The organism is Streptomyces sp. NPDC048623 (assembly GCF_040650755.1).
Classification (GTDB): Bacteria; Actinomycetota; Actinomycetes; order Streptomycetales; family Streptomycetaceae; genus Streptomyces.
In genome coordinates this window covers 1-115,343 of sequence record NZ_JBEZHV010000002.1, presented here as the reverse complement: position 1 = coordinate 115,343, position 115,343 = coordinate 1, and the positions used below count along the sequence as shown (strand labels likewise).

87 protein-coding genes, 2 pseudogenes and 1 riboswitch are annotated in these 115,343 nt (G+C 71.0%); of the genes and pseudogenes, 46 read left to right on the top strand and 43 right to left on the bottom strand.

What is annotated here, in order from left to right; translation table 11 throughout:
- Positions 1–5 precede the first annotated feature (5 nt).
- The 3 genes from AB0C73_RS03530 (at position 6) to AB0C73_RS03520 (ending at position 4,384) form a co-directional block, all read left to right on the top strand.
- Entirely contained in the window at positions 6–854 is an 849-nt protein-coding gene (locus AB0C73_RS03530; protein ID WP_362524051.1) for a 3-hydroxyacyl-CoA dehydrogenase family protein, read from the top strand.
- A gap of 277 nt (positions 855–1,131) precedes the next feature.
- On the top strand, positions 1,132–1,455 hold the full coding sequence (locus AB0C73_RS03525) for an STAS domain-containing protein (protein WP_362524049.1): 324 nt from the start codon (positions 1,132–1,134) through the stop codon (positions 1,453–1,455).
- Between the two features lie 247 nt (positions 1,456–1,702).
- Positions 1,703–4,384, top strand: coding sequence for an ATP-binding protein (locus AB0C73_RS03520; RefSeq protein WP_362524047.1), 2,682 nt, complete (start codon positions 1,703–1,705; stop codon positions 4,382–4,384).
- An 82-nt stretch (positions 4,385–4,466) separates the two neighbouring features.
- Here the strand turns inward: AB0C73_RS03520 and nucS are convergent, their stop codons facing one another.
- The gene (gene nucS / locus AB0C73_RS03515; RefSeq protein WP_362524045.1) at positions 4,467–5,138 is read right to left on the bottom strand and encodes an endonuclease NucS; all 672 of its coding nucleotides are present in this window, start codon (positions 5,136–5,138) and stop codon (positions 4,467–4,469) included.
- 324 nt (positions 5,139–5,462) lie between these two features.
- Here nucS and AB0C73_RS03510 point away from each other — a divergent pair, with 324 nt between their 5' ends.
- The gene (locus AB0C73_RS03510) at positions 5,463–5,855 is read left to right on the top strand and encodes an SCO5389 family protein (RefSeq protein ID WP_362524043.1); all 393 of its coding nucleotides are present in this window, start codon (positions 5,463–5,465) and stop codon (positions 5,853–5,855) included.
- Between the two features lie 73 nt (positions 5,856–5,928).
- Here AB0C73_RS03510 and AB0C73_RS03505 read toward each other — a convergent pair whose 3' ends face one another.
- Positions 5,929–6,963 (bottom strand): LLM class flavin-dependent oxidoreductase, encoded by a 1,035-nt coding sequence (locus AB0C73_RS03505; protein WP_362524041.1) that lies wholly within the window; start codon positions 6,961–6,963, stop codon positions 5,929–5,931.
- A gap of 233 nt (positions 6,964–7,196) precedes the next feature.
- Between AB0C73_RS03505 and AB0C73_RS03500 the strand changes: the two genes are divergently transcribed.
- On the top strand, positions 7,197–7,523 hold the full coding sequence (locus AB0C73_RS03500) for an ATP/GTP-binding protein (protein WP_362524040.1): 327 nt from the start codon (positions 7,197–7,199) through the stop codon (positions 7,521–7,523).
- Positions 7,524–7,535: 12 nt separating this feature from the next.
- Here AB0C73_RS03500 and AB0C73_RS03495 read toward each other — a convergent pair whose 3' ends face one another.
- From AB0C73_RS03495 to mce, 7 genes are all read right to left on the bottom strand, one after another.
- Complete coding sequence (locus tag AB0C73_RS03495; protein ID WP_362524701.1) at positions 7,536–8,375, bottom strand: ABC transporter permease subunit; 840 nt, start codon at positions 8,373–8,375, stop codon at positions 7,536–7,538.
- A gap of 32 nt (positions 8,376–8,407) precedes the next feature.
- Complete coding sequence (locus AB0C73_RS03490; RefSeq protein ID WP_362524038.1) at positions 8,408–9,526, bottom strand: ATP-binding cassette domain-containing protein; 1,119 nt, start codon at positions 9,524–9,526, stop codon at positions 8,408–8,410.
- A 209-nt stretch (positions 9,527–9,735) separates the two neighbouring features.
- Positions 9,736–10,515, bottom strand: coding sequence for an ABC transporter permease (locus AB0C73_RS03485; protein WP_362524036.1), 780 nt, complete (start codon positions 10,513–10,515; stop codon positions 9,736–9,738).
- Positions 10,516–10,518: 3 nt separating this feature from the next.
- Positions 10,519–11,532, bottom strand: a complete 1,014-nt coding sequence (locus tag AB0C73_RS03480; protein ID WP_362524034.1) for an ATP-binding cassette domain-containing protein — start codon at positions 11,530–11,532, stop codon at positions 10,519–10,521.
- Positions 11,533–11,672: 140 nt separating this feature from the next.
- On the bottom strand, positions 11,673–12,608 hold the full coding sequence (locus tag AB0C73_RS03475; RefSeq protein ID WP_362524032.1) for a cellulose-binding protein: 936 nt from the start codon (positions 12,606–12,608) through the stop codon (positions 11,673–11,675).
- 114 nt (positions 12,609–12,722) lie between these two features.
- Positions 12,723–17,402, bottom strand: coding sequence for a polarized growth protein Scy (gene scy / locus AB0C73_RS03470; protein ID WP_362524030.1), 4,680 nt, complete (start codon positions 17,400–17,402; stop codon positions 12,723–12,725).
- Positions 17,403–17,604: 202 nt separating this feature from the next.
- Positions 17,605–18,057 (bottom strand): methylmalonyl-CoA epimerase, encoded by a 453-nt coding sequence (mce, locus tag AB0C73_RS03465; protein ID WP_362524028.1) that lies wholly within the window; start codon positions 18,055–18,057, stop codon positions 17,605–17,607.
- A gap of 137 nt (positions 18,058–18,194) precedes the next feature.
- On the opposite strand from mce, the gene AB0C73_RS03460 reads away from it, so the two are divergent.
- Together AB0C73_RS03460 and meaB are read left to right on the top strand one after the other, a co-directional pair.
- Positions 18,195–19,397, top strand: coding sequence for an acetyl-CoA C-acetyltransferase (locus tag AB0C73_RS03460; protein WP_362524026.1), 1,203 nt, complete (start codon positions 18,195–18,197; stop codon positions 19,395–19,397).
- A gap of 85 nt (positions 19,398–19,482) precedes the next feature.
- The gene (gene meaB, locus AB0C73_RS03455; RefSeq protein ID WP_362524024.1) at positions 19,483–20,439 is read left to right on the top strand and encodes a methylmalonyl Co-A mutase-associated GTPase MeaB; all 957 of its coding nucleotides are present in this window, start codon (positions 19,483–19,485) and stop codon (positions 20,437–20,439) included.
- 138 nt (positions 20,440–20,577) lie between these two features.
- Here meaB and AB0C73_RS03450 read toward each other — a convergent pair whose 3' ends face one another.
- The 4 genes from AB0C73_RS03450 to AB0C73_RS03435 form a co-directional block, all read right to left on the bottom strand.
- Positions 20,578–21,054 carry a MarR family transcriptional regulator gene (locus AB0C73_RS03450; protein ID WP_362524022.1) on the bottom strand — a complete coding sequence of 159 codons (477 nt, stop codon included), beginning with the start codon at positions 21,052–21,054 and terminating at the stop codon, positions 20,578–20,580.
- 93 nt (positions 21,055–21,147) lie between these two features.
- Complete coding sequence (locus tag AB0C73_RS03445; RefSeq protein WP_362524020.1) at positions 21,148–21,948, bottom strand: AIM24 family protein; 801 nt, start codon at positions 21,946–21,948, stop codon at positions 21,148–21,150.
- On the bottom strand, positions 21,945–22,595 hold the full coding sequence (locus AB0C73_RS03440; RefSeq protein ID WP_362524018.1) for an AIM24 family protein: 651 nt from the start codon (positions 22,593–22,595) through the stop codon (positions 21,945–21,947). The genes AB0C73_RS03445 and AB0C73_RS03440 overlap by 4 nt, the downstream gene beginning before the upstream one ends.
- Positions 22,595–23,233: an AIM24 family protein gene (locus tag AB0C73_RS03435; RefSeq protein ID WP_362524016.1), complete on the bottom strand. Its 639-nt coding sequence runs from the start codon at positions 23,231–23,233 to the stop codon at positions 22,595–22,597. The genes AB0C73_RS03440 and AB0C73_RS03435 overlap by 1 nt, the downstream gene beginning before the upstream one ends.
- 116 nt (positions 23,234–23,349) lie before the next feature.
- Between AB0C73_RS03435 and AB0C73_RS03430 the strand changes: the two genes are divergently transcribed.
- Positions 23,350–23,694, top strand: coding sequence for a DUF3817 domain-containing protein (locus AB0C73_RS03430; RefSeq protein ID WP_362524015.1), 345 nt, complete (start codon positions 23,350–23,352; stop codon positions 23,692–23,694).
- Entirely contained in the window at positions 23,691–23,984 is a 294-nt protein-coding gene (locus AB0C73_RS03425; RefSeq protein ID WP_362524013.1) for an MTH1187 family thiamine-binding protein, read from the top strand. The genes AB0C73_RS03430 and AB0C73_RS03425 overlap by 4 nt, the downstream gene beginning before the upstream one ends.
- A 75-nt stretch (positions 23,985–24,059) precedes the next feature.
- Here AB0C73_RS03425 and AB0C73_RS03420 read toward each other — a convergent pair whose 3' ends face one another.
- Positions 24,060–24,638 (bottom strand): TetR/AcrR family transcriptional regulator, encoded by a 579-nt coding sequence (locus AB0C73_RS03420; protein WP_362524011.1) that lies wholly within the window; start codon positions 24,636–24,638, stop codon positions 24,060–24,062.
- 96 nt (positions 24,639–24,734) lie between these two features.
- Between AB0C73_RS03420 and AB0C73_RS03415 the strand changes: the two genes are divergently transcribed.
- Complete coding sequence (locus AB0C73_RS03415) at positions 24,735–25,181, top strand: DUF1772 domain-containing protein (protein WP_362524009.1); 447 nt, start codon at positions 24,735–24,737, stop codon at positions 25,179–25,181.
- Positions 25,182–25,191: 10 nt separating this feature from the next.
- On the opposite strand, the gene AB0C73_RS03410 is transcribed toward AB0C73_RS03415, so the two are convergent.
- Positions 25,192–25,632 carry a hypothetical protein gene (locus tag AB0C73_RS03410; protein ID WP_362524007.1) on the bottom strand — a complete coding sequence of 147 codons (441 nt, stop codon included), beginning with the start codon at positions 25,630–25,632 and terminating at the stop codon, positions 25,192–25,194.
- A 62-nt stretch (positions 25,633–25,694) separates the two neighbouring features.
- On the opposite strand from AB0C73_RS03410, the gene AB0C73_RS03405 reads away from it, so the two are divergent.
- The gene (locus AB0C73_RS03405; protein ID WP_362524005.1) at positions 25,695–26,213 is read left to right on the top strand and encodes a MarR family winged helix-turn-helix transcriptional regulator; all 519 of its coding nucleotides are present in this window, start codon (positions 25,695–25,697) and stop codon (positions 26,211–26,213) included.
- Between the two features lie 46 nt (positions 26,214–26,259).
- Here the strand turns inward: AB0C73_RS03405 and AB0C73_RS03400 are convergent, their stop codons facing one another.
- On the bottom strand, positions 26,260–27,258 hold the full coding sequence (locus AB0C73_RS03400) for a DUF5937 family protein (protein ID WP_362524003.1): 999 nt from the start codon (positions 27,256–27,258) through the stop codon (positions 26,260–26,262).
- A 90-nt stretch (positions 27,259–27,348) separates the two neighbouring features.
- On the opposite strand from AB0C73_RS03400, the gene AB0C73_RS03395 reads away from it, so the two are divergent.
- The 4 genes from AB0C73_RS03395 to AB0C73_RS03380 all read left to right on the top strand — a co-directional run bounded on the left by AB0C73_RS03395 (position 27,349) and on the right by AB0C73_RS03380 (position 31,576).
- On the top strand, positions 27,349–28,863 hold the full coding sequence (locus AB0C73_RS03395) for an MFS transporter (RefSeq protein ID WP_362524001.1): 1,515 nt from the start codon (positions 27,349–27,351) through the stop codon (positions 28,861–28,863).
- A 9-nt stretch (positions 28,864–28,872) separates the two neighbouring features.
- On the top strand, positions 28,873–29,382 hold the full coding sequence (locus AB0C73_RS03390; RefSeq protein ID WP_362523999.1) for a MarR family transcriptional regulator: 510 nt from the start codon (positions 28,873–28,875) through the stop codon (positions 29,380–29,382).
- A gap of 76 nt (positions 29,383–29,458) precedes the next feature.
- The gene (locus AB0C73_RS03385) at positions 29,459–29,791 is read left to right on the top strand and encodes a DUF3817 domain-containing protein (protein ID WP_362523997.1); all 333 of its coding nucleotides are present in this window, start codon (positions 29,459–29,461) and stop codon (positions 29,789–29,791) included.
- Positions 29,792–29,875: 84 nt separating this feature from the next.
- Positions 29,876–31,576: a methylmalonyl-CoA mutase family protein gene (locus tag AB0C73_RS03380; RefSeq protein ID WP_362523996.1), complete on the top strand. Its 1,701-nt coding sequence runs from the start codon at positions 29,876–29,878 to the stop codon at positions 31,574–31,576.
- A gap of 71 nt (positions 31,577–31,647) precedes the next feature.
- Here the strand turns inward: AB0C73_RS03380 and AB0C73_RS03375 are convergent, their stop codons facing one another.
- Positions 31,648–32,277, bottom strand: coding sequence for a TetR/AcrR family transcriptional regulator (locus tag AB0C73_RS03375; protein WP_362523994.1), 630 nt, complete (start codon positions 32,275–32,277; stop codon positions 31,648–31,650).
- A gap of 321 nt (positions 32,278–32,598) precedes the next feature.
- Between AB0C73_RS03375 and AB0C73_RS03370 the strand changes: the two genes are divergently transcribed.
- From AB0C73_RS03370 to AB0C73_RS03355, 4 genes are all read left to right on the top strand, one after another.
- Entirely contained in the window at positions 32,599–33,570 is a 972-nt protein-coding gene (locus tag AB0C73_RS03370; RefSeq protein ID WP_362523992.1) for a tetratricopeptide repeat protein, read from the top strand.
- 602 nt (positions 33,571–34,172) lie between these two features.
- Positions 34,173–34,826 (top strand): DUF6230 family protein, encoded by a 654-nt coding sequence (locus AB0C73_RS03365; RefSeq protein WP_362523990.1) that lies wholly within the window; start codon positions 34,173–34,175, stop codon positions 34,824–34,826.
- 122 nt (positions 34,827–34,948) lie between these two features.
- Positions 34,949–35,617, top strand: a complete 669-nt coding sequence (locus tag AB0C73_RS03360; RefSeq protein ID WP_362523988.1) for a DUF6114 domain-containing protein — start codon at positions 34,949–34,951, stop codon at positions 35,615–35,617.
- Positions 35,618–35,726: 109 nt separating this feature from the next.
- Positions 35,727–36,887 carry a hypothetical protein gene (locus AB0C73_RS03355; protein ID WP_362523986.1) on the top strand — a complete coding sequence of 387 codons (1,161 nt, stop codon included), beginning with the start codon at positions 35,727–35,729 and terminating at the stop codon, positions 36,885–36,887.
- A gap of 125 nt (positions 36,888–37,012) precedes the next feature.
- On the opposite strand, the gene pyk is transcribed toward AB0C73_RS03355, so the two are convergent.
- The 3 genes from pyk to pta form a co-directional block, all read right to left on the bottom strand.
- Positions 37,013–38,443 (bottom strand): pyruvate kinase, encoded by a 1,431-nt coding sequence (gene pyk, locus AB0C73_RS03350; RefSeq protein WP_362523984.1) that lies wholly within the window; start codon positions 38,441–38,443, stop codon positions 37,013–37,015.
- Between the two features lie 82 nt (positions 38,444–38,525).
- Positions 38,526–39,752 carry an acetate kinase gene (locus AB0C73_RS03345; protein WP_362524699.1) on the bottom strand — a complete coding sequence of 409 codons (1,227 nt, stop codon included), beginning with the start codon at positions 39,750–39,752 and terminating at the stop codon, positions 38,526–38,528.
- 14 nt (positions 39,753–39,766) lie between these two features.
- Entirely contained in the window at positions 39,767–41,866 is a 2,100-nt protein-coding gene (pta, locus tag AB0C73_RS03340) for a phosphate acetyltransferase (protein ID WP_362523982.1), read from the bottom strand.
- 290 nt (positions 41,867–42,156) lie between these two features.
- On the opposite strand from pta, the gene AB0C73_RS03335 reads away from it, so the two are divergent.
- Positions 42,157–43,182, top strand: coding sequence for an ATP-dependent 6-phosphofructokinase (locus AB0C73_RS03335; RefSeq protein ID WP_362523980.1), 1,026 nt, complete (start codon positions 42,157–42,159; stop codon positions 43,180–43,182).
- A gap of 206 nt (positions 43,183–43,388) precedes the next feature.
- A complete protein-coding gene (locus AB0C73_RS03330) occupies positions 43,389–44,006 on the top strand; it encodes a hypothetical protein (protein WP_362523978.1) in 618 nt (205 codons plus the stop codon).
- A gap of 81 nt (positions 44,007–44,087) precedes the next feature.
- On the opposite strand, the gene AB0C73_RS03325 is transcribed toward AB0C73_RS03330, so the two are convergent.
- The 3 genes from AB0C73_RS03325 to AB0C73_RS03315 all read right to left on the bottom strand — a co-directional run bounded on the left by AB0C73_RS03325 (position 44,088) and on the right by AB0C73_RS03315 (position 47,254).
- Entirely contained in the window at positions 44,088–44,765 is a 678-nt protein-coding gene (locus AB0C73_RS03325; RefSeq protein WP_362523976.1) for a helix-turn-helix transcriptional regulator, read from the bottom strand.
- A 117-nt stretch (positions 44,766–44,882) separates the two neighbouring features.
- On the bottom strand, positions 44,883–45,587 hold the full coding sequence (locus tag AB0C73_RS03320) for a response regulator (protein WP_362523974.1): 705 nt from the start codon (positions 45,585–45,587) through the stop codon (positions 44,883–44,885).
- Positions 45,584–47,254 (bottom strand): sensor histidine kinase, encoded by a 1,671-nt coding sequence (locus tag AB0C73_RS03315; RefSeq protein WP_362523972.1) that lies wholly within the window; start codon positions 47,252–47,254, stop codon positions 45,584–45,586. The genes AB0C73_RS03320 and AB0C73_RS03315 overlap by 4 nt, the downstream gene beginning before the upstream one ends.
- 238 nt (positions 47,255–47,492) lie before the next feature.
- On the opposite strand from AB0C73_RS03315, the gene AB0C73_RS03310 reads away from it, so the two are divergent.
- Positions 47,493–48,845 (top strand): cation:dicarboxylase symporter family transporter, encoded by a 1,353-nt coding sequence (locus tag AB0C73_RS03310; RefSeq protein WP_362523970.1) that lies wholly within the window; start codon positions 47,493–47,495, stop codon positions 48,843–48,845.
- A gap of 123 nt (positions 48,846–48,968) precedes the next feature.
- On the opposite strand, the gene AB0C73_RS03305 is transcribed toward AB0C73_RS03310, so the two are convergent.
- A complete protein-coding gene (locus AB0C73_RS03305) occupies positions 48,969–49,865 on the bottom strand; it encodes an aldo/keto reductase (protein WP_362523968.1) in 897 nt (298 codons plus the stop codon).
- Positions 49,866–50,783: an NAD-dependent epimerase/dehydratase family protein gene (locus AB0C73_RS03300; RefSeq protein ID WP_362523967.1), complete on the bottom strand. Its 918-nt coding sequence runs from the start codon at positions 50,781–50,783 to the stop codon at positions 49,866–49,868.
- Positions 50,784–50,828: 45 nt separating this feature from the next.
- Between AB0C73_RS03300 and AB0C73_RS03295 the strand changes: the two genes are divergently transcribed.
- The 4 genes from AB0C73_RS03295 to AB0C73_RS03280 all read left to right on the top strand — a co-directional run bounded on the left by AB0C73_RS03295 (position 50,829) and on the right by AB0C73_RS03280 (position 54,623).
- Positions 50,829–51,347, top strand: coding sequence for an Lrp/AsnC family transcriptional regulator (locus AB0C73_RS03295; protein WP_362523965.1), 519 nt, complete (start codon positions 50,829–50,831; stop codon positions 51,345–51,347).
- 52 nt (positions 51,348–51,399) lie between these two features.
- Positions 51,400–51,849, top strand: a complete 450-nt coding sequence (locus AB0C73_RS03290) for a MerR family transcriptional regulator (protein ID WP_362523963.1) — start codon at positions 51,400–51,402, stop codon at positions 51,847–51,849.
- A complete protein-coding gene (gene trxA, locus AB0C73_RS03285) occupies positions 51,846–52,175 on the top strand; it encodes a thioredoxin (protein WP_362523961.1) in 330 nt (109 codons plus the stop codon). Before AB0C73_RS03290 ends, trxA begins: the two co-directional genes overlap by 4 nt.
- A gap of 207 nt (positions 52,176–52,382) precedes the next feature.
- Positions 52,383–54,623, top strand: coding sequence for a UvrD-helicase domain-containing protein (locus AB0C73_RS03280; protein WP_362523959.1), 2,241 nt, complete (start codon positions 52,383–52,385; stop codon positions 54,621–54,623).
- 1 nt (position 54,624) lies between these two features.
- Here the strand turns inward: AB0C73_RS03280 and glgB are convergent, their stop codons facing one another.
- The 5 genes from glgB to AB0C73_RS03255 form a co-directional block, all read right to left on the bottom strand.
- Positions 54,625–56,925 carry a 1,4-alpha-glucan branching enzyme gene (gene glgB, locus AB0C73_RS03275; protein WP_362523957.1) on the bottom strand — a complete coding sequence of 767 codons (2,301 nt, stop codon included), beginning with the start codon at positions 56,923–56,925 and terminating at the stop codon, positions 54,625–54,627.
- A gap of 220 nt (positions 56,926–57,145) precedes the next feature.
- A complete protein-coding gene (locus tag AB0C73_RS03270; RefSeq protein WP_362523955.1) occupies positions 57,146–58,498 on the bottom strand; it encodes a maltokinase in 1,353 nt (450 codons plus the stop codon).
- Between the two features lie 211 nt (positions 58,499–58,709).
- Positions 58,710–60,404 carry a maltose alpha-D-glucosyltransferase gene (gene treS, locus AB0C73_RS03265; RefSeq protein WP_362523953.1) on the bottom strand — a complete coding sequence of 565 codons (1,695 nt, stop codon included), beginning with the start codon at positions 60,402–60,404 and terminating at the stop codon, positions 58,710–58,712.
- Complete coding sequence (locus AB0C73_RS03260) at positions 60,401–62,395, bottom strand: alpha-1,4-glucan--maltose-1-phosphate maltosyltransferase (protein ID WP_362523951.1); 1,995 nt, start codon at positions 62,393–62,395, stop codon at positions 60,401–60,403. Before AB0C73_RS03260 ends, treS begins: the two co-directional genes overlap by 4 nt.
- Before the next feature lie 312 nt (positions 62,396–62,707).
- Complete coding sequence (locus AB0C73_RS03255) at positions 62,708–63,358, bottom strand: dihydrofolate reductase family protein (protein WP_362523949.1); 651 nt, start codon at positions 63,356–63,358, stop codon at positions 62,708–62,710.
- A 220-nt stretch (positions 63,359–63,578) separates the two neighbouring features.
- On the opposite strand from AB0C73_RS03255, the gene glgP reads away from it, so the two are divergent.
- Complete coding sequence (gene glgP / locus AB0C73_RS03250) at positions 63,579–66,164, top strand: alpha-glucan family phosphorylase (protein WP_362523947.1); 2,586 nt, start codon at positions 63,579–63,581, stop codon at positions 66,162–66,164.
- 102 nt (positions 66,165–66,266) lie between these two features.
- Here glgP and AB0C73_RS03245 read toward each other — a convergent pair whose 3' ends face one another.
- From AB0C73_RS03245 to AB0C73_RS03230, 4 genes are all read right to left on the bottom strand, one after another.
- Positions 66,267–68,294, bottom strand: coding sequence for a M4 family metallopeptidase (locus AB0C73_RS03245; RefSeq protein ID WP_362523945.1), 2,028 nt, complete (start codon positions 68,292–68,294; stop codon positions 66,267–66,269).
- A 207-nt stretch (positions 68,295–68,501) separates the two neighbouring features.
- Positions 68,502–69,401: a TetR/AcrR family transcriptional regulator C-terminal domain-containing protein gene (locus AB0C73_RS03240; RefSeq protein WP_362523943.1), complete on the bottom strand. Its 900-nt coding sequence runs from the start codon at positions 69,399–69,401 to the stop codon at positions 68,502–68,504.
- 116 nt (positions 69,402–69,517) lie between these two features.
- On the bottom strand, positions 69,518–71,338 hold the full coding sequence (locus AB0C73_RS03235; protein WP_362524697.1) for an ABC transporter ATP-binding protein: 1,821 nt from the start codon (positions 71,336–71,338) through the stop codon (positions 69,518–69,520).
- Between the two features lie 53 nt (positions 71,339–71,391).
- Positions 71,392–73,257, bottom strand: a complete 1,866-nt coding sequence (locus AB0C73_RS03230) for an ABC transporter ATP-binding protein (protein ID WP_362523941.1) — start codon at positions 73,255–73,257, stop codon at positions 71,392–71,394.
- Between the two features lie 166 nt (positions 73,258–73,423).
- Between AB0C73_RS03230 and AB0C73_RS03225 the strand changes: the two genes are divergently transcribed.
- On the top strand, positions 73,424–74,650 hold the full coding sequence (locus AB0C73_RS03225) for a hypothetical protein (RefSeq protein ID WP_362523939.1): 1,227 nt from the start codon (positions 73,424–73,426) through the stop codon (positions 74,648–74,650).
- Here AB0C73_RS03225 and glgX read toward each other — a convergent pair.
- A complete protein-coding gene (gene glgX / locus AB0C73_RS03220; RefSeq protein ID WP_362523938.1) occupies positions 74,632–76,890 on the bottom strand; it encodes a glycogen debranching protein GlgX in 2,259 nt (752 codons plus the stop codon). The genes AB0C73_RS03225 and glgX overlap by 19 nt on opposite strands.
- Positions 76,891–77,103: 213 nt before the next feature.
- Between glgX and AB0C73_RS03215 the strand changes: the two genes are divergently transcribed.
- The 6 genes from AB0C73_RS03215 to AB0C73_RS03190 all read left to right on the top strand — a co-directional run bounded on the left by AB0C73_RS03215 (position 77,104) and on the right by AB0C73_RS03190 (position 83,736).
- Positions 77,104–78,324 carry an Ig-like domain-containing protein gene (locus tag AB0C73_RS03215; RefSeq protein WP_362523936.1) on the top strand — a complete coding sequence of 407 codons (1,221 nt, stop codon included), beginning with the start codon at positions 77,104–77,106 and terminating at the stop codon, positions 78,322–78,324.
- A 198-nt stretch (positions 78,325–78,522) separates the two neighbouring features.
- The gene (locus AB0C73_RS03210; protein WP_362523934.1) at positions 78,523–79,785 is read left to right on the top strand and encodes an Ig-like domain-containing protein; all 1,263 of its coding nucleotides are present in this window, start codon (positions 78,523–78,525) and stop codon (positions 79,783–79,785) included.
- A 93-nt stretch (positions 79,786–79,878) separates the two neighbouring features.
- Complete coding sequence (locus tag AB0C73_RS03205; RefSeq protein ID WP_362523932.1) at positions 79,879–80,646, top strand: enoyl-CoA hydratase-related protein; 768 nt, start codon at positions 79,879–79,881, stop codon at positions 80,644–80,646.
- A gap of 178 nt (positions 80,647–80,824) precedes the next feature.
- Positions 80,825–81,328 (top strand): ATP-binding protein, encoded by a 504-nt coding sequence (locus AB0C73_RS03200; RefSeq protein ID WP_362523930.1) that lies wholly within the window; start codon positions 80,825–80,827, stop codon positions 81,326–81,328.
- 387 nt (positions 81,329–81,715) lie between these two features.
- The gene (locus AB0C73_RS03195; RefSeq protein WP_362523928.1) at positions 81,716–82,483 is read left to right on the top strand and encodes a polysaccharide deacetylase family protein; all 768 of its coding nucleotides are present in this window, start codon (positions 81,716–81,718) and stop codon (positions 82,481–82,483) included.
- Complete coding sequence (locus tag AB0C73_RS03190) at positions 82,483–83,736, top strand: YncE family protein (RefSeq protein WP_362523926.1); 1,254 nt, start codon at positions 82,483–82,485, stop codon at positions 83,734–83,736. Before AB0C73_RS03195 ends, AB0C73_RS03190 begins: the two co-directional genes overlap by 1 nt.
- A 9-nt stretch (positions 83,737–83,745) precedes the next feature.
- On the opposite strand, the gene AB0C73_RS03185 is transcribed toward AB0C73_RS03190, so the two are convergent.
- Complete coding sequence (locus tag AB0C73_RS03185; RefSeq protein ID WP_362523925.1) at positions 83,746–84,384, bottom strand: GNAT family N-acetyltransferase; 639 nt, start codon at positions 84,382–84,384, stop codon at positions 83,746–83,748.
- A 73-nt stretch (positions 84,385–84,457) separates the two neighbouring features.
- Here AB0C73_RS03185 and AB0C73_RS03180 point away from each other — a divergent pair, with 73 nt between their 5' ends.
- Positions 84,458–84,673, top strand: a complete 216-nt coding sequence (locus AB0C73_RS03180; RefSeq protein WP_362523923.1) for an EF-hand domain-containing protein — start codon at positions 84,458–84,460, stop codon at positions 84,671–84,673.
- Positions 84,674–84,832: 159 nt separating this feature from the next.
- Here AB0C73_RS03180 and AB0C73_RS03175 read toward each other — a convergent pair whose 3' ends face one another.
- Together AB0C73_RS03175 and AB0C73_RS03170 are read right to left on the bottom strand one after the other, a co-directional pair.
- On the bottom strand, positions 84,833–85,363 hold the full coding sequence (locus AB0C73_RS03175) for a hypothetical protein (protein ID WP_362523921.1): 531 nt from the start codon (positions 85,361–85,363) through the stop codon (positions 84,833–84,835).
- A 195-nt stretch (positions 85,364–85,558) separates the two neighbouring features.
- Positions 85,559–89,977 (bottom strand): ricin-type beta-trefoil lectin domain protein, encoded by a 4,419-nt coding sequence (locus AB0C73_RS03170; RefSeq protein ID WP_362523919.1) that lies wholly within the window; start codon positions 89,975–89,977, stop codon positions 85,559–85,561.
- A gap of 357 nt (positions 89,978–90,334) precedes the next feature.
- Here AB0C73_RS03170 and AB0C73_RS03165 point away from each other — a divergent pair, with 357 nt between their 5' ends.
- Entirely contained in the window at positions 90,335–98,377 is an 8,043-nt protein-coding gene (locus AB0C73_RS03165; RefSeq protein ID WP_362523917.1) for a ricin-type beta-trefoil lectin domain protein, read from the top strand.
- On the top strand, positions 98,374–98,850 hold the full coding sequence (locus tag AB0C73_RS03160) for a hypothetical protein (protein ID WP_362523915.1): 477 nt from the start codon (positions 98,374–98,376) through the stop codon (positions 98,848–98,850). The genes AB0C73_RS03165 and AB0C73_RS03160 overlap by 4 nt, the downstream gene beginning before the upstream one ends.
- Positions 98,851–98,983: 133 nt before the next feature.
- On the opposite strand, the pseudogene AB0C73_RS03155 reads toward AB0C73_RS03160, so the two are convergent.
- Positions 98,984–99,559: pseudogene (locus AB0C73_RS03155) on the bottom strand (transposase); the annotation flags it as partial.
- Between AB0C73_RS03155 and AB0C73_RS03150 the strand changes: the two are divergent.
- Positions 99,515–100,322 (top strand): annotated as a pseudogene (locus tag AB0C73_RS03150) (IS5 family transposase). The pseudogenes AB0C73_RS03155 and AB0C73_RS03150 sit on opposite strands and share 45 nt — an antisense overlap.
- Before the next feature lie 277 nt (positions 100,323–100,599).
- On the opposite strand, the gene AB0C73_RS03145 reads toward AB0C73_RS03150, so the two are convergent.
- From AB0C73_RS03145 to gcvT, 4 genes are all read right to left on the bottom strand, one after another.
- Complete coding sequence (locus tag AB0C73_RS03145; RefSeq protein WP_362523914.1) at positions 100,600–101,970, bottom strand: L-serine ammonia-lyase; 1,371 nt, start codon at positions 101,968–101,970, stop codon at positions 100,600–100,602.
- A 163-nt stretch (positions 101,971–102,133) separates the two neighbouring features.
- Entirely contained in the window at positions 102,134–103,393 is a 1,260-nt protein-coding gene (glyA, locus tag AB0C73_RS03140) for a serine hydroxymethyltransferase (RefSeq protein ID WP_362523912.1), read from the bottom strand.
- Between the two features lie 39 nt (positions 103,394–103,432).
- The gene (gene gcvH / locus AB0C73_RS03135; RefSeq protein ID WP_362523910.1) at positions 103,433–103,810 is read right to left on the bottom strand and encodes a glycine cleavage system protein GcvH; all 378 of its coding nucleotides are present in this window, start codon (positions 103,808–103,810) and stop codon (positions 103,433–103,435) included.
- Positions 103,811–103,938: 128 nt separating this feature from the next.
- Entirely contained in the window at positions 103,939–105,078 is a 1,140-nt protein-coding gene (gene gcvT / locus AB0C73_RS03130; RefSeq protein WP_362523908.1) for a glycine cleavage system aminomethyltransferase GcvT, read from the bottom strand.
- Positions 105,079–105,262: 184 nt separating this feature from the next.
- Positions 105,263–105,376: riboswitch (glycine riboswitch) on the bottom strand.
- A gap of 209 nt (positions 105,377–105,585) precedes the next feature.
- Here gcvT and AB0C73_RS03125 point away from each other — a divergent pair.
- From AB0C73_RS03125 to AB0C73_RS03090, 8 genes are all read left to right on the top strand, one after another.
- Positions 105,586–106,278: an AAA family ATPase gene (locus AB0C73_RS03125; RefSeq protein WP_362523907.1), complete on the top strand. Its 693-nt coding sequence runs from the start codon at positions 105,586–105,588 to the stop codon at positions 106,276–106,278.
- 91 nt (positions 106,279–106,369) lie between these two features.
- Complete coding sequence (locus tag AB0C73_RS03120) at positions 106,370–107,107, top strand: enhanced serine sensitivity protein SseB (RefSeq protein ID WP_362523906.1); 738 nt, start codon at positions 106,370–106,372, stop codon at positions 107,105–107,107.
- A gap of 78 nt (positions 107,108–107,185) precedes the next feature.
- Entirely contained in the window at positions 107,186–107,980 is a 795-nt protein-coding gene (locus AB0C73_RS03115; protein WP_362523905.1) for an enhanced serine sensitivity protein SseB C-terminal domain-containing protein, read from the top strand.
- A 345-nt stretch (positions 107,981–108,325) separates the two neighbouring features.
- A complete protein-coding gene (locus tag AB0C73_RS03110) occupies positions 108,326–109,327 on the top strand; it encodes an ABC transporter permease (protein WP_362523903.1) in 1,002 nt (333 codons plus the stop codon).
- 107 nt (positions 109,328–109,434) lie between these two features.
- Positions 109,435–111,204: an ABC transporter substrate-binding protein gene (locus AB0C73_RS03105; protein WP_362523901.1), complete on the top strand. Its 1,770-nt coding sequence runs from the start codon at positions 109,435–109,437 to the stop codon at positions 111,202–111,204.
- A 126-nt stretch (positions 111,205–111,330) separates the two neighbouring features.
- Complete coding sequence (locus AB0C73_RS03100) at positions 111,331–112,329, top strand: ABC transporter permease (RefSeq protein WP_362523899.1); 999 nt, start codon at positions 111,331–111,333, stop codon at positions 112,327–112,329.
- On the top strand, positions 112,326–113,435 hold the full coding sequence (locus tag AB0C73_RS03095) for an ABC transporter ATP-binding protein (RefSeq protein ID WP_362523897.1): 1,110 nt from the start codon (positions 112,326–112,328) through the stop codon (positions 113,433–113,435). Before AB0C73_RS03100 ends, AB0C73_RS03095 begins: the two co-directional genes overlap by 4 nt.
- Positions 113,436–113,443: 8 nt before the next feature.
- Positions 113,444–114,721: a dipeptide ABC transporter ATP-binding protein gene (locus AB0C73_RS03090; protein WP_362523895.1), complete on the top strand. Its 1,278-nt coding sequence runs from the start codon at positions 113,444–113,446 to the stop codon at positions 114,719–114,721.
- Positions 114,722–115,343 lie beyond the last annotated feature (622 nt).

The window sequence follows — 115,343 nt, the reverse complement described above, 5'->3', positions numbered from 1 at the left end:
AAGTAGTGGCCAGGAAGCTCGCCGTCATCGGAGCCGGACTCATGGGGTCCGGCATCGCGCAGGTCTCGGCCCAGGCAGGCTGGGACGTCGTGCTGCGCGACGTCACCGACGCCGCGCTGGCCCGGGGCACGGACGCCATCAAGACCTCGTACGAGCGCTTCGTCGCCAAGGGCAAGATGGAGGCCGCCGAGGCCGAGGCCGCGCTCGGGCGGATCACCGCCACGACCGAGCTCGACGCCGTCGCCGACGCGGACGTCGTCGTCGAGGCGGTCTTCGAGAAGCTGGAGGTCAAGCACGAGATCTTCCGCTCCCTCGACAAGATCGCCAAGGACGGCGCGGTCCTCGCCTCCAACACCTCCGCCATCCCGATCACCAAGATCGCCGCGGTGACCGAGCGTCCGGAGGCCGTGGTCGGCGTCCACTTCTTCTCGCCGGTCCCGATGATGCAGCTGGTCGAGCTCGTCCGCGGCTACAAGACCAGCGACGAGACCCTCGCCACCGCGCGGGAGTTCGCCGAGTCCGTCGGCAAGACCTGCATCGTCGTCAACCGCGACGTGGCCGGCTTCGTCACCACCCGCCTCATCTCGGCGCTCGTCGTCGAGGCCGCCAAGCTCTACGAGTCGGGCGTGGCCACCGCCGAGGACATCGACATCGCCTGCAAGCTCGGCTTCGGGCACGCGATGGGCCCGCTCGCCACCGCCGACCTCACCGGCGTCGACATCCTGGTCAACGCCACCAGCAACATCTACACCGAGTCCCAGGACGAGAAGTTCGCGCCGCCGGAGCTGATGCGCCGGATGGTGGACGCGGGTGACATCGGCCGCAAGAGCGGGCAGGGCTTCTACTCGTACTGACGCTCACCGACACCGCGGCCCGGCCCGGGGCCGCGGTGGTGTACCGATTCCGCACAGGGGTCCGACCGCCCGTGCGCCATCGCCCCCAGGGGTGAATTTCGATATCGGTTCGCTTACGAGGCGCAACGCTTCTGCCGATGCGGCAGTCAGACAGAGTCAAGCGTTGCGAAGACGGGCACTGAGCAACGGCAGTGCGGCGGTACGGCAGGAGTGCCGTACCGCCGCACTGCAACGGCAATGGCAACACGACCGCACGGAGCACTCTCGGGGAGCGCATATGCACATCAGGGGCGACCACGCCGAGCTGGTCGTCGGGGGCCGCCTCGACGTCCGCAGCGCGGCGGACGCCCGAACGGTCCTGCACGGAGCGGTCGACGACGGCGTCGGCGACCTCGTGCTCGACCTGACCGGCCTCGACTCCTGGGACGCCACCGGACTCGGCGTCATCATGGGCGCCCACCGCCGGGCCGGCCGCTGCGGCCGCCGGCTCGTGCTGCGCGGAGTGCCGCCCCAGATGCAGCGCCTTCTCGTCGCCACGCGCCTTCACCGCATCCTCGCGATCGAGGGCGGCCTGGCCGCGGAGTCGCTGCCCCGCGTCTGACCGGTCCGGGCACCCGTACACGTACGGAGCGGGCCGTCCCGTGTGAACAACGCGGGGCGCATATGTCACGGGCGTAACACGCGCCTGTGAAGCACCTGTGCGAACCACGCGTCACACCCAATCCTCACAAGACCGTGACGTCTTGGTCTCCACCTGCCCCCGGATGTTCACGACGGTCCGACAACCGTCTAGGGTCGGCTCGCCTGCACATCGCTTGCACATCGCCCGCCGCTTGGGAGCTAGGACCATGGACCCGATCAACCGGGGACCGGAGGAGTACGGTCACGCCGCCGAGGGCGAGGACGCCCGCCCCGGACTCACCGCGCCCGCACCCGCCCCCGTGTCCACGGCTCCCGGCCGCGTGCGCACCGCCCGGCTCGTCTCCGGCGGCCTCCTGCTCACCGTCAACCCGCTCGACGGCAGCGAGATCGAGGTCTGCCCGGCGGCCGACCAGCCGGAGGCCCCGCGGCGCCGTACGGCCCGGGAGCGCACCGAGGCCGCCCGCGCCGCCACCGCGCCCGTACCGCCGGGCCCCGCGGCCCCCACCCTCCCGCTGCTCGAACGGCAGGAGCAGCACGACACGCTCGTGCAGCACCTCACCCGCGGCCGCTCCGCCCGGGTCACCGGCCCCGCCGGCTCCGGCCGCACGCGCCTCCTCGACGCCGTCGCCGCCGACTGCGCCAAGATCGCGCCCGACGGTGTCGTCCGGCTCTCCGGCCACCACCGCACCCCCACCGACCTGCTGTACGAGCTCTTCCACACCGTCCAGTACGCCCCCGGCTTCCGGCCAGACCGCGAGGAACTCCTCCTGGAGGTCCGCGGCATCGGCGCCATCGTCGTCGTCGACGACCTGGAGTTCGGCGGCACCGCCCTCGACGAGCTGCTCGCCGCCACCCCCGACTGCGCCTTCCTCTTCGGCGCCGGACCCGGCACCCCCGCGCCCTCCGCCGACGCCGGCCTCGAAGAGCTCGCCCTGACCGGACTCGGCCGCGCCGCCGCCGCCGAACTCCTGGAGCACGCGACCGGCCGTGCCCTCACCGACGACGAGATCAACTGGGCCGGCGACCTCTGGTTCGAGTCCGAGGGCCTGCCGATCCGCTTCGTGCAGGCCGGCGCCCTGCTCCGGCAGCGCGACCGACTCCGCGTCGGCCCCGCCGAGTTCGACGCCTTCGGCGCCCTGGAGGAGGCCTTCGGCACCCCCGGCGGCACCGGCGGTGGCACCGGCGGTGGCACCGGCGGTGGCACCGGCGGGGGCGCCTCCGCCGCCGCGGCGGCCGCCCCGGACATCGACGACCCCGACGTCGAACTGCGCGAGATACCCCTGCCCAGCCTCGGCGAGGGCGCCGCCCCCGCCGTCCTGCTCGCCTCCCGGCTCAGCCGCTCCGCCCAGGACGCCCTGCGCTTCGCCGTCGCCCTCGGCGGCGAGGTCCCGCACCAGGCCCATCTGCCCGCGCTCGTCGGCGACACCCACGCCGACGCCGCCGTCGGCGAACTCATGGCCTGCGGACTGCTCTCCCCGGTCGGCACCCGCTACCGCCTCGCCGCCGGCGTCATGACCCAGCTCGTCGCCGCGAACTACGAGACCGACGCCTTCGGCCGCGCCCACACCATCGCCCAGCACTACGCCTGGTGGGCCGGCCACCCCTCCGTCACCCCCGACCGCGTCGTCGCCGAGGCCGACGCCCTGCTCGCCGCCCTGGCCGCGGCCGTCTCCGGCACCGACGCCGAGCACCACACCACCGCCGTCAAGCTCGCCCGGGGCGCTGCCCCCGCCTTCGCCGCCGGACTGCACTGGGGCGCCTGGGAGCGCACCCTGCGCAGCGGCCAGGAGGCCGCCCGGCTCGCCGGCGCGGTCGCCGAAGAGGCCTGGTTCCACCACGAGTTGGGCATCCTCGCGCTCTGCCGCGGCAGTCTCCAGCGGGCCCGCGCCGAACTCGAGGCCTCCATCGGCATGCGCGGCGCCCTCGCCGACAAGCGCGGCACCGTCGCCGGCCGCCGGGCCCTCGCGCTGGTCGCCGACCTCACCGGTGCGAGCACCCCGGCGGACGGCACGCCCGCGGAGCCCGAGCCGACCTCGTTCACGAAGACCGCGAAGACCGAGAAGCTCCCGAAGGCCGCCAAGGCCGCGCCCTCGCCCGCGCCCGCGCCCGTACAGAAGTCTGTGCAGCAGACCGGGCCGACGTCCAAGATCGCCGCGCTCCCGCGCAGGGAGGGCCCGGCGGCCGCCGCACTGCCCGGCCTGCCCGCGAAGCCCGCCTTCCCGGACCTCACCCCGCCGGTCACCTCTCCGGCCTCCCTCGACGCCTTCGCGGCGTTCACCGACGAGCCCCCGACGGTCGTCGGCCCGCCCCTGGCGGCCACCGCGCCCGCCGACCGGCGCGAGGGGCTGCGCAAGGGCGTCCTCGGCGGCGCCCGCCGCAATCTGGTCGCCGCAGGCGCGGGCGCCGTGCTCGTCGCCGTCCTCGGCACCGTGGTCACCCTCGGCCTCACCTCCGGCGACGCCGACGACCCCCACACCGGCCAGGTCACCTCCGACAGCACCGCGACGGAGGACCCCGGCATCGACGACGGCAGCGGAGACGGGACCGAGCCCACCGAGGACACCACCACCAGCCCCGCCGACCCGGCGTCCCCGACCGCGACCGGCACGCCGAGCCCGGGTGAGACCGGTACGGCCGGCACCGCGCCGACCCCGTCGGGCTCGCCGACGGCGACGGGCAGCCCGACGCCGAGCAGGACGGCGACGAAGCCGCCGTCGCCGAAGCCAACGACGTCGCCGACGAAGACGACGACGCCGCCCACGGACCCGCCGACGACGACGACGCCGCCCACGGACCCGCCGACGACGACCACGTCGCCGACGGAGACCGTGCCCCCGAGCAGTGCCCAGGGCCCCAGCGTGACCGCCACCACCGGCGCCCCCGCCTGACGGCCCGGCCTCCGGTACGCCGAGGGCCCGGGCGCGATCACTCGCACCCGGGCCCTCGGCCGTACAACGGAAGAAGCCGGCGTCAGAACAGACGCAGCTTGTCGTCCTCGATGCCGCGCAGTGCGTCGTAGTCGAGCACCACGCAGTCGATGCCGCGGTCGGTCGCCAGCACCCGCGCCTGCGGCTTGATCTCCTGGGCCGCGAAGATGCCCTTCACCGGCGCCAGGTGCGGGTCGCGGTTGAGCAGCTCCAGGTAGCGGGTGAGCTGCTCCACGCCGTCGATCTCGCCGCGCCGCTTGATCTCCACCGCGACCGTGCCGCCGTCGGAGTTCCGGCAGAGGATGTCCACCGGGCCGATCGCCGTCGGGTACTCGCGGCGGACCAGGCTCCAGCCCTCGCCGAGGGTCTCGATGCGGTCGGCGAGCAGCTCCTGGAGGTGCGCCTCCACGCCGTCCTTGATCAGGCCCGGGTCGACGCCCAGTTCGTGCGAGGAGTCGTGGAGGATCTCCTCCATCGTGATGATCAGCTTCTCGCCGGCCTTGTTGATCACGGTCCAGATGTCCACCTCACCGTCGACACCCTCCTTGAGGGTGCACGGCGGGGACATCCAGTTGAGCGGTTTGTACGCCCGGTCGTCCGCATGGATCGAGACGCTGCCGTCGTTCTTCACGAGGATCAGACGGGGAGCGGAGGGCAGGTGGGCCGTGAGCCGGCCCGCGTAGTCCACGGAGCAACGGGCAATGACGAGACGCATGGTCCGCAACGCTACAAGACGGACGCGCCTCTTCGCGATTCGGCTGCCGGGCGGCCGCGGTCGGCAGTCGAATCGCCGGGCGGCCACCCGTCGGGCGCCGGTCGGGCGCCGGGCGCCCGCCGGTGTTCACCCGGCGCCCGCGGCGCACGCGCCCAACACCCGTCACTTATTGGCCGGTTGTGGGCCCATTCTCCTGGTGCGGGCAGGACCCGGCGCTTAACGTGGAGGACAGGAGGTCGTCGTCCGTGCACGCTGCGTGCGCGACGGCGTCCGCCTGTCCCTGCCCGCAAGACCCCGCCCCGCGGGGTCGCGAGAGGAGAACCCATGTCGCTCGACGTCTCACCGGACCTGTTGGAACAGGCCGAGCGAGGCGAGGTCGACGAAGCCGCCTTCGTCGACTGCGTCCGGACCTCCCTGCCTTTCGCATGGGAGATGATCAGTTCTCTGGTGGCCCAGCTGAAGGTCGACGGCGGAGACTTCGCCGACAACCAGACGCCGCCGCCGAATGAGCAGGCACGTGGTCAGCTGCTGCGCGTGCTCGCGAGCGATGCCATCCGTGGTGCGCTGCAGCGGCACTTCGGCGTACGGCTCGCCTTCCAGAACTGCCACCGCGTGGCGGTCTTCCCGCTGGACCCGTCGGCCGACGAGCGGCTCGCCCGCTTCACGTCCGTACGGGCGCAGCTCCTCAACCAGTCGCCGGAACTGCGCGACTGCTGACAGGCCTGGTGCCGCCGCCCCGCGTCGCGGGAGAGCTTCACTGATCGCGGAAGCGGCGGCACGGTCGTACATGTCAGACGAGCAGCGGGAGCACCTCCGTGCCCAGGCGCCGCAGGTTCTCCTCCGTCGCCGCCAGATCGCCCGAGCCCTCCGCGAGCAGCGCGAAGCGGGTGATGCCCGTGCGCTCCGCGGTCGCCGCGAGCCGGTCCACCGCGAGCCGGGGGGTGCCCACCGGGTGAAGCCCGCACAGCAGCTCGGTGTACGCCACGGGGTCGCGCATCGAACGAAACCTCCCGTCGACCGTGACATGAGCGTCGAGGCCCTGTTTCAGCCAGCCCGGCATCGCCTTCACCAGAGCCTCCGAGGCGTCCGACGGACGGTCCGCGAGCTGCACCACACCCGCCGAGACATGGCCGGCGCCGATCTCCGCGATCTCGTCCGGGGTGCGCCCGGCCTCCCGCGCGTCCCGCGCCCAGCAGGCCACCATCTCGGCCTTCTCCTCGTCCCCGCAGTGCATCCCGAGCAGCATCGGAAGCCCGCGCTCGGCCGCCAGCCGCACGGTGTTCCGCGAGGTGCAGGCGACCACCACCTCGGGGGCGGCGGGCCCGCCGATCAGTTCGCCGGGGCGCGGGACGACCGCCACCTCGCGGAAGGAGAACCGCTCGCCCCGGGCGCCCACCCGGGGTTCGGTCAGCCAGCGGAGCAGCAGGTCGAGGGATTCGGGGAACCCCTGTTCGTACGCCGGCAGTCCCGCGCCGAACACCTCCAGATCGACCCACGGTCCGCCGCGGCCGACCCCGAGGCTGAACCTGCCGCCCGAGGCCACATGCAGCAGGGCGGCCTGCTCGCCGAGCGCCACGGGGTGGACGCTCGGCAGCACGCTGACCGCCGTGCCCACCCGGATCCGGCGGGTCCGGCCGAGCAGCAGGGCCGCCAGGGTCACCGCCGACGGACACACCCCGTACGGTACGAAGTGGTGCTCGGCCAGCCAGACCGAGTCGAGGCCCGCCTCCTCGGCGACCTCCGCGGCCCGCACCGCCCGGTGCAGTGCCTCATGCTGACCCTGTCCCGGAAACTGGGCGGCCAGCACGAACGTACCCACGCGCATCGCTTCTGCCTCCTCGCGGCCGGCGCGGTGTCCCCCTCGTGCCCGTGGACGAGATCGCCCGCGCGTCCCCCTCGTACTGGCAACAACGTCTGACACGTGCCATAGGCAACGGCCTCGCATGAAGTTCTTGCGATTTTCCGTTGATCCGCCACGGGTGCGTGCCGGGCCACCCTGTCGCGGCCCGTACGCTGGACGGAACCGTCCGTGTCCCCGACCCCGAGCGAGGTGCCGAAGTGTCCCCGCGCCACAACCGCCCCCGAGGCGGCGCGAAGCCCGACCGGCCGAGCGAGCAGGGCGACCGGTACGGCGGCGTGCAGAGCACCGAGACCTGGCAGGGCGAGGAGTGGTGCGTACGCCATGTCGCCGGCGCCAGCGCGCCGGGCAAGCGCTACCGCTGCCCCGGCTGCGACCAGGAGATCCCCTCCGGCGCCCCGCACCTGGTGGCGTGGCCGGAGTACGGCGGCGTCGACGACCGCCGGCACTGGCACAAGGCCTGCTGGAACGCGAAGGACCGCCGCACCACCCGGGTGCAGCGGTCCCGCAACGCGCCGCGCTACTGACGCCCCTGAGCGCTAGACGTCCCGGCTGTTCAGCAGCGCGAACGCGCCGCCGAGCACCGCCGCCGTGAGGACGAACAGGATCAGCACCGGCTCCCAGCCGGCCGGGCCCTTGCCCTCGAACGGCGCGGTCTCGCTGTAGAGCGCGATCATCTGCGAGGGCAGCGCGTACGTCAGCAGCGCCTCCTGCAGCGAGCGCAGCGCCTCCGAGAACATGAACATCGCCGCGACCAGCGGGAGCAGCAGCAGACCGATCATCACGGTGATGGCGCCCGCCGAGTGCCGCACGATCGCGCCGATGCCCATCGCGAGCAGACCGAGCAGCGAGAGGAACAGCGCGACGCCGACGGTGGCGCGCAGCCACTCGCCGCCGCTCGGTGCGACCGCGTCGACCATCCCCACCTGCATCGCGCCGACCGCCGCCGCGAGCACCGTGACGATCGAGAAGACCAGCAGGAAGAAGACGATCGCCTTCGCCGCGAGCACCCGGCTGCGGCTGGGGCAGGCGGTCAGCGTCGTACGGATCATGCCGGTGCCGTACTCGGAGCTGATGGTCAGCACGCCGAGGGTGATCACACAGATCGAGGCCGGCAGGATCCCGAAGAAGCCGAGCGCGAGCGCGGAGTCCTCCGAGTTCTCGGGCATCGAGGCGGCGGCGATCGCGCCCACCCCGAGCCCGATGCCGAGCATCAGCAGCACCATGACCCCGAGCGTCCACATCGTGGAGCGCACCGAGCGGATCTTGGTCCACTCCGAGGCGAGCGCGTCGCCGAGGTGCGCCCTGCGGACCGGGATGGGGGAGACGTACGCGTACGGGGCGGGCGCCGGGGCGCTCGCCGGCACCGGGCCGCTCATGGGCGCCGGTCCGTTCATCGGCGTCGGGGTGCTCATCGGGCGTCCTCCGGGTTCTGGCCCGGCTGCTGCGGCTGGGGGTCCTGAGGGGGCTGCGGGGTGGCGTACGGGTTCTGTCCGGGCGGCGGCGGGGCGTACCAGCCCTGCTGCGGCACGTCGGGGATCTCGTACCCCTGCGGCCCGCCGTGCGGCAGCTGGTGCGGCGGCACCGGCGCCTGGAGGTGGGCGAGCCGGTCGTCGGTGGAGCGGTAGTCGACGGCGCCCTGCGTCATGCGCATGTACGCCTCCTCCAGGGACGCCTGGTGCGGGGAGAGCTCCCACAGGCGTACGTCCGCCTCGTGCGCCAGGTCGCTGATCCGGGGCAGCGCCAGGCCGGTCACGCGCAGGGCGCCGTCCGGCTCCGGCATCACCCGGCCGCCGGCCTCGGTGAGCACGGTGGACAGCTTTTCGCGCTGCTGCGGCTCGGTCTGCGGGGTGCGCACCCGGGCGAAGTCGGCCGAGTTCGCCGAGATGAAGTCCGTGACGCTCATGTCGGCGAGGAGCTGGCCGCGGCCGATCACGATCAGGTGGTCGGCGGTCAGCGCCATCTCGCTCATGAGGTGGCTGGAGACGAAGACGGTGCGGCCCTCGGCGGCCAGCTTCTTCATCAGGTTGCGCACCCAGAGGATGCCCTCGGGGTCCAGACCGTTGACCGGCTCGTCGAAGAGCAGCACCTGCGGGTCGCCGAGCAGCGCCGCCGCGATGCCGAGCCGCTGCCCCATGCCGAGCGAGAAGCCCTTGGAGCGGCGCCGGGCCACGTCCTGGAGGCCGACCACGCCGAGCACCTCGTCGACCCGCTGGGCCGGGATGCCGGCCAGCTGCGCGAGCGAGAGCAGGTGGTTGCGGGCGCTGCGGCCGCCGTGCACGGCCTTCGCGTCAAGCAGCGCGCCGACCTGCCGGGGCGCGTTCGGCAGCTGCCGGAACGGGTGCCCGCCGATCGTCACATGGCCGGAGGTCGGCATGTCCAGACCGAGGATCATGCGCATGGTGGTCGACTTGCCCGAGCCGTTGGGACCGAGGAAGCCGGTGACATGTCCCGGTCTCACCTGGAAGGAAAGGTTGTACACGGCCGTCTTCGCGCCGTAGCGCTTGGTCAGGCCGACTGCCTCGATCATTCTCCAGCCCCATCGACAGGTCAGGTCGTGTCCGCGACGGGGCGCAGGCCCCGTACGAGCGAAGAGCTTATCCAGCCCTTGACGGTTCCGGCGAAGCGGAATCGTGACCTGGGGGAAGAGTCAGGGACGAGTCAGGGACGGGCCGGGGACGACTCCGGGTCGGCTCGGGGTCGGTACCGGGGTCGGTTCAGGGAAATCCCAGGGACCCGTCAGGCGTCCCGCTTCTTCAGCACCAGATAGCCGCCCAGAAGCGCCGCCACGACCCACAGCACCATGATCCCGAGCCCGCCCCACGGCCCGTACGGCGCCTTCTCCGAGCCCATCGCCTCCGGCACCACCTGCATGATCTTGGAGCCGGCCTGGTCGGGGAAGTAGCGCGCGACCTCCTTGGCCTTCGGCACCGCCGACAGGATCTGCGAGATCAGGAAGAAGAACGGCACCAGGATGCCGAGCGACAGCATCGAGGAGCGCAGCATCGTCGCCACACCCATCGAGAAGAGGGCGATCAGCGCCATGTAGAGGCCGGCGCCGACCACCGCCCGCAGCACGTTGTCCGCGCCGAGCGTGGTGCGGTGCTCGCCGAGCAGCGCCTGCCCGAGGGAGAAGGACAGGAAGCTCGTCACCAGACCGACCACGAGCGCGAGGCCGCCGGCCACCGCGATCTTCGAGAAGATGAAGGTGGCCCGCTGCGGGACGGCGGCGAGCGAGGTGCGGATCATGCCCGAGGAGTACTCGGTGCCGACCACGAGAACGCCGAACACCACCATCGCCAGCTGTCCGAGCACCATCCCGGAGAAGCTGACGAAGGTCGGGTCGAAGGTGGCCTGCTCCAGTTCCGACAGGTCGTGGAAGGTCGACTTCAGCAGCGCGGACAGGGCGGCGCTCATCGCGACCGTCACCACCAGCGCGCTCGCCAGCGTCCACACCGTCGAAGCGACCGTCCGGATCTTGGTCCACTCCGACTGGAGGACCGCGGAAACCGCTGCCATCGATCAGGCTCCCTTGTAGGTCTCGCCCCAGCGCGGCCCGGGCGCGTCCGGGCCACCGCGCACGTCCGTCCCGCGCACGTCCGTCCCGCGCACGTCCGTCCCGTGGACGTCCGTCCCGTGCGCGTGGTACTCCACCGCGCTCGCCGTCATCTGCATGAACGCCTCTTCGAGCGAGGCCCGCTGGGAGCTCAGCTCGTGCAGCACGATCTGGTTCGCGGCCGCCAGCTCGCCCAGCTTCTCCGTGGTGGCGCCGTCCACCTCCAGGATCCCGCCGCCGACCTCGACGGCGACGAAACCGTTGGCGTGCAGCAGGTCCCGCAGCCGCTCCTGCTGCGGGGAGCGCAGCCGTACGTAACTCCGGGAATTCTGCTGGATGAAATCGGCCATCGACGTGTCGGCGAGCAGCTTTCCCTGTCCGATCACGATCAGGTGATCGGCCGTCAGTGCCATTTCACTCATCAGATGACTGGAAACGAAGATCGTCCGGCCCTCCGCGGCGAGCGCCTTCATCAGATTGCGGATCCAGTGAATTCCCTCGGGGTCCAGACCATTGACGGGTTCGTCGAACATCAGGATCTCGGGATCGCCGAGCAGCGCGGAGGCGATTCCGAGGCGCTGCCCCATGCCGAGCGAGAAGCCCTTCGACTTCTTCTTCGCCACCGCCGTCAGACCCACCAGATCGAGCACCTCGCCGACCCGCCGCCGCGGGATGCGGTTCGACTGGGCCAGGCACAGCAGGTTGTTGTACGCCGAGCGGCCGCCGTGCATCGCCTTGGCGTCGAGCAGCGCCCCGATGTACTTCAGCGGCTCCTGGAGTTCGCGGTAGTGCTTGCCGTCGATCCGCACCGACCCGCTCGTCGGGTTGTCCAGATCGAGCATCATCCGCATCGTGGTCGACTTGCCCGCCCCGTTCGGGCCGAGGAAGCCGGTGATCATCCCGGGCCGCACGGTGAAGGTGAGCTGGTCGACCGCCGTCTTCGATCCGAACCGCTTGGTGAGGCCCTCGAGCTCGATCATGCGTACCAACCTACGGGTACGGAAAACCCTCCGCCACCGGAATGACGGAGGGTCTTTTCAGCCGTTGTGCCTGCCGTTGTGCCCGATGCGGCGACCACGGGGGAAGGCCGCGCCTGCGGGCCCTGCCGGGCCTGCGGGACTTACCGGGACTGCTGCGCCGGGACGCCCGCGGTGCGCTCGTCGTCGATCGGGGAGCCGGCCGCCGCCACCGCGGCACCGGTCAGCGTGGCCAGCATCTCGCGGACGTTGGTCAGCTGCGCGTTGATCGAGTCGCGGCGGTTCGTCAGCGCCGCCAGCTCGCGCTCCGATTCCGAGCGGATGCGGTCGGCCTTGGCATTGGCGTCGGCCACGATGTCCTCGGCCTGGCGCTGCGCGGTCTCCACCGTCTGGCGGGCCCGGCGCTCGGCGTCCGTCCGCAGCTTCTCGGCCTCCAAGCGCAGCTGCTCGGCGCGGTGCTCGATCTCCGCGAGGCGCTTCTCGGCCTTCGCCTGACGCGAGGCCAGGTCGCGCTCCGACTGCTCGCGGCGCTTGGCCAGGTTGGTCTCGAAGTCCGCGGCGGCCTGGGCGGCCTTGGCGCGGGTCTCCTCGAAGAGGGCGTCCGCCTCCTCGCGCTTCGACTGCGCGTCCTTCTGCGCCTCGGCACGCAGCGAGTTGGCCTCGCCCTGGGCCTTCTCGACGATCCGGACGCCCTCGTCCTCGGCCTTCGCCTTGCGCTCGGCCGCGAACGACTCGGCGTCGTTGCGGACCTGCTGGGCGGCGGACTCGGCGAGCTCACGGTGCTGCTCGGCGGCGCGGCGGGCCTCCTCGCGCAGGTCCTTCGCCTCCTCCTCGGCGAGCCGGAGGATCTTCTCGACGCGGGCGCCGAGACCGGCGTACGACGGCTCGGCGTCGGTGACCTGGGCCTGGGCGTTCTGCGTCTCGAGGTGCAGCTCCTCGATGCGCTTTTCCAGAGAGGTGATCCGTGCCAGAGCACTGTCACGGTCGGCGACGAGCTTGGTAATGCGGTCGTCCACCTGACCGCGGTCGTAACCACGCCGCACGAGCTCGAAGCCGAAGGGGGAGGATGTGTCGCTCATGGGGTTCCTGTCGAATGAGACCGGTGAGGTGTTAGAGGGAATCCTAGGGCTCGAAGCGGCGTGTCATCGAGCGTATGCCCGTTTGCTCTGGAGAATGTCCAGCCTTTTGAGTGGCTAGCCGTCGGAGGACTTGCCCCCCGATCGAGTGGACCCCGCCGACGCGCCCGCCTTGGCCCCGTCCCGACCGCCGTCGGACTTACCGCCCGATGACGGAGTCTCGAAAGATTCCAACGCCTCCAGGACGTCCTGGACACGGGAGATCTCGGCATTGATGTTCTCGCGCCGGCGCACCAGGACATCGAGCTCGCGCTTGCCGTCCGAGACGGTCTTCTCGGCCTCGCGCTCGGCCTCGGCCCTGATCCGCTCCGCCTCCGCGACCAGCGAGGCCTTCTTCTGCTCGGCCTCCTTGAGCAGGGACTCCGCCTTCTTCACGGCGGCGATACGGACCTTGCTCGCCTCCGAAGTCGCCTCCGAGACCAGCCGCTTCGCCTTCTCGTCGGCCTCCGCGCGCTGTTCCTCGGCGGCCTTCACCAGCTTGTCGACGCGCTCGCCGGCGGTCTTCATCTGCTCGGTGGTCTCGCGCCGCGCCCGCTCGTGCAGCTCCTCGATCTCGCCCTCGATCCGGCCGCGCAGCTCCTCCGCCCGCTCCCTTATGGCGGTCGCGTCGCTGCGCGCGCCGACCAGGAGCTCGTCCGCGTCCGTGCGGGCCTTCTCCACCAGCGAGTTGCCCTCGATGGTCGCCTCGGCGACGATCCGCTCGGCCTCCTTGCGGGCCGCGCCGACCATGGTGTCCGCCTGCTCCTCGGCCTCGGTGGTGGCGCGCAGCGCCTCCTCCTGGGCCTTGGCGACGAGCTGGTCGGCCTGCTCGGCGGCGTCCGCGCGCTTCTTCGCGCCCGCCTCGCGGGCCTCGTCGAGCGTACGGTCCGCCTCGGCACGCGCCTCGGAACGCATCTCCTCGGCCGCCGCCTCGGCGTCCGCCTGCACCCGTACCGCCTCCGCGGCGATCCGCTCGGCCTCCGCCGTCGCCTCGCCGACCAGGGTGTCCGCCTGCTCGGCCGCTTCCGCGCGCCGCTGGTCGGCGGCCTCGCGCGCCTCGTCGAGGACGCGCGCCGCCTCCTCGCCGATCCGCTCCGCCTCCGTACGGGCCTCGCCGATGAGCGTGTCCGCCTGCGCGGCGGCGTCCGCCCTGCGCTTGTCCGCGGCCTTGCGGGCCTCGTCCAGGATCCGGTCGGCGTCCGCGAGCGCGGCACTGCGCAGCGCCTGCGCGTGCGCCTCGCCGTCCACCTTGACCTGCTCGGACTCGGTACGGATCCGCTCCGCTTCCTGCTCGGCCGACTCGAGCAGCTCCGCCGCCTCGGTGGCGATCCGCTCGGCCTCCGCGCTCGCTTCGCCGATGAGGGTGTCGGCCTGTTCGGCGGCGTCGGTGCGGCGCTTGTCGGCGGCCTTGCGGGCTTCGTCGAGGACCTGTTCGCCGTCGGCGCGGGCGGCTGCCCGCAGGGCCTCGGCCTCGGCCTCGCCCTCGGCCTTGACCTGCTCGGCCTCCGCGAGCAGCTGCTCCGCCTCGGTGGCCATCCGGTCCGCTTCCGCACTGGCTTCGCCGATGAGGGTGTCGGCCTGTTCGGCGGCGTCGGTGCGGCGCTTGTCGGCGGCCTTGCGGGCTTCGTCGAGGACCTGTTCGCCGTCGGCGCGGGCGGCTGCCCGCAGGGCCTCGGCCTCGGCTACGCCGTCGGCCTTGACCTGCTCGGCCTCCGCCAGGAGCTGCTCCGCCTCCGCGGCGATCCGCTCGGCCTCCGCGCTCGCCTCGCCGATGAGGGCGTCGGCCTGCTCGGCGGCGTCCGAACGGCGCTTGTCCGCGGCCTCGCGTGCCTCGTCGAGGACACGCGCCGCCTCCTCGCCGATCCGCTCGGCCTCGTCGCGGGCCTCGCCCACGACCGTCTCCGCCTGCGCGGCCGCCTCGGACCGGATCCGGTTGGCGTCCTCGCGGGCGTCCGCCCGGGTGCGGGCCGCGTCCTGGTCGGCCGAGGCCAGCGCGTCGGTGACCTCGGTCCGTACCCGCTGCGCGTACTCGGCGGTGTCCGCGCGGAGCTTGTCCGTCTCGGTGACGGTGTCCGCGCGGAGCTTGTCCGTCTCGGCGGCGGTGTCGGCGCGGAGCCTGTCCGTCTCGGTGACGGCGTCCGTACGGAGCCTCTCCGCCTCGGCGAGGGCGTCCGCGACGGTCCGCTCGGCCAGCGACTTCGCCGCCTCCGTCTCCTCCTGGGCGCGCTCGCGGACCCGGTTGGCGTCCTCGGTGGCCCGCTCCCGCTCCTCGTACGCGTCGGCGCGGACCCGGTCCGCCTCCTCCTGCGCCTCGGTACGGGTGCGCTCGGCCGCGTGCTCGGCGGCGCTGCGCAGCCCGGTGATCTCCTCCTCGGCCGTCTCGCGCAGGCCCGAGACCGAGTCCCGTACCTCCTGCGCGGTGGTCTCGGCGGCCGACACCATCTCGGTCGCGCGGGTGTCCGCCTCCGACACCAGGCGCTGCGCCTCGGTCTGCGCCTCCTCGACCCGCTTACGGGCCGAGGCGAGCAGCTCCTCGCTCTGCTCGCGGGCGAGCTCGCGCTCCCGGCCGGCCTCGCCGCGCGCCGACTCCAGCGTCTCCTCGGCCTCCCGGCGCCGCCGGTTGGCCTCCTCCTGGGCGGCGCCGAGCGCCTCCGCGGCCTCGGCCGCTACCCGCTCGGCGGCGGCCGCGGCCTCCGCGCGCACCCGGTCCGCGGTCTCCTGGGCCTCCGACTTCAGCCGCTCGGCCTCGGCGTCGGCCTCCGCGCGCAGGGCGCCGGCCGCGGCCTCCGCCTCGCCGCGGGTGGCCGACGCGTCGGCGGCGGCCTCGGCGCGCAGCCGCTCGGCCTCCGTGCCGGCCTGCTCCTGGAGGGTACGGATCCGCTCCGCGGCCTCGGCGCGCAGCCGCTCGCTCTCCTCGCCGGCCTCGCGCCGCAGCCGCGCGCCCTCGGCGCGCGCGTCGGTCAGCTCCTGGCCGGCCGAGGCCAGCCTGGTCTCGGCCTCGGTGTGCAGCCGGGTCAGCTCGTCGGCCGCCTCCGCCCGCCGCGCCGCGGCCGCCCGGGCCGCCTCCTCGCGCGTCTCGGCCGCCTCCCGGTCGGCCGTCGCCTTCACCGCGTCGGCCTGCTCCTCGGCCTCGGCGCGCAGCCGCTCGGCCTCGGCCCGGGTGCGCTCCAGGGTCTCCTCGGCCTGGGTGCGCAGGGTCTGCGCCCGCTCCATGGCCTCGGCGCGCACCCGCTCGCTCTCGGCGCTCGCGCTGCCGCGCAGTTCGTCGGCGTCCGTACGGGCCTTGGTGAGCAGCCCCTCGGCGGTCTTCGCCGCCTCCTCGATCTGGCCCACGGCCTCGCGCCGGGCCTCGCCGCGGATCCGCTCGCCCTCGGCGATCGCCTCGGCGCGCAGCTGCTCGGCCTCGCCGCGCAGCCGGCGGGCCTCCTCCTGCAGCTCGACCGTCTTGGCGCGGTACTCCTTGGTGTCGTCCTTCGCCGAGCCGAGCAGCTCGTCGGCCTGCTCCTCGGCCTGCGAACGCAGCCGGTCGGCCTCGGTCTCGGCCTCGCGGCGGATCCGCTCGGCCTCCTCGGCGGCCTTGCGGGTGGTCTCCTGGGCGTCCGCGGACGCCTTGGTGAGGATCTCCTCGGCGCTGCGGGCGGCCTTGGCGAGCGCGGCGGCGGAGTCCTCGGCGGCGAGCGTACGGGCCTTCTCGGACGCCTCCGAGACCAGCTTCTCGGAGGCGGCGGTGGCCTCGCGCAGCTGCTCCTCGGCCTGCTGCTTGAGGGCCTCGGCCTCCTTGGTGGCCTCGCCGACCAGACGCGCGATCTCGGCCTTGGCGGTACGGGTGCGCTGCTCGTTGACGGACTCGGCGCCCGCGAGCTGCTTGGCCGCGGCGTCCTTGGCCTCGGCGAGGGTGCGCTCGGCCTCCACCCGGGCCTCGCGCAGCTTCAGCTCGGCCTCCTGGACGCGCACTTCGGCGGTACGGGAGAGCTCGGCGGCCTCGCGGCGGGCCTGGTCGGTCTCGGCGGTGGTGCTCGAACGCAGCCGCTCGGCGTGGCTGGTGGCCTCCTCGGCCTGGCTGGAGGCGGCGGTGAGCAGCCGCTCTGCGTCCTTGCGGGCGCGCAGCAGAATCGCTTCGGCCTCGGCCCGTGCGGTCTCCGCCTCGGTGCCGGAGCGGCGGCGGGTCTCCTCGGCGATCCGGGTGGCCTCGGCGCGGGCCGCGGCGAGCGCCTGCTCGGCCTCGGCGCGGGACTCCTCCAGGAGGCGGCGGGCCTGGGACTCGGTGCGGGCGCGCAGCTGCTCGGCCCATGCCACGTTCTCGTTGACGTGCGACTCGACGGTCTGCCGGCGCTCGCTCAGCTCCTGGTCGAGCTGCTGGCGGCGCTGCACGGCCTCGGTGTGCAGTTCGGCCTGGAGCCGGGCCTGCTGCTCGGCGTGCTCCTGGAGGATGCGCTGCGTCTGGGCGCGGGCCTCGCGCAGCTCGCGCTCGGCGTCCTGGCGCAGCTGTTCGGCCTGCATCTGCGCGTTGCGCAGCAGTTGTTCGGCCTGGTAGCCGATGTCCGCGCTGTCGTACGCGGGCCGGGACGCGATGGTGCGGCGCGCCTCGTGGAGCTTGGCGCGCAACACCTCGACCTGGTACCCGAGGTCCTCGGCGTGCTGGACGGCCTTCTCTCGCTCCTTCTTCAGCCGCTCCATCTCGGCTTCGAACCGCGAAAGATGGTCGTCTTCAGCTCGGTGGCTCTCCTGGCGTTCGTAGCCCCGCACTGCGCGGTCCATCCTTCCCCGAGCCTTGCGAGCAGGGAGACCCCAGCCCTGCCCGCGACATTCCGACGAGCACCGTTCACCGGACAGAACGGTTCCCCCGGGGAATCGTGACAGATCGGACGACCCCGACATCCCGACTACGGCACCGCACGCCGGCGGTCCCGACCGGCCCCGGCCCGGAGTGGCCCACTCTACCGGGCCGGGAATCCGGAGGTCAGTGCTCCGCTGAGGAGTGGTCAGCGGACGGCTCTGCCGAAGTGACCAGTTCCGTCAGGACGCCGTGGCAGTCCTTGGGGTGGAGGAAGGTGATGCGCGAGCCCATGGAGCCGATCCGCGGCTGGTCGTAGAGCACTCGGACGCCCTTGTTCCGGATGGCCTCGGAGTCCCCGTCGACATCGGCGGTGCCGAAGGCGATGTGGTGCACACCCTCGCCGTTCTTCGCCAGCCACTTGCCCACCGCGGAGTCCTCGCGGGTGGGCTCAAGGAGCTGGAGGTAGGAGGCCCCGCCGTCCGAGGTCTCGTTGATCTTGAGCATGGCCTCGCGGACGCCCTGCTCCTCGTTGACCTCCTCGTGGAAGACCTGGAAGCCGTAGGTCGCCCGGTAGAACTCCACCGTCTTGTCGAGGTCGAAGCAGGCGATCCCGATGTGGTCGATACGCGTCAGCATGCCTCCAGTGCAGCGCCGACCCGATGGTTACGCAACGTGCGCGCCGTCACACCGGCAGGCCGGTGACCCGGCGCGCCACGGCTCAGTACATTGAACGTAAACCCTCGTTCACTCCTCATCCCAAGGGGCTGCGCCTCATGTCTGGAACGACCGGTACCACCTCTGTGATCGTCGCGGGCGCCCGCACGCCCATGGGCCGTCTGCTCGGCTCCCTCAAGTCCTTCTCGGGCGCCGACCTCGGCGGCTTCGCCATCAAGGCCGCCCTGGACCGGGCCGGCATCGGCGGCGACCAGGTGCAGTACGTGATCATGGGCCAGGTGCTCCAGGCGGGCGCCGGGCAGATCCCCGCCCGCCAGGCCGCCGTCAAGGGCGGCATCCCGATGAACGTCCCCGCGCTCACCGTGAACAAGGTGTGTCTGTCGGGCATGGACGCCATCGCGCTGGCCGACCAGCTGATCCGCGCCGGCGAGTTCGACATCATCGTGGCAGGCGGCCAGGAGTCGATGACGAACGCCCCGCACGCGCTGCAGAAGTCCCGCGAGGGCTTCAAGTACGGCGCGATCGAGATGCTCGACACGATGGCGCACGACGGTCTCACCGACCCGTTCGACGGCATCGCGATGGGCGAGTCCACCGAGAAGCACAACGCCCGCCTCGGCATCCCGCGCGACGTCCAGGACGAGATCGCCGCGCTCTCGCACCAGCGCGCCGCCGCCGCCCAGAAGAACGGCATCTTCGAGGCCGAGATCACCCCGGTCGAGATCCCGCAGCGCAAGGGCGAGCCGGTCGTCTTCTCGCAGGACGAGGGCATCCGCGGCGAGACCACCGTCGAGTCCCTGGGCAAGCTGCGCCCGGCCTTCGCCAAGGACGGCACCATCACCGCCGGCACCGCCTCGCAGATCTCCGACGGCGCCGCCGCCGTGGTCGTGATGAGCAAGGCCAAGGCGCAGGAGCTCGGCCTGGAGTGGATCGCCGAGATCGGCGCCCACGGCAACGTGGCCGGCCCGGACAACTCGCTCCAGTCGCAGCCGTCCAACGCGATCCTTCACGCCCTCAAGAAGGAGGGCCTGGAGGTCTCCGACCTCGACCTGATCGAGATCAACGAGGCCTTCGCCGCCGTCGCTCACCAGTCGATGAAGGACCTGGGCGTCACCTCCGAAAAGGTGAACGTCAACGGCGGCGCCATCGCGCTCGGCCACCCGCTCGGCATGTCCGGCGCCCGTGTGGTGCTGCACCTGGCCCTGGAGCTGAAGCGGCGCGGCGGCGGCGTGGGCGCGGCGGCCCTGTGCGGCGGCGGCGGCCAGGGCGACGCCCTGATCGTCAAGGTCCCGGGCAAGTAACCTCCCGGACCGGGAGTCACAAGCCCGGTCACAAGCCACCCAGGCATCCAGCCACCCAGGCACGTACGCAAGGAGCAGCTGCACGATGGTGGACGTCCCCACACTGGTCGACCAGGCACGGGAGGGCCGGCCGCGGGCCGTGGCCCGGCTGATCTCGCTCGTGGAGGGGGCGTCCCCGCAGCTGCGCGAGGTGATGGCGGCGCTGGCCCCGCTGACCGGCAACGCCTATGTGGTGGGCCTGACCGGTTCGCCCGGTGTCGGCAAGTCGACCTCGACCTCGGCGCTCGTCGCCGCGTACCGCCGGGCGGGCAAGCGGGTCGGCGTGCTCGCCGTCGACCCGTCCTCGCCGTTCAGCGGCGGGGCACTGCTCGGCGACCGGGTGCGGATGTCGGAGCACGCCTCCGACCCGGGCGTCTACATCCGCTCCATGGCCACCCGCGGGCACCTCGGCGGTCTCGCCTGGTCCGCCCCGCAGGCCATCCGCGTCCTGGACGCGGCCGGCTGCGACGTGATCCTGGTGGAGACCGTGGGCGTCGGCCAGTCCGAGGTGGAGATCGCCTCCCAGGCCGACACCTCGGTCGTGCTGCTCGCGCCGGGCATGGGCGACGGCATCCAGGCCGCGAAGGCGGGCATCCTGGAGATCGGCGACGTGTACGTGGTCAACAAGGCCGACCGGGACGGCGCCGACGCCACCGCGCGGGAGCTCAACCACATGCTGGGCCTCGGCGAGGCGCGGGCGCCGGGCGACTGGCGGCCGCCGATCGTGAAGACGGTCGCGGCCCGAGGCGAGGGCGTGGACGAGGTCGTGGAGGCCCTGGAGAAGCACCGCGCCTGGATGGAGGAGCACGGCGTCCTGGCGGAGCGGCGCAGGGCCCGGGCGGCCCGCGAGGTCGAGACGATCGCCGTCACGGCCCTGCGGGAGCGGATCGGCGACCTGAGCGGCGACCGCCGGCTCGACGCGCTCGCCGAGCGCATCACGGCCGGCGAGCTCGACCCGTACGCGGCCTCCGACGAGCTGATCGCGAGCCTGACGGGCCAGTGAGCGGCGGTACGTACGGGGAAGGGCCCGGCACCTGGAGACAGGTGCCGGGCCCTTCCCCGTACGAGCGTGACGCGTCGCCGTACGAAGCCGCGGGGCCACTTCCGCCGGGGCCTTCCACCGAGGCCTTCCGCCGGGGCCTTACGGCTTGCCGCGGCGCCCGCGCAGCTGCTCCGCGACCGGCTTCAGCGAATCGTGGAGGTCGCCGAGCGCCTCCGGGCCGATCTGGTCGATGAAGTGCCTGCGCACCGACTCGACATGGTGCGGGGCGACCTTGTGCATGGTCGCCATGCCCTCGTCGGTCAGCACCGCGTAGAGCCCTCGCCGGTCGGACTCGCAGTTCTCGCGGCGCACGAGCCCGGCGTTCTCCATCCGGGTGATCTGGTGGGAGAGCCGGCTCTTGGACTGGAGGGTGGCGGTGGCCAGGTCGCTCATGCGCAGCCGCCGCTCCGCCGACTCCGAGAGGTTCACGAGGATCTCGTAGTCGTTCATGGTCAGCCCGAAGGGCTGGAGGTCCTTCTCCAGCTGATACGTCAGCATTCTGTTGACGTCCAGATAGGTGCGCCAGGCGCACTGCTCGGCGTCGGTGAGCCAGGGGGTGGCCGTCTCGGTCTCCATATATGGATTCTACCTAAAGAAGTTGAATACTTGACGAGTTCTGGAAGTGTGCGCGGGAGTGTGTTCGACACGTCACTCTCCGCAGACTACCGCTCACAGACCGAAGCGACGCTGCAGGTCCCCGAGCTGTCCGGGAAGACGCGGTACCTGACCGAGCGCCCCCTGGCCGGATCCATGCGCTCCCGGAACCCCCGGTCCGGCGCCCGGCACACCCGGCTGCGCCGCCCCCGGCTGGCCGATCGCCCGCTCCGCCATCAGCAGCTCCGTGGACTGCAGCAGCACCGTACCCGCGCCGACGAACTCGAACTGGTGCTCCTCGCCCGAGGTGCCCCCGATCCCGGTCAGGGCCCGTACCCCGCCCATCACCCCGGTCATGTAGCCGTGGTCGTAGTGATGACAGGGCGAGGGACAGTCGGCCCAGCCCACCAGCGCCTGCGGATCCACCCGCAGCGGCGGCTCCATGAACACCACGGGACCGTTCGAGGCCGCCACGAACTTCCCCGTACCGATCAGCGTCAGGAAGCCCGGCACGATCGACTGCTTCAGCGCGAGCGACGGCTGGTACGCGAGCAGATTTCCCGAACGGATGGTCAGGTTGCCCTCGTCCAGGTCGTACGAGTTCACGTCGAAGGCCCGGTCCGCGAGCAGCATCTTGCCGCTGCCCTCCGCCACCACCCAGTCGCTCGCGTGCAGCGGCGAGTGGAAGGAGGTCCGCACCAGCCGGTCCAGCCGGCCGTGCCCGATCCCGTTGAAGTCGATCCGCCCGTAATAGGCGATCATCTTGCCCTTCTGCAGGAACCACTGGGAGCCCTTGAGCTCCACACAGAAGGTGTACGGATTGACGTTGTCGTCCGACGGCAGGGACATGGGGTCGTAGACCACAGGGGTGCTCACAGCTTCTCCTCCGACGCCTGGACGTACACCGCGCCACTGCCGCTCAGCTCCAGCTGGAACGCCTCGCCCGAGCCCCGGCCCACCATGTCCCGCCAGCCGAGCGCGGCCGACAGCTGGTTGCGCACGTCACCGTGGTGCGCCACGTACGCCTGCGGGTCGACGTGCACCGGACGGCCCGGCGAGATCGGCAGCTCGATCACGCCGCCGTGCGCCATCACGGCCACCGAGCCGTGCCCCTTGAGTGTGGTCGTGAACAGGCCCTGCCCGGTCACCTGACCGCGCACCATGCCCATCACCCCGCCCTGCGAGCCCATGAACATCGTGCCCTGCTCCAGGGTGCCGTCGAAGGCGAGCAGCCGGTCGGCCTCCACGTAGAGCGTGTCGCCGGTCAGCGCGATCACCTGGATGTGGTGCCCGCCGTGCCCGAACATGACCGTGCCGTTGCCCTCCACGGTCATCAGCGGCGTCGCCTCGCCCGCCACCCGGCGCCCGATCATCGACATCAGACCGCCCTGGCCGCCGGTGATGTTCGGCGTGAAAGTGACGTCACCGCGGTACGCCAGCATCGCGCCACGCTGGCTGAAGAGCCGCTGCCCGGGGATGACCGTGGCCTCGATCATCTTCGAGTTGATCTCACGGAACGGCATCAGACGTCGCCCCCGATCGTGTTCCGCTCGGACGGCTGCACGTACACGAGTCCGTCACCTTCGAAGCGGATCTGGAACGCCTCGCCGCCGCCCTCGCCCAGGAAGGTGCGGAAGGTCACACCGGACTGGAAGCTCTGCTGGAGGTTGCCCTGATGGGCGATGTACGCGCCCGGGTCGACCGACAGCGGGTACTGCGGGCTCACCCGGAGCACCACCGCCGGCCCGTCGGACATGATCGCCGCCTGGCCGGTGCCCTCGACGGTCGTGGTGAACAGGCCGTTGCCCGTCGCGCCGCCGCGCAGCCCCGTGAACGTGGTGCCGGTGCGCAGCCCCGCGTCGGTGCAGAGCAGATTGCTCGCCTCGACCCACAGCTTGTCGCCGTGCAGCTGCACGAGGTTGATCTCGGAGGCGCGGTCGGCGAACCAGCAGGTCCCCTGTCCGCGGACCTCCATCACCGTCATCTGCTCACCCGTCAGCCGGCGGGTGACCATGCCGCGCAGGCCCTCACCGCCGCCGGTCATCTTCTTGAAGGCCATCTGCCCGTCGTACGCGACCATGGAGCCGTTCTTCGCCTTCACGGCGTCGCCCGTCATGGTCACGGCGAGCACTTTGCTGCCCTGGAGTCGAAAGGTTGCCACGGAGGGAAGGTACTGGCCCCCCGGACAAAGGGCTAGCAAAGTCCCCAGGCACAATGGGACGGCCCTTGTGCATCCGTTCACAAGATCGACCGACCGACCGAAGGTGACCTCCTGCCGTGGACATCAAGACCGCATCTTCCCTGCACCGACTCCGGCTCGTCTCCGCGCCGGAGGCCGTCTCGTTCCTGCTCCTCCTGGTCTGCTCGGTGCTGAAGCGGACGACGGACTTCGACGCGGTGCCGGTCATGGGCATGATCCACGGCGTTCTCTTCATCCTGTACGTGCTCTTCTGGCTCGACGCCTGGAACCGCACCAAGTGGTCCTTCGGCACGGCGGCCCTCTACTTCGTCCTCTCCGTCCTCCCCTTCGGCGGCTTCGTCGCCGAGCGCCGGCTGAAGCGCGAGGCGGAGGCGGCGGTCATCGCCTCGCGTGCGCGCCGAGAGGGCGTGGTCAACGCATGATCGTCGCGTTCTCGGTGACGCCGCTCGGCGTGGGGGAGGACGTCGGCGAGTACGTCGCCGACGCGGTGCGGGTCGTGCGCGAGTCGGGCCTGCCGAACCGTACCGACGCCATGTTCACCTCGATCGAAGGTGACTGGGACGAGGTGATGGACGTCGTGAAGCGGGCCGTCGCCGCGGTGGAGGCGCGCGCCCCGCGCGTGTCGGTCGTCCTGAAGGCGGACATCCGCCCCGGGGTGACGGACGGTCTGACGAAGAAGGTCGAGACGGTGGAGCGGTACCTGGGCGCCTGACGCCCCCTTTCGGCTGTACGGGTACGAGGGCGGCCCCCGGCGACGATCGTCGGGGGCCGCCCTTCGTCGTGCGCGTCAGACGACGGCGAGCCGGTCCACCAGGAGCCGCACCCTGAGTTCGGTGTACTCCGGCGGGAGGCGTCGTGCGCGGGTCAGGGTGACGAGGCCGTGCAGGGCGGCCCAGAAGGTCTCGGTGAAGACTCCCGGGTGGACGCCGTCCCCGGTGACGTCGCCGAGGGTCTCCAGGAGAGCGGCGAAGGCGTCCTTCAGCGGCTCGGGGGTGTCCTCCTGCGCGTACGGCAGGCCGCCGTCGAGCTGGAACAGGGCGTCGTAGACCGCCGGGTTGCGCTCCGCGAAGTCGAGGTAGGCGTGGGCGAGGGCGGTGACCCGGGTGCGCGGGTCGTCGACGGCGGAGGTCGCGGCCCGCAACGCGACGGCCAGCTCGGCGGCACCCTGGAGGGCGACGGCGCCGATGATCTCGCGCTTGCCGCGGAAGTGGCTGTAGAGGACGGGCTGGCTGTATTCGATCCGCTCGGCGAGCCGGCGGGTGGTGACCGCGTCCCAGCCCTGCTGCTCGGCGAGTTCGCGGGCCGTGGCCACGATGAGGCGCTCGCGGTCCGCCCGTTCGCGCTGCTTGCGTTCCTGTACCGACATGACTCGATGCTAGCACCGCTAGACAATCGAGCGGCAGCAGTACTAGCGTTGCCTCATCGGCTAGCAGTGCTAGCGCCAATCCCTGGAGGGGTCGTCATGCTCAACGCACTCGAGGTGTTCACCACCGTGGTCGTCGGCCTGATGGTGGGGGTGGAATTCTCCGTCGCCTTCGTCATGAACCGGATCTTCAGCGCGCTCCCCGAGGACAGCGACCAGCTCGCCCGGAGTCACGGGGGCCGGATGCTCGGCGCCCTGATGCCCTTCTGGTACATCGGCTCGCTCGTCCTCGCCGCCGTCTGGGCCGTCGCCGGATGGGACCGCCCCGGCACCGGCCTCGTCGTGACCGCCGCCGGACTGCTGATCCTGAGCGTGGTCATGTCGCTCCTGCTGCTCGTCCCGATCAACAACCGGGGCAAGACGTGGACTCCCGAGAACCGGCCCGCCGACTGGAAGGAGCAGATGAACCGCTGGGACCGCTACCACTACGTCCGCGTCGCCGTCATCGTCGCCGCCTTCACCCTGCTTGTCGCCGCCCTCGTCTGAACCCGCGCGTTCAGACGGTTTCGGCGGCCACCGTGTCCAGGTGCTCCCCGACCCTCCGCAGCAGGGTCATCAGCGTGCCGAACTCCTCGGGGGACAGGCACGCGGTGACCTGGGCGCGGAGGGTCCCGACCTGGGTCGAGACGCGGCCGTGGGCCGCGCGGCCCTCCGCGGTGAGGGTCACCGTGCCGTCGGGGGTGAGTGAGGCCCAGCCGCGCGCGGTCAGGGCGTCGACCCGGGGCCGTACGGTCGGATCGGCGGGGGAGAGGAAGGGGGCGAGGGCCGTGTCGAGGTCGGGGAGCGGGACCGGGCCGTGCGAGACGGTGTTCAGGACCTGCCAGTCGCGGCGGGTCAGGCCCTCCGCGGCGAACAGGCGGGCCATGGCGCTGTCGATCGCGCCGTCGATGTGCTTGAGCCAGTAGCCGAGCGGGCGCTGGGTGCGGACGTCTTCCACGGTGTGAGCACCTCGATCTCATGAGGTCCATGTAGTTTGACAACAGTTGTAATCTAGCATGCATGACCGACAGCGAACAGGATGCGCTCACCGCCGTCGAGCGCGCCATGGTGGCCGTCCGCCGCAGCCAGACCCGCCGTTCCCTCGGCCGCCTCGCCCCGCCCGACGGCGAGGACCGGCCCGTCGACCCCACCCTCTTCGGCGTCCTCGACGCCGTCGAGGAGCGTGACGGGGCCTGCTCGGTCATGGACGTCGCCGCCGCGCTCGGCGTGGACCAGCCCCGGGCCAGCCGGCTGGTGCTCCGCGCCGCCGATGAGGGCTGGCTGACCCGTGCCCCCGACCCCACCGACGCCCGCCGCACGCTGCTCGCCCTCACGTCCGAGGGCCGGGACCGGCTCGACCGCACCCACCGTCTCCGCGAGCAGGTCTTCGCCCGCGCGATGGCGGACTGGCCGGCCGCCGACCGGGTGGAGTTCGCCCGGCTGCTCACCGCTTTCGTCGAGGGCTTCGGACGGGAGGTCGGTTCGGCTCCCCGGCCCGCCGCCCGTGACTCGTCGCGCGTGGAGGAGCGCGGTATCTGAGAACCCCTCACTCGGACGATCTCCCGTCCTGTCGGCAGGCTCGACGTCAGTCTGTCTCCGGCTGCGGCACCGCGAGCGCGATCCCCAGCGGCGTCCGCTCGTAGAGCACCTGGTGCCCGTACCGGCGTGAGGTGAGCAGCCCGGCCGCCCGCAGCACCGAGAGATGCGCCGATACGGAGGAGGGCGCGAGCCCCAGGCGGTGCGCGAGCGCCGAGGTGCCGGCCGGCTCGTCGAGCGCGCACAGCACGTCCGCCCGCGCCCGGCCGAGCAGCCGGGCCAGGGCGTCCGGGGTGCGCTCGCGGGCCTCGGTCCACAGCCCGCCGATCCCGCGCGCCGGATACACGACGGTCGGCTGCCACGGAGGGTCGAACCCGCTCACCACGTCCGGCCAGACGAACGCCGACGGCAGCAGGACCAGACCCTGGCCGTCCAGGGCGCGGACATGCTCCCCGCGGTACTCCACGGTGAGCGTCGCGGTCTCCTCCGACCAGGCGAACGCCGGGTGCAGCTCGCCGAGCAGCCGCTCCAGGCCGCCGTCGGCGAGCCGCCGCGAGTGGTACGCCACATCCGCTTCGAGCAGCGCCCGCAGCCGCGGCCACTCGGGCGCCACCAGTGCCTCCCAGGCCTGTTCGACCAGGTCGGCGAGCCAGCGCACGGCACCGGCCGGATCGGTCAGCATCCGCCGCCCGGCCGGCGTGTCCGCCGCGCCCGGCGTCTCGGCGAGCGCCCGCGCGAAGTCGTCCGCGGCGACCGCCGGATCGGTCTCGCGCACGGCCGCGATCTCCTCCTCGAACGTGGCGGCGGGCCCGATCGGCGGGGGATAGAGGAAGTCCGGGTTGTGCCCCCGCTCCGGCATCAGCAGGTGCAGCGGCGCGAGGTCCACCCCGCGCGCGGCCTCGGCGATCCGCCGCAGCCACGGCAGGTGGTAGCCCTGCTGCCGAGGCCGGGTGAGCACCCGCACCGCGCCCTGGGTCTCCCACAGCGGCGAGATCGCGAACCGGATGCGCAGCGGATCGGCCTCGCCGAAGTGCAGGTGGTAGGGCACTCGGCCTCCCGTTGCGTCGGCGTACGGCGGACATTCGGCTGGAGCCGAAAGTCTAGGGCCGTGGCACTCGCGGGCCGCACCCTGCGATGCATGCCCACGAACGACACCCGGCCGCGCGCCACCGCGCCCGCCCCTGCGCCTGCGAACCCTGCGCCCGCCCCGGCCGCGGGGCCTGCGCCTGCGGGGCCTGCGAGTGCCCCGACCCCGGCCCCTGCCCCGACCCCTGCCCCCGGCGCGGCGTCGGCCCCTGGTCTGGCCTCCGGCGCGGTCCCTGGCCCGACCCCGAGCCCTACCCCGGCCCCTGGCGCGGGGCACGCGTCCGTCGGCGTGCGGGCGGCGGACGGCGGGCGGGCCGGGCAGGAGGGCGGCGCGCGCGAGGCGGCGTCCTCGCCCGGCTACCGGGCCGTCTTCGGCGTGCGGGAGTTCCGGTTCGTGTTCGCCGCGCACCTGTTCTCGCTGCTCGGCATCGTCGTCAGCGAGCTGGCGCTCACCGTGCTCGTCTACGACCTGACCCGCTCCCCGCTCCTCTCCTCCCTCACCTTCGCCCTCGGCTTCCTGCCCTACCTCCTCGGCGGCACCCTCCTCGCCGGGGCCGCCGACCGGGTCCCGCCGCGCCGGATCCTCGTCCTCTGCGACCTCGTCTGCGCGGGCTGCGTCGCGCTCATGGTCGCGCCCGCCACCCCCGTCGCCGGGCTGCTCGCGCTCCGCTGCGCCATCGCCGTCGTCTCGCCCGTGTTCCAGGGCGCCCGGATGGCCACTCTCGCCGACATCCTCGGCGAGGGCGATCTGTTCGTCCTGGGCCGGTCGCTCCTGCGGATCCTCTCGCAGAGCGCCCTGCTCACCGGCTTCGCCGTCGGCGGCGTGCTGCTCACCGTCGTCCCGCCACGCGGCGCCCTCGTCATCACCACCGCCACCTTCCTCGCCTCCGCCCTGCTGCTCCGCTTCGGCACCGCCCGCCGCCCCGCCCGCGCCGCCGCCGCCGACGGCGAACGCGAAGGGTTCGGCGCCACCTGGACCGTCCTCCGCGACCGCCGCATCCGCGCCCTCATGCTCATGTTCTGGGTGCCGCCGCTGTTCGCCGTCGTGCCCGAGGCCCTCGCCGCGCCCTACGCCGACGAGATCGGCGTCTCCACCGCCGCCCTCGGCCTGCTCATGTGCGCGATGCCGGTCGGCACCGTCACCGGCGAGCTGCTCGCCGGCTCCGCCCTGAGCGCCGCCGTCCGCGCGCGGATCGTGCTCCCGCTCGTCGTGACCGGCCTGCTGCCGTTCCTGCTGTACGCGCTCACGCCCGGCGTCGCCCTCGCCGCGCTCGCGCTCTTCGCGGCCGGCGCGACCGGTGCGTACACCCTCGGGCTCGACGCCTGGTTCGTCGCCGCCGTGCCGGACGAGCGACGGGGACGGGCGATGACGCTGATGACCGCGGGCATGATGACCGCGCAGGGCGTGGGCATGGCGGGCGCGGGCGTCGCCGCCGAGTTCGCCCCGGTGCACTCGGTCGTCGCCGGGGCGGGTGCCCTGGGGACCGTCCTCCTCGTGCTGCTGGTCCTGGAGGTCCGTGCGACCGAAAGGCGAGACGCGGCTGACCGCCATATGACCAGTGGGTAAGGTCGACGCGTGCCGAAGCCGCTCAGTCTCCCGTTCGACCCCATCGCCCGTGCCGACGAACTCTGGCAGAAGCGCTGGGGCCCGGTGCCCTCGATGGCCGCGATCACCTCGATCATGCGCGCCCACCAGATCCTCCTCGGCGAGGTGGACGCCGTGGTCAAGCCGTACGGGCTGACCTTCGCCCGTTACGAGGCGCTGGTCCTGCTCACCTTCTCCAAGGCCGGCGAGCTGCCGATGTCGAAGATCGGCGAGCGGCTCATGGTCCACCCCACGTCCGTGACGAACACGGTGGACCGCCTGGTGAAGTCCGGCCTGGTGGCCAAGCGGCCCAACCCGAACGACGGGCGCGGCACGCTCGCCTCGATCACCGAGAAGGGCCGCGAGGTGGTCGAGGCCGCCACCCGGGACCTGATGGAGATGGACTTCGGGCTCGGCGCGTACGACGCCGAGGAGTGCGGCGAGATCTTCGCGATGCTGCGGCCGCTGCGGGTCGCGGCGCACGACTTCGACGAGTCCTGACTCGGCCCCCGACCCCGCTCCGAACCGCTCCGACCCGCGCGAAGATCGCCCCGAACGGGCGGTTACGCTCGATGCCATGAAATCCAGCGTGCTGACCCGCTACCGCGTCATGGCCTATGTGACCGCCGTCATGCTGCTCATCCTGTGCGCGTGCATGGTCGCCAAGTACGGCTTCGGCGTCGGTGAGGACCTGACCCTCGTGGTCTCCCAGATCCACGGCGTCCTCTACATCGTGTACTTGATCTTCGCCTTCGACCTGGGCTCCAAGGCCAAGTGGCCGTTCGGCAAGCTCGTCTGGGTGCTCGTCTCCGGCACGATTCCGACCGCCGCCTTCTTCGTCGAGCGCAAGGTCGTCCGCGAGACGCTTCCGCTGGTCAGCGGCGCGCAGCCGGCCCCGGCCAACGCCTGACCCCCGACGCCCCGGGTACGCCCCGCACATATGTGCGGGGCGCTGCCATCGACATTTACTAGGACGTCCTAGTAAATTCGAAGCATGGACGCTGACGCGATCGAGGAAGGCCGCCGTCGCTGGCAGGCCCGTTACGACAAGGCCCGCAAGCGCGACGCCGACTTCTCCACGCTCTCCGGGGACCAGGTCGACCCGGTCTACGGGCCCCGGCCGGGCGACGCCTACGAAGGGTTCGAGCGCATCGGCTGGCCCGGCGAGTACCCCTTCACCCGCGGTCTGCACCCGACCGGGTACCGGGGGCGCACCTGGACCATCCGCCAGTTCGCCGGCTTCGGCAACGCCGAGCAGACCAACGAGCGCTACAAGATGATCCTGGCCGCCGGCGGCGGCGGGCTCTCGGTGGCCTTCGACATGCCCACCCTGATGGGCCGCGACTCCGACGACCCGCGCTCGCTCGGCGAGGTCGGGCACTGCGGTGTCGCCATCGACTCCGCCGCCGACATGGAGGTCCTGTTCAAGGACATCCCACTCGGCGACGTCACCACCTCGATGACGATCTCGGGCCCCGCCGTCCCGGTCTTCTGCATGTACCTGGTCGCCGCCGAGCGCCAGGGCATCGACCCGGGCGTGCTCAACGGCACCCTCCAGACCGACATCTTCAAGGAGTACATCGCGCAGAAGGAGTGGCTCTTCCCGCCGGAGCCGCACCTGCGCCTGATCGGCGACCTCATGGAGCACTGCGCGGCGAACATCCCCGCGTACAAGCCGCTCTCGGTCTCCGGCTACCACATCCGCGAGGCCGGTGCGACGGCCGCGCAGGAGCTCGCGTACACCCTCGCCGACGGCTTCGGCTACGTGGAGCTCGGCCTGTCCCGCGGGCTCGACGTGGACGTCTTCGCGCCCGGTCTCTCCTTCTTCTTCGACGCGCACGTCGACTTCTTCGAGGAGATCGCCAAGTTCCGCGCCGCGCGCCGGATCTGGGCCCGCTGGATGAAGGAGGTCTACGGCGCCAAGACCGACAAGGCGCAGTGGCTCCGCTTCCACACCCAGACCGCCGGTGTCTCGCTCACCGCGCAGCAGCCGTACAACAACGTGGTGCGCACCGCGGTCGAGGCGCTCGCGGCGGTCCTCGGCGGCACCAACTCGCTGCACACCAACGCCCTCGACGAGACCCTCGCGCTCCCCAGCGAGCAGGCCGCCGAGATCGCCCTGCGCACGCAGCAGGTGCTGATGGAGGAGACCGGCGTCGCCAACGTGGCCGACCCGCTGGGCGGTGCCTGGTACGTCGAGCAGCTCACCGACCGGATCGAGGCCGACGCCGAGAAGATCTTCGAGCAGATCAAGGAGCGCGGACTGCGCGCCCACCCGGACGGCAAGCACCCGATCGGGCCGATCACCTCGGGCATCCTGCGCGGCATCGAGGACGGCTGGTTCACCGGCGAGATCGCCGAGTCCGCGTTCCGCTACCAGCAGTCCCTGGAGAAGGGCGAGAAGCGCGTCGTCGGCGTCAACGTGCACCACGGCTCGGTCACCGGCGACCTGGAGATCCTGCGGGTCAGCCACGAGGTCGAGTGGGAGCAGGTCCGGGTGCTCGGCGACCGCAAGGGCAAGCGGGACGAGGCCAAGGTGCGCGCCTCGCTCGACGCGATGCTGGCGGCGGCCCGGGACGGCAACAACATGATCCCGCCGATGCTCGACGCCGTACGGGCGGAGGCCACCCTCGGCGAGATCTGCGACGTGCTCCGCGACGAGTGGGGCGTGTACACGGAGCCGGCCGGTTTCTGACACGCGTTGACGAGTGAGGGGCGGTACGGGAGTTCCCGTACCGCCCCTCACTCGTCGTACTCGTACGCGTACTACCGGGACTCGTCCACCGCGGCCAGGCCGCCGATCAGCAGCGCGGACAGGCGCCGCACCCAGGCCTGGTCGACCGGTTCGGCGCTCACCAGGGCGCGGTGGACGACCGCGCCGGCCACCACGTCGAAGATCAGGTCGTCGCCGGCCGCGATCTTCTCCGGGTCGCGTTCGGCGGGGAGTTCGCCGCGTTCCTGGGCGCGCTGGCGGCCCTCCAGGACCAGGCGCTTCTGGCGCTCGACGATCGAGATGCGGATGCGCTCGCGCAGCGGCTCGTCGCGGGTGGACTCGGCGACCACGGCCATCAGGGCGGTCCTGGCCTCGGGGCGTTCGAGGAGCGCGGCGAACTGGAGCACGACGTTTTCGATGTCGGCGCGCAGGGAACCCAGATCGGGCAGTTCGAGTTCGTCGAACAGGACGGCGACGGCGTCCACGACGAGTTCGTTCTTGTTGGCCCAGCGGCGGTAGAGCGTGGTCTTGGCGACGCCGGCCCGGGTCGCGACGTCGCCCATGGAGAGCTTGGACCAGCCGAGTTCCACGAGGGCCGCCCGGGTCGCCTCCAGGATGGCCGTGTCGGCCTCCGCGGAGCGCGGGCGTCCGGTTCGGCTTCGGGGGCGCGTGCGGCTACACATGGACGCGACCATACCCGTCAGTAGGGTTTGCGTCAGGGGCTGGTGATGTGAGGCAGTTCACCATGGTCCCCGCCCCGCGGCGCCGCCTCCGCCATTACGCTACGACCCGTAGCGAAAGGCATGACCGACCCGGGACCCCGAGGGGTTCCCCGGCTTGATCGGCCCGAGCGACAACCACCGCGCCGGGTGGGGACCCGGCGCGACACCCGCACAGCACAGCAGTACAGCAGCACAGCACAGCGAACCGCACCGTCCCGCCCCGGACGGCGCGGTTCAGCCATGGCTTTCCGGTTACGCGCGCGGAGGGGGGAGGATAGAGCCATGCAGCCCCGAAACATGTCCATGAGCGGCGTCGTCGACCTCGCCGCGGTGAAGGCGGCCGGCGAGGCCAAGGCGAAGGCCGAGGCGGCGCGCGCCGAGGCCGCCCGGCACGGCGGCACGGCCGCCGTCGCCCCCTCCGCCCTGGTGATCGACGTCGACGAGGCCGGCTTCGAGCGCGATGTGCTCCAGCGGTCCGCCGAGGTCCCGGTCGTCATCGACTTCTGGGCCGAGTGGTGCGAGCCCTGCAAGCAGCTCAGCCCCCTTCTGGAGCGGCTCACCGTCGAGTACGGCGGCCGCATCCTGCTCGCCAAGATCGACGTCGATGCCAACCAGATGCTGATGCAGCAGTTCGGTGTCCAGGGAATTCCGGCCGTTTTCGCGGTGGTCGCCGGCCAGGCGCTGCCGCTCTTCCAGGGTGCGGCCCCCGAGGCGCAGATCCGCCAGACCCTCGACCAGCTGGTCCAGGTCGCCGAGGAGCGCTTCGGTCTCACCGGCATCCAGGTGGACCCGGACGCGACGGGCGCCGGGAGCGAGGCCGCCGCGCCGGTGGCCGGCCCGTACGACGCCCTCCTGGAGGCGGCCATGTCCGCGCTCGACGCGGGCGACCTGGCCGGCGCCGTCCAGGCGTACAAGAACGTGCTCGCCGACGACCCCGGTCACCCGGAGGCCAAGCTGGGGCTCGCCCAGGCCGAACTGCTCTCGCGGGTGCAGGGCGTGGACCCGCAGCAGGTGCGCAAGAACGCGGCCGACAACCCGGCCGACGTGGCCGCGCAGATCGCCGCCGCCGACCTGGACCTGGTGGGCGGTCATGTGACGGACGCCTTCGCGCGGCTCGTCGACACCGTGCGCCGTACGGCCGGTGAGGACCGGGACGCGGTACGGGTCCGGCTCCTGGAGCTGTTCGAGGTCATCGGGTCCGACGACCCGCGGGTGACGGCGGCCCGGCAGGCCCTGGCGAGCGCCCTTTTCTAGCCGTTCTTTCGTCGCCGGCCGGGCCCCGGAACGGGACGATTTGGCGACACGGTGACATTCAGCGGCCGCGCTTTACCAAAACTTGGTAATCGCGGCCGCTGTTACTTGCAGTAAATCGATCTCGCGATTCTGTCCGGATTTCTCCGGCCTTCTCATTCTTTGTCGTGCGCCCTGGCGGCACCCTGTGTGCCTGCCCCGTGTCAGCCGGTCGTCCCGTGGTTATCAGGCCGTTACTAGCGAGTAACGAACCCCCTTGTGCCGGGGCCGGGAATGGACCACGATCGGCGACGCTCGGTCCGACACCGCACCAGCCCGGCGAATCCGCCGACTGTGCGGCGAAGGGTCCCCACCGGGCGGGCCGGCGGCGACGCCGCCGGTCGTGGACAGGGGGGTTCCTGCTCTGACCGGCAGGGCCTGTCCAGCTCCGGCCGCGCACCGCGCGGCCAGTGGTTGTCGCTCGGGGGTGATCGCCGGTGATCGGGACGTGCGTCGTGCCGCCTGAGCCCTCGGCGCTCTCCTTCCCGAGGACGTAGCACTTCTCCCATCCCAGGACGGGCCCCTGGGCCCATCCGGAGATGTACGTCCGAGAAGGAGGAATTCTCATGAAGTCCCAGGTTCGTGGCGGGACCAGATGGAAGCGGTTCGCCGTCGTCATGGTGCCGAGCGTGGCCGCGACGGCCGCGATCGGTGTCGGCCTCGCCCAGGGCGCGCTCGCCGCGTCGTTCAGCATTTCCGGCCAGGATTTCAAGGTCAAGGCCGACAAGCTCGTCGGCAAGGACTTCGTCCAGTACGGCAGCGTCGACGCGGGCAAGACCCTCGACGGCAAGGACTTCGCTGAGCCCGTCGCGGTGTCCGGCTTCTCCGAGGCCGAGATCACCAACATGTGCCAGTCCGTCGTGACGCCGAACGTCCCGTTCGTCGGCGACGTCACGCTGGTGCTGCGGGCCGGCACGGAGGCCGGCAAGCCGGTCTACGCGAAGGGCATCTACCTCGATGTCGCCGAGCTGAAGGCCGACGCCGAGTTCGGAAACATCGACATCGGCGTCGCGGCGGGCAACCTCGCCAAGGAGCCGGGCAAGCCGGGCATCCAGCCGAACACCAAGGCCAACCCGTACGGCTTCGGCCAGCGTGCCGAGACCGCGACGCTCTCCGGCGTCCACCAGCGGGCGTGGGCCACCACGGCCGCGACCTTCAAGCTGCCGAACCTCGACCTCTCGCTGCACCGCGGCAAGGGCGCCGACGTCGAGTGCTACTGATGCCGAAGTCCGTCCAGGACTGACGCGCGCGGGTGCGGGGCCGTCCCGTACGGCCCCCACCCGCTTCGGTAGCGCCCCTTTCTTCACCATCTCAGCAACACCGCTTCCAGGGAGCTGTTTCCATGAGCGCCGAGTCCACTGCTTCCAGCGGCGTCCCCCAGGAGAACCTGTTCAAGCAGGAGAACCGGTTCAAGGTCTGGCGGCAGACCCGGCCCTTCTGGGCGGGCCTCTTCACCATGATCGGCGGCGTACCGATCGCCTATCTCCCGTACGGGGACATGCGGCTCGGCAGCATGACGATCGCGATGCAGACGACGGCCGGAGCCGGTGCGCTGATCATCGGCGTTCTGCTCGTCACGCTCGGGCTGACGATGTGGTTGCAGCCCCTCGTCCGGGTCTTCGCCGGTGTCGCGGCGATCGTGCTCGCCCTGGTCTCCATCCCCGTGTCGAACTTCGGCGGCCTGGTCGTCGGCTTCCTGTTCGCACTCATCGGCGGCGCCATGTCCGCGGCGTGGGCGCCGGCCGAGCCGAAGTCCGAGGAGGCCGTCGCGGACGCCCCGGAACACACGGGCGACGCCCCGGAACACACGGGCGACGCCGAGGAGCCGGCCGGCCAGGAGGCAGGCCAGGAGGCCGAGCAGCCGGAGGCCGGGCAGGCGGAGGCCGAGGCCGCCGCGGACGAGCACACGCACGACGGCACCACGCAGCCCGTGATCCCTCAGCAGGGTCAAGAGGAGCCGGTGGCCGGGAAGACGATCGACGTCAACGGCGGGAGGAACAGTGCGGGGTGACGAAACACAGTCGGCCGGGACGACGAGAGGGCCGCGCCACGCGGCCCCTCGCAAGTCCCTCCTGAACAAGCTCCACGCACCCGTCGGCAAGGCGATGGCCCTCGCGGCCATGCCCACGGCGGTCATCATGGGCATGGGCCTGGCACCCCGGCTCGCCCTCGCCGACGACAGCACGGACATCCCGTTCGCCCCCGGCCCCTGCGTGACCCGCTCGGACGAGCCGACGCCCGACGCGACCGCCACGCCCGACGCGACCGAGAGCCCGAAGCCGACCGCGAGCGCCACCGCGACCGCGACGCCGACCGAGGAGCCCGCTCCGGACACCTCGGCGACCGCCACGCCCAAGCCGACCGCGACCTCCGGCACCACCGCGCTGCGGCAGGCGGCGCCCGCGGCCGGCACCACCACGGCCGCGCCCGCCCCGACCCCGACGGCGACCAAGACGGTCAACCCGCTCGACCCGCTGGGTGTCGGCGACGCGCTCAAGGACCTGTTCGACGGACCGGACAAGACGACCGCACCGGCACCCACGCCGACCGCGACCACGTCGACGTCCAAGGCTCCGGCTCCGGCGCCCACCGCGACCAGCGCCCCGGCGAAGACCACCGCGCCCACGGGCACCTCCGCGGACAAGACCGTGGACGCGACCGTCGACAGCACCAAGGCCGCCATCCAGGACGCCGCGGACAAGGCCGGTGCCACCACTGCGGAGCTGGACGACTCGGCGAAGGGCCTCGAACCGACCACGGACGAGGACATACCGGACGGCGCCAAGCCGCGCTTCCCGTGCCCCGAGCCCGACCCGGAGGCGCTGGCCGCGGCGGAGCTGGAGACCGGCATGCCGCTGCTCCCGGACGACCCGTGGCGCCTGGAGACCAGCACGCTGGAGCTGCGCGGTCTCAAGTACCACGGCATCGTCGAGGTGAAGACGGGCAGCGGTCAGATCAAGAAGGTCCTCAAGTTCACCGCGGACGAGGTGGACATCTGGAACCTGCACCAGCTGACCGTGCACTCCGAGGGCCTGACCGGACACGTCCGCTCCGACCCGGGCTCGAAGTCCACCATCCGCAACGGCACGGTGACCATGTACACGGAGGAGCTGAAGGGCAACCTCTTCGGCCTCATCCCGGTCACCTTCAGCCCACAGTCCCCGCCGCCGCTCGACGTCCCCTGGGCCGTCTTCACCAGCTGCACGGTGAAGCAGGCCGGCCAGTTCGGCGGCACGCTCCGGGTCCCGGGCCTGCGCAACACGATCGAGCCGAACGCGTAACAGACCCTTCCGGGAGCCGCACAAGACGGAGCCCCCGCCCCTCCGAGGAGGGACGGGGGCTCCGTCGTGGATCAGGCCGTACATCAGGCCGTACATCAGGCCCTACGTCAGGCCGTGCGGGAGCGTCAGTCGCGCTCTCCGCCGCCCAGGTGGTGCACCCGGACCATGTTGGTGGTGCCGGGGACGCCGGGGGGCGAGCCGGCGGTGATGATCATGGTGTCGCCGGCGTTGAAGCGCTGGAGCTTCAGCAGCTCCTGGTCGACCAGGTCGACCATGGAGTCCGTGTTGTCCACGAACGGGACCAGGAAGGACTCCACGCCCCAGCTCAGGGTGAGCTGGTTGCGGGTGCTCTCGTCGGTGGTGAAGGCCAGGATCGGCTGGGCCGCGCGGTAGCGGGACAGGCGGCGGGCCGTGTCGCCGGACTGGGTGAAGGCGATCAGCGACTTGCCGCCCAGGAAGTCGGCGATCTCGCAGGCCGCGCGCGCGACCGAACCGCCCTGGGTGCGCGGCTTCTTGCCCGGGACCAGCGGCTGGAGGCCCTTGGAGAGCAGCTCCTCCTCGGCCGCGGTGACGATCTTCGACATCGTCTTCACGGTCTCGATCGGGTAGGCGCCCACGCTCGACTCGGCGGAGAGCATGACCGCGTCCGCGCCGTCCAGGATCGCGTTGGCGACGTCGCTCGCCTCGGCGCGGGTCGGGCGGGAGTTGGTGATCATCGACTCCATCATCTGGGTGGCGACGATGACCGGCTTGGCGTTGCGGCGGCACATCTCGACGAGGCGCTTCTGCACCATCGGGACGCGCTCCAGCGGGTACTCCACGGCGAGGTCACCGCGGGCCACCATGACGGCGTCGAAGGCGGCGACGACCTCGGCCATGTTCTCGACCGCCTGCGGCTTCTCCACCTTGGCGATGACCGGGACCCGGCGGCCCTCCTCGTCCATCACCTTGTGGACGTCCTTGACGTCGGCGGCGTCGCGGACGAAGGACAGCGCGACCATGTCGCAGCCCATGCGCAGCGCGAACCGCAGGTCCTCGACGTCCTTCTCGGACAGGGCCGGGACGTTGACGGCCGCGCCGGGCAGGTTGATGCCCTTGTGGTCGGAGATGACCCCGCCCTCGATGACGACCGTCTTCACCCGCGGGCCCTCGACCTCGACCACGCGCAGCTCGACGTTGCCGTCGTTGATCAGGACCTGGTCGCCCTTGGACACGTCGCCGGGCAGGCCCTTGTACGTGGTGCCGCAGATCGACTTGTCGCCCGGGACGTCCTCGATGGTGATGGTGAACTCGTCACCGCGCACCAGCTCGACGGGACCCTCGGCGAAGGTCTCCAGACGGATCTTGGGGCCCTGGAGGTCGGCCAGCACACCGACGGCGCGGCCGGTCTCCGCAGCGGCCCTGCGGAGACGGTCGTACCGCTCCTGGTGCTCTGCCTGGGTCCCGTGGCTCATGTTGAATCGGGCCACGTTCATGCCGGCCTCGATGAGAGCCTTCAGCTGCTCATAGGAGTCGACGGCGGGGCCCAGCGTGCAGACGATTTTGGAACGGCGCATACGACGGATCCTATCGGTTTGTTTCGCTGCGGAATATTCCGTCTGGTGGAATGTACAAATGGGCGCGGAGCCGCTCAGGCGTTCACTCCTTCGGGGTCGATTCGCTCACAAGTGCGTAGCTCTGCCGGGCGATCTCCAGCTCCTCGTCGGTCGGTACGACGGCCACCGCCACCCGCGCGTACGCCGGCGAGATGATCCGCGCCTCGCCGGACCGCACCGCGTTCAGGTCGGCGTCCACCGCCAGGCCCAGCTCCTCCAGACCCGCGATGGCAGCCTCCCGTACCGGTGCCGCGTTCTCGCCGACCCCCGCCGTGAACACCACCGCGTCCACCCGCCCGAGCACCGCGTAGTACGCCCCGATGTACTTCTTCAGCCGGTGCACGTAGATGTCGAAGGCCAGCGCCGCGCGCGCGTCGCCCTCCTCGATCCGGCGCCGGATCTCCCGCATGTCGTTGTCGCCGCACAGTCCGACCAGACCGGACCTCTTGTTGAGCAGCACGTCGATCTCGTCCGCCGACATGCCCGCCACCCGCTTGAGGTGGAAGGTGACCGCCGGGTCGATGTCGCCCGAGCGGGTGCCCATGACCAGGCCTTCGAGCGGCGTCAGACCCATCGAGGTGTCCACGCAGCGGCCGCCGCGCACCGCCGAGGCGGAGGCCCCGTTGCCCAGGTGCAGCACGATCACGTTCACCTCCTCGGGCTCCTTGCCGAGCAGCTTCGCCGTCTCCCGGGAGACGTACGCGTGCGAGGTGCCGTGGAAGCCGTAGCGGCGGATGCGGTGCGCGTCCGCGGTCTCCACGTCGATCGCGTAGCGCGCCGCCGACTCCGGCATCGTGGTGTGGAAGGCGGTGTCGAAGACCGCGACCTGCGGCAGGTCGGGGCGCATCGCCATGGCCGTACGGATGCCGAGCAGGTTCGCCGGGTTGTGCAGCGGCGCCACCGGGACGAGCCGCTCGATCTCGGCGAGGACCTCGTCGTCGATGACGGTCGGCTGGGTGAAGCGCAGCCCGCCGTGCACCACCCGGTGCCCGATCGCGGCGAGTTCGGGGGAGTCCAGGCCGATGCCGTCGGCGGCCAGCTCCTCGGCGACGGCCTTCAGGGCGGCCGCGTGGTCGGCGATGGGGCCGTTCTTCTCGCGCTTCTCACCGCCGCCTCCGAGCAGCGGGGTGTGGACGAGCCGCGAGGTCTCCTCGCCGATCCGCTCGACCAGGCCGGACGCGAGCCGGCTGCCGTCCCGCATGTCGAGCAGCTGGTACTTCACCGACGAGGAGCCGGAGTTGAGGACCAGGACACGGGTGGGAGACGTCATGCGGGTCATGCGGGTCATGCCGGGAGCTCCTGGGACTGGGGCTGGGCCTGGGGCTGGGACTGGATCGCCGTGATGGCGACGGTGTTGACGATGTCGCTGACGAGCGCGCCGCGCGAGAGGTCGTTCACGGGCTTGCGCAGGCCCTGGAGCACCGGGCCGACGGCGACCGCGCCGGCCGAACGCTGCACGGCCTTGTACGTGTTGTTGCCGGTGTTGAGGTCCGGGAAGATCAGCACGGTGGCCTGGCCGGCCACCTCCGACTCCGGCAGCTTGGTGGCCGCCACGGACGGCTCGACGGCCGCGTCGTACTGGATCGGGCCCTCGATGCGCAGCTCCGGCCGGCGCTCGCGGACCAGCTTCGTGGCCTCGCGCACCTTGTCGACGTCGGCGCCGGAGCCGGAGGTGCCGGTGGAGTACGACAGCATCGCGATCCGCGGCTCGACGCCGAAGCGGGCGGCGGTGGCCGCCGACTGCACGGCGATGTCCGCCAGTTGCTCGGCGTCCGGGTCCGGGTTGACCGCGCAGTCGCCGTACACGAGCACCTTGTCGGCGAGGCACATGAAGAAGACCGAGGAGACGATCGAGGCCTCCGGCTTGGTCTTGATGATCTCGAAGGCGGGGCGGATCGTCGCGGCCGTGGAGTGCACCGAGCCGGAGACCATGCCGTCGGCCAGGCCCTCCTCGACCATCAGCGTGCCGAAGTAGTTCACGTCCGAGACGACGTCGTACGCGAGCTCCACCGTGACGCCCTTGTGGGCGCGCAGCTGCGCGTACTTCTCGGCGAAGGCGTCGCGCAGCTCCGAGGTCTGCGGGTCGATCAGCTGGGTGTCGCCGAGGTCCATGCCCAGGTCGGCGGCCTTCTTGCGGATCGCCTCGACGTCGCCGAGCAGCGTCAGGTCGCAGACGTCGCGGCGGAGCAGCACGTCGGCGGCGCGCAGCACCCGCTCCTCGGAGCCCTCGGGGAGCACCACCCGGCGCCGGTCGGCCCGGGCCTGTTCGAGCAGTTCGTGCTCGAACATCATCGGGGTGACCCGGCCGCTGCGGGCGACGGAGACACGGCGCAGCAGGTCCGCGGTGTCGACGTGCCGCTCGAAGAGGCCGAGCGCGGTCTCCGCCTTGCGGGGCGTCGCCGCGTTCAGCTTCCCTTCCAGGGCGAAGAGTTCGGAGGCGGTGGGGAAGCTGTAGCCCGGTACGGAGATGACCGGGGTGCCGGGCGCGAGCCTGGCCGCCAGGGTGAGGATCTCGTCGCTGGGGCGCTCGTCGAGGGTGAGCAGCACACCGGCGATCGGCGGGGTGCCTGCCGAGTGCGCGGCGAGCGCGCCGATGACGAGATCGGCCCGGTCGCCGGGGGTGACCACCAGACAGCCCGGGGTCAGGGCGTTGAGGAAGTTCGGCAGCATCGCGCCGCCGAAGACGAAGTCGAGGGCGTCGCGGGCGAACCCGGCGTCGTCCCCGAGGAGCACCTTGGCGTCGAGCGCGTGGGTGATCTGGGAGACCGTCGGCGCGGAGAGGGCCGGCTCGTCGGGCACGACGTAGCAGGGCACGGGCAGCCGGGCGGCGAGCCGCTCCGCGATCACCTCCCGGTCCTCCGCGGCCACCCGGTTGACCACCATCGCGAGCACGTCGCAGCCGAGCCCGTCGTACGCGCGGAACGCGTTGCGGGCCTCGGCGCGTACGGACTCGGCGGTCTGGTCCTTGCCGCCGACCACGGGTATCACGGAGGCGCCGAACTCGTTGGCGAGCCGCGCGTTCAGCGCCAGCTCGTCGGGGAGCTGGGTGGCGGCGAAGTCGGTGCCGAGGACGAGCACCACCTCGTAGTCGCGGGCCACCGCGTGGAACCGGTCCACGAGCCGGGACACCAGCTCGTCGGTACCCTGCTCCGCCTGCAGCGCGGACGCGTCCTGGTAGTCCATGCCGTACACGGTCGCCGGGTCCTGGGTCAGCCGGTAGCGGGCGCGCAGCAGGTCGAAGAGCCGGTCGGGACCGTCGTGCACCAGCGGCCGGAACACCCCCACGCGGTCCACCTGGCGGGTCAGGAGCTCCATGACTCCCAGCTCGACGACCTGGCGGCCGTCTCCGCGGTCGATCCCGGTCACGTACACGCTGCGCGTCACGCCGTGTTCTCCTGTCCGAATATCAGCGGGGCTCCTGTCAATCGGGTGCGAGCAGAAAGCACCGATGGAGCGGCAATGCCCTCTTGACAATACCCCTGGGGATCGATACGACGCCCGCTGGGCGAAGGGCCTCACACCCCGGGACCAAAGGCCTCCGGAGCCCGCCGAAGGCCCTCCGCGGCAGGGCCCGGGGAGCGGCCGCGGAGGAGCAGTGAGCGCGTCCGTGCCGCCGAGCGTGTGAGAATCGAGAGCGGCTCCCCGTACCACTACCGAGCAGGAGACACAGCACGATGCGCATCGGAGTTCTGACAGCGGGCGGCGACTGTCCCGGCCTGAACGCGGTGATCCGGTCGATCGTGCACCGGGCCGTGACGCACTACGGCGACGAGGTCATCGGGTTCGAGGACGGCTACGCGGGCCTCCTCGACGGGCGCTACCGCACCCTCGACCTCAACGCCGTCAGCGGCATCCTCGCCCGCGGCGGCACCATCCTCGGCTCCTCGCGCCTGGAGCGCGCCCGCTTCGCCGCGGCCTGCGCGAACGCCAAGGAGCTCATCGAGAAGAGCGGCTTCGACGCGCTCGTCCCGATCGGCGGCGAAGGCACCCTCACCGCCGCGCGGATGCTGTCCGAGGCGGGCGTCCCGGTCGTCGGCGTCCCGAAGACCATCGACAACGACATCTCCGCCACCGACCGCACCTTCGGCTTCGACACCGCGGTCGGCGTCGCCACCGAGGCGATGGACCGGCTCAAGACCACCGCGGAGTCGCACCAGCGCGTCATGGTCGTCGAGGTGATGGGCCGGCACGCCGGCTGGATCGCGCTGGAGTCCGGCATGGCCGGCGGCGCCCACGGCATCTGCCTGCCCGAGCGCGCCTTCGACCCGGCCGACCTGGTCAAGATGGTCGAGGAACGCTTCGCGCGCGGCAAGAAGTTCGCCGTCATCTGCGTCGCCGAGGGCGCCCACCCGGCCGAGGGCACCATGGACTACGGCAAGGGCGAGATCGACCAGTTCGGTCACGAGCGCTTCCGGGGCATCGGCACCGCCCTCGCGTACGAACTGGAGCGCCGCCTCGGCAAGGAGGCCCGCCCGGTCATCCTCGGCCACGTCCAGCGCGGCGGCACCCCGACCGCGTACGACCGGGTGCTCGCCACCCGCTTCGGCTGGCACGCGGTGGAGGCGGTGCACCGCGGCGACTTCGGCAACATGACGTCGCTGCGGGGCACGGATGTGCGGATGGTGCCGCTGGCGGAGGCGGTGACGCAGCTGAAGACGGTGCCGGAGGACCGGATGCGGGAGGCGGAGTCGGTCTTCTGACGTCCGTCTGACGTCCGTCTGACGTCGCGGTCCTCCGGCCTCAGGGGCTTTCGGCCCTCGGCGAGGGACCTCCGCCCCCACTTGTCCCGGCACTTGTCCCGGCTTTCAGCTCCCGGCCCCGATCGTCCCCGTGACGATCGGGGCCGAATCCGTGCTTGAGCCCTGTGCGCCGGTCGACAAGGCTGGGGCCCGTGGGAATGGCGGCCATGGGTGACCCGGCCCCCGACCCCGGGGTGCGGGGACGGCTGCGCCGCGGGCTCGTCGGGGTGATCGGCGTGGCCGGTCTGGTGCTCGCGGCCGTCAGCGTGATCGCCCTGGTCCTCGGGGGCGGCCCGGGGCACGGCGATCTGGTCGAGGGACCGGTGACGATCAAGGCGCTGGACTCCGGCCTGTGCCTGGGCGAGCGGCGCGGCACCGGCACCGGCACCGGCACCGGCCAGGTCCTCCAGCTCGCCTGCGCGGACGCCGGTGTGCCGAGCCACTCGCTGGAGCGCGTGGGCGCCCCGGGCGACGCCCACTGGCGGATCGTCAGCCGGCACCCCGACCGCGGCCCCGGCTGCTGGGGCCTCCCCGCCGGCGGCCGGACACCCGACGCCATGCTCGACGACTCCACGTGCGGCGCCCCCACCCGCGTCGAGACCTTCACCCTCCACCCCTACGGCACCCCACCCGCCGGCTACCGCCTCACCCCGGCGGCCCCCGCGCCCCCGGACACGTGCGTCACGGTCGGGGACGAGAGGGAGGCGGAGGGCGCGGGTCTGGTGCAGGCCCCGTGCACCCCGGACGCCAAGGGCCAGGTGTTCGTGTTCGAGCGCGGGGAGTGAGGGGGCGGGGGCCTGCTCCGCCGGCCGCCCATGTCACGGAAGTCGTGGAGCCGTTCGAAGGCCATGTGCCGTCTCGCGCGGTCAGCCCAGGGGCGCGGCCGCCGCCCAGAAATGGTCCATGATCCCGTCCAGGTACGCCCGGCCCTCGTCGCCCGTCGCCCCCGACGCGCCCCAGCTGCTGGTCGCGGCCATCCGCGCGTGGTACTCGCCGTGCAGCCGCTGCAACGCCTGCTCCACCGAGCGCCGGGGCAGCGGCAGCAGCTTCCCGACCGGTTTCACGTACGCCTGCCACCGCGTCGTCGCCGCGTCCCGCAGCAGCCCGGACAGCTGCTCGTCCCCGCCGGTCGCGGTGAGCAGCTCGCGCGGCCCGAGGCCGAGCGCCTCGGCGAGGGCGGCGGTCTGCCGTTCGGTGCCGCGCCAGCCGCCGGACTCCTCCATGCGGAGGTACGCGGTGGGGTCGAGCCCCACCTGCCGCGCCAGGTCCTCGGGCGCGAGGCCGCGGGCGATCCGGTGCTCGCGCAGGGTGGTGGCCGCCATCAGGAGCTCGGCGGGGGAGCACCACAGCACCCCGGCGAGGGCGGTGAGCTCCTGCGCGCCGGGGGCGGCGCGGCCGCGTTCCCAGGCGATGACGGTGTCGGGGGTGACGTGCAGGCCGTACTGGGCGCGGAGCCCGTAGGCGACATGGCCCGGGGCCATGCCGAGCCCCTCGCGCAGTCGGCGTGCGGCGAGGGCGTCGAAGGGTGGGGCGGGATGGTGCATCCGGCCACGGTAGGAGCGGGGGGTGACTCCTGGCTACGGTGTGTTCACCCAACGCTTTCGCTTGTGGGAACGTGGGAACCGCTCAGTAACCGACAGCCGTGCGCCCGTGACCCCCGGTCAGCGGCCGCGGGCCTCCAGCCACCGGTACTGCAGCTCCGGGCGGCCGATCTGGCCGTACTGCGGGGCCCGGGCCGCCCGGCCCGCCGTCACCAGGTGTTCCAGGTAGCGGCGCGCGGTGATCCGGGAGATGCCGACCGCCACGCCCGCCTCCGTCGCCGTCAGGCCGTCCGGCGCCGCCCGCAGCGAGCGGGTGACCGCCTCCAGGGTGGGGCCGCTCAGGCCCTTGGGCAGGGCGGCGGGCTGCGGCGCGCGCAGGGTCGCGAGGGCCCGGTCCACCTCGTCCTGGCCCGAGGCCTCGCCGGCCGACGACCGGAACTCCGCGTAGCGCACGAGCCGGTCCCGCAGGGTCGCGAAGGCGAACGGCTTGAGGACGTACTGCACGACGCCCAGCGACACGCCCTCCCGCACGATCGTGAGGTCCCGCGCCGAGGTCACCGCGATCACGTCCGCCGCGTGGCCGGCCGCCCGCAGCGCGCGAAGGAGCTGGAGCCCGTGCCCGTCCGGCAGGTACAGGTCGAGCAGCAGCAGATCGACCCGGGTCCGGTCGAGCAGCCGCACCGCCTCGGCCCGCGAGTGCGCCACGCCCACCACGGTGAAGCCGGGCACCCGCCCCGCGTACAGGGCGTGCGCGTCGGCGGCGACGGGATCGTCCTCGACCACGAGCACCCGGATGCCGTCACCACGGCCACCGCCGCCGCTCACGCGCCCACCTCCGCCGTGATCCGCTCAGGGGCGGCCACGTCGAGCGGCAGCCGTACGGTGAACTCCGCGCCGCCCAGCGGGGATTCGGCGATCGTCAGGGTGCCCGAGGCGCGGCGCACGGCCTGCTGGACCAGGGCGAGGCCGAGGCCCCGGCCCGGGCCGCGGGTCGACCAGCCGCGGTCGAGCACGTCGGCGCGGTCCTCGGGGCGCACCCCGGGCCCGCTGTCCCCGACCCGGATCAGCAGCTCGCCTCCGCCGCCGGCGAGCGCGGTGACGGTGACCCGCCCGCTCCGTCCGCCCTCGGGGAGTCCCGCCGCCTCCACCGCGTTGTCGATCAGGTTGCCCAGGATCGTCACCAGGTCGCGCGCGGGAGGCGACACCGGAAGCACCCCGTCGTCGATCCGGCTGTCTTCCGTGAGGACCAGCTCCACGCCCCGCTCGTTGGCCTGCGCCGCCTTGCCGAGGAGCAGCGCGGCGAGCACCGGCTCGCCGACCGCCGTGACCACCCGGTCGGTCAGCGCCTGCGCCAGCTCCAGCTCGGCCGTGGCGAAGCCCACCGCCTCGTCGACCCGGCCCAGCTCGATCAGCGAGACCACGGTGTGCAGCCGGTTCGCCGCCTCGTGCGCCTGGGAGCGCAGCGCCTCCGTGAAGCCCCGCTCCGAGTTCAACTCGCCCGACAGGGCCTGGAGTTCGGTACGGTCCCGGAGGGTGACCACGGTGCCCCGGCGTTCCCCGCCGACCACCGGCCGGGTGTTCAGGACGAGGACCCGCTCGTCGGTCAGATGCAGCTCGTCCACCCGCGGCTCGGCGGAGAGCAGCGCTCCGGTCAGCGGCGCGGGCAGCCCGAGCTCGGCCGCCGAGCAGCCCACCACGTCCACCCCGCACAGCCCGAGCAGCTCCCGCGCCCCGTCGTTGATCAGCGCGATCCGGCGCTGCCCGTCCAGCATCACCAGCCCCTCGCGCACCGCGTGCAGCGCGGCCTCGTGGTAGTCGTGCATCCGGCTCAGCTCGGTCGCGTTCATGCCCTTGGTGCTGCGCCGGAGCCGCGCGTTGATGACGTACGTGCCCGCGCCGCCGAGCACCAGCGCCGCGCCCGCCGTGCCGAGCAGCGCCGTGACCTGCTCCCGTACCTGCTGGCTGATCCGCTCGACGGTGATGCCGGAGCTCACCAGGGCGATCACCCGGCGCCGGCCCGGCTCCCCGGCCTGCTCACGGTCGTCGAAGACCGGCGCGACCGTGCGCACCGAGAGCCCGAGCACGCCCTTGTGCGTCTCGGAGAAGGTCTCGCCGCGCACCGCCCGGTCGATGTGCCCGAGGTAGGTGTGCCCGATCTGCTCGGGCTCCGGGTGCGTCCAGCGGGTGCCGTCCGGGGCCATGACCACCACGTAGCTGACGCCCGCGTCCCGGCGCACGGCCTCCGCGTACGGCTGGAGCCGCGCCGTCGGGCTCGTGTGCCCGGCGGCCTGTGCCGCCGCCACCACCGCCGGGGAGGCGGCGACCGCCGTCGCGGCCGCCGTGGACTGCCGGCGTGCGGTCTCCTCGGCCTGGGCGCGATCCGTCACGTACGCGAAGACGACGCATCCCGCGACGACGGCGGCCACCAGGACGACCTGCATGGCGAACAGCTGACCGGCCAGGCTGCGGGGGCGGGGGAGACGGAGACGCATGCGAGCCAGTGTGCCCCGCCCGATTTGCTCCCCCGAACCCACAGGCCGAATCGTTCCGCGAACGAGACGAAAGGCACGCGCGCGGGCACGCACCGCGAAGGCATCAGCAGGCGCCCGCGCTGGACCGTGGCATTTCGGCCATGAACGAAACGTACGCAACGGTGACCCCGGTCACAGGGCTGATGGATAGTCGCGGGGATCCACCGGGACGTGGACAACTGAGGACGAGGAGGACCCCGTGGCCGCAAGACGGGACCGCACCCACTATCTGTACCTGGCCGTCATCGGCGCCGTCGTGCTCGGCATCGCCGTCGGCTTCCTGGCGCCCGGCGTCGCCGTCGAGCTCAAGCCGATCGGCACCGGCTTCGTCAATCTGATCAAGATGATGATCTCGCCGATCATCTTCTGCACGATCGTGCTCGGCGTCGGTTCGGTCCGCAAGGCCGCCAAGGTCGGCGCCGTCGGCGGTCTCGCCCTCGGTTACTTCCTGGTGATGTCGACCGTCGCCCTCGCCATCGGCCTGGTCGTCGGCAACATCCTGGAGCCCGGTTCCGGCCTCCACCTCACCAAGGACATCGCCGAGGCCGGCGCCAAGCAGGCCGAGGGAGCGAGCGAGGGCACCGCCGACTTCCTCCTCGGCATCATCCCCAAGACCCTCGTCTCCGCCTTCACCGAGGGCCAGGTGCTCCAGACCCTGCTCGTCGCGCTCCTCGCGGGCTTCGCGCTCCAGGCGATGGGCGCGGCCGGCGAGCCGGTCCTGCGCGGCATCGGGCACATCCAGCGCCTGGTCTTCCGCATCCTCGCGATGATCATGTGGGCCGCGCCGGTCGGCGCGTTCGGCGCGATGGCCGCCGTCGTCGGCGCGACCGGCGTCGACGCGCTCAAGTCGCTCGCCGTCATCATGATCGGCTTCTACACCACCTGCGCGCTGTTCGTCTTCGTGGTGCTCGGCACGCTGCTCCGGCTGATCGCCGGCGTCAACATCTTCTCGCTCCTGAAGTACCTGGGCCGCGAGTTCCTGCTCATCCTGTCCACCTCCTCCTCGGAGTCGGCCCTGCCGCGTCTGATCGCGAAGATGGAGCACCTGGGCGTCTCGAAGCCGGTGGTCGGCATCACCGTCCCGACCGGCTACTCCTTCAACCTCGACGGCACCGCCATCTACCTCACGATGGCCTCGCTCTTCGTCGCCGAGGCGATGGGCGACCCGCTGTCGATCGGCGAGCAGGTCTCCCTCCTCGTCTTCATGATCATCGCCTCGAAGGGTGCGGCGGGCGTCACCGGCGCCGGCCTCGCCACCCTGGCCGGCGGCCTCCAGTCGCACCGCCCCGACCTCGTCGACGGCGTCGGCCTGATCGTCGGCATCGACCGCTTCATGAGCGAGGCCCGCGCCCTCACCAACTTCGCGGGCAACGCCGTCGCCACGGTCCTGGTCGGCACGTGGACCAAGGAGATCGACAAGGCCCGCGTCACCGAGGTGCTCGCCGGCCACGTCCCCTTCGACGAGACCACCCTCGTCGACGACCACGCCCCCGCCGCCGTGCCGGACCAGCGCGCCGACGAGGGCGAGGAGAAGGCCCCCGCCGCCGTCTGACGTCCGGCAGCGCGTGAGACCTCCGGGCCCCGGGCCTTGAGCCGGATCCGGGTCCCGGACGCGGAACGCCCCCGTCGCGCATGCGGCGGGGGCGTTCCGTACGAGCAGGGGGCGTTCTACGGGTCACGCCTCCGGTACGCCGTCGAGCTCGGCCGACTCCGAAGCGCTGAGCACCAGTTCCGCGGCCAGGGCCGAGTCCCGCGCGGTCTCCGGACGGCTCGCGCCCGGGATCGGCAGCACATGACCCCCGGGCCGGGCGAGCAGCCAGGCGAGCGCGACGCGCTGCGGCGACACGCCACGGTCCCGGGCCACCTGGTGGAAGGAACGGAAGCGGGGGTCCGGTGCCTGGGCCGAGGCGCCGTCGAGCGAGCTGCGCGAGATGCCGCCCAGCGGACTCCACGGCAGGAAGGCCAGGCCGAGCTCGGCGCAGAGGCGCAGCTCGGGCTCACTGTCGCGGACGGCGGGGGAGTAGCGGTTCTGCACCGACACGAGCCGCTCGCCCAGGATCTCCCGGGCCAGCAGGATCTGCGCCCGGTCCACGTTCGAGACCCCGGCGAGCCTGACCGTGCCCGCGTCGAGCAACTCCCGTACCGCGCCCAGGGATTCGGCGTACGGCACCGCCGGGTCGGGCTTGTGGAGCTGGTAGAGGCCGATCGCCTCGACGCCCAGGCGCCGGGCCGAGCCCTCGGCCGCGCGCCGCAGGTGCTCCGGCCGCCCGTCGACCGTCCAGCCGCCGTCGGCGCTCCGGCCCCGCCCGCCCTTCGTCGCGACGAGCACCGCGTCGCGGTCCCCGCCGTACGCCGCGAGCGCGCGGGCCACGAGCCGTTCGTTGGCGCCGGTCTCGCCGCCCGGCGGGTGGTAGGAGTCGGCCGTGTCGAGCAGGGTCACCCCCGCGTCCAGGGCGGCGTGCACGGTGGCGAGCGCCCGGGCCTCGTCCGGGTGCCCCTCGATCGACAGCGGCATCGCGCCGAGTCCGACGGCGCCGACGGTGACGCCGCCGAGCGTGCGGTGGGCCGGCATTCAGGCCTCCTGAGCGGTGGTCGCGGAAACCGTCTCGGAAAGGGCCTTCCGGAGCCATTCCGAGGAATGCGAGAAGCGGAAACCGAGAGCTTCCGCCCGTGCGTTGTCCATGCCGTACGAGCGGGCGAAGGAGAACGGCGACACCTCCCCGACCTCCGCCTCCTGGAACACGGTCCGGCCGCCCGTGAGCTGTTCGATCTCCGCGCAGATCTCGGCCGTCGTCAGCGGCCCGTGGGAATGCGCGTTCACCGGCCCGGTGAATTCCGTCCCCGTCGCCGCCCACGCCAGGAACTCCGCGATCTCCTCCACGTACACATAGGTCGCGGGACGGTTCACCGGCGGTACGGCGATGGGCTCACCCGCCCGGATGCGCTCCGCGTAGTGGGTGACCCGCCCGGTGAAGTCGTCCGCGCCGCCGAGCACATGCGCGACCCGCACCGACGCCCACGCGAACGCGGCCCCCTGATCGGCGGTGAACACCGCCTCGGCCTGCCGCTTCCCCTCCCCGTAGTGCGCGTCCAGGAACTCCGGGTTCTCCCACGGCAGACCGAGGTCGACCGCGACGGACGCCGGGTCGACGGCGCCCTCGGCGACCGGGACCGCCGAGTCCTCGTACTCGTACACCTCGACCGTCGACGTCATCACATAGCGCCGGGTGCGCCCCGCGAACACGCGGAGGGCGATCTCCGCCTGGCGCGGGGTGTAGAGGAACTGGTCGATCACGACATCGAACGTCCGCCCCGCGAGGACGCTTTCCAGCGCCTTCTCGTCGTTGCGGTCGGCGCGCAGGGCCGTCACCCCCTCCGGCGCCGGGGAGGAACCACGATTGAGGACCGATACGCGGTGTCCGGCGCCGAGCAGGCGCCTGATCAGGCGCTTTCCGAAATAGCGGCTGCCGCCGATGACCAAGATCTCCATACCCACCAGTGTTACGTTGTGGCCTCGCCGACTGAAGGGGGAAACATGGGAGTCCGGGCCGTCCCGCCGAAGGAACCACGGCCGCAGCGGCTCGCCGCCGTCGAAACGACGGTCGCCGCTTTCGACCCCGTCGACCGGCAGATTCTGGACCTGCTGCAGAGCGACGGGCGCATCAAGCTGAGCGAGCTGGGCCGCCGGGTCCGGCTCAGCCCCGCCGCCGTCACCGAACGCGTCCGCCGCCTGGAGGCCTGCGGCGCGATCACCGGGTACGGCGCGCAGGTCGCCCCCGCCCGCCTCGGCTACGGCATCCAGGCCTTCATCAGGGTCAACCCGCACGGCGGCTACACCCTCAAGCACCCGCGCACCCTCGAACTCCTCGGCCGGCCCGAGATCCGCGAGGTGCACCATGTGGTCGGCGAGGACTGCTGGATCCTCAAGGTCGCCGTCACCGACACCGTGCACCTGGAGGAGATCCTGGAGCAGACCTCCGCCCTCGGCCGTACGACCACCTCGATCGTGCTGTCCTCGCCGGTGGAGCGGAAGCCGCTGCTTCCGCCGGCCTGAGCGCCTGGCCGGGTTTGCCTTGACGTCGGCGTCAAGGCGTACGTTCGAGGACATGCGAATCGGCGAGCTGGCCGAGCGGGCGGGCACGACCACGCGGACTCTGCGCTACTACGAGTCCCGGGGCCTGCTCACCGCACGGCGCACGGAGAACGGCTACCGCACCTACGACGAGGACGACCTGCGGCTGCTCCAGCAGATCCGGACCCTCCAGGACTTCGGGTTCGAGCTTGAGGAGACCCGGCCGTTCGTGGAGTGCCTGCGGGCCGGGCACCCGGCGGGCGACGCGTGTCCGGCGTCCCTCGCCGTCTACCGGCGCAAGCTCGCCGAGCTCGACGGCCTGATCGACCAGCTCCAGGGCGTCCGCGCCCAGGTCGGGGCGCAGCTGCTGCGCGCCGAGGCGGAGCTGGCCGGCGGCCCCGAGCCGCGCTGCGAACTCGGACACGAGCTTGGACACGAACTCGCACACGACGAGCGGACCGACACAGGAGGGGAAGAAGGATGATCAAGGCGAAGGGTGTGGACGAGGTCACCGACGCCGACTTCGACGCGGAGGTCCTCGGCGCGGAACTCCCCGTCCTGGTGGAGTTCACGGCCGACTGGTGCGGCCCGTGCCGCCAGCTCGCGCCGGTGCTCAGCGCGGTGGCGGAGGAGGAGGCCGGCCGCCTCAAGGTGGTCCAGATCGACGCGGACACCAACCCGGCCACCGTGATCAAGTACGGCGTCCTGTCGATGCCGACGCTGATGGTGTTCCGCGCGGGCGAGCCCGTGAAGGCGATGGTGGGCGCCCGGCCGAAGCGGCGGCTCCTGGAGGAGCTCGCGGACGTCTGAGCGTACGCGCCACGGGACCCGGCCCGGTTCGCCCCCAGGAAATGGGGGCGAGCCGGGCCTTTCGCGTCTCCGCTCACGACACGAAAATACCCCCGACTAGAATTGACAGTCAGGGGTGCGTCTCACGTATATTCATGAATTCCGTGTCTGCGCAGAGCAAAAACACGGACGTTTCACTAAACGCACTGTATCGCGCCGGGAGTCGAATTGTCAACCGAAGAATTTCGGAACGAGCAGAAATTCATCACCGACCTCTACGCACGACTCGACGACCTCCGGGACCAGGCCGAGGTCGGTGTCGCCCGCGCCCTCGCCACCCCCGGTGAGGGCAGCGCGCAGGCGCGCCTGGAGCGGGACGTACTGGTGGCCGAGCGGTCCGGGCTGCTCACCGCGCTGAACGCGGGGGAGAGCGGGCTCTGCTTCGGGCGGCTCGTGTTCCGGGACGGGCGCGACCATCACATCGGGCGGATCGGGATCCGGCGGGACGACCCGGACCGCACCCCCCTCGTCGTCGACTGGCGCGCCGACGTCGCCCGCCCCTTCTACCTCGCCACCGGCTACGAGCCCATGGGCCTGCGGCGCCGCCGTCACATCACCACCCACGGCCGCGAGGTGGTGTCGCTCCACGACGAGGTGCTCGACCTCCACGACGCCACCCGTTCCGGGTACGAGAGCCGCGACGCCGACGAGGTGCTGCTCGCCGCGCTCGACGCCGCCCGCACCGGCCGCATGCACGACATCGTGCAGACCATCCAGGCCGAGCAGGACGCCATCATCCGCTCCCCGCACCGCGGCGTCCTCGTCGTCGAGGGCGGTCCCGGCACCGGCAAGACCGCCGTGGCCCTGCACCGCGCCGCGTACCTCCTCTACGCCCACCGCGAGCAGCTCGCCAAGCGCGCGGTCCTCATCGTCGGTCCCAACCCCGCCTTCCTCGGCTACATCGGCAACGTCCTGCCCTCCCTCGGCGAGACCGGCGTCCTCCTCGCCACCCCCGGCGAGCTCTACCCCGGCGTCCACGCCACCGGTACGGACACCCCGCGCGCCGCCGCCGTCAAGGGCTCCGCCCGGATGGCCGAGGCCCTCGCGCAGGCCGTACGCGACCGGCAGCAGGTCCCCGAGCGCGGTACGCCGCTGATCGTCGCGCACGAGGACGGCGACCTGGTCATCGACTGGGACATGGCCCTGGAGGCCCGGCACAAGGCCCGCGAGACCCACCTCCCGCACAACCTGGCCCGCCCCTACTTCGTCTTCGCGATCCTCGACGCGCTGGCCGAACAGCTCGCCGACCGGATCGGCGCCGACCCCTACGGCGGCCCCAACTTCCTCGGCCCCGACGACCTCGCCCTGCTCGCCAAGGGCGTCGCCGCCAACCCCGAGGTGCACGCCGCCCTCGACACCCTGTGGCCGGCGCTCACCCCCGAGGAGTTCCTCGCCGACTACCTCGCCGAGCCCACCCACCTCGACGACGAGGCCGACCTCGACGCGATCCGCCGCGACGGCGGCCCGTGGACGCCCGGCGACGTGCCCCTCCTCGACGAGGCCGCCGAACTCCTCGGCGAGGACGACTCCGCCGCCCGCGCCGCCGAGGAGGCCGAACGGCAGAAGCAGATCCAGTACGCGCAGGGCGTCCTCGACGTCTCCTTCGCCTCCCGTACGTACGAGTTCGAGGACAAGACGGAGCTGGACGCGGACGCCTCCGAGGTGCTGTCCGCGCACGACATCATCGACGCCGAGCGGTTCGCCGAGCGCCACGAGGAGGCCGACCACCGCAGCGCCGCCGAGCGCGCCGCCGCCGACCGCACCTGGGCCTTCGGGCACATCATCGTCGACGAGGCGCAGGAGCTGTCCGCGATGCTGTGGCGGCTGCTCATGCGGCGCAGCCCGACCCGCTCCATGACCCTGGTCGGCGACCCGGCGCAGACCGGCGACCCGGCCGGCGTCGGCTCCTGGCGGGACATCCTCGCGCCGTACGTGGAGGACCGCTGGGAACTCGTCCGGCTCGGCGTCAACTACCGCACGCCGGCCGAGATCATGGCGGTCGCCGCCGAGGTGCGGCGCACCGCCGACCCGGGCTTCGAGCCGCCGCGCTCGGTGCGCTCCACGGGCGTCGAGCCCTGGGACCGTACGGTCGAGGACCCGGTGAAGGAGACCGCCGACGCGGTGGCCGCCGAGCTCCGGGCCGAGGGACGGATCGCGGTCATCGCCCCGGCCGGCCTCCACCCGGAGCTGATCGCCGCCCTCCCCGAGGCCTCGTACGGGCCGAAGCCCGACCTGACGCGCCCGGTCGTGCTGCTCGACCCGCGCCAGGCCAAGGGCCTCGAGTTCGACACCGTGCTCGTCGTCGACCCGGACGGCATCCGGGCCGGCGCCCCGCACGGCATCAACGACCTGTACGTGGCGCTGACCCGGGCCACCCAGCGGCTCGGCGTCATCCGGCGGGCGGCCTGAATCAGGCGGGCCTGAGCCAGACCGTCGCGAGCGGCGGCAGCGTCATCCGGACGCTCGCCGCCCGCCCGTGCCACGGCACCGACTCGGTCTTCACCGGGTCCGTGCCCACCACGTCACCGCCGCCGTACCGCGCCGCGTCCGTGTTCAGGACCTCCGTCCAGGCGGCGAAGGAGTCCGGCACCCCGAGGCGGTAGTCGTGCCGCACGACCGGGGAGAAGTTGGACACCGCGAGCAGCGGGGCGCCGATCGCGTCGAAGCGGAGGAAGGCGAAGACGTTGTCCTCCGCCGCGTCGCCGACGATCCACTGGAAGCCCTCCGGGGAGGTGTCCCGCTCCCACAGCGCCGGCGTCGCCGTGTACACCGTGTTCAGATCGCGCACCAGGTCCCGTACGCCCCGGTGGTCACCGGCCGAGTGGTACGTCTCGTCCATCAGCCACCACTCGGGCCCGTGGTCCGCCGACCACTCCGCTCCCTGGGCGAACTCCTGCCCCATGAAGAGGAGTTGCTTGCCCGGGTGGGCCCACATGAAGCCCAGATAGGCCCGGTGGTCGGCGCGTCGCTGCCACCAGTCGCCCGGCATCTTGGACACCAGCGCGCGCTTGCCGTGCACGACCTCGTCGTGGGAGATGGGCAGGATGTAGTTCTCGCTGTACGCGTACACCATCGAGAAGGTCATCTCGTGGTGGTGGTACTTGCGGTGCACCGGCTCCTTGGCGATGTAGCCGAGCGAGTCGTGCATCCAGCCCATGTTCCACTTCATGCCGAAGCCGAGCCCGCCGAAGCCGCCGGGCCCGACCTGGTCGGTCGGGCGGGTCACCCCGTCCCAGGCCGTCGACTCCTCGGCGAAGGTGATGATCCCCGGGCAGCGCTTGTAGACGGTGGCGTTCATCTCCTGGAGGAAGGCCACCGCGTCCAGGTTCTCCCGGCCACCGAACTCGTTCGGCAGCCACTCGCCGCCCTCGCGCGAGTAGTCGAGATAGAGCATCGAGGCGACCGCGTCCACGCGCAGACCGTCGAGGTGGAACTGCTCGCACCAGTAGACGGCGTTGGCGACCAGGAAGTTGCGCACCTCGGTGCGGCCGTAGTCGAACTCCAGGGTGCCCCAGTCCGGGTGCGCCGAGCGGCGCGGGTCCTCGTGCTCGTACAGCGGCCGCCCGTCGAACTCCGCGAGTGCCCAGTCGTCGCGCGGGAAGTGCGCCGGCACCCAGTCCATGAGGACGCCGATGCCGGCCTGGTGCAGTGCGTCGACGAGATGGCGGAAGTCGTCGGGGGTGCCCATGCGGGCGGTCGGCGCGTAGAAGCCGGTGACCTGGTAGCCCCACGAGCCGTGGAAGGGGTGCTCGGCGACCGCCATGAACTCCACGTGTGTGAAGCCGAGATCGCGGACGTAGGCGGGCAGCTGGTCCGCGAGCTGCCGGTACGTCAGACCCGGGCGCCAGGAGGGGAGGTGGACCTCGTAGACCGAGATCGGCGCCTCGTGGTGCGGGCGCGCCCCGCGCCGGGCCATCCAGTCGGCGTCCTGCCAGACGTGGTGGTCGGCGGTCACGACGGAGGCGGTGTTCGGCGGGCACTCGGTGCGGCGGGCCATCGGGTCGGCGCGCAGGGTGTGACTGCCGTCGGGGCGCGTGATGTCGAACTTGTAGACCGCGCCCTCGCCGACGCCCGGCACGAACAGCTCCCACACGCCGGTCGAACCGAGCGAGCGCATCGGCAGCGCGCTGCCGTCCCAGTACGTCCAGTCGCCGGTGACGCGGACGCCGCGGGCGTTGGGCGCCCACACGGTGAAGCGGGTGCCGGTGACGTTCTGGTGGGTCATGACGCGGGCGCCGAGCGCCGTCCACAGCTCCTCGTGGCGGCCCTCGCCGATGAGGTGCAGGTCGAGCTCGCCGAGGGCGGGGAGGAAGCGGTACGGGTCGTCGAGCGCGAGCTCGTCGGTGTCGTAGCGGACGCGGAGCCGGTACTCCGGGACCTTGCGGAGGCGGGGGACCAGGACCGAGAACAGTCCGTCGCCGTCCGGCTCGAGCTCGACGCGGCGCCCCTTCGGCAGGACCGCCGCCACCTCCTTCGCCCACGGCCGCAGCACCCGGATCACCACCCCGCCCTGCACGGGGTGCGCCCCGAGCAGACCGTGCGGGTCGTGGTGCTCCCCGGCGAGCAGCCGGGCCCGGTCACCGGGGTCGAGCGGTGGCGCCTGGCGTACGGCGCCGGCCGCGGCCGCCGCCGCCCGGTCCGGTGTGGCCTCCGCCCGGGGAGCGGGCGTCTTCGGCTTGCGGGCTGTCCTGCCTGCGGATCGGGCGGTCACGGGGAGGCCTCCTGAAGAGTGAGATGTGGCTGATATACGGGTCGGGCGCACCCGGCGGTTTCCACGCAAGCGCAACGCGGCGGGACGCGCAGCGGACACTCGGCCGAACGGGCGTCGCCCCGCGCGGGCCGCGTCCCACCCCCCGCCACTGCTCCGATCGGGCGCCGCCCCCTGCGGGCTGCGCCCGCGCGGGGAGGGCGTCGTTGCGACGCGTGCGGGGTCACGCTCCCCCCGCCAGGCGTTCCACCGCCGCCATCGGGACCGGCAGCCAGTCCGGGCGGTGGCGGGCCTCGTAGAGGACCTCGTAGACGGCCTTGTCGGTCTCGTAGGCGCGCAGGAGGGCGGGGTGGTCGCGGGGGTCCGACCCCGACGCCTCCGCGTAGCCGGTGCAGTAGGCGGCGCGGCAGCGGGCCGCCCAGTCGGCGTTCCAGGGGCGGTGGGTACGGGCCGCGTAGTCGAAGGAGCGGAGCATGCCCGCGATGTCGCGGACCGGGGGCTGCGCGCTGCGCCGCTCGGCCAGCGGCTTCGCGGGTTCGCCCTCGAAGTCGATGACCGCCCACGCGCCGTCCGAGCCGCGCAGCGTCTGGCCCAGGTGCAGGTCGCCGTGGATGCGCTGGAGCGGGGTCGCGCCGCCCGCGTCGCCGGCGGCGGCGAAGACGGCCCGCAGCCCCGGGACGTACGGCAGGAGCGCGGGCACCGCCTGCGCGGCGGCGTGCAGCCGGGCGTCCATCGCGGCGGCCAGGTGCGCGGCCCGGTCCCGCCGGAGATGCTCGGTGGGCAGGGCGGTGGCCAGGGCGAGGTGCACCTCGGCGGTGGCCCGGCCGAGGGCCCGCGCCTCCGTCGTGAACTCCCGCCCGTCGGCGAGCGCGTCCAGGGCGAGCCGCCACCCGTCCCGCGAGCCGCGCAGGAAGGGCTGCAGCACACCGAGGGTGGCCTGCTCGGTCTCGAACCAGGCGACCGGCGCCGGGACCCGCTCGCAGCCGGCCCGGGCGAGCGCGAGCGGCAGTTCCAGGTCCGGGTTGGCGCCCGGGCTGACCCGCCGGAAGATCTTGAGGATGTACGAATCGCCGTAGACGAGCGAGGAGTTGGACTGCTCGGCGTCGAGCATCCGCGGGGCGAGCGCGGGCGGCAGCGGGGTCGTGCCGTGGAAGCGCAGCGGGCCGATCCGGCCGGGCGAGCGCAGCCGTTCGTAGAGCAGTCCGGCGAGCCGCGGGTCGCGCAGCCCCTCGTAGACCGCCCGGCCCGCCAGTGGGCCCTGACGGATCCGCCCGATCATGGCGGGGGCGAGGCGCGGCGGCAGCTGGGGCCGCACCCCGAGGAGCAACTGGTAGCAGTCGGCGGGCGTTCCGGCCGGGCGGCCGGGCTGTTCGACCCGTACGAGCAGATGGAGGAGACCGGGCCCGGTGCCGTCCAGCGGAAGGAGCTCGGTGGCCGCGTCCAGGGTGAATCCGGTGACCCGGCGGCCCTTGCCGGCGAACCAGCGCTGCCGGGGCAGCCAGGCGTGCAGCAGGGGCGTGAGCGACGGAAGGAGGGCGTCGGGAGCCCGGGTAGTGGATGCGGCGGTCTCCGGCATGGCATCGCGTCCTTTCCCCGGGGTGCGCACGGTGGGTTCGTATGCGTTCAAATGCGCAGATTGTCCCGGATGGCGGCTTCGGCTGTCCGGCTGTGCGGGACGTGTCGGAGGGGAAGATCCGTACGGGCCCGGCAAGAAGGCCCGTACGTACCCACCCGGCATGAGGCGGTGGAAACCGCCTCACACGGGACAGAACTGAAATGACGGTACTTCAGGATCGCTTGAGGCGGAACCAGTAGAACCCGTGCCCGGCCAGGGTCAGCAGATACGGCCACTGGCCGATCGGCGGGAACTCCACCCCGCCGATCAGCTCGACCGGCTTCACCCCGTCGAAGCGGCGCAGATCGAGCTCCGTCGGCTGCGCGAACCGGGAGAAGTTGTTCACGCAGAGGACCAGATCGTCGCCATCCTCACGGAGGAACGCGAGCACCGCCGGGTTCGACGACGGCAGTTCGGCGTACGAGCCGAGCCCGAACGCGCGGTTCTGCTTACGGATCTCGATCATCCGCTTCGTCCAGTGCAGCAGCGAGGACGGCGAGGCCATCCCCGCCTCCACATTGGTCACCTGGAAGCCGTGCACCGGGTCCATGATGGCCGGCAGGAAGAGCCGGCCCGGATCGCAGGACGAGAAGCCCGCGTTGCGGTCCGGGGTCCACTGCATCGGGGTGCGCACCCCGTCCCGGTCGCCGAGCCAGATGTTGTCGCCCATGCCGATCTCGTCGCCGTAGTAGAGCACCGGCGAGCCCGGCAGCGAGAACAGCAGCGCGGTGAACAGCTCCATCTGCTTGCGGTCGTTGTCGAGGAGCGGGGCGAGCCGCCGCCGGATGCCGATGTTGGCCCGCATCCGCGGGTCCTTGGCGTACTCGGCGTACATGTAGTCGCGCTCTTCGTCCGTGACCATCTCGAGCGTCAGCTCGTCGTGGTTGCGCAGGAAGATGCCCCACTGGCAGCCGGACGGGATCTCCGGCGTCTTCGCCAGGATCTCGGAGACCGGGATGCGCGACTCACGCCGTACGGCCATGAAGATCCGCGGCATCACCGGGAAGTGGAAGGCCATGTGGCACTCGTCGCCGCCGGAGCGGAAGTCGCCGAAGTAGTCGACGACGTCCTCCGGCCACTGGTTGGCCTCGGCGAGCAGCACCGTGTCCGGGTAGTGCTCGTCGATCTCCTTGCGCACCCGCTTGAGGAAGGTGTGGGTCGCGGGCAGGTTCTCGCAGTTGGTGTCCTCCTCCTGGTACAGGTACGGCACCGCGTCGAGCCGGAAGCCGTCGATGCCCAGGTCCAGCCAGAAGCGCAGGGCCGAAAGGATCTCCTCCTGCACCCGCGGGTTCTCGTAGTTGAGGTCCGGCTGGTGGGAGAAGAAGCGGTGCCAGTAGTACTGCTTGCGCACCGGGTCGAAGGTCCAGTTGGACGTCTCGGTGTCGACGAAGATGATCCGCGCGTCCGGGTACTGCTTGTCGTCGTCGGCCCAGACGTAGTAGTCCCCGTAAGGGCCCTCGGGGTCGCTGCGCGACTCCTGGAACCACGGGTGCGCGTCGCTCGTGTGGTTCATGACGAAGTCGATGATCACGCGCATCCCGCGCGCGTGCGCCGCGTCCACGAACTCCACGAAGTCGGCGAGATCGCCGAACTCGGGCAGCACGGACGTGTAGTCGGCGACGTCGTAGCCGCCGTCCCGCAGCGGGGACTTGAAGAACGGGGGCAGCCAGAGGCAGTCCACGCCCAGCCACTGGAGATAGTCCAGACGGGACGTGATGCCCTTCAGGTCGCCGACACCGTCGCCGTTGCTGTCCTGGAAGGAGCGGACCAGGACCTCGTAGAAGACGGCCCGTTTGAACCAGTCGGGGTCGCGGTCCCGGGCGGGGGTGTCCTCGAAGGTGTCGGGGACGGGTTCGTTGACTGTCATGACGTGGGTGACCCTCCGGTCTGCGGGGACGGTCGCAGGACGAGTACGTGCGCGGGTGTGACACCCGGTTCCAGGCGTACGTAGTTGGCCCTGCCCCAGTGATAGGTCTCGCCGGTGAGCTCGTCGCGCACCGGCACGGTCTCGTGCCAGGCGAGGCCGAGTTCCGGCATGTTCAACGAGACCGTGGCCTCCTGGGTGTGGTGGGGGTCGAGGTTCGCCACCACCAGGACGGTGTTCGCGTCCGAGCGCTTGGCGTACGCGATGACGGCGTCGTTGTCGGTGGCGTGGAAGGTCAGGTTCCGCAGCCGGCGCAGCGCCGGGTTGCGGCGCCTGATCCGGTTCAGGTTCGTGATCAGCGGGGCGATCGAGGCGCCCGAGCGTTCCGCCGACTCCCAGTCCCTCGGCCGGAGTTGGTACTTCTCCGAGTCCAGGTACTCCTCGCTGCCGTCCCGCAGCGCGGTGCCCTCGCACAGCTCGTACCCCGCGTACATGCCCCAGGCGGGCGAGAGGGTCGCGGCGAGCACCGCCCGCACCTCGAAGGCCGGCCGGCCGCCGTGCTGGAGATAGGCGTGCAGGATGTCCGGGGTGTTCACGAAGAGGTTCGGGCGCATGTGCGCGGCCGCGTCCCCGGACAGCTCCGTCAGGTACTCGGTCAGCTCCGCCTTGGTGTTGCGCCAGGTGAAGTAGGTGTACGACTGCTGGAAGCCGACCGAGCCGAGGGCGTGCATCATCGCGGGGCGGGTGAACGCCTCCGCCAGGAAGATCACGTCCGGGTCCCGGCCGTTGATCTCGCCGATCACCCGCTCCCAGAACACCACCGGCTTGGTGTGCGGGTTGTCGACCCGGAAGATCCGCACCCCGTGGTCCATCCAGTGCCGGAGTACCCGCACCGTCTCCGCCACGATCCCGTCCATGCGGTCGCCGGCGCCGTCGAAGTCGATGGGATAGATGTCCTGGTACTTCTTCGGCGGGTTCTCGGCGTACGCGATCGAGCCGTCGGGCCGGCGCGTGAACCACTCCGGATGCTTCTCCACCCACGGGTGGTCCGGCGAGCACTGCAGCGCGAAGTCGAGCGCGATCTCAAGCCGCAGCTCGCGCGCCTTCGCCACGAACGCGTCGAAGTCCTCGATCGTGCCCAGGTCCGGGTGGACCGCGTCGTGCCCGCCCTCCGGCGAGCCGATCGCCCACGGCACGCCCACGTCCTCGGGGCTCGCCGACAGCGAGTTGTTCGGGCCCTTGCGGTGGGTCACGCCGATCGGGTGGATCGGCGGCAGGTACACCACGTCGAAGCCCATCGCCGCGATGGCCGGAAGTCGCTTCGCCGCCGTGCGGAACGTGCCCGGCTTCGTCCGGCCGCGGACCTTCCGTACGCCCTCGGAACGCGGGAAGAACTCGTACCAGGAGCCGAACAGGGCCCGCTCCCGCTCCACCCGCAGCGGCAACGCGGGGGACTGGCTGACCAGTTCACGCAGCGGATGCCGGTCCAGGGCCTCCACCACCCGCGGCGCCAGGGCCGCCGCCAGGCGCACCGCCGCCGGCCGGGACTCGTCGCGCAGCGTGTCCGCGACCGCGAGCACCGCCTCCCGGCCGCCGCCCTTCTTCGGCACGCCCTTCGCGGCCCGCTCGTGCAGCTCCGCGCCCTCGGCCAGGACCAGTTCGGAGTCGATCCCCGCCGGGATCTTGATCTTCGCGGTGTGCCGCCAGGTCGCGAGCGGATCGCTCCAGGCCTCGACGGTGTACGTCCACGGGCCCTCGGCATCCGGCGTGACCTCGGCGCCCCACCGGTCCGTGCCCGGCGCCAGCTCCCGCATCGGGATCCAGGGCCCGGGCCGCCCGGACGGCCCGCGCAGCACGACATTGGCGGCGACGGCGTCATGCCCCTCCCGGAAGACGGTGGCCGTGACCTCGAAGGTCTCGCCCACCACCGCCTTCGCGGGGCGGCGGCCACAGTCGACCGACGGGCGGACGTCCAGGACGGGAATACGTCCCATGAGCGGGTTCACGGCATCACCTGAGGTTCGCGAGGGTGCGGGTGGTGTGCGCTCTTTCTAGCTCCGTCGACGGCCGGGGAGTTGAGGGCATGGCCACTCCCGTGCGCGTTCACTCGGATGGCGGGTCTCGGAGGGGTGCAGCGGGGTACGAGAAGGAGCCTTCCCCCGGATATCGGGTGGGCAATCCGGAGCTTTGTTAACTACTCGGGCGTAGCGAATCGGGCAAGAACGACTCCCGGACAAGAAGACGACGGAAGACCGGCCCCGTCCGCAGGGGGACGGGGCCGGTCTCTTCCGGGACCTGTCTCCCGGTCACTTCCGCCAGAACAGGTGGTGGGTGACACCGCTGGGGCTCGGGACCACGTCCAGGTGGAAGCGGTCGAGGAGTTCCTCGGGGGACTCCCAGAGCTTCAGGCCGGTGCCGAGCTTCACCGGCGAGACCGCCACGTGCAGGGAGTCCACCAGGTCGGCGTCCAGGAACTCCCGGATCGTGGTGACCCCGCCGCCGAGGCGTACGTCCTTGCCGTCGGCCGCCTCGCGCGCCTGCCGGAGGACCGTGGCCGGGTCGGCGTCCACGAAGTGGAAGGTGGTGTCGGAGAGCGTGAACGAGGGGCGAAGGTGGTGGGTCAGCACGAACACCGGGGTGTGGAACGGCGGCTCGTCTCCCCACCAGCCCTGCCACTCCAGGTCCTGCCACGGGCCGCGCTGCGGCCCGAACTTGTTGCGGCCCATGATCTCGGCGCCGATGTTGTGCGAGAAGTCCCGGACCAGGTAGTCGTCCAGGCCCCGGCTGCCGCCCTCCTCGGTACGCGTCGGCCAGCTCGCCGTGGCCCCGCACCAGGCGAAGATCCGCGCCGGGTCGATGTGGCTGCCGAACGGGTGCTCCAGGGACTGGTCCTCGCCCGCCGCGATCCCGTCGCTGGAGACATTGAAGTTCTGGACCTTCAGCAGTTGCCGTGCCATGAGGTGGTGTTCCTTCCGGGCCGAGCGATGGGTGTGGTGTCGATGATGAGACTCCCCGGGACGGGAGAACTCATCGCCGCGCCGCCGTGCCTTCGGCTCGCGCCACCACGCGCCGTGGCGCGCCGCCCTGTACGTGCTCTAACGTCCGGTCACGGAACACGGCGGACGCACAGCGTGGTGCTTCCGCCCCGCTCCGTCACCTCCTGCGAAGGTGGAACGCGTGAAGGCAATCCGTCGGTTCACCGTGCGTCCCGTCCTCCCCGACACCCTGCGACCCCTCGCCGACCTGGCACGCAACCTGCGCTGGTCCTGGCACGACCCCACCCGCGAACTCTTCGGGGCCGTCGACCCCGAGGCGTTCCGCGCCGCCGACGGCGACCCCGTCCGCGCGCTCGGCGCCATCGACTCCGGCCGGCTCGCCGCGCTCGCCGCCGACCCGGACTTCCTGGCCCGGCTGCGCGCCGCGGCCGACGACCTCGACCGCTATCTGACCGAACCCCGCTGGTACCAGGGCCGGCCCGGCGACCTGCCCGCCTCGATCGCCTACTTCTCGCCCGAGTTCGGCGTCACCGGCGCCCTCCCGCAGTACTCCGGCGGCCTCGGCATCCTCGCCGGCGACCACCTCAAGGCCGCCAGCGACCTCGGCGTACCGCTGATCGCCGTCGGACTGCTCTACCGCCACGGCTACTTCCGGCAGTCGCTCTCCCGCGACGGCTGGCAGCAGGAGCACTACCCGGTGCTCGACCCGGGCGAACTCCCGCTCTCCCTGCTGCGCGAGCCCGACGGCGCCCCCGCCCGGGTCACCCTCGCCCTGCCCGGCGGGCGCAGCCTGCACGCCCACATCTGGCTCGCCCGGGTCGGCCGCGTACCCCTGCTCATGCTCGACTCGGACGTCGAGGAGAACGCACCCGGCGAACGCGAGGTCACCGACCGGCTGTACGGCGGCGGCAGCGAGCACCGGCTGCTCCAGGAGATGCTGCTCGGCATCGGCGGCGTCCGCGCCCTCCGTACGTACGGCCGCCTCACCGGCACCCCCGCGCCCGAGGTCTTCCACACCAACGAGGGCCACGCCGGCTTCCTCGGCCTGGAACGCATCCGCGAACTCGCGGAACCGGCGGCCGACGGGCGCGACCACGACCGCGACCGCCCCGGGCTCGACTTCGACGCCGCCCTCGAAGCCGTCCGCGCCGGGACCGTGTTCACCACCCACACCCCCGTGCCCGCCGGCATCGACCGCTTCGACCGCGCCCTGGTCGCCCGCCACCTCGGCGAGGACGGCGCGCTGCCCGGCGTCGACACCGGCCGGATCCTCGCCCTCGGCGACGAGACCCCGCTCGGCGGCGACCCCGGCGTCTTCAACATGGCCGCCATGGGTCTGCGCCTCGCCCAGCGCGCCAACGGCGTGTCCACCCTCCACGGCTCCGTCAGCCGCGCCATGTTCGCCGGCCTGTGGCCCGGCTTCGACGCCGCCGAACTCCCGCTCACCTCCGTCACCAACGGCGTGCACGCCCCCACCTGGACCGCCCCCGAGGTCGCCGCGCTCGGCCCCGACGCGGACGACCGGGAGCTGTGGGAGCTGCGCCGCACCCTGCGCGAACGCCTCGTGCTCGACGTACGGCAGCGGCTGCGGGCCTCCTGGCGGCAGCGCGGCGCGGCCGCCGCCGAACTCGGCTGGACCGACTCCGTCCTCGACCCCGACGTCCTCACCATCGGCTTCGCCCGACGCGTCCCCTCGTACAAGCGCCTCACCCTGATGCTGCGCGACAAGGACCGGCTGCGGGCGCTGCTCCTGCACCCCGAGCGGCCGGTGCAGCTGGTCGTCGCGGGCAAGGCGCACCCGGCCGACGACGGCGGCAAGAAGCTGGTGCAGGAGCTCGTACGGTTCGCCGACGACCCGCGGGTGCGGCACCGGATCGTCTTCCTGCCCGACTACGGCATGGGCATGGCCCGCGGCCTCTACCCGGGCTGCGACGTCTGGCTGAACAACCCGCTGCGCCCCCTGGAGGCCTGCGGCACCAGCGGCATGAAGGCCGCGCTCAACGGCTGTCTCAATCTGTCCGTCCTGGACGGCTGGTGGGACGAGTGGTTCGAGCCGGACTTCGGCTGGGCCATCCCCACCGCCGACGGCGCCGCCGCGCTCGACGAGGAGCGCCGCGACGACCTGGAGGCCGCCGCGCTCTACGAGCTGATCGAGCGCCGCGTCGCGCCCCGCTTCTACGACCGGGGCCCCGACGGCGTGCCGGCCGGCTGGACCGCGATGGTCCGGCGCACCCTCGCCGACCTCGGCCCCAAGGTGCTCGCCGACCGGATGGTGACGGAGTACGTGGAGCGCCTGTACGCCCCCGCCGCCGCCGCGCACCGGGCGCTCGGCCCCGACGAGGCCCGCGAACTCGCCGCCTGGAAGGCCCGGGTACGGGCCGCCTGGCCCAAGGTGTCGGTCGACCACGTGGAGGTCGGCGACGACCTCCGGGACGCGGAACTGGGCGCGACCCCGGCCGTCCGGGTCCGGGTCGCCCTCGGCGAACTGCGCCCCGAGGACGTCGAGGTGCAGGCCGTGACCGGCCGCGTGGACGCCGACGACCGCCTGCTCGACCCGCGCACCGTCGTCCTCAAGCCCACCGGCGGCCCGGACCTGGACGCCCGCCACCCCTACGCGGGCACCCTCTCCCTCACCCGCACGGGCCCCTTCGGCTGCACGGTCCGCGTCCTTCCCGCACACCCCCTGCTGGCCCACCCGGCGGAGCTGGGGCTGGCCGTGCTCCCGGCGGAGACGACGGGGGAGGGGGCGGGGGTGCTGCTGCGCTGAGGGGCGCGGGTACCCGGAACGCAACAGACGGTCCCCGGGGCGAAGCCGCCCCGGGGACCGTCGATGTGATGCGTTGTCAGCGCGGCTGCGCCGCGGCCTCCCTTACGGGAAGGTCAGCTTGAAGCTGTTGATGTAGCCGGTGTCGGCAGAGGCCTTGTCCTGGACGCGGAGCTTCCAGGTGCCGTTGGCGACCTCGGAGGAGGCGTTCACGGTGTAGGTCTGCTGGATGTTGTCGGTGCTGCTGCCGGTCCGGTTGTGCAGGTTGTAGACCGAGCCGTCGGGGGCGATGAGGTCCACGACGAGGTCACCGATCCAGGTGTGGACGATGTCCACGCCGACCGCCAGGTTGCTGGGCGCGTTGCCGCTGATGCCCGTGACGGTCACCGAGGAGGTCACCGCGGTGCCGGGGTAGTCCGGGATGGTGACGTTGGTGTCGTTGGTGAAGACGGTGCCGCCACCGCCGCCACCGCCCGGGCGGGAACCGACGGCGATGCCGGCCCAGGCGTTCTCCACGGCCGTGACCTCGGCGCTGCCCGCGCCGTACAGCTCGGTGGCCGCCGCGACCGTACCGGTGCGGGCACCGGCGTAGTTGGTGGTCGAGCTGAACTTGGTGGTGAGCGCCTTGAACCAGATCAGCGCGGCCTTGTCCCGGCCGATGCCGGTGACGGGCAGGCCGTCCGAGGTCGGCGAGTTGTAGCTCACGCCGTTGATCGTCTTGGCGCCGCTGCCCTCGGAGAGCAGGTAGAACCAGTGGTTCGCCGGGCCCGAGGAGTAGTGGACGTCGACGTTGCCGATGCCCGAGTACCAGTAGTCCTTGGACGCGCCGTCCTTGCTCGGCTTGTCCATGTAGCGCAGCGGGGTGCCGTCGCCGTTGATGTTGATCTTCTCGCCGACCAGGTAGTCGCCCTGGTCGGTGGCGTTGTTGGCGTAGAACTCGACCGCCGCCGCGAAGATGTCCGAGGTGGCCTCGTTGAGGCCGCCGGACTCGCCGCTGTAGTTCAGGCCCGCGGTCTCGGAGGTGACACCGTGCGTCATCTCGTGCGCGGCCACGTCGATCGAGGTGAGCGGGTGGGTGTTGCTGGTGCCGTCACCGTAGGTCATGCAGAAGCAGGAGTCGTCCCAGAACGCGTTGACGTACGCGTTGCCGTAGTGGACCCGGGAGTACGCGCCGACACCGTCACCGCGGATACCGGTGCGGCCCTGCACGTTCTTGTAGTAGTCCCAGGTGAGCGCGGCGCCGTAGTGCGCGTCGGCGCCGGCGGTCTCCTTGTTGGAGGCCAGGCCGTTGCCCCAGGTGTCGGTGCTGTTGGTGAACAGCGTGCCGGTGCCGGAGGTGCCGCCGTTGAGGTTGTACGTCTTGTGGTTGCCGCGCGTCGTGTCGGTGAGGCTGTACGACGGGGCGGTGCCGAGCGTCACCTGGCCGCTGTACATGGTGTTGCCGACGCCGGTCTCGATGGCCTGCCACTCGTAGAGCTTGGCACCGGTCTTGGCGTCCGTGATCACGTGCAGCGCGTTCGGGGTGCCGTCGTGCTGGAGACCGCCGACGATGGTCTCGTAGGCGAGGACGGGCGTGCCGTTCGCGGCCCAGACGACCTTGCGCGGGGCGGTGCTCGCCTTGGGGGACTTGGCGCCCTCGGCGTTGGCACGGCCGAGCGCCTGCTTCTCGGCGGCGGCCGGGGCGACGGTCGCCGCGGCGACGTCGACCTTGGTGATGTCCGCGCGGGTGGCCTTGGTCACCGAGGCGGTGGCGCCGGCCTTGGTCTCCTCGACGATGAGGTCGCCGCCGAGCACCGGGAGGCCCTGGAAGGTGCGCTCGTAGCGCGTGTGGGTCGAGCCGTCGCGGCTCTGGACCACGTCGCGGACGACCAGCTTCTCCTGGGCGCCGAGGCCGAGCTGCTTGGCCGTGGCGGCGGTGTCGGCCTGGGCGGCGCGGATCAGCTCCGCGCGCTTGGCCGGGGAGAGGTCGGCCGGCAGCTTGCCGGGGTTGGCCTTGCCGGCCGCCTGCGCCTGGGGCGCGGCGCCGAGCTGGTCGGCGGTGGCGGAACCGGTCTGGACGCCGACCGCGATCATGGCGGCGGCAGCGATCAGAGCGCCGGTCGCGGTGGCGCGACGGCTGGGCGTGGATCTCACGCAGACTCCTTTTGCGAGGGGGGTACCGGCCGGCTGGGTGGGGCCGTCCGGGCGGAGCAAAGAGAGAGAGCTGTGGAGCACGTGCGGGTGAACGGCTGAACGCGTTTGCGAAGGGCCGGGGGAAGAGTGACAGGTGTGGACCGCACCTGTCAGGAGCGCGTCAACAAGTTGGCCGGAATTCGTCCGCTGGCCGAAGGGGGCTGTTCGTTAAGCGGACGTTTCACCGATCATGACGGCGATGCCGTCGAGCGTTCTCCTGAGGCCGAATTCGAAGAGCGACTCCAGGTCGAGCGCGAAACCGCCCTCCTCTGTCAGGGCGTTGAGGAGAGGGTAGGAACCGGCCGACCGGATCGCGTCGAACCGTGGCTCATTCCTTTCCCTCCACTCCTCGCCCGACAAGCCCGTCTCCTGGCGCGCCCGCTCCTCCAAGTCCTCCGCCATTCCCACCCCTTGGACATAGGCGAAGATCGCCAGATGGCTGTGCAGCTTCTGCCCCGCCGTCATCGGCGTGGACCGCAGCACCGCGAGCACCCACTCCGTGTACGCCGGCGCGTGCGGCGCGGCGACCGGCCGCATGAAACCCGCCATCGCGTGCGCCATCCACCGGTGCCGCGCGTACACCCCGCGCAGCCAGCGCGCGCCGCGGTCGAGCCCCGTACGCCAGTCGGCCGGAACCGGACCCAGCGGCAGCTCCGCGCACACCGCGTCCGTCATCAGCCGCACCAGCTCGCCCTTGCCCGGGACATGCCGGTACAGCGCCGTCGTCGACACCGACAGAACCGTCGCGAGCCGCCGCATCGTGAGCGCGCCGAGCCCCTCCGCGTCGGCCAGTCCGATCGCCGCGGCGACGATCCGCCCCCGGCTGAGCTGCGCCGCCGACCGGTCCGCCGGCACCGCGACGACCACCGTCCCCACTCCCGGCTCCGGCCGCACCAGACCCTCCCGGCGCAGCGCGGCGAGCGCCTTCGTCGCCGTGGCCATCGCGACCCCCCACTCCCGGGTGATGGCCCGCGTCGACGGCACCCGGTCACCCGGCGCGAGAGCGCCGGAGCGGATCCGGCGGGCGATCTCGTCGGCGATGGCGAGATAGGGCGGCTGATGTGTCACGGCGCGCGAGTGTACTCGTGCGACCGGCACGCCGTACACGGGTGTGACCTGCGGTTTTCCGGTACGGGGGCGTTCGGGTACGGCTCCGGGAGCCGCGGAACCCCAGCCGCGAACCGTCAGCCCACCAGGCTGTCCCGCCACGCCCGGTGCAGGCCCGCGTAGTGGCCGTCCCCGCGGACCAGGGAGGCGGGGGTGCCGTCCTCGACGAGGCGGCCCGCGTCCATGACGAGGACGCGGTCGGCGACCTCGACCGTGGAGAGGCGGTGGGCGATCACGACGGCCGTGCGGCCGGCGAGGACCGTGTTCATGGCGCGCTGGACGGCGCGCTCGCCGGGGACGTCGAGGGAACTGGTCGCCTCGTCGAGGATGAGGACGGCCGGGTCCGCGAGGAGCGCGCGGGCGAAGGCGACCAGCTGGCGCTGGCCCGCGGAGATGCGGCCGCCACGTTTGCGCACGTCCGTGTCGTAACCGTCCGGGAGGCCCGCGATGAAGTCGTGCGCGCCGATCGCCTTGGCCGCCTGCTCGATCTCCGCGCGGCTCGCGTCCGGCCGCCCGATCGCGATGTTCTCCGCGACCGTGCCCGAGAACAGGAACGCCTCCTGCGTCACCATCACCACCCCGCGCCGCAGTTCCGGCGTCGCCAGGTCCCGCAGGTCGACCCCGTCGAGCAGCACCCGCCCGTCCGTCGGGTCGTAGAACCGGGCGAGCAGCTTCGCCAGCGTCGACTTGCCCGCACCGGTCGCGCCGACCACCGCCACCGTCTGCCCGGCCGGGATCGTCAGGTCGAAGCGCGGCAGCACCTCGCCGCCGGTCCGGTACGCGAAGCGGACGCCCTCGAAGACGACCTCCCGCCCCGGCGCGCCCGTCCGCTCCGGCAGCGGCCGCGGCGCCGCCGTCTCCGGGACGCCCGGCTCCTGCGCGAGCAGCCCCGCGATCTTGGTGAGCGAGGCCGCCGCCGACTCGTACGCGTTGAGGAACATCCCGAGCCGGTCGATCGGGTCGTACAACCGCCGTACGTACAGCACCGCCGCCGCGAGCACGCCCAGCTCCAGCGAGCCGTCCGCGACCCGCACCGCACCCCACAGACACATCCCGGCCACCGCCGTGTTCGCGACCAGGCGCGAACCGACGACGTACCGCGCCATCTCCAGGAGCGCGTCCCCGTTGCTGCGCTCGTGCCGCCGGTTCAGCGCCGCGAACTCCGCGTCGTTCGCCCTCTCCCGGCGGAACGCCCGTACCGGCCGGATCCCGTTCATCGTCTCCGCGAACTTCACGATCACCCCGGCGATCGCCGTCGACCGCTCCCCGAACACCACCGCCGAGCGGCGCCGATAGCGCCGTACGAGCAGATACAGCGGCCCGAACGACGCCACCGCCACCGCGCCGATCCCCAGATCCAGCCACAGCAGCATCAGCGAGATCGAGACGAAGGACAGGACGACGCCGATGAGTTCCTGCAGGCCCTCGGAGAGCAGCTCGCGCAGCGACTCGACGTCCGTCGTCGACCGGGAGATCAGCCGGCCGGAGGTGTAGCGCTCGTGGAAGTCCACACTGAGCACCTGCGCGTGCCGGAAGATCCGCCCGCGGAGGTCGAGCAGCACGTCCTGGTTGATCCGCGCCGCCGCCCGTACGAACGCGTACTGCAGCAGCCCGCCGCCCGCCGCGCACGCCAGATATCCGAGCGCGACCACGATCAGCGGCCCGTGGTCCCCGTCCCGGAACGCCGGCACACCCCGGTCGATCGCGTACGCCACGAGCAACGGGCCCGCCTGCAGCGCCGCCTGCTGTACGAGCAGCAGCAGCGCGGCGACCGCGACGCGCGCCCGGTGCGCGGCGAGCAGCGAGCGGAGCAGCCGGCCGGTCGCGCCGGGCGCGGTGGGCAGGTCGTCCTGGTCGAAGGGGTCGGGGTTCACGGGCGCGGGCGCCGGCGTGGGCATCTCCTCTACGGGCGGCTCCGCCGCCGTGGCCGGCGCCGCCGACTCGGTGTCCGTCATCGTGCCCCCTCGTACTCGCCGTGCTCGTCGTGCTTGTCGTGCTCGTCGTCCGCGCCCGACATGAGCCAGGCGTACTCCGCGCTCTCCCGCAGCAGTTCCTGATGTGTGCCCACCGCCGTGATCCGGCCGCCGGACAGGAGCGCCACCCGGTCCGCGAGCAGCACCGTAGACGGGCGGTGCGCCACCACCAGGGCGGTGGTGTCGCGCAGCACCTCCCGCAGCGCCGCCTCGACCCGGGCCTCGGTGTGCACGTCGAGCGCGGACAGCGGGTCGTCCAGGACCAGGAAGCGCGGCCGGCCGACCACCGCGCGGGCCAGCGCGAGCCGTTGGCGCTGGCCGCCGGACAGGCTCAGCCCCTGCTCGCCGACCCCGGTCGCGGGGCCCTCCGGCAGCCGGTCCACGAAGCCCTCGGCCTGGGCCACGGCCAGCGCGCGCCGCAGCTCCGGCTCGCCCGCGTCGGGCCCGGCGCCCATCAGGACGTTCGTGGCGATGCTCGCCGAGAACAGGGTGGGTTCCTCGAAGGCCACCGCCACGAGCGACCGCAGCCGGTCGCGGGGCATGAGGGTGATGTCCGCCCCGTCGAGCAGGATCCGCCCGCCGGTCGGCTCGTGCAGACGCGGTACGAGCGCGGTGAGCGTGGTCTTGCCGCAGCCGGTCCCGCCGACGAGCGCCATCGTCTCGCCGGGCCGGATGTGCAGATCGACCCCGTCGAGCACGGGCGCCGCGTCCCCCGGAGCGTCGGGATACCGGAACACGACCCCCTCGAACCGCACCCCGTCCGCGACGCCGGCCGTGTCGGCGGTGTCGGCCGCGTCCGCGATGCCGTCCCCGGCCGCATCCGCCTCCTCCGCCGCGTCCATCACCTCGAAGTACCGTTCCGTCGCCGTCGCCGCCTCCTGGCTCATCGCCAGCAGGAAGCCGATCGACTCCACCGGCCAGCGCAGCGCCAGCGCCGTCGACAGGAACGCCACCAGCGTGCCCGCCGACAGCTCGTCGTCGGCGACCTGCACGGTGCCGAGCACCAGCGCCGCGCCCACCGCGAGCTCCGGCAGGAAGGTGATGAGGGCCCAGATGCCGGCGAGCAGGCGGGCCTTGGCCAGTTCCGTGCCGCGCAGCCGCTCCGCCAGGGACCGGAACGCCGCCGCCTGGCTGCGGTGGCGGCCGAAGCCCTTGACGATGCGGATGCCGAGGACGCTCTCCTCGACCACCGTCGTCAGATCGCCCACCTGGTCCTGCGCCCGCCGCGCGACCACCGCGTACTTGCGCTCGAAGAGCGAGCAGAGGATCACCATCGGTACGACCGGCGTGAGCAGCACCAGGCCGAGCGTCCAGTCCTGGGCGAGCAGCACCGCGTAACCGGCCAGGATCGTCACGCCGTTGACGAGGAGGAAGGTCAGCGGGAACGCCAGGAACATCCGGACCAGCATCAGGTCCGTCGTGCCGCGCGACAGGAGCTGGCCGGAGGCCCAGCGGTCGTGGAAGGCGATCGGGAGGCGCTGGAGCCGCCGGTACAGCGCGGCCCGCATGCTCGCCTCGACGCCGGCCAGCGGCCGGGCCACCAGCCAGCGCCGGAAGCCGAAGAGGACCGCCTCGGCGATCCCGAGCAGCAGCAGATACAGCGCGCCGAACCACACCCCGGTCGTGTCGCCGGCCGTGACCGGCCCGTCGACCAGCCACTTCAGGACGAGCGGGATGACGAGGGACAGACAGGAGGCCACGATCGCGACGAACGCGGCCGTGAACAACCGGGCGCGCACGGGCCGTACGTACGGCCACAGGCGCAGCAACGAGTGGACGGCGGACCGGGAGCCGGCGGCGGCTTGTGCCGGTGTGTCCTTGGTGGGTGCATGTTTCTCGGGCATCAGGACCGAGCCTAGGGTTCGCCTCTGACATCCCTCATGTGGTTTTCCGGCCGCCAGTACCCGCGGTGGCATCCCGTACGATCTGCGCTCGACGATCAGGGGCGGGAAGCAAGGGGTGGGGAACATCGTGGTGAACAGAGCGGGGAACAGAGCGGGGAACACGCGCGTGCGCAGAACGGCCGCGGCGCTGCCGCTGCTGCTCACGGCACTGACCGCGTGCCAGTCCGGCGGCGGCGCGGCGGACGCGAAGGAGCCGAAGCCGACGGGCACGCCCGTGTACGAGGTACGGCTGGACGACCAGCTCTCGGCCGCCTCCCGGGCGACCACGGCGGCCGGCTCGTCCGCCTTCACCTGGACGCTCACCTACGGCTCGGCCAAGGGCACGGCCGTGGACCGCACGACCGGCACGCAGGACTACGCGAAGAAGACGGCCCGCGCCGAGCGCGTCCTGGACATCCCGCGTCGCTTTCCGGAGGACGCCGCCGCCGAAATCGGTGGCCGGTCCGGTGCGAGGCCCGTGACCGAGGTGTACGAGGTCCAGGGCAACCAGGTCGACTACCGGACCCGGCAGGGCGGCTGGCTGCGCTACTCCTCGCAGGCGTCCATGGACGTCGTCGACCTCTTCGGCCCCATGCTCACGCGGGCCGGTGACGCCGCTCCGTTCGGTGGGACCCTCGCCGAGGTGGTGCGGAACTCCGACGCCGAGAAGCAGCCGGCCAAGGGCGCCGACGGCAGCCGCACGTACGAGCTGGCCATCGCCTCCCGGACGGCCGACCCCGCACTGCCGGCGAGCCTCACGCCTTCGCCCGCGTACAACAGGAGCAGCGCGCGGGTCGCGTTGACCGTCGTCCTCGACGGGCAGGGCCGGCTCACCCGCGCGAGCGCCGACTACACGCCCCTCCTGGCGGCGATGCACGAGGACGGCGTCCTCAAGGGCGTCACCTCCCTCAAGGCCGAGTACGTCCTCACCGGCCTCGGCAGCACCACCGTCCCCGCCCCGACCGCGGGGAAGAGCGGCACGCTGGAGGACGCCGAGAAGGCCCTCGCCCCGCTCGCCGAGGTGAAGCCCGGCTCCTGCGGCTCCGCCGACACCGGCCTCGGCGGCAGCATCGCCCTGGTGCGTACCGTCCCCTGCGGGAAGGACGCCGACCTGCGGGTCTTCGGCCAGGTGAAGATCAAGGACACCATCCAGGGGAACCCGACCGGCGTCGTCGAGAAGAAGGCCGGGGAGCGCTGCGGCAGCGCGTTCCGGTCCGCGCCGGATGCCTGGGTGGCCGACGCGCGCCCGGCCGGCTCGTACCTCACGTACGGCGGCAGCTCCAGCAGCTCCTCCTACACCGGACCGGATGTCGACATCGAGGGCGACTACACCTGTTACGTGCAGCTCTCCTGAACCCCGGCCACCCGCAGCAGCACCACCGACCGCCCCGCCACCGTGAGCACCTCCCCGCCCCGGTGCACCGTCGCCGGGGCGGCCTCCTGGTCCTCCCGGGCCGTGTCCACGACCAGCTCGTACGACTCCGCCCACGGCGCGCCCGGCAGCCGGAAGGCGACCGGCTCCGGGCCCGCGTGGAGCACCGCGAGGAAGCTGTCGTCGGTGATCCGTTCGCCGCGGGCGTCGCGGCCCGGGATGTCGCGGCCCGACAGATAGAGGCCGAGGGTGGCGGCGGGGGCGTACCAGTCGGCCTCCGTCATCTCGGTGCCCGCCGCCGTGAACCAGGCCAGGTCGCGCAGCCCGTCCGCGCCCTGCCGGCCGGAGAAGAAGGCCCGGCGGCGCAGCACCGGGTGACGGTGGCGCAGGGCGAGCAGCCGGCGGGTGAGGGCGAGCAGCTGGGCCCGGCCCGGCTCCTCGGGGAGGGTCCAGTCCAGCCATCCGGTCTCGTTGTCCTGGCAGTAGGCGTTGTTGTTGCCGCCCTGGGTGCGGCCCATCTCGTCGCCCGCGACCAGCATCGGCACCCCGGTGGAGAGCAGCACACTCGTCATCAGGTTGCGCAGCTGGCGGCGGCGCAGGGTGTTCACGGCGGGGTCGTCGGTCTCGCCCTCCACCCCGCAGTTCCAGGAGCGGTTGTCGTCGGTGCCGTCCCGGTTGCCCTCGCCGTTGGCCTCGTTGTGCTTGCGCTCGTAGGTGACCAGGTCGCGCAGGGTGAAGCCGTCGTGGGCGGTGACGAAGTTGACCGAGGCGTATGGGCGCCGCCCACCCCAGGCGTACAGGTCGCTGGAGCCGGAGAGCCGGTAGCCGAGGTCGCGGACGTCGGGCAGCGCGCCGCGCCAGAAGTCCCGTACGGCGTCCCGGTAGCGGTCGTTCCACTCGGTCCACAGGGGAGGGAAGGAGCCCACCTGGTAGCCGCCGTTGCCGACGTCCCAGGGCTCGGCGATCAGCTTGACCCGGCGCAGGACCGGGTCCTGGGCGATGACGGCGAGGAACGGGGACAGCATGTCGACGTCGTGCATCGAGCGGGCGAGGGCCGCCGCCAGGTCGAAGCGGAAGCCGTCCACGCCCATCTCGGTCACCCAGTAGCGCAGGCTGTCGGTGATGAGGCGCAGCACCTGGGGCCGCACCACGTGCAGGGTGTTGCCGCAGCCGGTGTAGTCGGCGTATCTCCGCGCGTCCGACTGGAGCCGGTAGTAGCCGCGGTTGTCGATGCCCTTGAGGGACAGGGTGGGGCCGAGCTCGCCGGCCTCGGCCGTGTGGTTGTAGACCACGTCGAGGATGACCTCGATGCCGGCCGCGTGCAGCGCCCGCACCATCCGCTTGAACTCGCCGACCTGCTGCCCGGTGGTGCCGCTCGCCGCGTAGCCGGCGTGCGGGGCGAAGTAGCCGATGGAGTTGTATCCCCAGTAGTTGGACAGGCCGCGGCGCAGCAGATGGTCCTCGTGCGCGAACTGGTGTACGGGAAGCAGTTCCACGGCCGTCACCCCGAGCCGTACGAGATGCTCGACGGCCGCCGGGTGGGCCAGGCCCGCGTAGGTGCCGCGCAGCCGCTCCGGGACACCCGGGTGGCGCATCGTGAACCCGCGCACGTGCAGCTCGTAGATGACCGAGTCCGGCCACGGCGTCTTGGGCCGGCGGTCGTCGGCCCAGTCGTCGTCGTCCTGCACGACGACGCCCTTGGGGACGTACGGGGCGGAGTCCCGCTCGTCGCGGACGGTGTCGGCGACATGCTGCTGGGGCCAGTCGCGGACATGCCCGTACACCTCGGGCGGCAGCGAGAAGTCCCCGTCCACCGCTCGCGCGTACGGGTCGAGGAGCAGCTTCGCCGGGTTCCAGCGGGCGCCGGTCCACGGGTCCCAGCGGCCGTGCACCCGGTAGCCGTAGCGCTGCCCGGGGCCGACGCCGGGCACGAAGCCGTGCCAGATCTCATGGGTCAGCTCGGCGAGCGGCAGCCGCGTCTCGGTGCCGTTCCCGTCGAACAGGCACAGTTCCACGGCCTCCGCGCCGCCCGCCCACAGCGCGAAGTTGGTGCCCGCGACCCCGCCGGGACCGACCCGGACCCGGGCGCCCAGCGGCGTCGGCGCCCCCGGCCACACGGCCGCCCCTCCCGGGGCGCGGGCATGCCGGCGTACGGCCTCCTGCTCGGCTCGTACCGCCTCACGCTCGGCTCGTACCGCCTCCTGCTCGGCTGCGCTCGACACCGTCCCGGCCTCCCGCGGCTCTCGTACGGGAGGGAGCGGCGTGCCGACCGCCCGACCGCCCGGCCGCGTCCCGGCGGCCGTCCCCCGTACGTGTTCTCCCACCTGCGTACGTCCTCCGTACGTGTTCTCCCACCTGTTCTGCCCGCGCGGCCGCGCTCCCAACATGCGCCGTACGCACGTTTCCCCTGGAGGGGGGCCGTCGTTGGACCTGACGTGACACGTGTACTGAAGCGGGCGGGGTACGTTCTGGCGGTCGCGGGGCTCCTCGCGGGCCTCGCGGGCTGCACCGGAGTGGACGGCGCCGCCGGAGGGATCGACCTGAAACTGCCGGGGAAGGCGCGGGCACCCGGTGACGTCATCCGGGTGAACCCCGAGGACGGCACCCGCGCGGTGCCCGCCACCGGGCCGCTGGAGGTGAAGGTCGACAGCGGGCGCCTGGAGCGGGTGACGGTCGTCCAGGTGGAGGACGCGCAGCGCACCGAGGTCGCGGGGGAGATCTCGGCGGACGGGCTGCGCTGGCGGCCCCGTCCGGACGCCCGGCTCGCGCTCGCCGCCAAGTACAGCGTGGACGCGGTCGCGCTCGACGGGCACGGGCGCCGTTCGGCCCGGCACACCACCTTCACCACCGTCGTCCCCGAGCACCGCTTCATCGGCTACTTCAAGCCCGAGCACCGCTCCACCGTCGGCGTCGGCATGATCGTCTCCTTCTCCTTCAACCGGGAGATCGAGAACCGGGCCGAGGTCGAGCGGGCCATCCGCGTCACCTCCGACCCGCCGGTGGAGGTGGCCGGCCACTGGTTCGGCAAGGAGCGCCTGGACTTCCGCCCCGCCGCGTACTGGCGCCCGGGCACGCGGGTGACGGTCGATCTGGCGCTGCGCGACGTCGAGGGCGCGCCGGGGGTGTACGGCATCCAGCGCCGCACGGTCGGCTTCACGGTGGGGCGCTCGCAGGTGTCGCTCGTCGACGCCGAGCAGCACACCATGGAGATCCGCCGGGACGGCGGGCCGCTGACCACGTTGCCGATCACGGCGGGGGCGCCGAAGACCACCACGTACAACGGGAAGATGGTGGTCACGGAGCTGTTCGACGTGACGCGGATGAACGGGGCGACGGTCGGCTTCGGGGGCGAGTACGACATCAAGGACGTGCCGCACGCGATCCGCCTCACCGACTCGGGCACCTTCCTGCACGGGAACTACTGGGCCGCCGCCTCCACCTTCGGCTCGGCGAACGTCAGCCACGGCTGTGTGGGCCTGCGGGACGTGAAGGGCGGCGGGCCGGACACCCCGGCCGGCTGGTTCTTCGACCGGACGCTGATCGGCGACGTGGTCGAGGTGGTGAACTCGCGGGACAAGAAGGTCGCGCCGGACAACGGGCTCGGCGGCTGGAACCTGGACTGGGGCAGCTGGAAGGCCGGGTCGGCGCTGGACTGAGCCCTCGCCTGAGCCCTCGCCTGAGTGCCCCGGCGCGCCCCCATCCGCCGTATCACGCCAACTGGGACTGAACGGTGACATGTACGAGGAACTTTCGTGTCCCGCGGTGTGATTAATTGACGTCGTGTGCGCGGGAGGATGCGCATTTGGGGGTGGGGCCCCGGCAGCGCCGGGGTCGTTCGAGGGGAGAACACCATAGTGAACGGGACGCCGATATCCGGGGCGATCACGGGGGCGGTTACCGGCCGACGGCGCCGCGGCGCCCGCCTGGGCGCCCTGGCGACGGGCACGCTGCTCCTGGTCCTGACCGCGTGCGGCGGCGGTGACACCGACGCCGGTGCGAGCGGTGGCGGCGACGGCGCGGGCGGCGGTGCCGGCGGCAAGCAGGAGATCACGGCCTCGCAGGCCGTCGTGACGGTCGCGCCGAAGGACGGCGCCGACGCGGTCGCCACCAGCGGCGCGCTGAAGGTGACGGCCCAGCAGGGCAAGCTGACCACGGTCACGGTCGCCGACACCGAGGGCAACCCGGTCGAGGGCAGGCTCTCCGCCGACGGCAGCAGCTGGGAGCCGGTGGGCCACCTGTCGGCGAGCACCCAGTACAAGGTGCACGCCATCGCCAAGGACTCCGAGGGCCGTGAGTCGGCGAAGGACACCACCTTCGCGACGCTCACCCCGAAGAACACCTTCATCGGCCACCACACGCCGGAGAACGGGCAGACCGTCGGCGTCGGCATGCCGGTCTCGATCAACTTCACCCGGGGCATCACCGACCCGGAGGCCGTTGAGCACGCCATCAAGGTGACGGCGGAGCCGGCGGTGGAGATCGAGGGCCACTGGTTCGGCAACGACCGGCTCGACTTCCGGCCCAAGGAGTACTGGGCCGCGGGCACCAAGGTGACCGTGAACCTGAACCTGGACGGCGTCGAGGGCCGCCCGGGCGTCTACGGCAAGCAGAAGAAGACCTTCTCCTTCACCATCGGACGCCGCCAGGTCTCCACCGTGGACGCCTCGGCGCACACGATGAAGGTCGAGCGCGACGGCGTGATCGTCAAGACCATCCCGATCAGCGCGGGCGCGCCGTCCACGACGACGTACAACGGCCAGATGGTCATCAGCGAGAAGTTCAAGGTGACCCGCATGAACGGGGCCACGGTCGGCTTCGGCGGCGAGTACGACATCAAGGACGTGCCGCACGCGATGCGCCTGTCCGCCTCGGGCACCTTCGTGCACGGCAACTACTGGGGCTCCCCGGGGATCTTCGGCACCACCAACACCAGCCACGGCTGCGTCGGTCTGCGCGACGCGCGGGGCGCCGGCGACTCCTCGACGCCGGCCGCCTGGTTCTTCGACCACTCGCTCATCGGTGACGTGGTCGTCGTGAAGAACTCGAAGGACAAGCAGATCCAGCCGGACAACGGTCTGAACGGCTGGAACATGGACTGGTCGGAGTGGAAGGCGTAACAGCCTCCCGGCAGTCCGAGGGCGAGGGCCCCGGTGCGGTTGTGACCAACCGCACCGGGGCCTCCGTCGTTAACGGCGGCTAACCTTCGGACCATGACTGTGAACCTCGAAGTCGCCGAAGGCGTCGGCACGATCCGCCTCGACCGCCCCCCGATGAACGCCCTGGACATCGCCACCCAGGACCGGCTGCGCGAGCTGGCCGAGGAGGCGACCGAGCGCGACGACGTGCGGGCCGTGATCCTCTACGGCGGCGAGAAGGTGTTCGCGGCCGGCGCGGACATCAAGGAGATGCAGGTCATGGACCACGCGGCCATGGTCAAGCGGTCCCGCGCCCTGCAGGACTCCTTCACCGCGGTCGCCCGCATCCCCAAGCCGGTCGTCGCCGCGATCACCGGGTACGCGCTGGGCGGCGGCTGCGAGCTGACGCTGTGTGCGGACTACCGGATCGCCGCCGACAACGCCAAGCTCGGCCAGCCGGAGATCCTGCTCGGCCTGATCCCGGGCGCCGGCGGCACCCAGCGCCTCTCGCGCCTCATCGGCCCCTCCAAGGCCAAGGACCTCATCTTCACCGGCCGCATGGTGAAGGCGGACGAGGCCCTCCAGCTCGGCCTGGTCGACCGGGTGGTCCCGGCCGCCGAGGTGTACGAGCAGGCGCACGCCTGGGCCGCGAAGCTCGCCCAGGGCCCGGCCATCGCGCTGCGCGCGGCGAAGGAGGCCGTCGACCAGGGGCTCGAGACGGACATCGACACCGGTCTCGCCATCGAGCGCAACTGGTTCGCGGGTCTGTTCGCCACCGAGGACCGCGAGCGCGGTATGCGCAGCTTCGTCGAAGAGGGCCCGGGCAAGGCCAAGTTCGTCTGAGCGTTCGACCCCGGCCGGGTGGTCGCATCCGGCCGGGTGGTCGGATCCGGCCGATCGTGACCGCGTTCCGACTGACTTTGGCATATGCCGGAGTCAGTCTCACGGAATTGTCGATTCCGAGGGGGCGAATCCCCCGGAACGGCCCCGCGTCCGGCCGTGTCCGGCCATGATGGGGGGCATGGCGGGCCTGGAGGGTACGGATCAACCGCGGCAGCGCGGCGGCGCGACCGCCGCCCGGTGGGTACCGGGCACCGAGGACGAACAGGCCGCCGAGGCGCTCGACTTGTACGGAAATCCGGCCGAGGAGGACGCCCGGCTGCCGTCCCGGCCGGAATCCGCCGCGGTCGCCCGCCGGCTCACCCAGTGGGTGATAGTGCGGCACTGGGGACTCACCCCGCAGATCTCCGAGCACGCCGTGCTGCTCGTCTCCGAGCTCGTCGGCAACGCCGTCCGCCACACCGGCGCGCGCGTCTTCGCCCTCCGCATGCTGCGCCGCCGCGGCTGGATCCGCGTCGAGGTCCGCGACCCCTCGCGCGGGCTGCCCTGTCTGATGCCGGTGAGCGAGCTGGACATCAGCGGGCGCGGACTCTTCCTCGTCGACAAGCTCTCCGACCGCTGGGGCGTCGACCTCGCCCCGCGCGGCAAGACCACCTGGTTCGAGATGCGGGTGAGCGACCGCTGACCGATCGCTGACGCATGAAAGCCCCCGTCCGGCCCTGGTGGGGCGCGCTGGGGGCTTTCGTGTGGAGCGCCGTGGAATGGGGGGGTGTATCCACGGCCGCTTGAACGACCTGGCCCGGGTCAATGGGGGTCGTGTCATCGACTATGGCAGACGGGCGGCCTCGACGCCAAAAGCCCTTATGGGGTGGATACGGACAAACTGTGATGTTTCAACGATGAATCGTTGGTGACCTAGAGCACCGACCTTGTAAAGCATGAATAGGTATGGGGTTCATCGGGTGTTTCCTCGCCCTGTCCGCATGGTGGACGGCTGACGGCGACCCGCAAACGTCCTGAATCGGCCCAATCGTTATCTTTCGGGCTCAGCGGCTCTTAAATGGTCCCCGTGATGCCGACCGACCGCCGCGGTGCCCTCCGGGCGGGCGCGGCCACCGCCCTCGCGGGGACCCTCGCCACCGCCTGCGGCGCGGAGCCGCGCCCCGCCCCCCGGTCCGGGCGCCCCGCCTCCGCCGCCCCCGCCGCCGCGGCCGCCCCGGCGCCCCGCCGCTGGCCCGGCCGGCCGCCCGAGATCGCCCACGGGCCCCGCGACCGCCCCCGGGTCGCCCTCACCTTCCACGGACAGGGCGACCCCGCGAACGCCCGCGCGCTCCTCGACCACGCCGAGAAGGCCGGCGCCCGGCTCACCGTCCTCGCCGTCGGCAGCTGGCTCGACCAGCACCCCGAGCTCGCCCGGCGGATCCTCGACGGCGGCCACGACCTCGGCAACCACACCCAGCGCCACCTCGACATCGGCGCCATGAGCGAGGCGGAGGCCTTCGCCGAGATCGACGCCTGCGCCGGCCGGCTGCGCCGCCTCACCGGCTCCATCGGCAGCTGGTTCCGCCCCTCCCGTACGCCGCACGCCAGCGACACCGTGCTGCGCGCCGCCCGCCGCGCCGGCTACCCGCACGCCCTCTCGTACGACGTCGACTCCCTCGACTTCACCTCGCCCGGGCCCGCGGCCGTCGTCGCCAACGTCACCCGGGCGATCCAGCCGGGATCGGTGGTCAGCCTCCACTTCGGCTACCCCGACACCGTCGCCGCGCTGCCCCTCCTCCTCGCCGACCTCGAACGCCGCGGCCTCTCCGCGGTCACCACCACGGAGCTGCTGAGCTGATGCCGACCCCGCCCCTGACCCCGCCCCTGGCCCTGTCCCCGGCCCCGCGCCTGTCCCCGCGCCCGGCCGCGCGCCCGGCCGCGTCCCGCCGTACGAAGGCCGTCCTCGCCGCCACCGCCCTGCTGCTCGGCCTCGCCGCCTGCGGCAGCCCCCGGTCCGCCGCCCCGCACCCCAGCGCCACCACCACCAAGGCCGCCGTGCCCAAGCCGGCCGCCGCGCCCGCCGGGCTCCCCGGCATGCCCCCGGTCCTCGCGGCCGACGACGTCTACGCCGCCGACCGCCCGAACGCGCTCTCCCCGGTGGTCAAGGGCTTCCCCTCCCGGGTGTACGTCCCCAACACCAACTCCAACACGGTCTCCGTCATCGACCCCGCCACCTACAAGGTCATCGAGACCATCCCGGTCGGCAACCAGCCGCAGCACGTCGTCCCCTCCTGGGACCTGAAGACCCTCTGGGTCAACAACGACCGCGGCCACACCCTCACCCCGATCGACCCGGCAACCGGCGTCGCCGGCAAGCCGGTCGAGGTGCACGACCCGTACAACCTGTACTTCACGCCCAACGGCAGGTACGCGATCGTCATGGCCTCGCTCGACCGCGAGCTGGTCTTCCGCGACCCGCACACCATGGCCCGGAAGAAGACCGTCCCGGTCTCCTGCTACGGCGTCAACCACGCCGACTTCTCCGCCGACGGGCGCTACTTCGTCGTCTCCTGCGAGTTCTCCGGCGAGCTCCTCAAGGTCGACACGGAGAAGATGGAGATCGTCGGGCAGCAGAAACTGCCCTTCGAGGGCGCCATGCCGCAGGACGTGAAGATCTCCCCGGACGGAAAGACCTTCTACATCGCCGACATGATGGCCCACGGCATGTGGGTGCTCGACGGCGACAAGTTCACCACCCCGACCCTGCTCCCCACCGGCAAGGGCTGCCACGGCCTCTACGTCTCCCGCGACTCCAAGGAGATGTACGTCTCCAACCGCGGCGAGGGCACCGTCTCGGTCTTCGACTTCACCAAGAACGCCCTCACGAAGAAGTGGAAGCTGCCGAACGGCGGCTCACCCGACATGGGCGGCGTCTCCGCCGACGGCAAGGTGCTCTGGCTCTCCGGGCGCTACGACTCCGAGGTCTACGCGATCGACACGACGAGCGGCAGGCAACTGGCCCGCATCCCGGTCGGCAGCGGCCCCCACGGCCTGGCGGTCTACCCACAGCCGGGCCGCTACTCGCTGGGCCACACGGGCATCTTCCGCTGACTTTGTGGCTCACCCGGCGGTCAGCAGGGCCTCCGAGCCCACCGGACGGTAGCCCGCGGCCTGGAAGACGCGGACGCTGCGCGCGTTGCCGGGGGACTGCTGGGACCAGACCACCGGGTCCGGGGTGAGGTGGCGGGCGGCCGTCGCCAGGGCCCGGCCCAGGCCCCGGTGGCGGACGTCCTCGTCGACCTCGATCGCCGCCTCCACGCGGCCCGCCACGCCCCGGCCCAGGGTCACCAGACCGCCGTCGGTGACCCACACCCGTACCTCGTCGCGGTACTTCAGCGCCCGGGCCACCCGCGGATGGTCCTGGTCGTGGATCTCCCGGAGCGCGAGCTCCGGGGGACCGGGCAGCGCGTCCGCGACCGTCAACAGGTCGATCGTGTTCATCGAGCGGCCCGTGCGGGCCGTGAGCGCCGTCAGGAAGCGCGGGGTCATGCTCGCCACCAGCGGGTCCGTCGAGGCCCGCGCGAGCTCCGCCCGGATCCACTCCGGATCCTCGTCCAGGAACACCACCGAGTGCGCCGTGAAGGCCAGCACCCCCGCGTCCCGCCCGCTCGGCTGCGGCACGACCGTCGTCGAGCCGTCCGGCGGCGGGAACTCCCCGCGAGCCGCCGCCGCCAGGATCCGTGCCACGTCGCTGCTCATGCCCCCATCATCGGGCACTCCGCCGCCCGCTAATCTGGCCCCCGACACCAAGCACCATGAAGGGGCGGAATCAGTGGCGGACATCGAGTCGGCACGTACGGCATTCAACAAGTTCGACGTGGACGGGGACGGCTTCATCACGGCCGCCGAGTACAAGCACGTCATGGCCGAGATGGGCGACTTCCACGTGACCGAGACGGTCGCCGAGGCGCTCATCAAGCAGCGCGACGACAACGGCGACGGCAAGCTCTCCTGGGACGAGTTCTGGTCCCACCTCGGCAAGGCCTGAGCCAAGGCCTGAGCCACGGCCTGACGCCGGGCCCGGCCCGGCCCGGGGCGCGGACGGGCGGTTCCGTACGACCACGCGCACGTACGCGAGTCGCCGCCCGTCCGATGAGCCTCCCCGGACCTGCTGCCGCTCGACGGCATCGGTCAGCGCCTTGTTGTCCTAGCCTCGCAATGCGACGTGGAAGGCGGAGCCCCAGAGCACCAGGGCCGAGCCGAAGCCGACGACGGCGCGGGTCGTCTCGGCCGTGCCGCCGGCGACGAGGACGGCGAGGCCGACGAGCGCGACGGCCGTCAGCAGGATCCCCGTCCAGCGGTACTGCCACTGGTCGTACAGCCTCGCCAGCGGGAAGAAGTGCAGACCGACGACGAGGCAGATGCCGACCGGGATGAACTCCGGCCGGCCCATAGCGTTCGCGGCGGCGATGACCGCGACGATCCCGGCCACCTCGACGGCGTTGACCAGCCCGCCGCCCCGGTTCCTCCGCTCCGGCAGCCGCACGAGCCGGGTCACCGGCCCCGCCGCATCCCGGTAGGCGCTCACCACGGCACCGGCGGACACGGCACAGGCCACGACGGCCACCGCCACGAACCCCGCCCCGCCTGCCACTGCCCACACGAGCGCGAACACAGTGAGCACGATGCCGCCGCGTCTGCGCACGGTACGGGTGAGCGTCAGGCATTCCGCGTCCATGGCCTCGGTAGTTATGACGCCGACGCTACAGCGAAGATCACTTCGAACAGACCGCTTCGGCGGTTTCCACCGATCGGTCCGTCAGCACTCGATGATTGACCGCGAGCTTTTCAGGGACATTCCATAAGCGCGAGAGCTGGGTGTGTGGGGGAGTAGGGCCCTACTGGCGCCCTACTCCCCACACACCCGGAACCGTCAGTCGAGCTGCGTGACTCCCGGCATCTCCCCCGTCACCGCAGCGTTGGAAGCCGGCAGCGCCGTGGGGTAGATCCGGATGTCGCTCACGGATCCGTTGGCGTATTCGCCGTACGTGCCCTGGTAGAGGCGGCGGCCGATCTGTACCCCGCCATCGGCGTTCCACGAGGTGCCGGTATACGTCCTCGTCCCCGCGAGGCGGCCGTCGACGTACAGCAGTAGCTGGTTCGTGGAGGCGTCGAACACGCCGACCAGGTGCGTCCACCGGTCAGCGATCGGTGTGCCACCGTAGGCGGCGGAGAACGAAGGGCTCGCGGATCCGTCGTTGTGTCGGCCGAACGCCCATGTCTTGGCTCCGGACGAGTAGTAGAGCTGGAAACCGTTCGCATTACCACCGGAGTCCGACTGGGAGACAAAGGTGGAGTTCGCAGACAGGGCGGAGAGCTTGGCCCAGGCCGAGACGGAGAAGCTGCCTGCGGTGTTCACCGCGGGTCCGGCGGTGGTCGCATAACCGGTGGTTCCGGAGAGCTTGAGCACGTTTCCTCGCGCAGTGTCGGCCGCCCAGCTGTAGGTGCCCGTGAGGGTGGCCGTGAGCGCCCCGGGGGAGTCCGAGGCAGAGGTGCCTGTTCCCTCGTTGAGGTGCCATCCGTGAGTGGCGGTGTTGGCGACGGCCCCGAGGGAAACCGCAGCTGCGAACGCCGGCACGGAGTTCTGGGGCGGGAGTCCGGCGAACTCCACCAGCTGACCGCTGTTGTCCACGGCGTAGAGTTCCGGATTGCCGTCCGGGCCGCCAGTCGGGCTGTTCAGATCCCCGGGTGACATCACGGATGGGAACTGAGTCTTCGACAGGACGGGGGCCAGCGGCGTGGGCGGGTAGTCCTTCCAGCCCGGAGCGGCTGCCGATGTCCAGTTCTGGGCGGCCGTTCCGTTGCAGGTGTAGATCTGCAGTTGGGTGCTGTTGGCTGTACTCGCGCTGGGGTCGTCCAGGCACTTACGGGAGCTGGAGTGCACCAAACTGCCCGAGGCACCGATTTCCCATCGCTGAGCGTCGGTTCCGTTGCACGTCCACAACTGGACCAGGGTGCCGTTGGCGGAGCCGTTGCCGTAGACATCGAGGCAGCCGCCCAGGGCACGGACAGTGCCGTCATGCATGAGAGTCCAGGACTGAGCCCGGGTTGCATTACAGGTGTACACCTGGACGTTTGTGCCGTTCACGGTCTGAGCTCCGGCAACATCCATGCAGATCTTGCCGCCACCCGATACAGCCACCGCTGAAGGGAAGGCCGTTCGGACGGGCGCGTGGAGCAGCGTCGGCATGTAGTTCTGGTCCAACGTGATGGAGAAGGTGTACAGCGACCCGCTGACATCGTCCCGGGCCCACAGCGCCGCTGTCCCGCCCGTGACGGTGGGCTTGCCGTCGACTGTCGTGAGTGCGCCACCCACTGTTCCTGGACCGATGAGTGTGAATCCGGACCAGTCGCCGTCACCGAGCAGGAGCGGGGACTTGAGGTGGGCGCCGCCGTCGGTCGCGTAGATCCACAGCTTCTTGTCCTCGACGGTGATCACGGCAGGATAGTTGGCAGGGTTCTGGAAGAGATTGCCAGGCGTGACGATCTGCTCGATGTTCCAGGTCGCGCTGTTGTAGCCGGCGCTGCGGCAGCGAGTGCTGTCAGGCACCCAGTCTTCGCTTTCGCATGGGCTTTTCGTGACCACGTTGAACCGCTGGCCGATGAAGCCTCCGTACGTGGAGAACGTGCCACCGTCATCCGCCTTCGGGACGAGGTCGTTCTTCACGACGTACAGCTGGTGCGTGCCCTTGTTGTACGCGAACAGATCGTCCACGTTGGTGCCGTGCAGGCTGCCCCGGTGCGCGATGAGGTAGTTGTCCCAGCCGGTTCCATCCGGAGAGTGTTCGTGCGTCGCTACGATCGCGGGCCCGCTTGCGGGGGCGGTGGGGTCGAGCGGTGGGCTGTTCGGAGCAGGAGCGACCGGCTGAGCGGCGTCCTTGTTGCCGGGGATGTGGAGGAGGTCGCCTGTGCGTGTGGTCGCGAGGAGGTCGGGGATGCCGTCGCCGCCGATGTCGCCCGGGGCGATCGCGGTGTCGGGGTTCCACGGCACGGTGTAGGTGTAGCCGACCGGGGTCTGGGAGAGGTTGCCGGCCTTGTCCACTGCGGCCACGTAGAGCGTGTGAACGCCCCAGGCGGTGACCGGAATCTGTAGTGTCGCGGTCGCTGCGCCGGTGGTGTTCGTACCGCTGACAGCGACGGGGGTTCCGACCTGAGCGGTGGGCTGGGCGTCGAGGCGCCACTGGAAATGATCGACGCCGCTGGTCAGGCAGGGCCCTGGGGTGCAGGTGGCAGCGGGCGCGTTGTCGGTGGCGGAGACGTCGAACGTCGTGGTCTTGCCGGGCCCGGCGAATACGACGGGGTCACCTGCTCCGTTGCCCACTTGAGGAAAGGAGGGGTTGGAGCTGACGTCGGGTGTGTCCGGTGGGCTGAAGTCGGTGCGGAACCAGCAGTGGGCGGAGACGAGGGACGTCAGGTGGGCGGCGGCGTTGTCCTCGGCATAGACGTCCCAGTCGTACTCGTGTCCGTCCTTGAGTGTGACTCCGACGGGTACGGCGGCGTCCGTGCCCGATGCGACGTAGGTGCTGACTGGTGTGGCGATGGTGGTCGGGTTGCCATTGGTGAGGACGGTTCGGTCCCAGACGTTGTAGTGTCCGCGGGCGAGTTCGCCGGACACATTGGTGGTGAGTGTGGAGTGCAGCTGAAGGTTGCTGCCTGCGTCTGAGTACGACGTGCTGCCGACCCAGCCCACTCCGCTGGTGACGCAGGGGCCGGAGGCGGCGGCCGCCGACGGCGTGGTGTGCAGGTCGGCCGGTTTGTTCGGGGGAATGTCGAAGGTCGTGATCAAGGTGACCACGGTTGAGAGCCTTATGTAGTTGTCGTTGCTGCTGGAGATTGTCTCGTCGCCGAAGAGCCCGATGGTCCACCAGTCAATGCCTGCGTCGGCGATCTTCTGCGCCTGGTTGGTCACGGTGAAGCTGGCTGTGTTGTTGCTGCAGCTGCTGTTCGGGTTGGCCGCGCTGGGGATTGTGGTTGTCACGGGCGCGTACGTTCCGTCGACCGTGGCCGGCCTGCTGTTCCAGTCGGTGCTCGAGTTGATCGAAGCTGTGGTGTGCAGGGTGATGGGCTGGTTCTTCGTGCAGTCCCAGCTCGCAGCGTATGTCGACGGAATCGAGATGATGGCCTTGGAGACCACCATCTCGGGCGCGAGACCGCTGGTGTTGATGGCGTAGTAGGAACGCTCGAGGCCCACTCCGCAAGCACCGCCCCAGCGCTGATAGCCCACGCCTTCGCCGCTTGTCTGCGGCTTGTCGTACTGCGGGCTGTCCGCGCACTGCGAGCTCGAGTAGACCTCGGTGAAGTGACCCGACTTGCTCGACACGGGGTTGGTGTACGGATCGATGTACACGGGGTACACGGTGTCGGGACCGTCAAGTACTGCAGCGTCCGGTCGGAGGGTGACCGCGGAGGGCGACGTGGTCATGGGAACCTCGTCGACGAGGGCGCCCTCTCCAGGACCGTCCACCGAGGAGCCGGATGTGGGGGCTGGTGCGGGGCCTTCCGTCGCGGCAGCGAACGTCTGCCTCAGAGAGGTGGCGCCAGAAGCTCCAGAGGTCGAGGAGTCCCACATGATCGGGCGCGGTGACACGTAGTCCAAGGTTCCGTCGGTGCTCTTGGCCTCCATGCCGCCGGACTCGGTCGGCGTCACATCGAGTCCGTCGGCCGAGATCGCCAGCCTCAACTCCTTGATGCGTGGGTCGGCAGCGGCGGCTGCGTCATGCACGATCAGTACGTCACTGAACCCGCCCTGGTCGGTGACGGAGACCGACAGGTCGACCCCGGGGAGGACGGAGGCGTAGAGCGCTGTATCCCCCGACACGGTCGGGGGTGGCAGGGGAAAGGGCATGGTGAATCCGAGTCGGCTGCCGTCCTGGTGGGTCAGGCGTATCACCGGCCCGGTACCACCACCGGAAAGGGCGATTCCGTGAGGGCTTGCCGCCGGCGACCAGCTGCCGTCGTCGTTCTGGCCGAGCGTGGCATCGACAGGAACCCAATTTCCGTTCCTGCGGACTCGAACGGGCATGAGCGTCGTCGAGTTCGTGAACGTTCCGTCTGCATTCGCAATGACTTCGGAGATCTCGGTTGTGAGGGCATCGACTCTGACGGAGTCTCCGCTGGAGACCGCCTCTCGTTGTGCCGAGAGTAGGTCGCTGTCGATGGGTTGGATTGCATCTTCTGCCCAGGCAGGGGCAGCTGGAACGGAAAGACTCAAAACGGTCAATGACCATATGAATCCCCGGATCAGGGCCAGGCGTCTGAGCCTGTTCGGATGGCGGACGCGATGGTAAAGCATTAGCCAAGCTCCTTGAAAGGGTGAACTAAATGGAGGAATTCATTCCCCCATGCGTGACGGTCGCGCCTCATTGAAGGCGTCGCTGATTTGTCCGGTTAGCTGGTCCTTGCTCCCCCATGAAGCGGGCGTATTGCATCGTTGCGGGCGCCTCGCCTCTGTCGAACCTATGAGCGAGTAACCGTATTGATCAGCCCCGTGAACATCAATAGCCTCCCGTCGATCATGCGGATCGTGTGATCGAACGTTGCGGCGTTCCCGGGTGGGACGCCGGGGGGTGGGGAGTACCAGGTGGCTGGTAGACGTCGCTGGTTTGCGACCAAGAGAATGCGGTTCTGGGGAGGCGGTACCGGGCTGGTCGTGGCAATTGCGGCCGCGCTGGCGCTGCTTGCACCGTTGGTATTCGACCAAGGCCTGGACTTGAAGCTTCCGGGATTGAGCCAGGGAGACGACTGGGAGGATCGTGGCGGCCAGGCGGGCCACTACAGCTTCAACGGTGAGGTCTGGAATCCCAAGCAGGTTTCTGCGATCGCCGGTGTGGGTGGGCATGAACTGGCGCCCGGGCCTCGCCAGGGGCGTCCGGCAGGCTACCGACCGCTCAGGCAGTACAAGGCTCAGCAAGGTGTCTGGCCCGAGGCCGGTTCTGCCACCGTCCGTTTCGCCGCCGACGCGGATTCGCCCAAGGGGCTGAGCGGGCGAGCGGCCAAGAGCACCGGCACCCTGACCAGGGCCGGAAGACTGCCTGTCTGGCTGGCCCCCGCATCCACTGCCACTTCCGCTGCAAGTCGTGAAAGCACTGATCCGGCCGAGGTACGCATTGAAATGGCCTCGCACGAGCGGGCGACAGGAGCCGGCGTCGATGGGATGCTCTTCGCCCTGACGCCCACTCGGTCAAGCACGGCCGGCAAGGTCCAGCTCGTCATCGACTACGGCAAGCTCGCCAAGGCATACGGCGGTGGGTATGGATCACGTCTTCAGATGGTCCAAATGCCTGCTTGCGCGTTCACGACTCCGCAGCGTTCTGAGTGCCGTAGACGGACCTCAATTCCCTTCGAGAACCGGGCCACAGCCGACCAGCTCTCCGCCACGGTGTCGCTGAACGCATCGCCGGCCACCACCGGACCGGAGTCCCGGAGCGCGATGCTCACCCAGGCAGCCGAGGGCACGTCGATCGCTATCACTTCGGGCAGTGGCGGATCCCAGGGCGACTACGCGGCGACCTCCCTGAACCCCTCGGGAACGTGGCAGGCCAGCGGCACAGGCTCCTTCACCTACTCGTACCCGATCAACGTGCCGGCCGGGCTTGGAGGCAACGCGCCCACTGTCGCGTTCGCGTACGACTCCCAGGCCGTTGACGGCGAGACCTCTGCTCGCAACTCGCAGTCTTCGTGGGTCGGCGACGGATGGAGTTACGACCCTGGTTTCGTTGAGCGTTCCTACCGATCCTGCGGGACTCTCCGCGACGGCAACGGTGACCGCGTCCTCAAGGGATCCGGAGACAGTTGTTGGGGTGGGGCCAACGCCCAACTCGCCTTTGGTCCCCACTCTGGAATCCTGATTCCTGACACGAAGCAGGACGGGGTTCCCGGTCTCCTGCGGCAGTGGCGTCTTCGGGGTGATGACGGCACGATCGTCCAGGAGCTCTCGGGTGCTCAGAACGGCCTTGAGGACGGCACCTACTTCCGTGTTTTGACTACCGACGGATCAGCGGCCTACTTCGGCTCGAACCACGCCCCCGCGGGCGTGGGAACGGCCGCAGTCCCGCAATCGGGCACGCCCACCGACGCGAGTACCGACTCCGCCTGGGGTGTCCCGGTCTTCCACCCGCAGTCGGGTGACCCCTGCTACGACTCGACCAAGGGGAAGGCATCGCGCTGCGCCAAGCCGGAGGGCTGGCGCTGGAACCTGGACTTCGTCGTCTCCCCTAACGGCCTGGTCCAGCGGTACGACTACTCGAACGAGTCGAACTACTACAGCCTCGGAGGCGGACAGGCTCCCGACGGCGAATTCGGCACGCTCACCTCGTACGTGCGAGGCGGCACACTCACCTCGATCTCCTACGGCTACGTACTGGCCGATGCCCGCGCTGGGCGACTTCCCTCGGCGCAGGTCGTCTTCAACACCAAGCAGCGGTGCCAGACCGACGCCACGTTCACGGACTGCTCGGCCGGCAACCTCAAGGACGAAACCGCTTCGCACTGGCCGGACGTTCCTTGGGACCTGCACTGCGACTCCACGGACACGACCACGATCCCGGAGGGCAGCACCACCGTTCCCGATGATCTCTGCATCATCTCGGGTCCCACCTTCTGGTCCACCAAGCGTCTCGACTCGATCACCACGATGGTGCACGTCAAGGACACTGAGACCGACAAGCTGGTGCCCGTCGACTTCTATCAGCTCGGCCACGTCTTCTCGGACGCCGGCGGCACGGCCGACCCGGTCACTGGCACCTCCGTGGACCCTGAGCACTCGGGATTCCTGCAGGCCGTCATGTGGCTCCAGACTGTGCAGCACACGGGCAAGGACACGTACGCGAACGCCAACAGCGACATCACCTTGAACAAGGTGGCGTTCACCGGCACGGAAATAGACAACCGGGTCAACGACGTCATGCCGTCGGCTCCTCCGCTCTACCACCCACGGATCTCCACCATCCAGACGGAGACGGGGGAGTCGATCGCGGTCGACTACAACCTCGACCCGTGCGCAGGCAAGACGCTCTCGTTCACCAACGCTGATTCCAACACGAACGCCTGCTACCCCGTGTACTGGCGCGTGCCCGGCGCTTCGAAGCCGATCGAAGACTGGTTCAACAAGATCACCGTCCGCTCGGTCACCACGTCGGACCTGACCATCGCCTCAAGCTACAAGCCTGACGGCAGCGCGGCCCCAGCCGGATCGTCCGCGCGAGTCTTCACCTACAGCTACGCAGGTGCAGCCTGGCACCGTGACGACACACCGTTCACCGACGACCAGTACAGGACCTGGGGCCAGTTCCGCGGTTTCCGCACGGTGACGGTGCAGACCGGGCGAGCTCCCGAACCTGTCACCCAGACCGTCTCCACTTACCTCCAGGGCATGGACGGTGACTACAAGGCAGACGGCAGTCGCCGCTCGGTCAGTGTGGACGCCAAGGTCGGCGGATCGGTCGTGCAGAGTGTCGTCGACTCCGACCCGCTCGCGGGAATGGAACTTCAGAAGGACGTCTACACGGCCGCCGGCGGCACTATCACCGCTTCCACCGTCAATGCTCCCTTCACGTATTCGAATACTGCGAGCAGTCCCCAGACCGCTTGGAGCGACTGGGAGCAGACGGATCACCCTGGCGAGTCCAAGCCCGCCCTGTCGACGTTGCCTCCGCTGACCTCGTATCGGATGCAGAGGACAGAGAGCCACGGCTACGCGAAGCTCGCAGATGCGACATGGCGTCATACGCGTACCGTCAGTGCATACGACGCGCAGGGACGCCCCAGCGCGACGGATGCGTACGGCGACGTCAGTGACGCGAGCCAGCGCAAGTGCACGACCACGACATACGCCACCGCGCCCGCGAGCAATCCCCAGATGCTCTCGTACCCGTCTCAGGTCACTCTGGTGAACGGTGCCTGCGGCACAGCGGTGAGCGCGACCACCCTGTTGTCTGACCGCAAGATCTACTACAAGGGTGACGGAAGCATCGATCCTGCCGGTCTTGGCAACCTCGGTGAGGTCTCCGCTACCGCGCTTCCCACCGCTGTGAGGATCGCCACCGGCTTCACCGGTACGACGGAGAACTGGCAGACCACCACTGCCATGAAGTACGACGAGATCGGCCGTGTCTCCGACTCCGTGGACGCTACCGGGCAGAACACGCACACCGACTACCTGCCGGCATGGAGCACCGCCGGTAACAACGCCAACCCCACGACGGTCAAGACCATCAACAGCAAGTCGTGGGTGGTCACGTCCACTCACTCCCCGCTGCGCGGTCTGGAGACGCAGAGCATCGACGCCAACGGCCGTAAGACCGAGATCACTTACGACGCCCTCGGCCGCCGGACCGCCGTGTGGCTGCCGGGGCGTGACAAGGGAGCGGGCCAGAGCGCCGACCGCGTCTTCTCCTATTCCATCAACTCGGGAGCCGTCGCAGCTCCGGGCGCCACCGTCACCCAGCCCGGCGCGCCGACGTCGGTCACCACCAAGACGCTGCGCGAGGACGGAACGTATTCGGTCAGCGTCGACATCTACGACGGCATGCTCCAGCCGCGCCAGACGCAGGCCATGCCGCAAGGCGACAGCGACAACGGGCGAATCGTCGCAGACACCTTCTACGACTCGCACGGCTGGCCCGTGACCTCCTACGCCCCCTACTACGAACCGACCACAGGCCCCACCGGAACGCTGTTCGCCGCGAACGAGAACGAGATCCCGGCCGAGAACACCACAACGTTCGACGGCCAGGGAAGGCCCATTCGCTCCACGCTGTGGCACCAGGCGGTCGAGCAGTGGCACACGACGACCAGCTATCCCGGAGCCGATCAGACCGACACCACCCCGCCCGCCGGCGGACGCCACACGTCGGTCTACACGAACGCACTCGGACAGACGGTGCGGACCGTGGTGAAGAACACCAGCTCCTCCGTCACGCTCCGGGCCGGGGACGTCATCCCCTCGGGTACCTCGATCACGTCGAACAGTGTCCGGTTGGCCATGCAGGCCGACGGAAACCTCGTCCTGAGCGCACTCGCAACAGGCAAGGCGATCTGGTCCAGCGGCACTTCCGGTAACCCGGGTGCGTTCGCTGTGTTCGGTACCGACGGCAACCTGGTCGTGACCACTACGTCGGGCGCCGTGAAGTGGACCACGGGCCTGTCTGCAACCACGGGTGCCACCTTCCAGGTACGCACCGACTCCACTGTGGCCGTGATGGCCGCGGACGGGGCCACCGTCCTCTGGAAGCAGGGCACCGCAGGTGCGGTCGCACCGGCCAACTCGTCCACCACCTACACGCACACTCCCGCAGGACAGCTTGGCACCGTCAAGGACAACGCAGGCAACACCTGGTCCTACGCGTACAACCTGCTGGGACAGAAGACCTCGCAGTCCGACCCGAACGTGGGCACCACGACCTTCGACAAGTACGACGTGGTCGGCAACCTGCTGCAGACCACGGATGCGCGTGGTCAGGTCATGTCGTTCACCTACGACTGGAGCAATCGTCGAACCGGCGCGTACTCGGGCGCCTGGCAGGCTGTCCCGGACCCGGCCAAGCTTCAGGCATCGTGGGAGTACGACACCCTCGCCAAGGGATACCCGACCTCGTCAACGCGCCATGTTGACACCCCCAGCGGCAGGACTGCGTACACCAAGGCCGTAACCGGCTACAACGCGGCCTACCAGCCGCTCGGCAGCACGCTCACCATTCCTGCCACGGACGGCTTCGCAGCGGCGGGTCAGACCGCGGCACCCACGAGCGGCACCGTCACCTACAAGATGACGGCGGACTACACCCCCACCGTCGGACTTCTGTCCACCACCCACTACCAGGCCGACGGCAACCTGCCACGGGAGGACGTCGACTACGGCTACACCCAGCAGGGCAACCTCGACGTGTTCGGCGGCTACATCAACGCGGCGAACACACCGGCCTACCTGTCGAACACCGTTCACGACCCGTTCGGCCGCGTCCAGCAGACCAACTACGGCCTCAGCGGCAAGCAACTGGCGACATACGCCCAGTACGACACCACCACTGGCCGGGTTGCACAGACCTCCAGCATGGTGCAGACGTCGGCCACTGCCCTCGATGTCGTGAGCTACCGGTACAACCAGGTCGGCGAGGTCACCGCGACCGACGACCTGCAGAACAACACCTCGCATGACACGCAGTGCTTCACCTACGACTCGTTCCAGCGCCTGACTCAGGCGTGGACTGACACAGCAGGAATCACTGCTCCCGCAGCGGCGCCCGTCGGCGCGGTCGGCGGGTGCAACACCACTCGCGTCCAGACGACGAGCAGCGGGCAGATCAAGACCACGACGGTCGGAGGCCCTGCTGCCTACTGGCAGACCTATACCTTCGACCAACTCGGCGACCGCACCGGCATGGTCAACCACGACCCCGCCGGGAATGCCCTCGCTGACACCACGCAGTCCATCGCCTACAGCGGCGTGGACGGTACGGTGGCCGCCAGCTTGCCCAACCAGGCGGGCACCACGGTCGACGCCAACCCCACCAGCGGAAACGCGACCTGGACGAACACATATACGGATCTGGCGTACGCCAACAAGAACGCCGGCAACACGATGACCCGCAAGGTGGCCACCACGGGACCCTTGGCCACGGGCTTCACCATCTCCGGCGGCGGCAAACTCTGTGTGGAGAACGCCGGCGGCGCCACCACACCCGGCACCAAGGTCCAGATCAACACCTGCAGCGCCACGAGCACCGCGCAGAAGTGGACGATCGGCACGGACGGCACGGTCAAGGTCCTCGGCATGTGCCTGGACACCGCCTCCAACGCCACGGCCGCCGGGTCTCTGGTCGTGATCGACACATGCAGCACCGACGCGACCCAGAAGTGGAAGGCTACGACCACAGGAACCCTCGTCAGCGCAGCCAATAGCGCGGTCTGTCTCACCGACCCTGCGGCGAGCGCCACCAAGGGAACTCAACTGACCATTGCGGTGTGCGGTGGCGCCGGGCAGATCTGGACCACCGTCACCACGGGGGCCGTCCCGGCCGGCCAGACGCAGACGCTCACGTACAACGCGGAGGGGCGGACGGCCTCGGTCACCACCCAGTCCGGCACGACCAGCACCGCCAGCAAGTATCTGTACGACGCCGATGGCGCCCTGCTCATGCAGACCGCCGCTGTCGGTGGCGCAGACAAGACCCGGATCTTGTATCTGTTCGGCGGCGCCGAACAGATCACCCTGAACGTGACGGCGAAGACCTGGACCGGCCTGCGCCACTACAAGGGGCCCGACGGTACCACCATCACCCGCACCAACACAGGGGCCGTCAGCTACCAGGTCTCGAACGCGCAGGGCACGTCGACGACTTCGGTCGACGCAAGCAGTCTCCTTGCCACGCGTCGATACTTCGATCCGTACGGCAACCCGCGGGGCCCCAAGCCGACCTCCTGGGTATCGCCGGACGAGAACCGGGGCTTCCTCGGGCAGCCTCTGGACGCGTCGACCGGACTGAACCTGCTGGGCGCACGAAATTACGACGCTCGGACTGGCCGCTTCCTCAGCCCCGACCCGGTTTTCCAGGCCGGCGACCCCAACCAGATGGGCGGCTACACCTACGCTGCGGACAACCCGGCCAGCAACAGCGACCCGAGCGGCCTCGACCCGTGGGCCAACTCGGACATGAACAAGCCCTGCGGCTCCAACTGCCCGACGGCGGCACCCTCGACGCCCGCGGCAACCACGACCCAAACCTCCTCCGGCGACAGTGGCGACGACGACAGCTGCCATGGCGGCGTGGATTGCACCGGCTACTACATCGACCAGGCCGCACCGTACGTGGTGACGGGACTCGTCGCGGCCGTCGATATCGCCGCAGTGGCAGCCTGCACTGACGTCAGCCTTGGAATCCTCGCTCCAGAATGCGCGCCACTCGGAGCGGAGGCCTTCGTCGCGACGTGCAGCTACTACTTCGGCGACTGCGGGATGGGCAGCCTCGAAATCACGGAACCGCACACCGTCAGGAGGACGTTCAGGCCCGTATCGGAGGGGGCCAAGGCGGCAGCGGAGGAAGGCGCTGCAGCTGGCTTGAAGGGCGCCGCTACCGTAGGCGGAGCAAGGGAAGCCGCCATCGATTCGATCGGCGGAAAGGCTGCCGGCCCGAGTAGGGCTACCGTTCAGGACGCCGCGGAGGCCTCTGCCGGTTCATCGGCGACACCAGACGCGCCTTCAACGGGTGCCTCGGGCATGCCGCCAAGGGGTTCCAACCCTCCCCGAGGTGCGGATGGGTACCGCTGGGGCAACGCCAAGGAGGGAACCATTGGTAAGCGCGGAAAGAGCGAGATACCCCATGTGGCACAGCAGCAAGCCTCGCCTGGATGGACTCTCGAAGATCGATTGAGTGACGCCGCAGCACTGCGGGACGATCTGTACGCTGGCGCCACCACTAAGAAGGAAAGGCTGGCCACCTGGACCGCTGCGGTGAACATCGACACGGGCGAGATCGCCGCCACCTGCTCGGGTCATGGAAGCTGCGCTGAGATCAACATCCTCGAAGTAACCAACTGGGACCCCAACCGCGTGCTGTTCACCCGAGCGATGCGCTTGGATGATCTTGATGATCGTCTGGGTCTGCATTGGCAAGAGAAGGCTATCTGCGGTGTTTGCGAATCCCTGCTCCCCGATAGCAGTTTCCTTGAAAGTGCCTATAGAAAGGAACAAGGTTGAATCCTTGGCTCGTCGAACTAGAGCGTATCGACTGGACTGCATATGAATGCTTGTGCGGCGTATCCGGCCACGTGGGGCGTGATCTACAGCAGATTATCCTGGCTCAATCGGTCGCCGAGATGCGCGGTGCTTCACTCGACGGTCACGTGGAGGATAACTCGGTCGTGGCCGATGTCGCCGCTCCAGCAGTTGGTGTCATCATGGCCGCGCTTCAAGAGAACCTTGCCTCGAACGTCCGAAACAAGCTCATGGTCACCCTCGTTCGAGTGGTTGTCGGCGAGGCGAGCGAAGATGTCTCAGCGGCGATTCATGAACACGTTCGCGATGGCTTGTGGACCATTTACGGAGAGGCCACTCGTGGTGCCACCGAGATCGCCATAGACATTCTGGAATGTGTAGAGCATGACCAGGCTCGTCTGGAATACTTTCGGAATGCTCTCCAGCCCCGTCTGGAAAAGCGCCGCAAGCAATAGCAACTCGCATGTGCGGTCGCACGGAAATTGGTAATCTCTCCTGTGTTCTCAGCGGCTACCCGGCTGTCGTCGGGGAGTCGCGGAGAGCACAAGGAGGAGGATGCTCGGTTTCACTGATTCCTAATGCGGTCTGTCAAGCCGCGAGTGCGGCGGGCGGCTCGAGTTCGTAGGTTCGTCCGTCGCGGAGGAGGGCCCAGAGGACGTTGACGCGGCGGCGGGCAAGAGCGAGGACGGCCTGAATGTGGCGCTTGCCCTCGGCTCGCTTGCGTTCGTAAAACCGACGGGACTCCTCGCAGTGGCGGATGCTGAACAACGCAGAGATGTAGAAGACACGTTGGAATCTGCGGTTGTAGCGTCGTGGCCGGCGAAGGTTGCCGCTGATCTTGCCAGAGTCACGTGGAACGGGTGCGACGCTGCCGAAGCCTGCGAGGCGGTCTGCCGTGCCGAAGGCGCTCATGTCGCCACCGGTGGCGGCCAGGAACGCGGCGCCGAGGATCACGCCCACGCCCGGCATGCTGGTGATCACTTCGAAGTCCTGATTCTCGCGAAACCGGGTCTCGATCGCCTTGTCGATCTCGGCGACCTGCTGGTTGAGGGCCAAGACCTTTCCTGCCAGGGTGTGCATCATCTGGGCGGTCAGCTTCTCCCCGGGCAGGCTGGTGTGCTGGTGCCCGGCGGCTTCCAGAGCTGTCTCGGCGAGCCGGTCGGCGCGCAGGATCCTGCCACGCTCGACGTCCCGCACGAGCTCGTCGAGCATGTTTTCCTGGCTGCTGTACGAGGATCGCCGGACCCGCAACACCCGCTGGCGCAAGCTCGGCTGCTTCCAGCAGGCGTTGCTCACCCTCGTCCACCTGCGCAAGAACGAGACGTGCGCTCGACTCGGAGCCGGTTTCGGGATATCCCAGGCCACTGCCTGGCGGTACGTGGACGAGACCCTGGACGTCCTCGCGGCCTGGGCGCCGGGGCTGAATGAAGCTCTGGTCGGTCTGGGCGAGGGCGACCACGTCATCGTTGACGGCACCCTGATCCCCATCGACCGGATCCGCGCGGACGAACCGTACTACTCGCAAAAGCACCGCAAGCACGGCATGAACGTGCAGGTCATCGCCCGTCCCGATGGCACACCGCTGTGCTTCTCCCGCGCGACGCCCGGTCGCACCCACGACCTGACCGCGGCCCGCGCCCATGGCATCGTCCAGGCCTGCCTGACCCGGCAGATCCTCGTCCTCGCGGACCGCGCCTACCAGGGCGCCGGCGCCACCTTCCGAACCCCGTACCACCACCACCGCGAACAGCCCGAGCACTACCAGCAGTTCAACCGCAACCACGCCCGGCTGCGAGCCCCCGGCGAACGCGCCTTCACCCAGTTGAAAGCCTGGCGGCTGCTCCGGCGAGCCAGATGCTCCACCCGCCGCATCGGCACCATCGTCCAGGCTGTCCACGCGCTGCTGACCTGCAGCTATTCAGGATGAAAGAGGCTCACTGACGGGCAGTGCGAACGTGTCGTGTTTGCGCAGATATATCAGGCCGGCAAGCGCATGCAGGTGCTGTGGGAGTCGACAGTGGGGGTCACCCTCGCGCGTGACCTTGATTCGGCATTGAGTCTCGTGTTCGACGAGGGATCCGCCAGGGGCTTTCAGGGACTTCTCGCATCTGTCCCAGGGACACTCCAGAGATATTCCGCTGAGTAGACACGCAAGGCCACGACCGCGCTGAAAGACGTAAGCGCGCTGTTCAGGGCCCGGAACGTCAGCACTCGATGATGTTCACCGCGAGACCGCCGCGCGCGGTCTCCTTGTACTTCACGCTCATGTCCGCGCCCGTCTCCTTCATGGTCTTGATGACCTTGTCGAGGGAGACCAGGTGGCTGCCGTCGCCGCGCATCGACATCTTCGCCGCCGTGACGGCCTTCACCGCCGCCATGCCGTTGCGTTCGATGCACGGGATCTGGACCAGGCCGCCGACCGGGTCGCAGGTCAGGCCCAGGTTGTGCTCCATGCCGATCTCGGCGGCGTTCTCCACCTGCTCGGGGGAGCCGCCGAGGACCTCGGCGAAGGCGCCGGCCGCCATGGAGCAGGCGGAGCCGACCTCGCCCTGGCAGCCGACCTCGGCGCCGGAGATGGAGGCGTTCTCCTTGAAGAGCATGCCGATGGCGCCGGCGGCGAGGAGGAAGCGGACCACGCCGTCCTCGTCGGCGCCCGGCACGAAGTTCATGTAGTAGTGCAGGACCGCCGGGATGATGCCGGCCGCGCCGTTCGTCGGGGCGGTGACCACGCGGCCGCCCGCCGCGTTCTCCTCGTTCACGGCCATCGCGTACAGAGTGATCCACTCCATCGCGTGCGCGGCCGGGTCGCCCTCGGAGCGCAGCTTGCGGGCCGAGGTCGCGGCGCGGCGGCGGACCTTGAGGCCGCCCGGCAGGATGCCCTCGCGGGACAGGCCGCGCGAGACGCAGGCCTGCATGACCCGCCAGATCTCCAGGAGGCCGGCCCGGATCTCCTCCTCGGTGCGCCAGGCCTTCTCGTTCTCCAGCATCAGGGACGAGATGGACAGGCCCGTCTCCTTGGTGAGGCGGAGCAGGTCGTCGCCGGTGCGGAAGGGGTACTTCAGGACCGTGTCGTCCGGGATGATCGGGTTCTCGCCCGCGACCGCGTCCTCGTCCACGACGAAGCCGCCGCCGACCGAGTAGTACGTCTTCTCCAGGAGCAGCGCGCCCTCGGCGTCGTACGCGAAGACCGTCATGCCGTTCGCGTGGTACGGCAGCGCCTTGCGGCGGTGCAGGATCAGGTCGTCGTCGAAGGAGAACGGGATCTCGTGCGCGCCGAGCAGGAAGATCCGCCCGCTCGCCTTGATCCGCTCGACCTCGTCGTCCGCGCTCTCCACGTCCACCGTGCGCGGCGAGTTCCCCTCAAGACCGAGCAGCACCGCCTTCGGGGTGCCGTGGCCGTGGCCGGTGGCGCCGAGGGAGCCGTACAGCTCCGCCCGTATCGTCGCGGTGTGGGCGAGCAGCCCCTCGTTCTTCAGCCGGCGGGCGAACATCCGGGCCGCGCGCATGGGGCCCACCGTGTGGGAGCTCGACGGCCCGATGCCGATCGAGAACAGGTCGAAGACCGAGATGGCCACGGGGGACTCCTTGTGGGGCTAGACGCCGTTGTCTGCCGGGGTGGTGCAGAACAAGCAGGAAGAGCGGGGCAGGGCGGGGAGGGCGGAAAAGCGGTGGGGCACCGCGCTCACTGTCCAGTGTGCGCGGTGCCCCGGAGCTTCGTACGAACAAAAGGGTACGAAATTACTTCAGGCCGGGGTACAGCGGGTGCTTGTCGGCGAGCGCCGTCACCCGGGCCTTCAGTGCCTCGGCGTCGAAGCCGGGCTTCAGGGTCTCGGCGATGATGTCGGCGACCTCGCGGAAGTCCTCGGCCGTGAAGCCGCGGGTGGCGAGGGCCGGCGTGCCGATGCGCAGACCGGAGGTGACCATCGGCGGGCGCGGGTCGTTCGGAACGGCGTTCCGGTTGACCGTGATGCCCACCTCGTGGAGGCGGTCCTCGGCCTGCTGGCCGTCCAGCTCGCTGTCGCGCAGGTCGACCAGGAGCAGGTGCACGTCGGTGCCGCCGGACAGCACGGACACGCCGTGCTCCTTGACGTCGTCCCGCACCAGGCGCTCGGCGATGATCCGGGCGCCGTCCAGGGTGCGCTGCTGGCGCTCCTTGAACTCCTCCGAGGCCGCGACCTTGAAGGAGACCGCCTTGGCCGCGATCACGTGCTCCAGCGGGCCGCCCTGGAAGCCGGGGAAGACCGAGGAGTTCAGCTTCTTCGCGAACTCCTTCTTCGCCAGGATGATGCCGCCGCGCGGGCCGCCGAGCGTCTTGTGCGTGGTGGAGGTCACCACGTCCGCGTACTCGACCGGGTTCGGGTGCAGACCCGCCGCGACCAGGCCCGCGAAGTGGGCCATGTCGACCCACAGGTACGCCTCGACCTCGTCGGCGATCCGGCGGAACTCGGCGAAGTCGAGCTGACGCGGGTACGCCGACCAGCCGGCGATGATCACCTTCGGGCGGTGCTCCTTGGCGAGGCGCTCGACCTCGGCCATGTCGACCAGGCCGTTCTCGTCCACGTGGTACGCGACCACGTTGAACTGCTTGCCCGAGAAGTTCAGGCGCATGCCGTGGGTGAGGTGGCCGCCGTGCGCCAGGTCGAGACCCAGGATCGTGTCGCCGGGCTGGGCGATCGCGAACAGCGCGGCCTGGTTGGCGGAGGCGCCGGAGTGCGGCTGCACGTTGGCGTACTCGGCGCCGAACAGGTCCTTGATCCGGTCGATCGCGATCTGCTCGGCCACGTCGACGTGCTCGCAGCCGCCGTAGTAGCGGCGGCCCGGGTAGCCCTCGGCGTACTTGTTGGTGAGGACGGAGCCCTGGGCCTCCATGACCGCGACCGGAGCGAAGTTCTCCGAGGCGATCATCTCGAGGGTGGACTGCTGGCGGCGGAGCTCGGCGTCGACGGCGGCGGCGACGTCCGGGTCCAGCTCGTGGAGGGGAGTGTTCAGAAGCGACATGAAGCGATCCCTAGGGGGTCTCGGTCAGCCTGCGGTGAATCAGCCTGCGGTGAAGGCGGTGTACTCGTCGGCGGAGAGCAGGTCGCCCGGCTCCTCGGCGATGCGCACCTTGAACAGCCAGCCACCCTCGAACGGGTGCTTGTTCACCAGCTCCGGGTCGTTCACGACGTCCTCGTTGGCCTCGACGACCTCGCCGGTCACGGGGGCGTACAGCTCGCTGACGGACTTGGTGGACTCCAGCTCGCCGCAGGCCTCGCCCGCGGTCACCGTGTCACCGACCTCCGGGAGCTGCACGAAGACGATGTCGCCGAGCGCGTTCGCCGCGTGCTCGGTGATGCCGACCGTCGCGACGCCGTCCTCGGCGCCCGACAGCCACTCGTGCTCCTTGCTGTAGCGAAGGTTCTGCGGGTTGCTCATGACCTGATTCTCCTGGATGCGGGGAGTGCGGATGTACGGGGGTCTTACGGGGTGAGACGCGGACTGAGACGAATGCGTCACGTTCCGAGCGGGCGGAGCCGCGAACGGGCGGGGCTGTCGCCCCATCCTCACTTCTGGCGCTTGTAGAACGGCAGCGCCACGACCGCGTACGGCTCGTGCGTGCCGCGGATGTCGACGCCGACACCCTCGGTGCCGGGCTCGGCGAAGGCCGCGTCCACGTACGCCATGGCGATCGGCTTGGCCAGCGTCGGGGACGGGGCGCCGGAGGTGATCTCGCCGATGACCTCGCCGTTCGCGACGACCGACATGCCGGCGCGCGGGACGCGGCGGCCCTCGGCGACCAGGCCGACCAGCTTGCGCGGCGGGGCGGTCTCGGCGCGCTCGGCGGCCTTCTCCAGGGCCTCGCGGCCGACGAAGCGGCCCTCGTTCGTGGTCTTCTCGAACTTCACGACGCGGCCGAGACCGGCGTCGAAGGGGGTGAGCGAGGTGTTCAGCTCGTGCCCGTACAGCGGCATGCCCGCCTCAAGGCGCAGCGTGTCGCGGCAGGACAGACCGCACGGGATCAGGCCGACGCCCGCGCCCGCCTCGGTCAGCGCCTGCCACACGCCCTCGGCGTGCTCGGGCTTCAGGAACAGCTCGAAGCCGTCCTCGCCGGTGTAGCCGGTACGGGCGATGAGCGCGGGCACGCCCGCGACGGTGCCCGGCAGGCCGGCGTAGTACTTCAGACCGTCCAGGTCGGCGTCGGTGAGGGACTTCAGGATGCCGGGGGACTCGGGGCCCTGCACGGCGATCAGGGCGTACGCGTCGCGGTCGTCGCGCACCTCGGCGTCGAAGCCCTCGGCGCGGGCCACCAGGGCGTCCAGGACGACCTGGGCGTTGGAGGCGTTGGCGACGACCATGTATTCAGAAGACCCAGCCTCCGTCTCGCCGAGGCGGTAGACGATCAGGTCGTCGATGATGCCGCCGTCCTCCTGGCAGATCATCGTGTAGCGGGCGCGGCCGTTGCCGACGGTCGAGATGTTGCCGACCAGGGCGTAGTCGAGGAGCTCCACGGCCTGCGGGCCGGTGACGGTGATCTCGCCCATGTGGGAGAGGTCGAAGAGACCGGCCTTGGTGCGCACGGCGTTGTGCTCGTCGCGCTCGCTGCCGTACCGCAGCGGCATGTCCCAGCCGGCGAAGTCGGTCATGGTCGCGCCCAGCGAACGATGCAGGGCATCGAGGGCGGTCAGACGGGGGGCAGTGCTCATGGGGTGGCTCCCGGGTCCCAGGCGTGCGGGGCACGACATACATGACGGTGAGGACGATCCTCCCCATCTGTCATGGAACCTGAGAGGTTCACCGAGAGCATCTCGTCACCGAGTGATCGGCGCCGAGAGATCGGCTTGCACCTTGGGTGGGGACGCGACGGTGCGACCCGCTTTTCAGATCTGCCTCATCCACGCGGTACGGGGCCTGAGAGATTCAAGGGAGGTACTTGCTCCTTCGGCGCCCGGGCAGGCGGCGCGACTGCGCCGGCTGGACCCGGAACTCTCCCGCGCGGATTCGAGCGGCCGGTATGCGGTTGTGCGCGCTCGTGCGAGCGCGTGGCGCGCTCATCATTGCACGGCCGATCCGCGCGGCAAATCGCTTGTGCCTCATTACCGTCTCTTTACACTTCGTGGGCAGGGGTCCGCAGACACCCGGCAGTCGGCAGGCCCGGTGGTCCGCAGGCCCGCCGGTCCGCGGACCCGACTGGGACAGATGGGGGAGAAGCGATGACGATCCGGCACACCGGTGTTCCGGCCACGGCGACGAACGCCGGAATACCGGCCCAGCGGGCGGTCGCCCGGGCCCGCGTCCGCGAGCGGGCCCGCAGCAGGCGCCGTGCGCGGCTGCTGCGCGACCTGCGCGAGCGCGGCGGCCGCAGCCCCCGCGCGCTCACCTTCGCCGCCGGGGACGTCGTCGTGGTCTCCGGACTGCCCGGCGCCGGGAAGTCCACCCTCATGGCCCGGGCCGCCGAGGGCCGCGCCGTCGACTCCCAGGACACCCGGGAGCGCTGGGAGGCCCGGCTGCCCCGCTTCCTGCCGTACGCGCTCTACCGCCCGTTCGCCCGCCTCGCGCACTACGCGGGCCTGCGCCGCGCCCTGCGCACCGGCGCCGGGGTGATCGTCCACGACTGCGGCACCCAGTCCTGGGTGCGCGGCTGGCTCGCCCGCGCGGCCCGCCGGCGCGGCGCCGCCCTGCACCTGATCCTGCTCGACGTCGACCCGGACACGGCCCGGTCGGGCCAGCGCGACCGCGGCCGCGGCGTCTCCCCGTACGCCTTCGCCCGCCACCGGCGCGCCGTCGCCCGGCTGGTCCGCACCGCCGAGGCCGGCGCCCTGCCCCCGGGCTGCGCCTCGGTCACCCTGCTCGACCGGGACGCCGCCGACGCCCTGCGGAAGATCGCCTTCCGCGACGGACCGTGACGCACTCCGCACCTTTTTCGGTCACAACCGCCGCTTGGCGCCATTAGGGTGCTGAGGCGCACCGTGACCGGGGAAGGGGACGAGGAGAACCGTGGACGTGACGTGGCCGGGCAATGAGCTCGAGGAAGTACTGGCCGCCTCCCTCGGCAACCCCTCCGCCGGCGGACGCCTGGTCGAGGTCCTCGGCCGCAGCCCCGTCTGGGTGCCGCTGCCCAACGGCGGCGGGCCCGACAGCGCCGACCTCGACCTGCCCACCATGGAGATCGACGGCGCCGCCTACGTGCCCGTCTTCAGCTCCGAGCGGGAGTTCCTCGCCATCGCCGGCGCACACATGTCGTACACCGTCGCCCCCGCCCGCGACTTCGCCCGCGGCCTGCCGCCGCAGCTCGGCATCGCCGTGAACCCCGGCGGCACCGTCGGCGTCCCGCTGCCCCCGCCCGCCGTCGCCGAGCTCTGCCGGGCCGGCCGCACGGCCCTGGACGGGCCCGCCACCGGTGGCCGGGTGCGGCTCTTCGAGCCCGACTGGCAGGACGACCCGGTCGACTTCCTCGCCGCCGCCTCCGCCGAGTTCGAGGCCTCCGGCGTCGTCGCCACCGCCCGCCGCGCCCTCGCCAGCGTCGAGGGCACCGAGCCCGCCCTCTTCGTCGGCGTCCAGCTCACCGGCCCCGAGGCCGACCTGAACGCCCCGCTCGACGCCCTCGGCCGCGCCCTCGGCCGGATCGAGGTCGCCTGGCCGGTCAACCTGATCCTGCTCGACGTGGCACAGGACCCGGTCGGCGACTGGATGCTGGAGAAGGTGCGCCCCTTCTTCCAGCGCGCCGCCGTGTGACAGACCCCCTGTCTAAGCTGAACTCATTCAGCTGAACCCATTCAAGTGAGCCGTACAACAAGAGGGGCGGGACCCAGGGTGAGCGCGTCAGGCACCGCCGCGACCGGACAGGTCGAGCACATGCTGCGCCAGGTGGCACCCGGGCGCCACGACGCCTACGAGCAGCTGCTGCGCGCCCTCGCCGGCTCCGAGGTCCGGATGCTGCTCTGGCAGGGCACCGCGGGCTCGCCCGACGCCCAGTACGGAAACATGGAGGTCGACGGCTACGGCTACGCGCCGTGCGTCACCTCCGCCCAGGAACTCGCCGCCTCCGGCTGGACCCGCGCCCACGAGGTCGTCCAGGGACTGGAGATCGCCCGCGCCCTCTCCCCCGACCGCTGGGGCATCTGGCTCAATCCGCACGCCCCCGGCGGCGGCGTCGGCATCCCCTGGGCCGATCTGCGCCGGATCGCCACCGGTCTGGACCGGATGCCCGCGGGCCCGCTGCGGCTCTCGGAACCGGCTCTGGAGATCCCGCAGTTCTACGCCCTGCTCACGCAGAACGCGCACCGCACCCCGGCCGTCCGCTCGCTGCGGCGCGCCTGGGTGCAGCCCGCGCTCGGCTCCCCGTACCTCGCGATCGGCCTCGATCTGTACGACTCCTCGGCGGCGTCCGTCGAGGCCGTGCGCGCGATGATGCACCAGACCGTCGCCGCCGTCCCGGACGGACTCCCGGTCTCCACCGTGGCCATGTCCGACTCGTACGATCCGGTCGCGTTGTGGCTGTACGCCCACGCTCGTCCGTTCTACGACCGCGACGCGCACGCCGCCCCCGCGGCCCCGCCCGCTCCCGGTTACGGGTACCCCCCGGCCGCGCCCCGCGGCGCGTACTGATCCGCCCGAATAATCCGAACAGTCCCTTCCTGCCCCCTCTCCTGTCGCCCCGATTCACTCCCGCACGACAGCAGTTGGGCCGGATGTCCGATCTGGTCGAATAGCGGCCGAGATGGTCCGCTCAGACCTTCCCGGCGTCCGGATAACGGAAGACGACGCACCGCATCACGTTTAGGAAAACATTCATCGTGGGGTCTGGCGGGGGTTCGCGGACCCATTGAAGACTCCCCGGAACACCAGGCGTTCGGCCCTGTCAGGGCCGGTGCCCAGCAGTTGTTCCACCGAGCCGCTACCCGCGGCGGGCAAGGGCCGGCGACCCGACGGCCGAGAGGGGTCCTCACCACGATGACGGCACCACTGCACGAGACGAATGCGGCCGAACCGGCCGTCGCCGTCGACGCCGTGCCCGACGCGCCCGCCAAGGCGATCGAGGGACGTTCCCCCTGGCAGATCGCCTGGGCCAGGCTCAAGAAGGACAAGCTCGCCCTCACCGGCGGCTTCGTCGTCCTCTTCCTGATCCTCGTCGCGATCCTCGCCCCGGTCATCGTCGGCCTCCTCGGCCACCCGCCGGACGAGTTCCACGAGGACCAGATCGACCCGCTGTTCGGCACTCCGATCGGCTCCATGGGCGGCATCAGCGGCGACTTCCTGCTCGGCGTCGAGCCGGTCAACGGCCGTGACGTGTTCAGCCGGATCGTCTACGGCGCCCAGATCTCGCTGATCGTCGCCTTCGCCGCCGCCCTGTTCGCGGTGGCGCTCGGCACGATCCTCGGCATCATCGCCGGCTACTTCGGCGGCTGGGTCGACGCGGCGCTCAGCCGGGTCATGGACGTGATGCTGGCCTTCCCCCAGCTGCTCTTCACCATCGCGCTGGTCTCGGTCCTCCCCAACTCGCTGCTCGGCCTGGACGGTTCGGGCGTGCGCATCCTGGCCCTGGTGGTCGTGATCGGCTTCTTCGGCTGGCCGTACGTGGGCCGTATCGTCCGCGGCCAGACCCTCAGCCTGCGCAACCGCGAGTACGTCGAGGCCGCCCAGAGCCTGGGCGCCGGCCGCCTCTACATCCTGCGCCGCGAGCTGCTGCCGAACCTGATCGCCCCGATCACGGTCTACGCGACCCTGATGATCCCGACCAACATCCTGACCGAGGCGGCCCTCAGCTTCCTGGGCGCGGGCGTGAAGCCGCCCACCGCCTCCTGGGGCCAGATGCTCTCGACGGCGATCACCACCTACGAGTCCGACCCGCTGTTCATGATCTTCCCCGGCCTCGCGATCTTCATCACCGTGCTTGCGTTCAACCTCTTCGGCGACGGCGTCCGTGACGCCCTCGACCCGAAGAGCTCCCGCTGACCGTACGCCGTTCACCGCAAGACCAGCCCCTGCCGCTGTCGACAGGAGGCCATCCCCCAACGGCGGACCACCGTGACAACGGCCGCCAATATTTCGGAGGTTGCTCGATGACTCTGAACAGCTCCCAGAGGCGCAGAATCGCCGCGGGTGCGCTGCTCGCCGCGGCCACCATGGTCGTCACCACCGCCTGTGGCGGCGGCAAGGGCGGCGACAGCGGCAACGGCAAGGCCGGCGCGGCCGGCTTCAACGCCGCCGTGAACAAGGTCGCCAGCGCCTCCGACAAGAAGGGCGGCGAGCTGAAGTTCATCGGCTCGCAGGAGGCCGACTCGTGGGACCCGCAGCGCGGTTACTACGGCTTCGTGTGGGACTTCGCCCGCTACTACACCCGTCAGCTCGTCTCCTTCAAGGCCGAGCCCGGCGCCGCCTCCACCGAGCTGGTCCCGGACCTCGCCACCGACACCGGCAAGGTCTCGGCCGACGGCCTGACCTACACCTTCACGCTGAAGGACGGGGTCACCTGGGAGGACGGCAAGCCGATCACCTCCAAGGACATCAAGTACGGCATCGAGCGCATCTGGGCCCAGGACGTCATCTCCGGCGGCCCGATCTACCTCCAGCAGGTCCTCGACCCGAAGTCCGAGTACAAGGGTCCGTACAAGGACACCTCCGCGGACAAGCTCGGCCTGAAGGCGATCGAGACCCCGGACGACAAGACGATCGTCTTCAAGCTGCCGGTCGCCAACGGTGACTTCCTGCAGATGCTGGCCATGCCGGCCGCGTCCCCGGTCCGCCAGGACAAGGACACCAAGGCCCAGTACGGCCTGAAGCCGTTCTCCTCCGGCCCGTACAAGTGGGAGTCGTACACCCCCAACAAGTCCATGAAGCTGGTCCGCAACGACAAGTGGGACCAGAAGTCGGACACCATCCGCAAGGCCCTGCCGGACAAGATCAGCGTCACGTTCACCACGAACGCCGACGACATGGACAACCGTCTCATCGAGGGCGAGTACGACCTCGACCTCAACGCGACGGGTGTCGGCGCCGCCGCCCGCCAGAAGGTGCTCCAGCAGCACAAGGAGAACGCGGACAACCCGCAGACCGGCTTCATCCGTTACGCGGTCTTCCCGCAGACGGTGATCCCGAACGTCGAGTGCCGCAAGGCCATCATCTACGCGGCCGACTCCAAGTCCCTGCAGACCGCCCGTGGCGGCCCGCAGGCCGGTGGCGACATCGCCTCCAACATGCTGCCGCCGGCGATCAAGGGTGCCGACCCGAAGGCCGACCCGTACGGCAAGCTCGCCGGCACGCCGGACGTCGCCAAGGCCAAGGAAGCGCTGAAGAAGTGCGGCCAGCCGAACGGCTTCAAGACCACGATCGCGGTCCGCAACAACAAGAAGATCGAGATCGCCACCGCCGAGTCCCTGCAGCAGTCGCTGAAGGCCGTCGGCATCGACGCCCAGATCGACCAGTTCGACGGCGCCCAGACCTCGGGCATCATCGGTTCGCCGAAGGTGGTCAAGGAGAAGGGCTACGGCATCATCATCATGGGCTGGGGCGCCGACTTCCCGTCGGGCCAGGGCTTCCTGCAGCCGCTCGTGGACGGTCGCTTCATCCTGCAGAGCGGTAACAACAACTTCTCCGAGCTGAACGACCCGGCCATCAACGGCCTGTTCGACCAGGCGCTGAAGGAGACCGACCCGACCAAGGCCGGCGAGCTCTACAAGCAGATCAACACGAAGGTCTCGGACGCCGCGGTGTACCTGCCCTTCACCCACGAGAAGAACATCATCTGGCGCTCTTCGCGACTGACCAACGTCTACACGGCCGACGCCTACAACGGCCGCTACGACTACGCGTCGCTCGGCGTCGTGAAGTAACCGGCCCCGTCCGTAACCAACTCGCTCCAACGGCGCACCCGCCGCTAGGTCCGAAGGGCAGGTGAGGGCCGTATGCGGCGGCCGGGGGATCCGATCGGATCCCCCGGCCGCCGACCGGCCGACCGCATGCTTGCATACATAATCCGACGGCTCTTCGCAGTCGTCATGATGCTGCTCGTCGTCACCCTGGTGACGCTCAGCATCTTCTTCCTCATCCCCAAGATGACCGGCAGTGACCCTGCCGCGATGTTCGTCGGCAAGCAGGCGGATCCGGCCTCGATCGAGGGCATCCGTCAGAAGCTGGGCCTGGGCGATCCGATCCTGGTGCAGTTCTGGCACTTCGTCTCGGGCATCTTCGTCGGCCGCGACTACGTCGGCGGCGGCAGCAGCCTCCACTGCGCGGCGCCGTGCTTCGGCTACTCGTTCCGTAGCGATCAGGAGGTGTCGACGATGCTCGCCGACGCCTTCCCCGTGACCCTCTCCATGGTCATCGGTGCCGCCATCCTCTGGCTGCTCATGGGTATCTCCACCGGTGTGATCTCCGCGCTCAAGCGGGGCACGGTGATCGACCGGGTCGCGATGTTCACCGCGCTCAGCGGTGTCTCGCTCCCCATCTTCTTCACCGCCATGCTGGCGATGCTGGTCTTCCGTACGCAGCTCCACTGGGTGGACGCCACGTACGTGCCGATCAGCGAGTCCTTCGGCGGCTGGTTCGGCGGCCTGGTCCTGCCGTGGGTGACCCTCGCCTTCCTGTACGCGGCGATGTACGCCCGCCTCACCCGCGCCACGATGCTGGAGGTCCTCGGCGAGGACTACATCCGTACCGCGCGGGCCAAGGGCCTGTCGGAGCCGGTCGTGCTCGGCAAGCACGCCATGCGCTCGACCATGACCCCGATCCTGACCATCTTCGGCATGGACCTCGGCGCCCTCGTCGGCGGCGCGATCCTCACCGAGACGGCGTTTAGCCTCCGCGGCCTCGGCGCCCTCGCCATCCAGGGGGTGAGCACGAGCGACCTGCCGCTGATCATGGCCGTCACGCTCATCACCGCCACCTGCGTCGTCCTCGCGAACCTCCTCGTGGACCTGCTGTACGCCGTGATCGACCCCCGAGTGAGGCTCGCATGACCGACAAGCTGGTGGAGACCGGCGCCGCCGTGGGAGAGCCGGTCCTGAAGGGGGACGCCCCCTCGGACGCCTTCCTCGACGTCCGCGACCTCAAGATCCACTTCCCGACCGACGACGGCCTGGTCAAGTCGGTCGACGGACTCACCTTCCAGCTGGAGAAGGGCAAGACCCTCGGCATCGTGGGCGAGTCCGGCTCCGGCAAGTCGGTCACCTCGCTCGGCATCATGGGCCTGCACACCGTCGGCCAGTACGGCCGGCAGAAGGCCCGGATCTCCGGCGAGATCTGGCTCAACGGCCGGGAGATGCTCACCGCGAACGCGGACGAGGTGCGCCGGATGCGCGGCCGCGAGATGGCGATGATCTTCCAGGACCCGCTGTCCGCGATGCACCCGTACTACACCGTCGGCCACCAGATCGTGGAGGCCTACCGGGTCCACAACCAGGTCGACAAGAAGACCGCCCGCAAGCGGGCCGTCGAACTCCTCGACCGGGTCGGCATCCCCGAGCCCGCCAAGCGCTTCGACAACTACCCGCACGAGTTCTCCGGCGGTATGCGCCAGCGCGCCATGATCGCCATGGCCCTGGTCAACAACCCCGAGCTGCTCATCGCGGACGAGCCCACCACCGCGCTCGACGTCACCGTCCAGGCCCAGATCCTCGACCTGATCCGGGACCTGCAGAAGGAGTTCGGCTCCGCGGTCATCATCATCACGCACGACCTCGGCGTCGTCGCCGAGATCGCCGACGACATCCTCGTGATGTACGGCGGCCGGTGCGTGGAGCGCGGCACGGCCGAGGACGTCTTCTACGCGCCCCAGCACCCCTACACCTGGGGACTGCTCGGCTCCATGCCGCGCATCGACCGCGAGCAGACCGACCGCCTCATCCCGGTCAAGGGCAACCCGCCCAGCCTCATCAACGTCCCGAGCGGCTGCGCCTTCAACCCGCGCTGCCCGTACGCCGAGGTCCCCGAGGGCGGCATCTGCCGGACCGTACGTCCCGAGCTGACGGAGTCCCAGGACGGTAGCCGGCACTTCTCCGCCTGCCACATGTCGCAGGAGGAGCGGACCCGGATCTGGACCGAAGAGATTGCGCCGAAGCTGTGAGCGAAACCATGGAATCCTCGCCCTCGCAGGCGCCCCTGCTCAAGGTCACCGGCCTGCAGAAGCACTTCCCCATCAGGAAGGGCCTGCTGCAGCGCCAGACGGGCGCCGTGAAGGCGGTCGACGGGATCGACTTCGAGGTCTACCCCGGTGAGACCCTCGGCGTCGTCGGCGAGTCCGGCTGCGGCAAGTCGACGATGGGCCGCCTGATCACCCGTCTCCTTGAGCCCACGGGCGGGAAGATCGAGTTCGAGGGCACGGACATCTCCCACCTCGGGGTGGCGAAGATGCGTCCGCTGCGCCGCGACATCCAGATGATCTTCCAGGACCCGTACGGCTCGCTGAACCCGCGCCACACGGTCGGCTCGATCGTCTCGGCCCCCTTCAAGCTCCAGGGCGTGGAGCCCGAGGGCGGCGTGAAGAAGGAGGTCCAGCGCCTGCTCGGCCTGGTCGGCCTCAACCCCGAGCACTACAACCGCTACCCGCACGAGTTCTCCGGCGGCCAGCGCCAGCGCATCGGCATCGCGCGCGCCCTGGCCCTGAAGCCGAAGCTGGTCGTCGCGGACGAGCCCGTCTCGGCCCTGGACGTCTCCATCCAGGCGCAGGTGGTCAACCTCCTGGACGACCTCCAGGAAGAGCTCGGCCTCACGTACGTGATCATCGCGCACGACCTGTCGGTCATCCGCCACGTCTCGGACCGCATCGCGGTCATGTACCTCGGCAAGGTCGTCGAGCTCGCGGACCGCAAGTCCCTGTACGAGTCCCCGATGCACCCGTACACCCGCGCCCTGATGTCCGCGGTCCCGATCCCGGACCCGCGCCGCCGCAGCCAGAAGAACGACCGCATCCTCCTGACCGGCGACGTCCCCTCCCCGATCGCCCCGCCGCCGGGCTGCCGCTTCCACACCCGCTGCTGGAAGGCGACGGAGGTCTGCAAGACCCAGGAGCCCCCGCTCCTGGAACTCCGCCCGGGCCAGCGCGTGGCGTGCCACCACCCGGAGAACGCGGAGGGCGTGACGGTGCCGGCGGCGAGGGAGTCGGTGGAGGTCGTGATCACGAAGGCCCCGGAGGCGCCGGTGGAGCCTGCGGCTGAGGAGCCGGAGGCGCCGGAGGCCGAGGCGGAGACGTCGGTTGCACCGGTGGAGCCGGTGGAGCCTGCGGCTGAGGAGCCGGTGGCTGCTGAGGCGGCTGAGGAGTCGGAGTCGGAGTCGGAGTCGGGCTCGGGCTCCGAGTCGGCGGAGGCCGGGGAGCCGGCTGAGGCGGACGCCCCGGCGAAGCCGGAGAAGTAGCCGAAGCCGACGGCACGAACGCATGTGAGGCCCTCGCTGCCGGCGGCAGCGAGGGCCTCACGGCGTGTGGGCGGGGAGTGTGCGGCGCCCACGGGCCTGTGCGGCGGTCCCGGCGGCACGGCCCTCCGGACCGGGGCCCGGGGTGCGGTCCACTGGTTGCTGCGGCGCGGAGCTGCCGCGCTCGGGTCTGCGGTGTGGCCCGCCAGTCTCCGCGGCGCGGAGACTGGCGTCGAGGTTCGGGGGACGGAGTCCCCGGCCCTGTTGAGGGCGTCGCCGGGCCGGCCCGCGATCCGGCCCTCTGGTTTCTGCGGCGCGGGGCCGCCGCGCCGGGGGTCGGCTCAGCCCCGGTCCTGTTCAGGGGGGGGCGCCGGGCGGGGCCCGCCGTGCGGCCCTCCGGTCTGCGCGGCGCGGAGCGCGCGTCGGAACCTGCCGGGCCGGGGCCTGCGGCGCGGAGCCGCCGCAACGGGGGGTCGGGGGCGGAGCCCCCGGTCCCGTCAGGGTTTGGGGGAGGGGTGGACTGGGGGGAATCCCTCCGTCCCACGGACCCGCGGCGCGCCGAGCAGCTGGATGGACTCCTCGGGCGACTTCGGCTGGTTGAAGAAGACGAAGTAGCGGTCGTCCG

Coding starts and splice junctions, on each gene's coding strand:
- AB0C73_RS03315 (WP_362523972.1), bottom strand. CDS start 47,254: ATGCGTCTCCGTCTCCCCCGCCCCCGCAGCCTGGCCGGTCAGCTGTTC.
- AB0C73_RS03100 (WP_362523899.1), top strand. CDS start 111,331: ATGCTTGCATACATAATCCGACGGCTCTTCGCAGTCGTCATGATGCTG.
- AB0C73_RS03335 (WP_362523980.1), top strand. CDS start 42,157: ATGCGCATCGGAGTTCTGACAGCGGGCGGCGACTGTCCCGGCCTGAAC.
- AB0C73_RS03380 (WP_362523996.1), top strand. CDS start 29,876: ATGGACGCTGACGCGATCGAGGAAGGCCGCCGTCGCTGGCAGGCCCGT.
- AB0C73_RS03345 (WP_362524699.1), bottom strand. CDS start 39,752: ATGACGTCTCCCACCCGTGTCCTGGTCCTCAACTCCGGCTCCTCGTCG.
- AB0C73_RS03295 (WP_362523965.1), top strand. CDS start 50,829: ATGGGAGTCCGGGCCGTCCCGCCGAAGGAACCACGGCCGCAGCGGCTC.
- AB0C73_RS03475 (WP_362524032.1), bottom strand. CDS start 12,608: ATGAGCGACACATCCTCCCCCTTCGGCTTCGAGCTCGTGCGGCGTGGT.
- AB0C73_RS03375 (WP_362523994.1), bottom strand. CDS start 32,277: ATGTGTAGCCGCACGCGCCCCCGAAGCCGAACCGGACGCCCGCGCTCC.
- AB0C73_RS03510 (WP_362524043.1), top strand. CDS start 5,463: ATGTCGCTCGACGTCTCACCGGACCTGTTGGAACAGGCCGAGCGAGGC.
- AB0C73_RS03125 (WP_362523907.1), top strand. CDS start 105,586: ATGACGATCCGGCACACCGGTGTTCCGGCCACGGCGACGAACGCCGGA.
- AB0C73_RS03300 (WP_362523967.1), bottom strand. CDS start 50,783: ATGGAGATCTTGGTCATCGGCGGCAGCCGCTATTTCGGAAAGCGCCTG.
- AB0C73_RS03490 (WP_362524038.1), bottom strand. CDS start 9,526: ATGATCGAGGCAGTCGGCCTGACCAAGCGCTACGGCGCGAAGACGGCC.
- AB0C73_RS03190 (WP_362523926.1), top strand. CDS start 82,483: ATGCCGACCCCGCCCCTGACCCCGCCCCTGGCCCTGTCCCCGGCCCCG.
- AB0C73_RS03090 (WP_362523895.1), top strand. CDS start 113,444: ATGGAATCCTCGCCCTCGCAGGCGCCCCTGCTCAAGGTCACCGGCCTG.
- AB0C73_RS03170 (WP_362523919.1), bottom strand. CDS start 89,977: ATGCTTTACCATCGCGTCCGCCATCCGAACAGGCTCAGACGCCTGGCC.
- AB0C73_RS03485 (WP_362524036.1), bottom strand. CDS start 10,515: ATGGCAGCGGTTTCCGCGGTCCTCCAGTCGGAGTGGACCAAGATCCGG.
- scy (WP_362524030.1), bottom strand. CDS start 17,402: ATGGACCGCGCAGTGCGGGGCTACGAACGCCAGGAGAGCCACCGAGCT.
- pyk (WP_362523984.1), bottom strand. CDS start 38,443: ATGCGCCGTTCCAAAATCGTCTGCACGCTGGGCCCCGCCGTCGACTCC.
- treS (WP_362523953.1), bottom strand. CDS start 60,404: ATGACAGTCAACGAACCCGTCCCCGACACCTTCGAGGACACCCCCGCC.
- AB0C73_RS03105 (WP_362523901.1), top strand. CDS start 109,435: ATGACTCTGAACAGCTCCCAGAGGCGCAGAATCGCCGCGGGTGCGCTG.
- gcvH (WP_362523910.1), bottom strand. CDS start 103,810: ATGAGCAACCCGCAGAACCTTCGCTACAGCAAGGAGCACGAGTGGCTG.
- AB0C73_RS03415 (WP_362524009.1), top strand. CDS start 24,735: ATGCTCAACGCACTCGAGGTGTTCACCACCGTGGTCGTCGGCCTGATG.
- meaB (WP_362524024.1), top strand. CDS start 19,483: ATGGTGGACGTCCCCACACTGGTCGACCAGGCACGGGAGGGCCGGCCG.
- AB0C73_RS03365 (WP_362523990.1), top strand. CDS start 34,173: ATGAAGTCCCAGGTTCGTGGCGGGACCAGATGGAAGCGGTTCGCCGTC.
- AB0C73_RS03360 (WP_362523988.1), top strand. CDS start 34,949: ATGAGCGCCGAGTCCACTGCTTCCAGCGGCGTCCCCCAGGAGAACCTG.
- AB0C73_RS03405 (WP_362524005.1), top strand. CDS start 25,695: ATGACCGACAGCGAACAGGATGCGCTCACCGCCGTCGAGCGCGCCATG.
- AB0C73_RS03330 (WP_362523978.1), top strand. CDS start 43,389: ATGGGTGACCCGGCCCCCGACCCCGGGGTGCGGGGACGGCTGCGCCGC.
- AB0C73_RS03420 (WP_362524011.1), bottom strand. CDS start 24,638: ATGTCGGTACAGGAACGCAAGCAGCGCGAACGGGCGGACCGCGAGCGC.
- AB0C73_RS03255 (WP_362523949.1), bottom strand. CDS start 63,358: ATGGCACGGCAACTGCTGAAGGTCCAGAACTTCAATGTCTCCAGCGAC.
- AB0C73_RS03305 (WP_362523968.1), bottom strand. CDS start 49,865: ATGCCGGCCCACCGCACGCTCGGCGGCGTCACCGTCGGCGCCGTCGGA.
- AB0C73_RS03355 (WP_362523986.1), top strand. CDS start 35,727: ATGCCCACGGCGGTCATCATGGGCATGGGCCTGGCACCCCGGCTCGCC.
- AB0C73_RS03450 (WP_362524022.1), bottom strand. CDS start 21,054: ATGGAGACCGAGACGGCCACCCCCTGGCTCACCGACGCCGAGCAGTGC.
- glyA (WP_362523912.1), bottom strand. CDS start 103,393: ATGTCGCTTCTGAACACTCCCCTCCACGAGCTGGACCCGGACGTCGCC.
- trxA (WP_362523961.1), top strand. CDS start 51,846: ATGATCAAGGCGAAGGGTGTGGACGAGGTCACCGACGCCGACTTCGAC.
- AB0C73_RS03425 (WP_362524013.1), top strand. CDS start 23,691: ATGATCGTCGCGTTCTCGGTGACGCCGCTCGGCGTGGGGGAGGACGTC.
- AB0C73_RS03205 (WP_362523932.1), top strand. CDS start 79,879: ATGACTGTGAACCTCGAAGTCGCCGAAGGCGTCGGCACGATCCGCCTC.
- AB0C73_RS03230 (WP_362523941.1), bottom strand. CDS start 73,257: ATGCCCGAGAAACATGCACCCACCAAGGACACACCGGCACAAGCCGCC.
- AB0C73_RS03175 (WP_362523921.1), bottom strand. CDS start 85,363: ATGGACGCGGAATGCCTGACGCTCACCCGTACCGTGCGCAGACGCGGC.
- AB0C73_RS03270 (WP_362523955.1), bottom strand. CDS start 58,498: ATGCCGGAGACCGCCGCATCCACTACCCGGGCTCCCGACGCCCTCCTT.
- AB0C73_RS03385 (WP_362523997.1), top strand. CDS start 29,459: ATGAAATCCAGCGTGCTGACCCGCTACCGCGTCATGGCCTATGTGACC.
- AB0C73_RS03195 (WP_362523928.1), top strand. CDS start 81,716: ATGCCGACCGACCGCCGCGGTGCCCTCCGGGCGGGCGCGGCCACCGCC.
- AB0C73_RS03505 (WP_362524041.1), bottom strand. CDS start 6,963: ATGCGCGTGGGTACGTTCGTGCTGGCCGCCCAGTTTCCGGGACAGGGT.
- AB0C73_RS03395 (WP_362524001.1), top strand. CDS start 27,349: ATGCCCACGAACGACACCCGGCCGCGCGCCACCGCGCCCGCCCCTGCG.
- AB0C73_RS03525 (WP_362524049.1), top strand. CDS start 1,132: ATGCACATCAGGGGCGACCACGCCGAGCTGGTCGTCGGGGGCCGCCTC.
- mce (WP_362524028.1), bottom strand. CDS start 18,057: ATGCTGACGCGTATCGACCACATCGGGATCGCCTGCTTCGACCTCGAC.
- AB0C73_RS03290 (WP_362523963.1), top strand. CDS start 51,400: ATGCGAATCGGCGAGCTGGCCGAGCGGGCGGGCACGACCACGCGGACT.
- AB0C73_RS03325 (WP_362523976.1), bottom strand. CDS start 44,765: ATGCACCATCCCGCCCCACCCTTCGACGCCCTCGCCGCACGCCGACTG.
- nucS (WP_362524045.1), bottom strand. CDS start 5,138: ATGCGTCTCGTCATTGCCCGTTGCTCCGTGGACTACGCGGGCCGGCTC.
- AB0C73_RS03185 (WP_362523925.1), bottom strand. CDS start 84,384: ATGAGCAGCGACGTGGCACGGATCCTGGCGGCGGCGGCTCGCGGGGAG.
- AB0C73_RS03480 (WP_362524034.1), bottom strand. CDS start 11,532: ATGATCGAGCTCGAGGGCCTCACCAAGCGGTTCGGATCGAAGACGGCG.
- AB0C73_RS03520 (WP_362524047.1), top strand. CDS start 1,703: ATGGACCCGATCAACCGGGGACCGGAGGAGTACGGTCACGCCGCCGAG.
- AB0C73_RS03110 (WP_362523903.1), top strand. CDS start 108,326: ATGACGGCACCACTGCACGAGACGAATGCGGCCGAACCGGCCGTCGCC.
- AB0C73_RS03200 (WP_362523930.1), top strand. CDS start 80,825: ATGGCGGGCCTGGAGGGTACGGATCAACCGCGGCAGCGCGGCGGCGCG.
- AB0C73_RS03495 (WP_362524701.1), bottom strand. CDS start 8,375: ATGAGCGGCCCGGTGCCGGCGAGCGCCCCGGCGCCCGCCCCGTACGCG.
- AB0C73_RS03235 (WP_362524697.1), bottom strand. CDS start 71,338: ATGCCCACGCCGGCGCCCGCGCCCGTGAACCCCGACCCCTTCGACCAG.
- gcvT (WP_362523908.1), bottom strand. CDS start 105,078: ATGAGCACTGCCCCCCGTCTGACCGCCCTCGATGCCCTGCATCGTTCG.
- AB0C73_RS03260 (WP_362523951.1), bottom strand. CDS start 62,395: ATGGGACGTATTCCCGTCCTGGACGTCCGCCCGTCGGTCGACTGTGGC.
- AB0C73_RS03440 (WP_362524018.1), bottom strand. CDS start 22,595: ATGCCGTTCCGTGAGATCAACTCGAAGATGATCGAGGCCACGGTCATC.
- AB0C73_RS03095 (WP_362523897.1), top strand. CDS start 112,326: ATGACCGACAAGCTGGTGGAGACCGGCGCCGCCGTGGGAGAGCCGGTC.
- AB0C73_RS03460 (WP_362524026.1), top strand. CDS start 18,195: ATGTCTGGAACGACCGGTACCACCTCTGTGATCGTCGCGGGCGCCCGC.
- AB0C73_RS03370 (WP_362523992.1), top strand. CDS start 32,599: ATGCAGCCCCGAAACATGTCCATGAGCGGCGTCGTCGACCTCGCCGCG.